Origin of the sequence: Streptomyces sp. NPDC091416 (assembly GCF_044756845.1) — a bacterium.
Lineage (GTDB): Bacteria > Actinomycetota > Actinomycetes > Streptomycetales > Streptomycetaceae > Streptomyces.
The window spans coordinates 57,672-173,014 of sequence record NZ_JBIVTU010000001.1; the positions used below are offsets into that span (position 1 = coordinate 57,672).

Genomic DNA, 115,343 nt, shown 5'->3' on the forward strand with positions numbered 1-115,343 from the left:
TCCGGCAAGGAGGCCCGCGCGGTCACCGGCGAGCACCACGGCACGGTGGGGCAGCGCGGAGCGGGTGGTCGCGAGGGAGTGGGCGAGGTCGAGCGGCCGGGCGCCGGGGCTGTTCTCGATGTGCGTCAGCAGGCGGCGCGCCTGGTCGCGCAGGGCGGCGTCGCTCTTCGCGGAGAGAGCCGCCGGGAGCGGCCTGCCGTCCTCGTCCGGGGCGCCGGAGTCCGCGGCGTCGCTCTGCTCGTCCAGGGCGGGCGGCTCCTCGACGACGATGTGGGCGTTGGTGCCGCTGACGCCGAAGGAGGAGACGGCGGCGCGGCGGGGGCGCTCGCCCGGTGCCCACGGCACGGGTTCGGTCAGCAGCCGGACCTCTCCCGCCGACCAGTCGACGTTGGGCGAGGGCGCGTCCACGTGCAGCGTCGCGGGCAGCAGGCCATGACGCATCGCCATGATCATCTTGATCAGTCCGGCAGAGCCCGCCGCCGCCTGGGTGTGCCCGATGTTGGACTTCACCGAACCGAGCCAGGCCGGCCCCGCGGTGCGTCCCTGCCCGTAGGTGGCGAGCAGTGCCTGGGCCTCGATGGGGTCGCCGAGCGTCGTACCGGTGCCGTGCGCCTCGACGGCGTCGACCTCACCGGCGGTGAGTCCGGCGTCCGCGAGTGCCTGGCGGATGACCTGGCGCTGGGCCCGGCCGCTCGGTGCGGTCAGGCCGTTGGACGCGCCGTCCTGGTTGATGGCCGTGCCGCGTACGACGGCGAGGACCGGGTGGTTGTTGGCCCGTGCGTCGGAGAGGCGTTCCAGGACGAACACGCCGGCGCCCTCGGCGAAGGCGGTGCCGTCCGCGGCGGCGGCGAACGCCTTGACCGTGCCGTCGGCCGCGAGACCGCGCTGCCGGCTGAACGCGGTGAACACGCCGGGGCTCCCCATGACGGCGACCCCGCCGGCCAGTGCCAGGGAGCACTCGCCGCGCCGCAGCGACTGGACGGCGAGGTGGAGTCCGACCAGTGAGCCGGAGCAGGCGGTGTCGACGGTCAGCGCGGGGCCTTCCAGGCCGAGCGTGTAGGCGACCCGGCCGGAGACCACGCTGGGTGCGTTGCCGCTGAGCAGGTATCCGTCCAGGCCGTCCGGTGCCTCGTGCAGGCGCATCGCGTACTCCTGCGGCTCCGCGGCGACGAAGACGCCGGTCCGGCTGGAGCGCAGGGTCCGCGCGTCGATCCCGGCCCGTTCCACGGCCTCCCACACGGTCTCCAGCACGAGACGCTGCTGCGGGTCCATGGCGAGCGCTTCACGGGGACTGATGGAGAAGAAGTCGGCGTCGAACTCGGCCGCTCCGGACAGGAATCCGCCGTGCCGGGCGTAGGTGGTGCCGGGGGTCGCGGGGTCGTCGTCGAAGAGGCGGTCGAGGTCCCAGCCCCGGTCGGCGGGGAAGTCGTCGCGGATGTGGGTGCCCTCGGCGACCAGCCGCCACAGGTCCTCGGGCGACGACACGTCACCGGGGTAGCGGCAGCCGATGCCGACGACGGCGATCGGGTCGTCGGTGGCGACGCCCGGCGCGACGACCGGGTCGGGAAGGTCGGGCAGCCCCAGGGCCTCGGTGCGCAGATGGGCGGCGAGGGCGGCCGGTGAGGGGTGGTCGAAGGCGACGGTAGGGGGCAGGGCGAGGCCGGTGGCCGCGATCAGCCGTGCGTGCAGGGCCACCAGCGCCACGGAGTCGAGCCCCAGCTCGCGGAAGGCGCGTGCCGGGTCCACGGTCTGCGTGGTGTCCGGCCGGGTCTGCCGCAGGACGGCCGCGGCGTTCTCGCGCACCAGGTCCAGCAGCACCCGGGTCTGCTCCGAGGTGGGGAGGGATTCCAGCTCACGCACGAGTGCGGCCTGCCGCTCCGTGCCCCCGTCCGGCACACCGTCGGTGCCAGAGACGAAGTTTTCCGACTCAGTCATCTGCACTCCACACAATTGTCGCCCGTCACCGGACGGAATTCACCAAGGAACCGCACCACTGCGGGTCACGCTATGAAGGCGAAGGGCCGCGCACAGCCCCTAGAGCCCCCCTAAGAGGAACCGGAATCCGGCAGCGCGATATCCGCGCGGTCACGGCCCCGGACAGCACTGGATTCCCTCGCCAGCCGGTCGAAAGCCCTTTGTACGTAGGAGAGGTCGGCGATCAGCCCCGACGAGGTGGCCTCGCGGGTACGGGCGGGGCCGACGAGCCCGGCCAGCGGCAGCCTCCCGATGCCCGCCCACCGCAGCCGGCCGTCGCCGTCGATGTAGCTGCGGGCCCGGCCGTGGTTGTCCGGGTGCAGGCAGTAGGGGATGTCCAGGGACCCCTGTCTGAAGGCGAGCTCGAAGGCGTGGCCGATGTCCGGGGACAGTTCGAGCACGCCCTCGACCAGGGCTCTGGCCTCCAGGTACGTCTGTGAGTCGGACTCGGTGGAGGCCTGGTCACCGGACGCCGCCGTCCTCGCGGTCCGGGCCGCCGACTCCAGCGCGGCGACGTTCTCCGCGACGGTCGGGATCCGGCGGGACTCCGCCACCGTCTTCACGATGAGCCGCTCCGAGCCGGAGGCGACAGCGAGCCGCGTCGCCTCGTCGAGCAGCAGATAGGCGCCCTCGTCCGTGGTCGGGTACACGCCCATGTAGGCGTAGATGACCACGTGCCAGTTGGGTGTCGGAAGCAGTTCGCCGCAGAGCCGCCGCAGAGCCGCGACCGCCTCCCGGTCCTGTCCCGGGTGGGTCTGCTGGGCATAACTGAGCGACACACTGCGTATTCCGTGCTGACAGAAGAAGAGCGCTTCGAGCACGCTGATCGCCACCAGCTGGCTCGGTGGGCACAATTGCCCGAGCATGCAGCCGCCGAACGTCTCCAGATGCGGTTCCACTCCCGATTCCCGCAGCTGCGCGAAATCCTCGGTGCAGCGGACCCAGTTCCGTACCGACTCGTCCAGCGGAGTACGTCCGTAGGGGAGGCAGTAGGAGACGGGGCCGCCCTCCGTGGCATTGATCAGCGTGGTGCGCAGCGCGGCGAATATGTCCCCGGGGACAGCCGATCCGTGCCGGACCTGGACCGGGAACGTCTCGTCCCTGATGCCCGCGAGGACCTGTCCGGTCACGGCCCGGTCGTAGGTGACGATGGGGTAGCCGTTGAGGCCGGCGCCGGCGTGCAGCGCGCTCTCCACGGATGCCAGTTCTCCGACCCTCGTATAGCTGTCGAGGGTGATGGTGCCGACCGTCGTGGCGTCGGCGGCCCTGGTGGCGGCCAGTCCCGCGCGCATGGTGACGGGGTCGCTGAACCCCATGCGGGGCTGCACCACCAGGTCGCCGGTGCGGCTTCTCGCTCGGACGAAGGCTCCGAAGTCCACCGGGCGCGCGCCCTCGGCCGTCCGCCGGAGCGGGTGCGCGCCCGGTCTCACGCCACGACCTCGGTACGCTCCGGTGCGCGGGCGGCCGTGGGCAGCGCGCCGACGAAGCGGCTGAACTCCCGTGTGGTGGTGGAGGCGTCGTCGAAGACCGCGTCGAACCCGGCGGACATCAGCGCACCGATCGCCGCCTCGCTCTGCTGCCCGGCGACGCCGAGCTTGCCGCCGATGACCACCGGCGTCGAGGCCAGCTCGCCGCAGGCGCGCAGCGCGTCGATGACGCGCAGACCGTCCTGGTGGCCGTGCCCGTTGACGCTGCTGATCACCACCAGGTCGGGGTCCGTCTCCCGGCAGGTGTCCACGAGGACGTGGTCCGGGACGCACGGGCCCAGGTTGATCACCTCGTAGCCCAGCTCCTCGATGAGCAGCTGGAGGAAGACGAGGTTCCAGGTGTGCGAGTCGGAGGCCACGGTCGTGACGACCACGGTGCCGCGCCGGGCGCCCGCCGGGCTCATGGTGTCCGTGACGCCGTGCATCAGGCCGGCGCTCACTCGGTCCCTCCCGCGGCGGTGTGCGCGGGCGCTCCGTCCACGGCCGCGTAGGCACGGCTGTGCTCGATCCGGGAGACGGACAGCACCGTGTCTCCCCGCACCACCACCTCGGTGGGGGCCGGGCGGCCCAGGAACATCAGCAGGCTGGCGGTCGGCCCGTAGGCGCCGGCGTTGGGGATCGTCACCAGGTCGCCCGGGGCCAGTGCCGGGAGGTCGATCTCCCGGCCGAGGATGTCGCCGGGTGTGCACAACGGGCCCACCAGACTGGCGGATTCGACGCACTCCCCCGATTCGGTCCCGACGGCGACGGGCAGCAGCCGGCCGAGGCCCGACATTCCTCCGAAGGTGTTGATGCCCGCGTCGAGGATGACGAACTTGCGGCCCCGGCTGACCTTGACGTTGCTGACGGAGGCGACCAGTGTGCCGCTCGCCCCGACGAGGTAGCGGCCCGATTCGCAGGCGAGCTCGGGGCCGTCGGTCCGCCACTGCGGGAAGTGGGTGTCCAGTGCGGCGGCGAGCTCGCCGCGCAGCTTGGGGTACGTGCCCCGGGTGCCGGGCACGGCGTACGGCACGGTGAAGCCGCCGCCGATGTCGAGGAAGCGCAGGGGAAGGCCGAGTTCGTGCTGGAGGCGGGCGGCCAGCTCGATGGTGTGCCGGAACTCGCCGACGAGGCTCTCCTCGTCCTTGGCGTTGCTCAGCGGGAAGAAGTGCATCCCGGTGATGCGGACGCCCGCGATCGTGCGCAGCTCGGGGAGGACACCGGCCAGGGTCTCGCTGTCGAAGCCGAACTGGGAGGGGGTGCCGGTCATCCGGATGCTGCTGGTGGCGCTGGCGGTCGCGCTGTTGACGCGCAGCAGGCAGTCGGCGGTGGCGCCGTTCGCCAGGGCGGCGGCGGCCACATGGCGGACGTCGGAGACCGAGTCGGTGGAGAAGACGCGGACTCCCAGACGGATCGCCTCGTCCAGCTCGCCCGGCGTCTTGCCGGGGCCGGTGTACAGGCAGTCCTCGCCGCGGAATCCGGCCGCGAGGGCGGACTCCAGCTCGCCGGTGGAGCTGATCTCGGGCCGGCAGTGGCGGCCCTCGCCCTCGCGCAGGGCCCGGACCAGGCCCGGGTGCGGGTTGGCCTTGAGTGCGTAGAAGAGGGTGAACTCCTCGGGCAGGGCGTCGAACAGCTGCTGCCGTGCCGCGTCGACCTCGTCGAGGTCGTACACGTACAGAGGTGTGCCGAAGCGTTCGGCCAGTGCCTGGTAGCGGCTCATCGCCCTTCCCCGTCGATCATCTCGGTCAGTACCTGCCGGGCGTTCTTCCCGTGCAGGCTCAGCGGCAGTTCGTCCAGGACCCGGCACAGGGCGGGCACCTTGGCCGACTCCAGGCGCTCGGCCAGTTCCTTCAGCACGGTGTGGGGCGGCAGTTCGGTCTCGGCGAAGATGACCAGGTCGCGGGTGTCGGTGGGCGGCAGCGCCGTGGCGGTGCGGACTCCGGGGATGTCCATGGCGGCGGCCTCGATCTCGACCGTGCTCATCCGGATGCCCTTGCGCTTGAACATGTCGTCGCGGCGGCCTTCGAAGTAGAGGTAGCCGTCCTCGTCGAGCCGGCCGTAGTCGCCGGTGTGCAGCCGCAGCGACCCGGTGTCCGGGTCGGTGCGGAAGGTGCGCGCCGAGAGTTCGGGGCGGCGCCAGTAGCCGGGCATGACGTGCGGTCCCACGGCGACGATCTCGCCGGTCTCCCCGGGCGGGAGGGGCCGGCCCTCCGCGTCCAGGATCAGGACGGTGGTTCCGGGCAGGGGCAGGCCCACCGACCGCGGGCGCTCGTTCTCCTGGTCCGGCGGCATGATGCTGACGCGCTTGCACTCGGTCTGGCCGAACTGGCGGACCACCTGCACGCCGGGGAAGGCCTCGCGCAGGGCGTCGACCGCGTGGTCGGGCAGCGCGGCACCGGTGTTGGTGAACATCCGTACCGGGGGCGGGTCCTGGGAGTCGCGCGCGGCGAGGGTGCCGATCATCGTGGCCAGCGACGGCACGATGGGGACCACGGTGGCGCCGGTCTCACGCATCCGGCGCAGCAGTACGAGGTCGGACTCGCCGCCGTCCAGGACCAGCCGGGAGCGTCCCAGGCAGGCGAGCAGCACCTTGTACAGGCCGTAGTCCCAGGAGATCGGGAAGCGGCAGAAGACGACGTCGTCCGGCCGGTACCCGAGCACCTGCTGGATGGCGCGGGAGGCGAAGGTGACCTGCGCGTGCGGGCACACGACGGCCTTGGGGGCGGCGGTGCTGCCGGAGGTGTAGACGAGGAACGCGATGTCGTCGGCGCTGATGCCGAGGGGTGCGGGCGCCGGTCGTCCCGCGGCCTCCTCGACGTGCGGCCAGATCTCCGCGAGGTCGTGGACGGGGAGGGTGGCGGCCCGGCCGAGCACCTCGGTGGTGGGGCCGTCGCCGATGATCAGGGTGGGTTCGGCGTCCTCGATGACGGAACGGAGGTGGTACTCCTTCATCGCGGGGTTGAGCGGTACCAGGATCACACCGGCGCGCGAGGCCCCGTAGACCATGGCCACCAGCTCGCGCCGGCTGGGCAGCTGCACGACCAGCCGGTCACCGCGGACCGCGCCCTGTCCGGTGAGCCAGGCGGCGAAGCCGTGGCTGAGTTCGGCCATCCGGCGGTACGTCACCTGGCCGGCGGCGTCGTGCAGGCACTGCCCGTCCGGGGTGTCCGCGGTCGCCTCGTCGAGCAGGGAATGGACCGTCCCGCCGTTCCCGTGCGCCGTCGGCGCGCTAGTGGTGTTCGGATTCTCCACGGTTCCAACGTCGCTTTCGGGAGTGGGTGGCGAGCGGACCGCACCGTCGCACGACGGGGCCCGGCTCTTGGGGGTGCGGGAGGTCCCGGTGCGGCCGGGACACGGACCCGGAGGGGGCGGGTCCGTGTCCCGGTATCCGGGGGGGGCGCTCCCTAGTCGGCGATGCTCAGTGCCCCGACCGGGCAGACGTTGACGGACTCCAGGACTTCCTCGCGCAGCCTGTCGTCCGGCGTCTCGATCAGCAGGACCACCTTGCCGTCCTCGTCGTTCTGGTCGAAGACGGCGGGCGACGTGATCACACAGGAACCGGCCGCGACGCAACGCTCTTTGTCGACGATCACACGCATGGAAAACTCCTTTACCAGGTCACCGGCAGCTCGTGGACGCCGTCGATGAGGGCGTTGGCCTTGAAGGGCAGTTCGTCCAGGGCCGCGTCGAGACGCAGTCCGGGGATGCGGCGCAGCAGGGTCGTGAAGACGACCTCCAGCTGCATGCGGACGAGCATCTGGCCCGCGCACTGGTGGCGTCCGAAGCCGAAGGCCACGTTGTGGCGTGCCTCGCGGCGGGTCAGGTCGAGGGTGTTGGGGTCCTTGAAGACCGCCGGGTCGTGGTTGGAGGCGGAGAGCGAGCAGATGACGCCCTCGCCCTTGCGGATCAGCTGGCCGCCGATCTCGGCGTCCTCCAGCGCCACGCGGACGGTGCCGTGGTCGGAGATGCTGGAGTAGCGCGACAGCTCGTCGACGGCCTGGCCCGACAGTTCGGGGTGCGCGCGCAGCCAGTCGGCCTGCTCGGGGTGCTGGAGGAGGACCAGGGTGCCGATGGTGATGCCGTTGACGGTGCTCTCGTGACCGGCGGCGATCATGGCCCGTACCAGGGCGCTGATGTCGGACGGTTCCAGCTCGTTCTTCTGGTCGTTGCGCTGGAGCAGGCTGCTGATCAGGTCGTCGCCGGGGTTCTTCTGCCGCTCGGCGATGAGCTCGTAGAGCAGCACCTCGACCTCGGCGTTGGCCGAGGCGTGCTCCTCGGCGCTGCCCTGGGTGACGAGGAGGGTGACCCAGCGGTGGAACAGGTCGCGCGACTCGTGCGGCACGCCGGTCAGCTCGCACATGCCGATGGACGGCACGGGCATCGACAGCATGGACACCAGGTCCACGGGGCCGCCCTGGGCCAGCATCGCGTCGACGCACTCGTCGACGATCTCCTGGGTGCGCGGCCGCATCGCCTCGACGCGCTTCACGCTGAGCTCCGGCATCAGCATCATGCGGTGCGCGGTGTGCTCCGGCGGGTCCATGTGGAGCAGGGCCGGCTTGACCTTGCCGAGCAGTTCCATGGGGAAGTGGAACTGGAGCGGGTAGCCGGGGTCGGCCATGTTGGAGCTGAACCGCGGGTCGACCAGCATCTGCCGGACGTCCTCGTACCGGGTGAGGAGCCAGGCCTCACGGCCGTTGAACTTGAGCTTGACCCGGGAGACCGGCTCGGTCTCCCGCAGCACCGCGTACTCCGGGGCGGGGTCCAGGGGGCAGCCGGTGCGCTCCAGGGGGAACGGGCGGGGCTGGGCGTGCGGACATGCGTCGACGAGATCGGACATGGTTCCTTCTCCAGAGGTCTCTGCGCTCGGTGGGTAGGGGGCGGCGCTCTCAGCCACGGGCCTTCTCGAGGGAGGCTCGTACGGCGGCGGCGGTGCGGGCGATGTTCTCGCTGAGCGGCAGCGCCCGCAGGTCGGCGGAGAGGACCTCCACGGACGGGGTGACGTCGACACCCTTGGCGTCCAGCGTGCGCAGCAGCCCGGTGATGTCGCAGTCGCCGTCGCCGGGCAGCAGGCGGCCGCTGAGGACCTCGTTCATGACGTCGGGCGACGGGGTGCGCGGGGCGTCCGCGAACTCCACGGCCGCGATCTGCGCGCCGGTGAGCTGGTCGACCGCGCCGACGCCCGTCGGGTCGCGGAAGAGGTGCCACATGTCGATGAGCAGACCGGCGTTGGGGCGGTCGGCGGCGACGATGATGTCGGACGCGACCTGGTAGGTGAAGCCGGGCATCACGGCCATGGCTTCGAGGGAGATGTCCAGCCCGCGGGCGGCGGCGCGGTCGCACATCGCGCCGAAGCGCTCGGCGAGGACTTCGGTGGGGGGCATCTCCACGCCGGTCGGGTAGACGGCGCAGGACTTGACCGCGGGAATGCCGGCCAGGACGGCCAGTTCGAACAGGCGGTTCTCCGACTCCAGGGCGGGGCCGCTCTCCTCCGGTCCGGCGTTCCAGCCGAACAGGACCTCCAGCTCGTGCAGCCGGATCCCGTACTCGGCGAGCAGGCCGCGGAGCTTGTCCGCCGAGTGGTCGGCCAGGAAGGCCTCCAGCTCCTCGACGCTCATGCCCATCGAGACGCAGTTGTTCTCGGCCAGCGCCGCCAGGCGCTCCTCCAGTGTGTACCGCACCGGCTCCTGCCAGGCCGACCCGGTCAGCTGCAGATAGGCGAATCCCAGGTCGGTCCTGGTCAGAAGGGTCATGGTGTACCTCTCGCTCATGAGTCCGCGGCCGGTCCTGGTGGAGACGGCGGGGGCGCGGCGCCGGCCTGGGCGCGTCCCACCGGGTGTTCGTCGGTCCGGGGCGACCGGGCCCCGCTCAGGCGGCGAGGTTCCGGCGGACGGGCTGGAGGGCCGTCCTCGGGTCCACGGCGACGACGTCGAAGTTCCCGGTGGTGACGGGAACCCGGCCGAAGAGGCTGTCCGGCCCGGCGACGTAGAGCTTGCCGACGCCGTGGCCGCGCAGGGCGTCGACGACGGCGGGCCAGCGGACCGGACGGACGAAGCCGTCCAGCAGCATGGTGCGGACCTGGTCGCCGGTGGTCAGCAGGGCGCCGTCCTGGTCGGCGACGACCGGTATCCGTGGATCGTGGAAGGTCAGCGGGGCGAAGAGTTCCTCCTCGGCCCGCCGGCGCAGGGGCTCGAAGACGCTCGCGTGCATGGGCGGGCGCATCGTGTACAGCGGCAGGCCCCCGACCGAACGCAGCCGCTTGCCCAGCCACTCCAGCACGGTCTCGCGCAGCGACACCATGTAGAAGTCCTCGTCGACGTGGCAGGCGATCTCGTACCACTCACCGCGCTCGTCGAGTTCGGCGAGCACCCGGTCCAGTTCGGGGCGCGGGACGCGTGTGAAGGAGTGGGTGACGACGTCCCGGTGGTTCTCGGCGAACCAGGACTCCAGGAGCCTGGCCCAGCCGGCGGTCAGGCGGACCGCGTCGGCGAAGTCCAGGACGCCGGTGTGGGCCGCCGCGGTCTTTCCGCCGAAGCTGGGGCCGACGCAGAGCGCGGGTTCCGGGTCGAACCGGTCCTGCGCCCAGGTGGCGAGTGCCAGGCAGTTGACGAGGAACGCGACCTGCGCGTACTCGCTGTAGTCGCCCTCCGTGTCGCGGTAGCGGTCGACGAGCGAGTAGCCGAGCGCGTCGTCGGCCTCGGCGACGAGCCGCCGGGCCACCGGGTTGATCAGCATGAACTTGGCCGAGTCCTGAAAGCGTGTGGGGCTCATGCCGGGGAAGACCAGCGCACCGCCGGTGCGGAAGTCGTGTCTCATGGTGTCCTGCCCTTCAGCACGTCGTTCCGGAGCGATCAGCCCGTGGGGCGCTTCGTTTCCGAACCGGTCGGGACCCAGGCTGAGGTCTGCCTGCCGCCGCCAAAACCCCTAAGGTTCGCGGGTCCCAATTCCGTTGACGACCGTGCGCGTTGGACTCCGGGCCCGCCGCCACCCGGGCGGCGTAAAGGCACTTCGCCTCCACCCGGCGACGCCCCGTAGGGCCCCTAAGGGTGCCGGTCCGGTCCGGGGCGGCGGGGTGGTGACGGCTCGCACGGCCGGGGAGCTCTTAGGGGGGTGCCGGACAACTTAGGGGAGGGCACGGGGATCGCACCGGGCCTTCAATGAGGGACGGTTATCCCGATTCCGGCGCCGGTGCGAGCAGCCACCGCGCACCGTCGAGCTTTGGATGGGTGGGACCATGACAGTCATTCAGGACGCCCCGTCGGACAGCGGTGGTGGCATCTCCGCGGAGCACCGGCCGGACCTGCGCTCGCTGGTGGCCCGGGCGGCGGAGCTGAAGAACGCGGCGCGCGAGGGAATGGGTCCTCGTTCGACGGAACAGCAGCACGCCCGGGGCAAGCTGACCGCGCCCGAGCGCCTGGAGCTGCTCTTCGACCCGGGTACGTTCCAGGAGGTCGAGTCGCTGCGGCGGCACCGGTCCACGGGGTTCGGGCTGGAGCACCGGCGGCCGAGCGGGGACGGGGTGATCACCGGATGGGGCCAGGTCAACGGCCGTACGGTGTTCGCGTACGCGCACGACTTCAGGGTCTTCGGCGGCTCGCTGGGCGAGGCGCACGCGCAGAAGATCCACAAGGTGATGGACCTGGCGATCTCGGCCGGCGCGCCGTTGGTGGGACTGAGCGACGGTGCCGGGGCCCGGATCCAGGAGGGTGTCACGGCGCTCGCCGGATACGGCGGGATCTTCCGCCGCAATGTGCGGGCGTCCGGGGTGATCCCGCAGATCAGCGTGATCCTCGGGCCGTGCGCGGGCGGTGCCACCTACTCACCGGCGCTCACCGATTTCGTCTTCATGGTGCGGGACATCTCGCAGATGTACATCACCGGGCCGGACGTGGTCCAGGCCGTCACCAACGAACGCGTGACGCACGAGCAGCTCGGCGGGGCGCAGGTCCACGCGACGGTCTCCGGCGCGGCCGGTTTCGTGTACGACGACGAGGCGGAGTGTCTGGAAGAGGTCAGGCACCTGCTCTCCCTGCTGCCCGCGAACAACCGCGAGCTCCCGCCCGAGGCGCCGACCGAGGACCCCGCGGACCGGCGGTGCGAGGCGCTGCTGAGCCTGGTGCCGCACCACGCCAACCAGTCGTACGACATGCGTGCGGTGATCCGGGAGATCGTCGACGACGAGGACTTCTTCGAGGTCCACGCACAGTGGGCCACCAACATCATCTGCGCGCTGGCCCGGCTGGACGGCCACACCGTCGGCATCGTGGCGAACCAGCCCGCGTCGCAGGCCGGGGTGCTGGACATCCACGCCTCGGAGAAGGCGGCGCGGTTCGTCCAGACCTGCGACGCGTTCAGCATCCCCCTGGTCACGCTGGTCGACGTGCCGGGCTTCCTGCCGGGCACCGACCAGGAGCACCAGGGCATCATCCGGCACGGCGCGAAGCTGCTCTACGCCTACTGCGACGCGACCGTGCCCCGTGTCCAGGTCATCCTGCGCAAGGCGTACGGCGGGGCGTACATCGTGATGGACTCGCGTTCCATCGGGGCCGACCTGTCCTTCGCGTGGCCGACCAACGAGATCGCGGTGATGGGTGCGGAGGGTGCCGCGAACATCGTCTTCCGCCGGGAGATCGCCGCCGCGCCGGATCCCGCGGCGGCCCGCGAGCAGCGGATCAAGGAGTACCAGCAGGAGCTGATGCACCCGTACTACGCGGCCGAGCGCGGCCTGGTCGACGACGTGATCGATCCGGCCGAGACACGCGCGGTGCTGGCGCGTTCCCTGGCGATGCTGCGGACCAAGGACGCACGCGTCCCGGCCCGCAAGCACGGCAATCCCCCGACCTGAGCCTGTGAGGACCGAGCCCATGACCACTGCCCCCTACTCCCCCGCGCCGGACGCCGCGGACGCGGACCGCACCGGACCGGCGCTGCGCTTCCTGGGCGGTGTGCCGTCCGCCGAGGAGATCGCCGCGGTGACGGCCGCGCTGCTGAGCCTGCGCCGCGCCCCGACGGCCGGCCCCGACGCCCGCGGGGGCACGACGCCCCGGTGGAGCGCGCCGCTCCACTACCGGCCGCCCGGAAGCTGGGCGGCCCGGTGAGGCCTGGGCCCCGGCCCCTGCCGCACACCACCCCGCCCTGTCCCCCCGGCCATGACCATGGCCGCCACAGCCACAGCAGAAGGATGTAGAGCACTGATGACGGACGACTCACGGGAGACCGGACCCTGGATCCGGCGCTTCCATCCGGCTCCCGAGGCCCGCACCCGCCTGGTCTGCTTCCCCCACGCGGGCGGATCGGCCACCTACTACTTCCCCGTGTCGCGTGCGCTGTCCCCGGCGATCGATGTCCTCGCGATCCAGTACCCGGGCCGCCAGGACCGGAGGCAGGAACCCTGCGTCGAGGACATCGAGGAACTGGCCGACCTCGTCGTCGGGGAGCTGGACTCCTGGCGGGACCTGCCGCTGACGCTGTTCGGCCACAGCATGGGAGCCACGCTCGCGTTCGAGGTGGCCCGCAGGCTGGAGGCCGGGGGGACATCACCGGGCACGCTGTTCGCCTCCGGCCGCCGGGCGCCGTCCCGGGTGCGCGACGAGCGCGTGCACCAGGCGGGCGACGACCGCCTCATCGCCGACATCACCCAGCTGAGCGGTACGGATTCCGCGGTGCTCGGCGATCCGGAGATCCTGCGCATGATCCTTCCGGCGATCCGCAGCGACTACAAGGCGGCGGAGACCTACCGGTACCGGCCGGGGCCGCCGCTCGGCCTGGACGTCGTCGCACTCGTCGGTGATGCCGACCAGCAGGTGACGGTCGACGAGGCGTCGGCGTGGCGCGAGCACACCACGGGCTCGTTCGAGCTGAAGGTGTTCCCCGGCGGCCACTTCTTCCTCGACTCCCATGTGGCCCCGGTCCTCGACCTGATCCGCGCCCGCACGAGCGCGCTGACGGTCGGATCGTGAGTGACCGGGACCGGCGGGCCGTCCGTCCGCCGGTCCCGGTCACTCACGGGTGAGTCCCGCACGGGACGCCGACGACCGGTGTCCCCTTCCCGGACCTGCTCCCGCCTGCCCCGGAATCGCTTCCGGGGCAGGCGAACTTCATGTACTGGGCAATGTATTCCGGACAGAGTTGCGCTTCCCTCACCAGAATCTAGACGACCGTACTAGACTAACGTCTATCGCGGCATCGGGCAGTCCGCCCTCATGAGCCGATGTGCGAGGCACCCCCGGTCGGCGCCGACGCAACACGCCGCCCGGACCCACACCCCATCCCCGCCCCGTGTACACGGTCACGCCTCCTTCCCGGTTGGCCGTCACCGACCGGCTTATCGACTACGGAGGCCAGAGTGCCGGTACGACCAGAGAACGGCGTCACCTCACGCGTCACCGAGGACGGGTACCTCGAATTCCTCACCGCGGCGGACGGCGCCAGCTACCGGTGCAGCCCCGTCGCCGCAGCCATGTGGATCGCGCTGCGCCAGCACAACGGACAACTCGGCCCCGCCGCCGAGATGCTGGCCGAGCTGTGGTGCACGGACCCGGAGAACACCCGTACCGACATGGACATCTGGGTCAGCGAGCTGCGGGACGCCGGCCTGGTCCGCGACGAGCCCTGAGCGCCCGGGGGCCGCATGCCGCCCGGCCCCCGCACCCCCTCACCCTTCCGCGCCGCCGGGCCCACCCCGTTCAGGCGGAAGGACCCGCCCCGGCGGCGGCACCCTGATGCAGCACCAGAATCGCCCTCATGGCCTCGGCCAGATCACGGCCGGAGGGAGCGGTCTCCGGCGAGAACAGCCACAGCGACATCACACCGTTGAGCAGTGCGGCATAGAACTGGCCGAGGGTGACCGCCATCTGCTCGTCGACCTCGCTCTCGTCCACGCCGTGGAAGAGGGCCACCAGCGCCGACCAGCCGAACGGCTGCGCCCTGGAGAGACCTTCGCGCACCTGCGGAAGATTCTCCGCATGCACGGCAACCTCCACGCTCAGCGCCCACAGGGACTTGCGCTCCGGGAAGATCTCGACGATGCGGTTCCAGACCAGCTCGAAGCGCTCGATCGTCGACGAGGCGGACTCGAGATCGGCCCCGATCGCGGTGCCCGGCCCGAACTCGTCGGCCCACTCCTGCATCGCCCGGACGTAGGCCTGCGCCAGCAGTGCGTCCTTGGAGCCGTAGTGGTATCCGATGGACGCCAGGGCGGTTCCGGATGCCGCCACGATGTCCCGGGCGCTCGTCCGGGCGAACCCCTTCTCCAGCAGACAGCGCTTCGCGCCTTCCAGGAGATCTTCACGGTGACCCACGGCACCACCCTTGCCTCGAAGTCGTCCGGGCATCTTAGACCGACCCAACTGCCCTGGAACCGCGCAGCGTTGGCTGATCGCCTCGGGACACTCCACCGCCCGGCCGAGCGTGCAGCTTGTGGCCACTAGAGGATGCGGCGAGCGTGCGCCACACTCATAGGCGTGTAGCGTACGCACACGCGTTCCATATACGCCACACACGTTCCATCAGGGCATTTTCCCGATGCCGGGACAGGTCGGAGCGCAGCATGGGTTCGGGGGACATTGTGGATTTTACCGAAAGAGAGCTGGAAGTCCGGGCATTGCGCACCGCACTCGGTGAGTGCCGGGGCGGCGCGGCCCGCATCGTCGTCATCGAGGGAGCCGCGGGGTGCGGCAAGAGCGAACTCATCGACTCCCTCGCCGAATGGGCCGATGAGGACGACCTGGTCCTGCGGGCGTTCGGTTCACCGACCGAGCGGGATCTCCCCCTGGGCCTGATGCGACAGCTGACCGGGGACGCCCCGGCCGGCGCGTTCCCCGGCGTCTCCGCGGCGCCGGACGGCGCACCGCAGGTGAGCGCGATGCGCGAGTTCCAGGCGGCGCTGGAGCAACTGAGCGCCACGAGGCCGGTCGTGATCTCCGTCGACGACGTGCACCACGCGGACAGCGCCTCCCTGCGCTATCTCCTGCACATCGTCCGGCACAGCCGCTCCACCCGGATGCTGCTGGTGCTCACGACGCCCCTGCACCAGGACACCCAGGACGCCTCCTTCGGTACGGAGCTGCTGCGCAGCCGCAACGTGCGGCGCATCCGGCTGCGGCGCCTCACTCCCGAGGGCTGCCGCCGCGTCGCGGCCGCCACCCCCGGCCCCACACCGCGCGAGGCGCACCCGGACGAGCTGCACGCGATCAGCGGGGGCAACCCGTTGCTCCTGCGCGCCCTCCTGGAGGAACACAGCTCCGCGCCCGCGGCCGCCGACGGCTTCCGTCCCGAGCAGGGCGGGCTGTTCGGACAGGCGGTCCTGACCTGCCTGCGGCACAGCGGACCGCGGATGCTGGACCTCGGCGCGGCGCTGGCCGTGCTGGGCGACGCCTACACACCGGAGCGGGCCGGCAGGCTCCTGGGCGTCGCGGCCTTCACCGCCGCGCAGTCGGTCGCCTCCCTGTCCGCCTCCGGCATCCTCAGCGGACACCGCTTCCCGCACCCGCACACCCAGACGGCCGTCCTGGACCAGATCCCGGCCGACGTACTGGCGGGGCTGCATCTTCGTACCGCCGAACTCCTGCACGTGGAGGGCGAATCCGTCACCCGGGTCGCCGGGCATCTGCTCGACGCCGCCCGGCTGGGCGGTTCGCCCACCGTCCTCCCCTGGGCCGTGGACGTCCTGCGGGAGGCCACCGAGGACCTGCTGACGCACAGCGATCCCGGCCGGGCCACCCAGGCACTCGAACTCGCCCATGAACTGAGCGGTGACGAGCAGCAGCGGGTCGACATCAAGACCCGGCTCGCGGCCGTCACATGGCGGGTCAACCCGGGACGGGCGGAGAAGCACCTGTCCGCCCCGCTCGCGGTGCTCCGCGCCGGCCGCCTGGCGGCGGAGCGCCTGGCACCGCTGGCCGAACTCCTCACCTGCCAGGGCCGGGTGGCCGAGGCGGGCGAGGTGATGTCCCGGATCCTCCGGGAGACCGTGGCGAGCAGCATCGGGAGCCCGGACCGGACCGAATTCGGGCCCCGTTCGGACGAGGCCGCGGACGCGCCCGGAGCCCGGGCCGTCCATCCGCGGGATGCCGACGGCGGGAGACCCGGGCAGGGAGCCGGGAGCAGCACGGAGACCACGGCCGCCGAACGCTTCCTGCGTACGGTCGTCCTCACCGACGACACGCTCGAACCGGTCATGCGCGCCCTGCGCTCCCTCGCCTACTTCGGTCACCCCGAACGGGCCGCCGCCTGCTGCCGTGAGCTGATCGCCGAGGCCGAGCGGCAGAAGGCTCCCGCCTGGCAGGCGCTGTTCTCCTCGGCCCTCGCGGCGGTACTTCTGCGCCTGAGCGATCTGTCCGCCGCCGAGGACTACGCGTGCAGGGCGCTCGACTGCCTGCCGGAACAGAGCAGCAGCGCGTTCGTCGGAAGCCCGACCGCCACCCTGATCCGGGCGCGCACCCTGATGGGAGACCATGCGGCAGTCGCCCGCCAGCTCCACCAGCCCGTCTCGGACACGCTGTTCAAGAGCACCCACGGCCTCTCCTACCTGCGCGCCCGCGGCCATTACCTGATGGCGACGCATCAGCTGCACGCCGCGCTGGGCGACTTCCTGGAAGCGGGCCGGCTCGCCAAGAGCTGGGGTGTGGACCGGCCGGCGGTACTGCCCTGGCGGACGGACGCGGCCGACGTGCTGTTCCGGCTCGGCGAGACGCAGCGGGCCCGGACGCTGGTGGACCAGCAGTTCGCCGATCCCGACGCGCGCAGACCGTGGGTGCGCGGAATCAGCCTGCGTCTACGCGCGATGACCTCGGATCCCCGCCAGCGGCTCACCCTGCTGAACCAGTCGGTCGACGAGCTCGGCCGGTCCGGCGACCGGGTGGAGCTGGCGCGCTCACTCGCCGAGCTGGGCCGCGCCCTGCGGGCGGTCTCCGAGCAGGCCCGCGCGGACGCGGTGATCCGCAGGGCGTGGAACCTGGCGCGGGAGTGCGGTGCCGAGGCGCTGTGCGAGGAGTTCAGCCCGGAACTCGGCCCGGAGGACCGGATGCGCCGCCGCGGCGCCCCGGAGGAGTTCCGCTCCGATCCCGACACGAAGCTGAGCGACTCCGAGCGCCGGGTGGCCACGCTCGCGGCGAGCGGGTACACCAACCGGGAGATCTCCCTGAAGCTGCACATCACCGTCAGCACCGTCGAGCAGCACCTGACGCGCGTCTACCGCAAGCTCAACATCACGCGCCGGCAGGATCTTCCGGTGGACCTGCACCTTGCGGTCTCCACGGCCGAAGCGGTCTGATGAGCCGGAACGGTCCTGCCGGGCCGCGACAGGCCGACCGGCCGGGCCGGTCCGGCCGGACACGTTCGACCTGACGGAAGGACTGAACTCCGTGCCCCACGGAAAGCTGTTCGCGCTCAGCGACCAGCACGTCGCCCATACGGAGAACCGGCGCATCACCGAGTCGCTCAGGCCGGAGTCCGACGACGACTGGCTGCTCGTCGCCGGGGACGTCGGCGAGAAGTTCGAGGACATCGCCTGGGCGCTGAAGCTTCTCTCGGAGCGGTTCCGCCGGGTCGTCTGGGCCCCCGGCAACCACGAGCTGTGGACCCATCCCGCCGACCCTGTCGCCCTGCGCGGCAAGGACCGCTACGACGGGCTGGTCGAACTCTGCCGGGAGCTCGGGGTGTCGACCCCGGAGGATCCTTACCCGGTCTGGGAGGGCGGCGGGGAACCCGTCACCGTCGCCCCGCTGTTCGTCCTGTACGACTACTCCTTCCGCGCTCCCGGGACCCGCACGAAGGAGGAGTCGCTGCGCGTGGCCCATGAGTCGGGGGTGGTGTGCACGGACGAGTACCTGCTCCACCCCGACCCGTACCCGTCGCGCGACGCCTGGTGCCGCGCCCGGGTCGCCCTCACCGAGGAGCGGCTCGCGGCCGTCGACCCGCGGCACCGCACCGTCCTGGTCAACCACTACCCGCTGGTGCGGGAACCCACCCGGATCCTGACGTATCCCGAGTTCGCCCAGTGGTGCGGCACGGAGCTGACCGCCGACTGGCACCTCCGCTTCCGGGCGGCCGCCGTCGTCTACGGCCATCTCCACATCCCACGGGTCACCTGGCACGACGGGGTCCGCTTCGAAGAGGTGTCGATCGGGTATCCGCGGGAGTGGCGTTCCCGGCCGCCCCGCTCGCCGCTGCGTCAGATCCTGCCGAGTCCCGCCTCGGAGCACCCGGCATGATCGACTCCGTGCTGCCCCCCGAGGTGGCCGCCGTGAGCGTGTTCGGTGATCTGTCGCCCGCGGACGGCCACGGGCTCTTCCCCGCGGAGGCGGCGACGATCGCCCGGTCGGTGCCGCAGCGCCGCGCCGAGTTCACCACCGTCCGGCTGTGCGCACGCCGGGCGCTGGACAAGCTCGGCGTGGATCCGGTTCCTCTGGTTCCGGGGAAGCGGGGAGCTGTCGAGTGGCCGGCCGGCGTGACCGGCAGCATGACCCACTGCACCGGCTTCCGCGCGGCGGCGGTCGCCCGCTCCGGGGGCGTCGCGTCGCTGGGCATCGACGCGGAACCGAATCTGCCCCTGCCCGACGGCATCCTGGAGGTCGTCTCCCTGCCGCGCGAGAGGGCCGGTGTCGCCGCGCTCGCGCGGCAACGCCCCGACGTGCACTGGGACCGGCTGCTGTTCAGCGCCAAGGAGTCGGTGTTCAAGACCTGGTATCCGCTGACCCACCGCGAGCTCGACTTCACGGAGGCGGAGCTCGAATTCGACCCCGGCGCGGGCACGTTCTCGGCGCGCCTCCTGGTGTCTGGGCCCGAAGTGGCCGGGCACGCCCGGGACACGTTCTCCGGGCGCTGGACCGTGGGACGCGGCTTCGTCCTGACCGCGATCGTCCTGCCGGGCTGAAGCGGCCCCGGCCACTCGACGGCTGTCCGCCCGGAGCGATCGTCAGAATTGTCCCCCAGCCCCTTCCCCGGGTGCGGCATGCCCAAACAGCGGCGCAATCCGATCAGGAGTAAAGGGAAAGTAAATGAAATGCATTAATTAAGTAAATACTGTTCAGTGACCAACTCCCTCGGTTACGCTCATGGCCGAACGAGCACAATCGGATTTCCTGACCAAAAATCCTGGACGAGGCGGCCTTTCCGGACCTTCATCACCGGAGGCCTCTTCCCCGAGCACCCTTGTGTTAATTTCTGCCCACCGTTCCGAAACTTGCCGTATTCCCTCTCTCCACCGCATGGCCGTACTCTCGGATCACTCGTGAGCGAATTTACGCTCCATTTCTCTTCACGAAATCCGGATACTTTAGAGTTGACGCCCGAAACGACCTGCGGGCGCAAGGGGGAGCAGCGAATGCCGGCAGCCAGAGGGTCCCACTCGGTCGGGGAACGCACACCACTGGAACACGGCGCACCACGCATCGGCGGGGACGGGTCACCGTTCGGCAGCGACGGGAGCCGGCCCGCCCCGGCGGACCCCGCGCCCACGGCGGGCGGCCCCACGGGGGTCACGGCCTTTCACACGCTGGTCGGCGAGATGAGCGCCCGCTGCCGGCGCGAGCTCCTCCTGGTCCTGCCCAGCGGCGCCCGCCCCTGCCAGTCCTTCCCGGCCGCCCGGACCATCGCCCTGGATCTGCTGGGCCGCGGGGTGCGGGCCCGGCTCATCTACCAGCACGCCATACGCGGCGACCTGGTCACCCGGGCGCTGGTGCGGGAGCTGACCCAGCACGGGGCCGAGGTCAGGACCAGCGCCGAGCTGATCGATCCGCTCGTCGCCTTCGACCGCGAGATCCTCGTTCTGCCCCACTCCCCGGACCTCTCCGGGGACGCCGGCACGACGGGGACGGTCGCGGTGCGGGACCCGGCAATGGTGGCGTTCGCCTGTGCCGCTTTCGAGAACCTATGGAACACCGCATGCCCGCTCATTCCCGACACGAAGGACACCGGGCACACAATCGATGCACTCAAGAAGTCGATAGTGCGTCTTATGGCAATGGGCCACAAGGACGAAATGGTGGCTCGCCGACTCGGCATATCCGTCCGTACCTGCCGTAGGCATATCGCTGAAATCATGGATGAACAGGGCGCCATCAGCCGTTTCCAAGCCGGTGTTGTCCTGACCCGGGCGGGCCTGGTAGACGACCCTTTTCCGGCGCCCCGGACAGCCATGGCGGGGAGCGATTCCGCCTCACCGGAAAACCCCCGGGGCGCGGACGGTCCGGCATCCTCCGCGGAAACTCCCGGAACCTCACCCACGTAGCGAACCGGACGGTTGCGTACGTATCGAGTGCCTGCCGGATTACCGCTTCCCCCGCCATGGAGCAGCCGCGCGCACGAAACGGCGCCGGCTCCCGGAACCTCGATGAGGTCCCGGGAGCCGGCGCCGCGTCCGTACCGCTGGGTCCGGACCTACTTGGTCCACTCCGACCAGCTCATGTTCCAGCCGTTGAGACCGTTGTCCGGCTGGATCGTGCTGTCGTGGGAGTTCTTGACGACCACGACGTCCCCGATGAGCGAGCTGTTGAAGAACCAGGCGGCCGGGGTGCTCGGGTCACCGGCACCGCGCGCGTCCTGGAGGCCGACACAGCCGTGGCTGGTGTTGGTCGAGCCGAAGATGCCCGATCCGCCCCAGTAGTTGCCGTGGATGAACGTGCCCGACGTGGACAGGCGCATCGCGTGCGGCACGTCCTTGATGTCGTACTCGCCGCCGAAGCCCACGGTGTCACCGTTCATCCGGGTCACCCGGAGCTTCTCGCTGATGACCATCTGGCCGTTGTACGTGGTGGTGGCCGGGGCCCCCGCCGAGATCGGGATGTCCTTGATCTGCTTGCCGTCGCGGACGACCTTCATCCGGTGCGACTCCGCGTCGACGGTGCTGACCTGCCGGCGGCCGACGGTGAACGACACCGTCTTGGCCTGCTTGCCGTAGACACCGGGACGTCCCTCGACGCCGTCCAGGTCGAGCTTCACGGTCACCTTGGTGCCCGCGGCCCAGTAGTCCTCCGGGCGGAAGTCCAGACGGTCGTTGCCGAACCAGTGGCCCTCGATCGCGACGGCGGGCTCGGCCGTCACCTCGATGGCCTTCTCGACCGCCTCCGGGTCGGTGATGCCCCGGGTGAAGTGGATCGAGACCGGCATGCCGACGCCGACCGTGGAGCCGTCCTCCGGGGTGTACTGCCCGATGAAGGTGTTCTGCGGTACCAGGGTGGTGAAGGTGGTGTCCTTCGCCGACTCACGGCCCTTCGCGTCCTTGGCGACCGCGTGGACCTTGTACTTCGTCGCCGCTGCCAGGTGCCGGTCCGGCTCCCAGCTGGTGCCGTCGGCCGCGATCTTCCCCGCGACGTCGGCCCCCTTCGGGTCGGAGACCTTGACCGTGGCCAGCTTCCCCTGCTCGGCCGAGATCTTCAGCGCCCCGCTCGTGGCGACGGAGTCGGCCCCGTCCTTCGGCACGATGTTCACGACGGCCTGCGAGGCCGTGGTGTCCGTGGTCCCCGACCCGGCCGCCCTGCCGCTCTTGCCCCCGCCGTCGGTGTCTCCCCCGCCGCACGCCGTCACCAGCAACAGCAGCGCACCCACTACCAGAGCCATCAGACCCGTGGACCCACGCCCCCGCCGCCTGCTGTCCGCCCCGGCCGATGCCCCCGATATCGGCTGCCCGTTCAATGTGGTCGTCTCCCCTCACACGGCCTGGCCCCGCCAAGGCCCCAGGGAACCCGCAGGCTCCCACCCCCGCACGCACATGCGCGCTCATCGAAAGATAATCACACCGACGGTGGGCAGATCTCCTCCGGAATGTCACCGTTCAGTCCCAACTCGTCCCAGGACTTGGCCTGGTCGGGAGGGCTGCCGCCGCCGCGGCGCCGGTACGCCGGACGGCGCGGCCCGAGCGGCCGCGCCGTCGATGGGAAACCCGGGGAACGTCCCCGGGCGTCAGCGGAGCGCGGAACCCGCCTTCCACCGCTTCCAGTCCATGTTCCAGCCGCCCAGACCATTGTCCGGAGCGACCTTCTTGTCCTTGGAGTTGACGACCTCGACGACGTCCCCGATCAGGGTCCGGTCGAAGAACCAGCCGGCCGGGGTGGAGCCGCTGCCGCCCTGCACGTCGCGCAGCCCGATGCAGCCGTGGCTGACGTTCGTCGAGCCGAAGATGTCGTCGTCGGACCAGTAGTTGCCGTGCAGGAAGGTGCCGGACTCGGTGAGCCGGATGGCGTGCGGGACGTCCTTGATGTCGTACTCGCCACCGAAGCCCACGGTCCGCCCGTCCATCCGCGTCACCTCGTGCATCTCGCTGACGACCATCTTCCCGTTGTACGTGGTCGTCGTCGGGGAGCCCGCGGTGATCGGGACCGTGGAGACGAGCTGTCCGTCCCGGCGCACCTCCATCGTGTGCGCGGCCGAGTCCACCCGGGACACCTGCTCGCGGCCGATGGTGAACCGGACCGTCTTGCGCTGGCTGCCGAACACCCCCGGCGCCCCCTCCACATCGCGCAGCCCCACCTCGACGGTCACCTCGGTGCCCGGCTGCCAGTAGGCGGCCGGGCGGAAGTCCAGCCGCTTGTCGCCGAACCAGTGCCCCGCGATCTCGACCGCCGGATCGGCCGTCACCCGGATGGCCCGCTGCACGGCCGCCCGACGGGTGACGGGACGGTTGAACGCGAAGGAGACGATCATGCCGGTGCCGACCGTCGACCGGTTCTCCGGTTTGAAGTACCCGATGAAGCGGTGTCCGGGCACCGTCGTGGTGAAGGTCGTGTGGCGGGCCGCGCGGTGCCCCGCACCGTCCACGGCCACCACGTCGACGCTGTACTTGGCGGCGAGCCCGAGCCGGGCCGACACTCCCTGCGGGGACCAGGAGCGCCCGTCCTCGGCGATCAGGCCCCGCACCTCCTGCTGCTGCGCGTCCTCGATCCGGGTGACCTCGACGCTCTCCAGCCGCCCGTCCGGCACCTTCACCCCGACCCGGGTGTCGGGCGCGACGTCCTCGGCCCCGTCCCGCGGGGTGATCCGGATGGCCTCCTGCGGCGAGCGGGACTTCCCGCCCATGATCGAGTTCGTACCCGAGCAGCCCGTCAGGGCAGCCAGTACGGCCAGTACGGCGAGCAGTCCCGACCGGGCCTTCACGGTCGCCGGGCTCGCCCCTGCCTTCTTCGCTACGTGATTCACGTCCCCCCAACGACGGGGGCGGTCCGGGGGAAACGTGAGTGCGGGCCCCCGCGTGGGCAGAACAGAGGGGACGACCACACTCGGGAAGCCGCGGCCGGGACGCCGCACACCCCTTTTCCGGTGCCGGTCCCATGAGCCGCGGGAGGCGAGCAGGTGTCGAGCGCAGCCGAGCAGGAGGCAGTGCCGAGGACGGCCACGGGGCCGTCCGGGACGGCGGCGGAGCGTGCGCCCGCCACCGGATCCGGCCCGGCCGTCGAACCGGCGCAGCGGCCGCCCGCCGTGTGGCCGGGAGCGCCGACCCCCCTGGGAGCCCGCTTCCGCGTGGGCCCCGACGGGGTCGCGGGCACCAACTTCGCCCTCTGGGCCGGCGGGGCGGAGGCCGTCGAGCTCTGCCTCTTCGACGAGGACGGCACCGAGACCCGCCTTGCGCTGACCGAGCTGACCCACGAGATCTGGCACGGCTTCGTGCCCGGTGTGCGGCCCGGCCGGCGCTACGGCTACCGGGTGCACGGCCGCTGGGACCCGTGGACGGGCGCCCGGTGGAACGCGGCGAAACTGCTGCTCGATCCGTACGCACGGGCCGTCGACGGCGATTTCACCCTTCCGGCCGAGGTGTACGGCCATGTGAGGGACTGGCCCCAGCAGCATGTCGCCGACACCGTGCGCGACGAACGGGACTCCGCTCCGTACGTCCCCAAAGGAGTCGTCGTCCATGACGACGACGACTGGGCCGAGGACCGCCGCCCCAAGACGCCCTGGGCCGACTCCGTCATCTACGAACTGCACGTCCGCGGCTTCACCGCCCGCCACCCCGGTATCCCCCGGGAGCTGCGCGGCACCTACGCGGGCCTCGCGCACCCGGCGGCCGTCGGCCATCTGAAGCGCCTCGGGGTGACGGCCGTGGAGCTGCTGCCGGTGCACCAGTTCGCCCACGAGGACCATCTGCTGCGGCGCGGGCTGCGCAACTACTGGGGCTACAACTCGATCGGCTACTTCGCCCCGCACGCCGCGTACTCCGCGAGCGGCACGGCGGGCGAGCAGGTCGGCGAGTTCAAGCGGATGGTGCGCGCGCTGCACGACGCGGGCATCGAGGTGATCCTCGACGTCGTCTACAACCACACGGCCGAGGCGGGCGAACTGGGCCCGATGCTCTCGCTGCGCGGCATCGACAACCGCGGCTACTACCGGCTCCAGGCCGACGCCCGCCGGTACGCGGACTACACGGGCTGCGGCAACACCCTGCACGTGGTGCAGCCGAACGTGCTGCGGCTGATCACCGACTCGCTGCGGTACTGGGTCACCGAGATGGGCGTCGACGGATTCCGCTTCGACCTCGCCGCGGCGCTGGCCCGTTCGATGCACGACGTCGACATGCTGTCGCCGTTCCTCGCGGTGATCGCCCAGGATCCGGTGCTGCGCCGGGTGAAGCTGATCGCCGAACCGTGGGACGTCGGCAACGGCGGCTACCAGGTGGGCGCCTTCCCGCCGCTGTGGACCGAGTGGAACGACCGGTACCGGGACGCCGTACGGGACTTCTGGCGCGGCGCCCTCCCGGACGTACGCGATCTCGGCTACCGGCTGACCGGGTCGAGCGACCTGTACGCGTGGGGCGGCCGGCGGCCGTACGCCTCCGTCAACTTCGTCACCGCGCACGACGGTTTCACCCTGCGCGACCTGGTGAGCTACGAGCACAAGCACAACGAGGCCAACGGCGAGGGCAACCGGGACGGCACCTCGGACAACCGGGCCTGGAACTGCGGCGCCGAGGGCGAGACCGAGGACCCCGGCGTCAACGCGCTGCGCCGCCGCCAGCTGCGCAACCTCCTCACCACACTGCTGCTGTCGACCGGGGTGCCGATGCTCGTCGCGGGCGACGAGATGGGCCGTACCCAGGGCGGCAACAACAACGCCTACTGCCAGGACAACGAGACCGGCTGGGTGGACTGGTCGCTGCTGGAGCAGCCGCAGTGGCGGGAGCTGGCCGGGCTGACGGCCCGGGTGCTGGCACTGCGCCACACCCATCCGGTGCTGCGGCGCCGGGCGTTCTTCTCCGGGCGGTCCCAGGCGCCCGACGGGCTGCGGGATCTGGCGTGGTTCACCCGGCAGGGCGCGGAGATGACGGAGGAGGACTGGTACGCACCGGCCGCCACGGTCGGCCTCTACCTCTCCGGCCGCGACATCCCGGGCCGTGACGCCCGGGGCGAGCAGGTGAGCGACGACAGCTTCCTCGCGGTCCTGCACGCCGGGGACCGACCCGCGGACTTCCGGCTGCCGGGGCCGCCGTGGGCGGACGCGTACGAACTGGTCCTGGACACCTCGCGGGAGGACCAGTCCGCCGCACCGGGCACGGTCCACGAGGGCGGCACGGTCTTCACGGTGCCGGCGCGGTCGGTGCTGCTGCTGCGGGTGCGGTCGTAGCGCGGGAGGGTCAGCCGAGGATGCCGCGTTCGTAGGCGACCGCGACCGCGGCGGCGCGGTCCTTGGCGTCCAGTTTGGCGAAGACATGGGTGAGGTGGGTCTTCACGGTCGCCTCGCTGATGAACAGCTCGGCCGCGATCTCGCGGTTCGACGTGCCCCGGGCCACGAGTCCGAGAACCTCGCGCTCACGCGCGGACAGTGCCTCGTGGCCGGGCGCGGCCGGGGTACGCACCCGGGAGATCAGCCGGGAGGCGACGGCGGGCGAGAGGACGGTGCGGCCGTCGGCGGCCGCACGGACCGCGGTGAAGAGTTCGTCGCGGGGCGCGTCCTTGAGCAGATAGCCGGTCGCGCCCGCCTCGATCGCGGGCAGCGTGTCGGAGTCGGTGTCGTACGTGGTGAGGACCAGGACCTTGGAGCGGGCGCCGCGCCGGGTCAGTTCGGCGATCGCCGCGACTCCGCCGCCGCCCGGCATCCGCAGGTCCATCAGCACGACGTCGGGATCGAGCCGGAGGGCCAGGCCGACGCCCTCGACGCCGTCGGCCGCCTCACCCAGCACCCGGAACTCCGGCGCCGACGCGAACATGCCGCGCAGCCCGTCCCGTACGACGGGGTGGTCGTCGACGACGATCAGCGTGATGACGCGCGCGGGTTCCCGGTCCATAGCGGCCCACCGTACTGTGCCGGAACGCCCGGGGCCTGACGGACCATCGGGACCCGGGCGCAGACCGCGGTGCCGAGGTCCGGGCCGCTCTCCACCTCGACCGTGCCCGCGATGCGTTCGGCGCGCGCCCGCATGCCGCCCAGCCCGAATCCGCCGGCGCCCCGGTACGGCGGCAGCGCGGCCGGGTCGAAGCCGCGACCGTCGTCCCGTACGTCCAGTGCTATCTCGTCGCCCATGTAGGACAGGGTGATGCCGGCCCGGGACGCCCCGGCGTGCCGGGCCGCGTTGGCGAGGGCCTCCTCCGCGATGCGCAACAGGGTGGCGCCGACCTCGTCGTGCAGGGGTTCGGCCGTGCCGGTGACCGTGAACTCGGCGCGGATCCCGGTCCGTTCGGACCATGTGGTCACCGTCTTCCTCAGGGCGCCGGGCAGGTCGTCGTGTTCCAGAGCCGACGGAACGAGGTTGTGCACGGAGCGGCGGGCCTCGCCGAGGCTGTGCCGGGCGAGTGCGGCGGCCCGGGCGAGGTGCTCACCGGCGAGCGCGGGGTCGGTCCCGGCCGTGGAGGTCACGGCCTGGAGCTGGGCGATGATGCCGGTGAGCCCCTGGGCGATGGTGTCGTGGATCTCGGCGGCCAGCCGGCTCCGCTCGTCGGCCACGCCCGCCTCCCGTGCCTGCACGAGGAGTTGGGCATGCAGCCCGGCGTTCTCGGCCAGGGCCTGTTCGAGCCGGGCGTTGGCCGACTCCAGTGCGGTGATGGTGTCGGTCCTGGTACGCGCCTGCTCGGCCTCCCGGTTGCCGATCTGGGCGAAGACCATGGTGAGGCTCACGTGCACGGCCAGCACGATGGCGAAGACGACCCAGCTCATGGGGGTGGTGGGCGGCAGGCCGCTGCCGGACTGCGCGCCCGCCATGATGACGGCGGTGGCCAGCAGCCCGGCCCTCATGCGCCGCTCCGGGAGCAGTCGACCCGAGTCGAAGTAGCCCAGCACCGCGTAGATCGAGAAGAACGGGTTGCACCAGGTCAGCCCGAGGGCCAGCAGGGTACGGACGACGAAGTGGCACTGGGCCGCGGGTGATCCCTGCTCCGCCGGGGCCCTGCTCCACAGGAGCTGGAGGGCGAGCGCGGCCGGGAGGAGCACCGCGGCGGCGTACACGTCCGTGCGGGACATGAGGAGCCCGCTGGTCACGGCCGAGACTCCGGCGGCCAGGGCGAGCAGCGCGTACGGTCCGTGCCGGAAGAACCGCTCCCACCACTGCTCGGCCGTCGTCTCCGCGGTGTTCATGGATGAAGTCTGCTCCGCTCCGGTCTCCGGATGAAGTCGGCCCCGCTCCGGTTCCCCGACGAGGCCGGCTCCGCTCACTCCCATCGGAACGTACGGACCGCGGCAGTCGCCGCCAGTACGGTCCACAGCGCCACCACCGCGAGATGCGCCCAGCTCGGCCAGGCGCCGGTGGCCGCGCGGTCCAGCACCTGTGAGGCCGCGCCGAACGGGGTGGCCTGGACGATGTGGCGCAGCGCGTCGGGCATGACCTGCACCGGCACCCAGACGCCCGCGGTGAACATCATCACGAAGAAGACGACCGAGCCGACGGCCGCCGCGATCTTGGTGGTGCGCGAGACGGCGCAGACCAGCGCGCCCAGCGCCAGCACGCAGCCGACTGCCAGCAGCAGCCCGAGCAGATAGCCGAACGGCTGCCCGGGCAGCCGCACTCCGAAGGCGATCCGGCCGACGGCCGTCACGAGCAGGGTGGAGCCGAGCGCGGCGGCGCCGTGCAGGACGATCTGCGCGCCGAGGACCGCGGCGGGCCGTACGGGCGTGGTGGACATGCGGCGCAGGATGCCGCGTTCGCGGTACCCGGTCAGGACGGGCGGCATCGCCTGCAGACCGGCCATGATCATGGCGAGCAGGATGGCCACGGGTACGTACAGATCGATGACGCGACGGCCGCCGAGCGCGTCGTCGTGCTCCCGGAAGGACGGGATCAGGCCGAGGATCGTCATGAGCACGGTCGGGAAGGCGAGGATCCAGAACAGGCTGCCGGGCTCGCGGAGGAAGAGCCGGGTCTCGGACCTCAGGACCGCGAGCGAGGCGCGCGAGGGTGCGGGGCGGGGCGCGGGGACGGTGTTCGCCGTGGCCATCTCAGGCTGCCTGTTCTGTCAGTCCGCGGTCGTCCGCGGGGCCGGGGTGCTCGGTCAGGTCGAGGAACGCGTCGTCGAGGGTGGCCTCGGCGACCCTGAGCCGGTGCGCGGTGACGCGGAGCCGGGCCAGCAGCGAGATGACGGCGTTGACGGTCTCGTCGGTGCCGTTGACGGCGACCCGTCCGTCCTTCGTCCCGTACGAGGTCGCGCCGGGCAGTGCGGCCAGCTCTGCTTCGGGGAGCGGGGCGGAGGGCGTGAAGGAGATGGACGTGGAGCCGCCGGCCAGGGCGATCAGTCCGGACGGGGTGTCGAGGGCGGCGAGCCGGCCCCGGTCGATCACGGCGATCCGGTCGCAGAGGCGCTGGGCCTCCTCCATGAAGTGGGTGACCAGCACCACCGTGACCCCGCTGTCCCGTACCTCCTCGATCAGCTGCCAGGTGTCGCGCCGGGCGCGCGGGTCCAGTCCGGTGGTGAGTTCGTCCAGGACCACCACGCGGGGGTTGCCGATGAGGGCGAGCGCGATGGACAGGCGCTGCTTCTGGCCGCCGGAGAGCCGGGCGAACCGGGTGGTGAGCGTGGTGTGCAGCCCGAGCCGTTCGGCGAGCGGACGCCAGTCGGCGGGGTGCGGGTGGAACGCGCTGTACAGCTCCAGTGCCTCGCTCACCGTGATCTTCGGCTGGAGTTCGCTCTCCTGGAGCTGCGCGCCCAGCAGGAGCGTCACGCGGTCGTGGTCGGCGACGGGGTCGAGACCGGCGACCCGGACCGTACCGGCGTCGGGGACGCGCAGGCCCTCGACGCATTCGACGGTGGTGGTCTTGCCCGCGCCGTTGGGGCCGAGGATCCCGAAGATCTCGCCCTCGTCCACGCGGAAGCTCACGCCGTCGACCACGGGGCGGCCCGCGTAGGTCTTGCGCACCCCGTTCACCTCGATGATTGCCATGCCTGCGAGCATCACGGGCTCCGGGCCCCCGCGGCATCCGCCATCGCGCTCGAACCGTCATCCGCCGATCGGTTGATGCCGTACTACGACCGTCCTCGACCGCTGCCCGCCGAGCCGTTGCCGGGTGCGAAAAGAAGGTGAGCGATGTCAGTGGTGAAACGTAGGCTCGCCCCTGATGCCCGAAGAACATGTAGAGCCCAAGGACCGGTCCGCCGTGCAGTCCCTGCTGCGGCTGTGGCCGTATGTGAAGCCGGTGCGCAACCGTATGGCCGGTGCCGCCCTGATCGCGATCGTCGCCTCGTGTCTCGGGCTGGTGATCCCGCTGGTGCTGAAGTGGATCGTCGACGGCCCGGTCGCCCACCGGGACCCGGGCGGCGTCTGGCTCGGTGCGCTGTTCCTGCTGCTGCTGGGGATCACCGAGGCGGTCCTGTTCGGGGTACGCCGTTGGATGGTGGCGCGCCCGCTGGCCGGTGTCGAGGCGTCGATGCGGGCCGACCTCTACGGGCATCTGCAGCGGCTGCCGGTGGCCTTCCACGACCGGTGGTCCTCGGGTCAGCTGCTGTCGCGCGGCACCACGGATCTGATGCTGCTGCGGATGTTCCTGGTCTTTCCGCTGACCTTTCTGCTGGTCAACACCACCACGATCCTGGTCGGTTTCGTGATCCTGCTGCTCCAGGAGTGGACGCTCGGACTGGTGCTGCTCGCCCCCGTCGTGCCGCTGGTGATCATCTGCTCCGTCTTCGAGACGAAGTACTCGGTGGTGGCGCGCAGGGCCCAGGACCAGGTGGGCGATCTGACGACGGTGGTCGAGGAGAGCGTGCTCGGCATCCGCATCATCAAGGGCTTCGGCCGGCACCGCAGCCAGGCGCTCGCCTTCCGGGCGCTGTCCGAGCGGCTGCGCACCACGGAGCTCGGCAAGGCACGGCTGCTCGCGGGCATCTGGGCGCTCATCACGACGATCCCCGAAATCGCGATCGGGGCCGCGCTGGTGCTCGGCACGATCGAGGTGGCGGACGGCGGCCTCTCGGCGGGCACCCTGGTCGCCTTCCTCTCGACGGCGCTGGCGCTGCGGTGGCCGGTCGAATCGATCGGCTTCCTGCTCGCGATGAGCCAGGAGTCGGCGACGGCGACGGAGCGGTTCTTCGAGGTCATGGACGTGGCGGAGGAGAAGGACACCTCGGTGCCCGGGAGCGCCGCGCGCGATGACCGTCCCGAGGCCGGCGGCATGGTCTTCGAGGGGGTCGGGTTCCGCTACCCGGACGCGGAGGAGGATTCCGTACCCGTCCTGACCCGGATCGATCTGCGGATCCGGCCGGGCGAGACGATGGCTCTGGTCGGGGCCACGGGTTCCGGCAAGACCACGCTCACCGCGCTCGTTCCCCGGCTGCACGACGCCACGTCGGGGCGGATCACGCTGGACGGCGAGGACATCACCGCCATGCCGCGTGAACGGCTGCGCGAGCTGGTCTCGGTGGCGTTCGAGGAGCCCACTCTCTTCTCGGCGAGTGTCGGGGAGAACGTGCTGATGGGCGCTGGCGGCGGCGGGGGCGAGGAGGAGTTGCGGCGGGCCCTGTCGGTCGCGCAGGCCGACTTCGTCCACGATCTGCCGCACGGCATCGACACCCAGGTCGGCGAGCAGGGCCTCAGCCTCTCCGGCGGCCAGCGCCAGCGTCTCGCGCTGGCCAGGGCCGTGGTCGGCCGGCCGCGCTTCCTGGTGCTGGACGATCCGCTCTCCGCGCTGGACGTGCACACGGAGACGCTGGTCGAGGCGGCGCTGCGACGCGTGCTGGAGGACACCACGGCGATCGTGGTCGCGCACCGGCCGTCCACCGTGATGCTCGCCGACCGGGTGGCTCTGCTGACGGAGGGCCGGATCAGCGCGGTCGGCACCCATCAGGAACTGCTGCGCAGCAACGCCGAGTACGCCTGGCTGATGTCCGGCGCGGGCGTCACGGGCGGCGGGGACCCCGCCGACGCGTTCCCTCCGGGTTCGGCGGCCGATGACCTTCCGGGCGCCCACGCCCCTGCCGAGGAGAGCAGCACCCGATGACGAGCACCACGACCGGACGTCCCACGGAGCCGGGCGACAGCGAGGAGAGCGGGTCTCCGCTCGCGGCGGCCGTCGCGCCTGCCGAGCGTGCCGGCGACCCCTTCGACCGCGACGACCTGCCCACCCCGCGCGGGGCCACGCGCGCGCTGCTCGTGTCGCTGCTGCGGCCGCTGCGGGGCCGGGTCGTGGTCGCCGCGCTGTTCCTGCTGATCCAGCAGGCCGCGGTGCAGGCGGGGCCGTTGCTGGTGGCGTACGCGATCGACAGCGGGGTACCCGCGTTCCGGGACGAGGACTACGGGCCGCTGATCGCGGTGGCCCTCGGGTACGCGCTCTGCTCGGCCGGTGCGGGCGCCATGCAGTACGCCTTCATCCAGGCCTCCGCGCGGGTCAACCAGGACGTGCTGCTCGATCTGCGCGGCCGGATCTTCCGCCATGCGCAGGCGCTGAGCGTGGACTTCCACGAGCGGTACACCTCGGGGCGGCTGATCTCCCGTTCCACCACGGATGTGGAGTCGCTGCGGGAGCTGCTCAGCGAGGGCCTGCAGGAGCTGATCGGGGTCGTCCTCTCCTTCGTCTCCATCTCCCTGATGCTGCTGTGGCTCGACTTCGGCACGGGTGCCGTCGCCGTCCTGTCCTTCGTGCCGCTGTATCTGCTGGTGCGGCTCTACCAGCGCCGGGCCGCAGTGATCTTCGCGTCGCGGTCGACGGCGATCGCGGCGGTGATCGTGAAGTTCGCGGAGACGATGAACGGGATCCGGCCCGTCCAGGCGTTCCGCCGCGAGCCCGTCAACGACGAGGTCTTCCGGAAGCTGAACCACGAGCACCGGCGCACGAACGGCGACGCGATGCTGGAGAACGCGCGTTATGTCGTCGGGTCCCGGCTGGTGGCCAACACCGCTGTGGCCGGAATCGTACTGTGGGGCGCCTATCGCGTCGCCTCCGGAAGCCTCGCCCTCGGCGTGCTGGCCGCGATGGTCCTGTATCTGCGACGGCTCTACGACCCGATCGACCGGCTCAGCATGTTCCTCAACTCCTACCAGTCGGCGGCGGCCTCGCTGGAGAAGATCGCGGGGCTGCTGGCCCAGACGCCCACCGTCCCCGAGGCGCTGGAGCCCCGGGAGCTGCCGGCCCGGGCGGACGAACACCCGGGCCGCGAGGTGGTCTTCGACGGGGTGAGCTTCTCCTATCGCACGGGTGGCGAGGTGCTGCCGCGCTTCGATCTGACCGTTCCGGCCGGCCAGACGGTCGCCGTGGTCGGTTCGACGGGGGCGGGCAAGTCGACGCTGGCCAAGCTGCTGGCCCGCTTCTACGACCCGACCGAGGGCCGGGTCCTGCTGGACGGCGCCGATCTGCGCGACCTCGCCACCCCCGAGCTGCGGCGCGGGGTCGTGATGGTGACCCAGGAGGCCTTCCTGTTCTCCGGCACGGTCGCGGAGAACATCGCGATCGGCAGCCCGGACGCGACCCGTGCGGAGATCGAGCAGGCCGCCAGGGCGATCGGCGCCCATGACTTCATCGCCGGTCTGCCCGACGGGTACGACACGGACGTACGCAAGCGGGGCGGCCGGATCTCGGCAGGCCAGCGCCAGTTGGTGGCGTTCGCCCGCGCCCTGCTCGCCAACCCGGCGGTCCTGATCCTCGACGAGGCGACGAGCTCCCTGGACATCCCGGGCGAACGGGCGGTGCAGCGGGCGATGGACACCGTGCTGCACGGCCGCACCGCGGTGGTCATCGCCCACCGGCTGTCGACCGTGGAGATCGCGGACCGGGTCCTGGTGATGGAGCACGGCCGCATCGTGGAGGACGGCGCCCCGGCCGAACTGATCGGCGGTACGGGCCGGTTCGCCGGCCTGCACCGGGCGTGGCGGGAGAGCCTGGCGTAGGACCGCTCACACGGTCCGGGCCGGGCGGCCGGAGCGCGCCCGGCCCATGGCCACCCGCCGGGGCAGGCCCTGGACCACGGCGTTCGGCACGGCACGCCGGAACCGGCCGCGCGGGCCCTCGGACGGATCGGGTGCGAGGACCGGCAGCGAGCCGGGAGGGCGCGGAACGAGCCACAGTTCCCGGCCGTCTCGCCAGGTGGTCACTTCCCTGTTCTTCACACGCTTTTCGAACACGCCGCCTTCGGCCCCTACCTCAACTCCCTCTTCATATTTGGGCTTCCGGGCCCCCGGACGACAACGCGGCGACGATCGGCGAAACGTCCGCTTAACGAACATGACCAATCCGGCAACGGACGAATTCCGGCCAACTTGTTGACGCGGTCCTGACAGGCAATGCCTTCTGCTGACACTGTTCACCCCGTTCTGCGCACTGCTTGCTCTGCCCGGACGGCTCCCCAGCCGCCGGTACCCCCCTCGCAGAAGGAGTCCGCGTGAGATCCACGCTCAGCCGTCGTACCACCGCGACCGGCGCTCTGATAGCCGCAGCAGCCCTCCTCGCCGTAGGAGTCCAGACCGGAACCGCCACGGCCACACCGGGCGACGCACAGGCCGCCACTTCGGCCTCGCAGCCCAATCCCGGCGCGCTGGCCAAGCAGCTCTCGCCCTCGCAGCGGGCCGAGCTGATCCGCGAAGCGAGCGCCGGCACCTCGGCCGCGGCCAAGAAGCTCGGCCTCGGCTCGCAGGAGAAGCTCGTCGTCAAGGACGTCATCCAGGACAACGACGGCACCACGCACACACGGTACGAGCGCACCTTCGGCGGCCTCCCCGTCCTCGGCGGCGACCTGGTCGTCCAGTCGAAGGCGGGCGTGACCAAGAGCGTCACCAAGGCGTCCAGGACCACTTCGGCGCAGCTCAAGGCCGTCGACCTGACCGCGGACGTGGCCCAGGCCACCGCCGAGAAGCAGGCCGTCGGCCTGGCCAAGGCGGACGGCTCGTCGAAGACCGCGGCCGACTCCGCCCGCAAGGTCGTCTGGATGGCGTCGGGCACGCCCCAGCTCGCCTACGAGACCGTGGTCGGCGGTCTGCAGGAGGACGGCACCCCGAACGCCCTCCACGTCATCACCGACGCCACCTCCGGAGCCAAGCTCTACGAGTGGCAGGCCATCGAGAACGGCGTCGGCAACACCGAGTACAGCGGGCAGGTCACGCTCGGCACCGCCCCGTCGTACACGCTGACCGACACCACGCGCGGCAACCACAAGACGTACAACCTGAACCACGGTACGTCCGGCACCGGCACCCTCTTCTCCGGCTCCGACGACGTCTGGGGCAACGGCCTCGCCTCGAACGCGGAGACCGCGGCGGCGGACGCCCACTACGGCGCCGCCGAGACGTGGGACTACTACAAGAACGTCCACGGCCGCAACGGCATCAAGGGCGACGGCGTCGGCGCGTACTCCCGCGTCCACTACGGCAACAACTACGTCAACGCCTTCTGGGACGACAGCTGCTTCTGCATGACGTACGGCGACGGCAGCGGCAACGCATCCCCGCTGACCGCGCTGGACGTGGCCGCGCACGAGATGACGCACGGCGTCACCTCCAACACCGCGGACCTGAACTACAGCGGTGAGTCCGGTGGCCTCAACGAGGCGACCAGCGACATCTTCGCCACCGCCGTGGAGTTCTACGCGAACAACGCCACCGACAAGGGCGACTACCTCATCGGTGAGAAGATCGACATCAACGGCGACGGCACCCCGCTGCGCTACCAGGACAAGCCGAGCAAGGACGGCGCGTCCAAGGACGCCTGGTACTCGGGCATCGGAAACGTCGACGTGCACTACTCGTCGGGCCCGGCCAACCACTTCTTCTACCTCCTCTCGGAGGGAAGCGGCGCCAAGACCATCAACGGCGTCTCCTACGACTCCCCGACCTCCGACGGCCTGCCGGTGACCGGCATCGGCCGCGACAAGGCCGCGCTGATCTGGTTCAAGGCGCTCACCACCAAGTTCACCTCCACGACCAACTACGCGGCCGCCCGCACGGGCACGCTCGCCGCGGCCGGTGAGCTGTACGGCACGACCAGCGCCGAGTACACCGCCGTCGCCAACGCCTGGGCCGGCATCAACGTCGGCACCCGTCCCGGTGGCGGCACCGACCCCGGCGGCACGGTCTTCGAGAACGCCACGGCCGTCTCCATCCCGGACGCCGGTTCGGCCGTCACCAGCTCGGTCACCGTCACCGGCCGCACCGGCAACGCCCCCAGCACCCTCAAGGTCGGCGTGGACATCACCCACACCTACCGCGGTGACCTGGTCATCGACCTGGTCGCCCCGGACGGCACCGCCTACCGCCTGAAGAACTCCTCGTCGAGCGACTCGGTGGACAACGTCAAGACGACGTACACCGTCAACGCCTCCTCGGAGGTCGCGAACGGCACCTGGAAGCTGAAGGTCCAGGACGTCTACTCGGGTGACACCGGCAAGATCAACAGCTTCAAGCTCACCTTCTGATCCCTGGCCTGCGGGCCTTCCGAAGGCAGCACCACCGCGTGAGCGCAACCGATACGGCAGCCGCCCGGGAGAGATCACTCCTCCCGGGCGGCTGCGTGCGGTTCAGCGCATCAGCACGCCCGCGCCCTCGCCCGTCGCCTCCGTCGGCTGGGCGACCAGGCCGAGTTCGGCTCCGGTGGCCAGCAGCCGGTGGGCCGGCAGCACCCGCACGGTGTAGCCGTACGGGCCGGTGCGGTCGAGGGCGAGCGGGCCGTCGTACAGCCAGCGGCCCTCCAGGTCCTGGCCGCCCGCCGGTTTCAGCGGGAAGACCTGGGCGTCCGAGATCGCGTCGGCGGAGTCGACGCGGCCGGCCACCGCCTGCACCTCCACGTCGTCCGGTTCCAGCGTCCCGAGGGTGATCCGGACCCGCAGCGCCAGTGTGGAGCCCAGTTCGGCCGAACCGCCGGCCGCGGTGGGCGTCACCGCCTCGACGTGGTCGACCGCCACCCGCGGCCAGGCCGCCCGCACCCTGGCCTTCCAGCCGGCGAGCTCCCGGGCCGCGGCCGGGTCCAGTGCGCGGCGGGCCTGCGCCGCGGGGGCGTACAGCCGCTCCACGTACTCACGGACCATCCGGTCGGCCAGCACCTTGGGGCCCAGCGTGCCCAGGGTGCTGCGGACCATCTCGATCCAGCGCCCGGGAAGCCCTTCCTCGCCCTGGTCGTAGAAGCGCGGCGCCACCCGGTCCTCGATCAGCTCGTAGAGGGCGTTCGCCTCCAGGTCGTCGCGCCGGTCCTCGTCCAGCGCGGAACCGTCGGCCGTGGGGATCGCCCAGCCGAAGTCCGGCTCGAACCACTCGTCCCACCAGCCGTCGAGGACGGACAGGTTGAGGCAGCCGTTGAGCGCCGCCTTCATCCCGCTCGTACCGCAGGCCTCCAGCGGGCGCAGCGGGTTGTTCAGCCAGACGTCGCAGCCCGGGTAGAGCTTCTGGGCCATCGCCATCCCGTAGTCGGGCAGGAAGACGATGCGGTGGCGGACCCGGGGATCGTCGGCGAACCGGACCAGCTCCTGGACCAGGCGCTTTCCGCTGTCGTCTGCCGGGTGCGCCTTGCCCGCCACGACGATCTGGACCGGTCGCTCGGGGTGCAGGAGCAGCGCCCGCAGCCGGTCCCGGTCGCGCAGCATCAGCGTCAGGCGCTTGTACGAGGGCACCCGGCGGGCGAAGCCGATGGTCAGCACGCCCGGGTCCAGCACCCCGTCGATCCAGCCGAGTTCGGCGGCCTGTGCGCCGCGGGTCAGCCATGAGGCGTGCAGCCGCTCCCGGACCTCGCTGACCAGTTGTTCGCGCAGGGTGCGGCGCAGGTCCCAGAGCTGCCGGTCGGGGATCTGCTGGACGGAGTCCCAGCGGCCGGGGGTGGAGCCGGACTCGGCGCGCAGCCGGTAGACCTCGGGCGCGACCCAGGTGGGTGCGTGGACCCCGTTGGTGACGGAGGTGATGGGCACCTCCGGCGGGTCGAAGCCCGGCCAGAGTCCGGCGAACATCTCGCGGCTGACGGCGCCGTGCAGCGTGGAGACGCCGTTGGCGCGCTGGGCGAGCCGGAGCCCCATGACCGCCATGTTGAAGACTCCGGGGTCACCGCCGGCGTACGTCTCCGTGCCCAGGTGCAGGATGCGGTCGGCCGCGACGCCGGGCAGTTCGCCGTCGTCGCCGAAGTGGCGGGCGACCAGTTCGCGGTCGAAGCGGTCGATGCCGGCCGGGACCGGGGTGTGGGTGGTGAAGACGGTCCCGGCGCGGACGGACTCCACCGCGGAGTCGAAGTCCAGGCCGGTTCCGGAGAGCTCACGGATGCGTTCGAGCCCCAGGAAGCCGGCGTGCCCCTCGTTGGTGTGGAAGACCTCGGGGCCGGGGTGGCCGGTGAGGCGGCAGTAGGTCCGCACCGCGCGTACGCCGCCGATGCCCAGCAGTATCTCCTGGAGCAGCCGGTGTTCGCTTCCGCCGCCGTAGAGCCGGTCGGTGACCTCGCGCTCCAGCGGCGCGTTGTCCTCGACGTCGGAGTCGAGCATCAGCAGCGGTACCCGGCCCACCTGGGCCTGCCAGATCTGGGCGTGCAGGGAGCGGCCGCCCGGGAGCGAGAGGACGACCTGGCTGGGCGTCCCGTCCGCTTCGCGCAGGAGCGTGAGCGGTAGTTCGTTGGGGTCGAGGACGGGATAGCGCTCCTGCTGCCAGCCGTCGCGCGAGAGGCTCTGGCGGAAGTAGCCGTGGCGGTAGAGCAGGCCTACGCCGATGAGGGGGACACCCAGGTCGCTGGCGGCCTTGAGGTGGTCTCCGGCAAGGATGCCGAGTCCGCCGGAGTACTGCGGCAGGGCCGCCGTCACTCCGAACTCGGGTGAGAAGTAGGCGATGGCGGCGGGGAGCCCGTCGGCCCGGTCGCGGTGTTCCTGGTACCACCGGGGGCCCTCCAGGTACGCCCGGAGATCGGCGGACACCTCGTTGAGCCGGTGCAGGAAGTGCTCGTCCCGGGCCAGTTCGGCCAGGCGTCCGGCGGACACGGCGCCGAGCAGACGTACGGGGTCGCACTCCGCCGTCCGGCCGGCCACCGGATCGACGGCCTGGAAGAGCTCTCGGGTCTCGGTGTGCCAGGACCAGCGCAGGTTGCGCGCGAGGTCGCTGAGCGGTTGAAGGGGGTCGGGGAGGACGGGACGCACGGTGAATCGACGAATGGCCTTCACGTATTCCACCTTTACAGGGGACGTACGAATCCGAGGGGACGCACCGCTGTGTGCGCCGCTCCGTCACCCTCGACGGTAGCGGTGCGCGGTGCGCCGCAGCCACGGCGCGCGGCCGGGGCGGGTTGTGCGACCCCGGTGATCCGGCCGCCCCCGCCGCCGGTCCCACCCGGGCCCGTCCCGCACCATCCGCAGATCCCGACACATCCGTCACAGGCGTTATGGCCGATTCCCTCCCCTCGCGCGGCCTTGTGGGGCTTCGCGCCACAGGGAAAGCTGCCCTGTGGCGCCGGTACCGCCCCGCGTACGCCGGTTGCCCACAATCCCGCGTACGCGCGGTCGAGCCCGGCGCATTCGGACCTTCACAGATACGCCCGAGTAGTTAACACACCACCGGATTGGCCCACCGAGATCCGTGGGAAGGCTTCTTCGGTACCCGGAACGACTGCATTCGGATGAGAGCCGAAGGCGATCCGTAACCTGCCGCCGCACGATTCATCCCCTGTCCACCGGAGATCACCTCCCGGTTCGTATGCAATCGGTACGGACGACACACGCATTCGGTCCACACCCGTGCACCGGACCCCCTACCTCCTCCATTCGAGTGCCATTCGAGTGAACGCGGACAGGAGCGGCCATGCCCACACCCCATCAGTCGTCGACGGAGCAGCTAGAAAGGACCGAACCCCACCATCGCGGCGTACGCCTTCCGCCCTCCGCGCCCGGTTCGCGCCCTGTCGAGTCCGAGCTCCAGTCCCCAGGTGATTTCATGATCGGTCGCATTCCCGTCCTCGACGTCCGTCCGCTGGTCGACTGCGGAAGAAGGCCCGCCAAGGCGGTCGCCGGTGAAACCTTCCAGGTCACCGCGACCGTTTTCCGCGAGGGTCATGACGCGGTCGCGGCCGATGTCGTGCTGCGCGATCCGAGCGGGCGCCCCGGGCCGTGGACGCCGATGCGCGAGCTCGCTCCGGGCACCGACCGCTGGGGCGCCGAGGTGACTCCGGACGCGGAGGGCCGCTGGACGTACACGGTCGAGGCCTGGAGCGATCCGGTGTCCACCTGGCTGCACGCGGCGAGGATCAAGATCCCGGCGGGGATCGACACCGCGCTCGTCCTGGCGGAAGGCGCCGAGCTGTACGAGCGGGCCGCCGAGGGCGTACCGAAGCGCGACGGGCGCGAGGCGGTGCTGGCCGCGGTCGACGCCCTGCGCGATACGTCCCGGCCCGCCGCCGCCCGGCTGGCTGCCGCGCTCACCCCCGAGGCGCGCGAAGCGCTGGGCCGCCACCCCCTGCGCGAACTGGTCACCGCGTCCCGCCCGCACCCGCTCGTCGTCGAGCGCAGGCGCGCGCTGTTCGGCTCCTGGTACGAGCTGTTCCCCCGCTCCGAGGGCGCCAGGGTGGAGCCGGCCAAGGCGCCCCGCAAGGGCCGTACGGCCAAGGCCGCGGCGGCCCCGAAGCCGCCCCGGATCATCAGCGGCACCTTCCGCACGGCGGCCGAACGGCTGCCCGCGGTCGCCGCCATGGGGTTCGACGTGGTGTATCTCCCGCCCATCCATCCCATCGGCACCACCCACCGCAAGGGACCCAACAACTCCCTCTCCCCCGCCGCGCACGACGTGGGTGTGCCGTGGGCGATCGGTTCCGCGGAGGGTGGTCACGACGCGGTCCATCCGGATCTCGGCACGCTGGAGGACTTCGACCATTTCGTCGAGGCGGCCCGCACCCTGCGCCTGGAGATCGCGCTGGACTTCGCCCTCCAGTGCTCGCCCGACCATCCGTGGGTGGAGCAGCACCCCGAGTGGTTCCACCACCGGGCGGACGGCACCATCGCCTATGCGGAGAATCCGCCGAAGAAATACCAGGACATCTACCCGATCGCCTTCGACAAGGATCTGCGCGGCCTCGTCACGGAGACCGTGCGCATCCTGCGCTTCTGGATGGATCACGGCGTCCGTATCTTCCGGGTCGACAATCCGCACACGAAGCCGGTGATCTTCTGGGAAAAGGTGATCGCCGACATCAACCGCACCGACCCCGATGTGATCTTCCTGGCCGAGGCATTCACCCGTCCCGCGATGATGCACACCCTTGCCACGGTCGGATTCCAGCAGTCGTACACGTATTTCACCTGGCGCAACACCCGGCAGGAAATCACGGACTACGTGACCGAGCTGTCCGGTGAATCGGCCTCCTTCATGAGGCCCAATTTCTTCGTGAACACCCCCGACATCCTTCCCGGTTATCTCCAGGAAGGCGGCCGGCCGGCCTTCGAGGCGCGGGCGGTGCTCGCGGCGACCCTCTCCCCGTCCTGGGGGGTGTACGCGGGGTACGAGCTGTGCGAGAACACCCCGGTCCGCAACGGCAGTGAGGAGTACCTCGACTCGGAGAAGTACGAGATCCGGCCCAGGGACTGGGAAGCCGCCGAGCGCGAGGGCCGGTCGCTGGCTCCGCTCCTCACCACACTCAACCGGATCAGGCGCCGGAACCCGGCGCTGCAGCAGCTGCGTGACGTGCACTTCCACTCGTCCGACAACGACGCCCTGATCGTGTACAGCAAGCGCTCCGGTTCGAACATCGTTCTGACGGTCGTCAACCTCGACCCACACCACACCCAGGAGGCGACCGTCTCGTTGGACATGCCGCACCTCGGCCTCGACCGGCACGAGAGCGTGCCGGTGCGCGACGAGCTCACCGGCCATTCCTATCACTGGGGCAGGACCTTCTATGTGCGCCTGGAACCGGGCGTCACGCCCGCGCACATCGCGGTCCTGCGACCGTCCCCGCCGACCGGAGGGTCACCCACACCATGATCGTCAACGAGCCCGTCCACGACACCTTCGAGGACACCCCGGCCAAGGACCGCGATCCCGACTGGTTCAAGCGTGCCGTCTTCTACGAAGTCCTCGTCAGGTCCTTCCAGGACTCCAACGGCGACGGCATCGGAGACCTCAAGGGCATCACCGCCAAGCTGGACTATCTGCAGTGGCTGGGCGTCGACTGCCTCTGGCTGCCGCCGTTCTTCAAGTCGCCGCTGCGCGACGGCGGTTACGACGTGTCCGACTACACCGCCGTGCTGCCGGAGTTCGGCGACCTCGCCGACTTCGTCGAGTTCGTCGACGCCGCGCACCAGCGCGGCATGCGCGTGATCATCGACTTCGTCATGAATCACACCAGCGACCAGCACGACTGGTTCCAGCAGTCCCGTACCGACCCCGACGGGCCGTACGGCGACTACTACGTCTGGGCCGACGACGACAAGCAGTTCCAGGACGCCCGGATCATCTTCGTCGACACGGAGACGTCCAACTGGACCTTCGACCCGGTCCGCAAGCAGTACTACTGGCACCGGTTCTTCTCGCACCAGCCCGACCTCAACTACGAGAACCCGGCAGTGCAGGAGGAGATCATCTCCGCGCTGCGCTTCTGGCTGGACCTCGGCATCGACGGCTTCCGCGTCGACGCCGTGCCCTACCTGTACCAGCGCGAGGGCACCAACTGCGAGAACCTCCCGGAGACCCACGACTTCCTCAAGCGGGTCCGCAAGGAGATCGACGCCAACTACCCGGACACCGTGCTCCTCGCCGAGGCCAACCAGTGGCCGGAGGACGTCGTCGACTACTTCGGCGACTACCGGGCCGGCGGCGACGAGTGCCACATGGCGTTCCACTTCCCGGTGATGCCGCGGATCTTCATGGCGGTACGGCGCGAGAGCCGCTACCCGGTCTCGGAAATCCTGGCCAAGACCCCGGAGATCCCGTCGGGCTGCCAGTGGGGCATCTTCCTGCGCAACCACGACGAGCTGACGCTCGAGATGGTCACGGACGAAGAGCGTGACTACATGTACGCGGAGTACGCCAAGGACCCGCGGATGCGGGCCAACATCGGCATCCGCCGCCGCCTGGCGCCGCTGCTGGACAACGACCGCAACCAGATCGAGCTGTTCACCGCCCTGCTGCTGTCCCTGCCCGGCTCCCCGATCCTCTACTACGGGGACGAGATCGGGATGGGCGACAACATCTGGCTGGGCGACCGGGACGCCGTACGCACCCCGATGCAGTGGACGCCCGACCGCAACGCCGGCTTCTCCTCCAGCGATCCGGGGCGGCTCTACCTCCCCACGATCATGGATCCGGTCTACGGCTACCAGGTCACCAACGTCGAGGCGTCGATGGCCTCGCCGTCCTCGCTGCTGCACTGGACGCGGCGGATGATCGAGATCCGCAAGCAGAACCCCGCCTTCGGTCTCGGCACGTACAACGAACTGCCCTCCTCCAACCCCGCCGTGCTCGCCTTCACCCGTGAGCACGGGGACGATCTCGTGCTGTGCGTGCACAACTTCTCGCGGTTCGCGCAGCCCACCGAGCTCGATCTGAGGTCCTTCGGCGGACGTCATCCGGTGGAGCTGATCGGCGGGGTGCGCTTCCCCGCCATCGGTCAGTGGCCCTACCTGCTGACTCTCGCGGGACACGGCTTCTACTGGTTCCGGCTCCGCAAGGACGCACCGCCGGCCTGAGCACCAAGGGCGCCTGCGGGGCGGTTTCCGCCGCCCCGCACGGGGCACTCTTCCCCCCATATCGAGCAGTTCCGTAGTGATCGTGGATCTTCCTGGCGTTTCGATCACCCCGAGTCGAGTCCGTACGGACCATCCTGACCCGACACGTCCCGCACAGCCGGACAGCCAAAGCCGCAATCCGGGACACTCTTCGCATCCTGTGGTGTGCCCGGGGAAAGGACGCGATGCCATGTCGGAGGCTGCATCCGCTCAGGTCACCCTGGCGAACAGCACAGCCCTGCTCCCGTCTCTCGGACCGCTGCTGCACGAATGGCTGCCCCGGCAGCGGTGGTTCGCGGGCAAGGGGCGGCCCATCACCGCCTTCTCGCTCGTCTCGGCGACCGAGATACTGCCGGTCGACTCCGCCGCCGTCGACACGGGCCCGGGGCTCCTGCACCTTCTGGTGAGGGCCCATCAGCCCACGATGCCGGACCAGCCCCCGGCGGACTGCTACCAACTGCTGCTCGGCGTGCGGTCCACACTGCCGCCGCGGCTCGCGCCCGCGCTCATCGGCCATGTGACGGACGGACCACTGGCCGGCCGCACCGTCTACGAGGGTCTGCACGACCGGCGCCTGGCCGCGCTGCTGCTGGAGCGGCTGCGCACACCCGGCGGTCTCGGCCTCCTGCGCTTCTGCCGCGGCGCGGAACCGATCCCCGCCGCCCTGACCCCCCGGGTGCTGGACACCGAGCAGTCCAACTCCTCGCTCGTGTACGGCGACTCCTACATCCTCAAGATCTTCCGCCGGGTCTTCCCGGGATCCAACCCCGATCTGGAGCTGCCGCTCGCGCTCTCCCGCCAGGGGTGCGGGCGCGTCCCCGCGCCGGTCGCCTGGTTCGAGGCCGCCGCACCGGAACGCCTCACGCTCGGCGTGCTCCAGCCGTTCCTGCGCGGCGCCGAGGACGGCTGGCAGCTCGCGCTGCGCGCGCTGGCCGCGGGGGACGACTTCACGCACGAGGCCCACGCCCTGGGGCGGGCCACCGCCGAGGTGCACACCGCGCTGGCCGCCGCGCTGCCCACCCCGTCGCTGCGCCGCTCCCAGACCGACGAGCTGGCGGCCGCCATGGTGCGGCGACTGGAGGCAGCCGCCCACGCGGTACCCGAACTGCTGCCGTACGTCCCCGGACTGCGCGCCGCCTTCGACGCCGTGACGGCCCCGGGCCAGCGGGGCCGCGGCTGGTCCGCCCAGCGGGTGCACGGCGATCTCCACCTCGGCCAGACGCTGCGCGGCACCGACGGATTCTGGTCACTGATCGACTTCGAGGGAGAACCGGCCCGCCCGCTCCCGGAGCGCCGCAGCCCGCAGCCACCGGTGCGCGACATCGCCGGAATGCTCCGCTCCTTCGACTACGCGGCCCGCTCGCACCGCCCCTGGAACGCCGCGTGGGCGGCGCGCTGCCGGACCGCCTACTGCGACGGCTACGCCGAGGCCGCGGGCGTCGACCCCCGCGACGAGCCGGAGCTGCTGCGCGCCCACGAGACCGACAAGGCGGTCTACGAGGTGCTGTACGAGGCCCGGCACCGGCCCGACTGGCTGCCCGTCCCGATGGCCGCGATCCACCGTCTGGCGGCCGACGCCGACTGACGCGGCACGACCGCCCGCCGCCCGCCCGCCCGCCCCACCCCACCCACACCCTCCGAGGAGGCTGTCCCTGTGACCGCCCGCAAGCCGTCCCGCAAAGCGTCCGAGCCCGCTCCGACCACCATCGACGCCCCCCTCTCCGCGGCCCCCGCCGAGCATGCGGACGCCGCCGCCGGCCCGGCCACCGGAACCCTCGCACCGGTGGAGGCGGACGCACCGCCCGCCGAGGCGGCGGCGACGCCCCCGCCGGCCAAGCGGGCGAAGCGGGCGGCGCCGCCGCGGCCCCGCCGCGCGGGCGGGCAGGGTGTCCGCCCCGCCGGCACGCTCGACGACGGCGACCGGGCACGCCTCCTGGCGGGTGAGCACCACGCCCCGCACGAGCTGCTCGGCGCACACCAGATCCGCGGCGGGGTCACCTTCCGGGTGCTGCGCCCCTTCGCCCGCTCCGTCACCGTCCTCGCCAAGGGGCTGCGGGCCCAGCTGCTGGACGACGGCGACGGGTTCTTCTCCGGGCTCCTGCCGATGTCCTCGGTCCCGGAGTACCGGCTCCTGGTGGCCTACGACGACAACGAGATCGAGATCCACGATCCGTACCGCTTCCTGCCCGCGCTCGGCGATCTCGACCTCCATCTGATCGGCGAGGGCCGGCACGAGGAGCTGTGGACCGCGCTCGGCGCCCGGACGATGGAGCACCAGGGCGTCACCGGCACCCGGTTCACGGTGTGGGCGCCCAACGCCCGCGGGGTCCGGGTCTCCGGGGACTTCAACTACTGGGACGGCACCGGGTTCCCGATGCGTTCCCTCGGCTCCAGCGGGGTCTGGGAGCTGTTCCTGCCGGCGATCGGCGAGGGCGCGCTGTACAAGTTCGACGTCTGCCGCCCGGACGGCTCGCACACGCTGCGCGCCGACCCGATGGCCCGCCACACCGAGGTCCCGCCGTCCAACGCCTCGGTCGTCACGGCCGCACACCACGTCTGGCAGGACCAGGAGTGGATGGCCCACCGCGGGGACGTCCCCGTGCACGAGGCGCCGCTCTCGGTCTACGAGGTGCATCTGCCGTCCTGGCGCCCCGGCCTCACCTACCGCCAGCTCGCCGAGCAACTCCCGGCGTACGTACGCGATCTGGGCTTCACGCACGTCGAGCTGATGCCGGTCTCCGAGCACCCCTTCGGCGGCTCCTGGGGCTACCAGGTCACGGGCTTCTACGCCCCGACGTCCCGGATGGGCTCGCCCGACGACTTCCGCTTCCTCGTCGACGCGCTGCACGGCGCGGGGATCGGCGTCATCGTGGACTGGGTGCCCGCGCACTTCCCGCGCGACGACTGGGCGCTCGCCGAGTTCGACGGCCGCCCGCTGTACGAGCACTCGGATCCGCGGCGGGCCGCGCACCCCGACTGGGGCACGCTCGAATTCGACTACGGCCGCACCGAGGTCCGCAACTTCCTGGTCTCCAACGCCACGTACTGGTGCGAGGAGTTCCACATCGACGGACTGCGGGTCGACGCGGTCGCCTCCATGCTCTACCTCGACTACTCGCGCGAGGACGGGGAGTGGTCACCCAACGAGCACGGCGGCCGGGAGAATCCGGACGCCGTGGCCTTCCTCCAGGAGATGAACGCGACGGTCTACCGGCGCAACCCCGGTGTCGTGACGATCGCGGAGGAGTCCACCGCCTGGGACGGCGTCACCCGCGCCACCCATCACGTGGGCCCCGGCGGCTTCGGCGGCCTCGGCTTCGGGCTGAAGTGGAACATGGGCTGGATGCACGACTCGCTGGAGTACGTGTCGAAGGAGCCGGTGCACCGCAAGTACCACCACAACGAGATGACCTTCTCGATGGTGTACGCGTACAGCGAGAACTACGTCCTGCCGATCTCGCACGACGAGGTGGTGCACGGCAAGCGGTCGCTGGTCAGCAAGATGCCCGGCGACTGGTGGCAGCAGCGCGCCAACCACCGGGCCTATCTCGGCTTCATGTGGGCCCATCCCGGCAAGCAGCTCCTTTTCATGGGGCAGGAGTTCGCCCAGGGAGCGGAGTGGTCGGAGGGCCACGGACCCGACTGGTGGCTGCTCGACCCGTCGTACGCGGCGGAGAGCGACCACCGGGGTGTGCGGACCCTGGTCAGCGACCTCAACACCGTGTACGGGGCGACGCCCGCGCTGTGGCAGCGCGACACCGTGCCGGAGGGCTTCAGCTGGATCGAGGGCGGCGCCGCCGAGGACAACGCCTTCGCGTTCGTCCGGTACGACGCGAACGGCTCACCGCTGATCGCCGTCTCCCACTTCTCCCCGGTGGTGCGGCACGACTACCGCATCGGGGTTCCGGACGGACCGGCGGCCTGGGTCGAGGTCCTGAACACGGACGAGCTGCGGTACGGCGGCAGCGACGTGCGCAACGAAGAGCCGCTGAAGCCCGAGGCGGTGGCGGCGCACGGCCGGGACACCAGCATCACGCTGACCCTGCCGCCGCTGGCGACGGTGTGGCTGCGGCCTGCCTGACGTGGTGCCGGGCCCCGCACCCACGAACCGTGGGTGCGGGGCCCCGCGCGTGCCCGGCGCGGGTCAGACCGCCGCCGGCAGTACCTCCTCCAGCTCCTGGAGCAGGCGCCGCTTGGGACGGGCGCCCACCATCGACTTCACCGGTTCGCCGTCCTGGAACACCATCAGGGTCGGCATCGAGAGCACCGCGTAGCGGCTCGTGATCCCCGGGTTGTGGTCCACGTCGATCTGCACCACCTTCAGCCGCCCGGCCTCCTCCGCGGCGATCGCGCCGAGTACCGGGGCCAGCTGGCGGCAGGGGCCGCACCAGTCGGCGGTGAATTCGACCAGGACCGGCAGACCGGCTGCCAGCACCTCGGCGTCGAACGTCGTGTCGGTGACCTCGGCGACACCTTCTGCGTGGATCATCCTTCGTCCTCCCAGTTCAGTTCACAACGTGGTTCGGGGCCGTCGGGGAGGCCGGCGGAGACCTCGATCTCGGCGCGGGCCAGCTGGGCGCCCACCTCCGCGCGGACCGACTGGAGCCGGCCGATGAGCGCGTCCAGTTCGCCGAGCTTGCGCCGGTAGACGGTCAGCGAGGCCGGGCAGGAGTCGCCCGCCGGATGACCGGCACGCAGGCAGTCGACGAACGGCCGCGTCTCCTCCAGGTCGAACCCGAAGTCCTGAAGGGTCCGGATCTGCTGGATCAGCCGCAGGTCGCCCTCGTCGTAGGTGCGGTAGCCGTTCTCCGCGCGGCGTGCCGGCAGCAGGCCCCGTGACTCGTAGTACCGCAGCGTCCGTGTCGTCGTCCCGGCGCGTTCGGCCAGCTCCCCGATTCGCATGCCCCGACGGTAATCCTTGACGTCGGCGTCAAGGCAAGGGCGGACGGACGCATACGGACGCGGCCGGTACGGGAGTCCCGTACCGGCCGCGTCCGTATGTGTCAGACCTTCGCGAGCGAGGGCTGCTCGCCGCCGCCGTCCCTGGCCTCGGGGACGTGCGGCTCGGCGGGACCCTCGTCCGTGAGCATCGCCTCGTCGAACGGGAGGGATCCGGAGAGGACCTGGTCCACCCGCTCCCGGTCGATCTCCTTCGTCCAGGTGCCGACGAGCACCGTGGCCACCGCGTTGCCCGCGAAGTTCGTGAGGGCACGGGCCTCGCTCATGAAGCGGTCGATGCCGACGATGAGGCCGACGCCGTCCACCAGCTCGGGGCGGTGCGACTGGAGGCCGCCCGCGAGGGTGGCGAGGCCGGCGCCGGTGACGCCTGCGGCGCCCTTGGAGGCGATCACCATGAAGACCAGCAGCGAGATCTGCTCTCCGACGCTCAGCGGGTCACCCGTCGCGTTGGCGATGAAGAGCGAGGCCATCGTGAGGTAGATCGCGGTGCCGTCGAGGTTGAAGGAGTAGCCGGTCGGCACGGTGATGCCGACGACGGGCTTGCTGACCCCCATGTGCTCCATCTTCGCGATCAGCCGCGGCAGGGCCGACTCGGAGGAGGAGGTGGAGAGGATGAGCAGGAACTCCCGGCCCAGGTACTTCAGCAGGGAGAAGATGTTGACCCCGGCCACCAGTCGCAGGATCGTGCCCAGGATCAGGAACACGAAGAGCGCGCAGGTGACGTAGAAGCCGATCATGATGACCGCGAGGGACTTCAGCGCGTCCACGCCGGTCTCACCGACCACGGCCGCCATCGCGCCGAAGGCGCCGACCGGGGCCATCCACATGATCATGGCGAGGATCCGGAAGACCAGGCGCTGGATGTGACCGACGCCGCGCAGGACGGGCTCGCCCGCCGAACCGAGGGCCTGGAGCGCGAAGCCCGCCAGCAGCGCGATGAGCAGGGTCTGCAGGACCTCGCCCTCGGTGAAGGCCGACACCATGGTGGTGGGGATGATGCCGAGCAGGAAGTCCGCGGTGGACTCGCTGTCCCCCGCCTGCGCCTCGCCCGCGGCGCGGGCCGCCTCGGTGAGGTGGAGGCTGGAGCCGGGCTCCAGGATGTTGCCGACGACCAGCCCGATGGCCAGGGCGACGGTCGACATCACCAGGAAGTAGCCGAGGGCCAGACCGCCGACGGCGCCGACCTTGGCGGCCTTGCGCACGGAGCCCACGCCCAGCACGATCGTGCAGAAGATGATCGGCGAGATCATCATCTTGATGAGGTTGACGAAGCCGGTTCCGATCGGCTTGAGCTCGACGGCGGTGTCCGGAGCGACGAGGCCGACGAGAATGCCGAGCCCCACCGCCGCGATCACGGCGAGATACAGATATTTCGTACGGTCCCGCTTGGCGGCGGCCACTCCCACGGGGGTCTCCTCGGCTCGTTCCTGTCCCTCCCCCGTCCCTGGGGGCCTCGGCGACTATCCCGCTCCGTGTGACGCCGGTCACCCTTGTGTGCATTTCGTTCATAGGTTTTCGGCCAGGCAGACTGTGGAGATGCGCTTCCCCCGTACCCGCCCGCGCAGCCTGGCGGGCCAGCTCTTCGCCATGCAGGTGGTGCTGGTCGCGGCCGTGGTGGCGGGGTGCGCCTTCTTCGCGTACGTCTCCGGCAGCGGCCAGGCCAAGGAGACCGCGACCCGGCAGGTGCGGGCGGCCGCGCTGGCGATCGCCGGATCGCCTTCGGTACGGGAGGCGATCCGCACCCCGGATCCGTCGGCCGTACTGCAGCCGTACGCGGAGCAGGTCCGCAAGGACACCGGGATAGCGTTCGTCACCATCATGGATCCGCACCGGGTCCGCTGGACGCACCCGGACGCCGAGCGGATCGGCGAGAGCTTCCTCGGGCACACGGCGCGGGCCCTGCGCGGCGAGACCTTCTCGGAGACGTACACCGGCACGCTCGGACCCTCGATACGGGTCGTCACGCCGATCCGGGACGGCGGCAGGATCGTCGGCCTCGTCAGTGCGGGCATCACGGTCGAGCGGGTCTCCTCGCAGGTACGGGCCCAGCTGGGCGCGCTGGGGCTGGCGGCGGGCGGGGCGCTGGCGCTCGGCGGGCTCGGCACGTACGTGATCAACGCCCGGCTGCGGCGGCACACCCACGGGATGAACGCCGCCGAGCTGAGCCGGCTGCACGACTACCACGAGGCCACCCTGCACGCGGTGCGCGAGGGCCTGCTGATGCTCGACGGGCAGCGCCGGATCGCCCTGATCAACGACGCGGGCCGCGAACTGCTCGGCCTGGCGCCCGGCACGGTCGGCCGCCGGGTCGCCGAACTCGATCTGCCCGCGCCGCTGACCGGGGCGCTGCTGGCCTCCGAGGAGCGGGTGGACGAGGTGCATCTGACGGCGGACCGGGTGATCGTGGTCAACACCCGCCCGGTGGTGGGCGGGGAGCGGCGCGGCACCGTCGTGACCCTGCGCGATCACACGGAACTCCAGGCGCTGTCCGGCGAGCTGGACTCGGAGCGCGGGTTCACCCAGGCCCTGCGCTCGCAGGCGCACGAGGCGGCGAACCGGCTGCACACCGTGGTCTCGCTGATCGAGCTGGGCCGTGAGGAGGAGGCGGTCGGCTTCGCCACGGCGGAACTGGAGCTGGCCCAGGCCCTCACCGACCGGGTCGTGGGCGCGGTCGGCGAACCGGTGCTGGCGGCCCTGCTGCTCGGCAAGGCCGCGCAGGCGAACGAGCGCGGGGTCGAACTGGTGCTGGCGGACGACAGCCTGATCGACGACGGGGCCCTGCCCGCGACGCTGCCGCAGCGCGATCTGGTGACCATCCTGGGCAATCTGATCGACAACGCGGTGGACGCGGCGTCGGAGGCGGTGACGGGCCCCGGCGGGGGCGGCGTGCCCGCCCAGCGCACGGGCCCGCGCCCGGCCCGCGCCCGGGTCACGGTCACCGCGCTCGCCGACGACGGGGAGCTCCTGCTGCGCGTCGCCGACAACGGGGCCGGCGTCGGACCGGACGACGCCGCGGAGGTGTTCCGCCGCGGCTGGTCGACGCACGGCGCGGGCCGCGGTCTCGGCCTGGCGCTCGTCCGGCAGGCCGCGCACCGCAACGGTGGCACGGTGGTCCTGGAACAGGGCCCGGACGGCGGCGCCGAGTTCACGGTACGGCTGCCGCTCGCGCAGGGCAGCGGTGCGCGGAAGGAGAGGACCCCGTGATCCAGGTACTGGTCGTCGAGGACGATCCCGTGGCCGCCGACGCCCATCAGCTGTACGTGAACCGTGTGCGGGGCTTCTCCGTGGCGGCCGTCGCGCACACCCGGGCCGAGGCGGTACGGGCCCTGGACCGCGTCCCGGTCGACCTGCTGCTCCTCGACCTGTACCTGCCCGACGGACACGGGCTGCAGCTGCTGCGTGCGCTGCGCGCGGCCGGGCACGGGGCGGATGTGATCGCGGTGACCTCGGCCCGCGATCTGGCCGTGGTCCGCGAGGGCGTGTCGCTGGGCGTCGTCCAGTACGTCCTGAAGCCCTTCACCTTCGCCACGTTGCGCGACCGGCTCGTGCGTTACGCCGAGTTCCGCGCGGCGGCCGGCGAGGCGAGCGGCCAGGACGAGGTGGACCGTGCGCTGGCCACCCTGCGCACGCCGCAGCCCGCCCGCCTGCCCAAGGGCCTCAGCAGCCCGACCCTGGAGGCCGTGACGCGCGTGCTGCGGGCGGCCCCGGACGGCGTGACGGCGGCGGCGGCCGGCGTGGAGCTGGGCATCTCGCGCATCACGGCCCGCCGTTACCTGGAACACCTGGTGACGGCGGGCCGGGCGGTCCGCAGTCCCCAGTACGGACAGATCGGACGCCCGGAACTGCACTACCGGTGGCTGGCCGAGGAACGCTGAGCGCGCCCCCCGGCCGTCTGGAGGTTCCTATGAGCTGTGGTCATCGTGTGAACACACCGTGGTCATACCGCCTCTGACCTCCTACGGTGGGGCCGTGCACCCCACCCCGCCTTTCAACGCCCCCGCCGCGCGCAGACTGCGCGAGGCCCTGGGGATGGCTCCCGGCCATGTCGCCTACGGCCTCGGCGCCCAGTACGGCCTTCGCATCAGCGCCGAGACGGTCGCGGCCTGGGAGCGCGGACTGGCCTGGCCGTCCGAGTACAAACTCACGGCGCTGGCGGGCGTGTTGTGGTGTGCGCCGGGCGAACTCCTCACGGCCGCCCGGACCCTGCGTGAGCACCGGGTCGCCCGGGAGATGACCCCGGAGGAGCTGGCTGGACAGCTCGGGATGTCCGCGTCCGCGTATCTGCGGATGGAGGAGTCGGGCAAGTGGCGGGGCAACGAGCGCCAGTCCGCCGCCCTCAGCGAGGCTCTGGAGCTCAACCCGGCCGCGTTCGTGACGGTCTCCGGACGCGACGAGGAACTGGCGGAGCTGCTGCGCAGCGCGGTGAAGACCCGCTGGCAGGCGTACGTCAGGCCGGTGGCGAAGCTCGCGCCCCTGGACCGCCCGCTGATCCAGGGCTCGCTGGAGCGGCTGCACTCGGACTACCAGGCGCTGATGGTGTCCACGCTCAGCTGGAGCAGTACGGGAACGGAGCCGTCGGGCGCCACCGGGGACGCCGGGCGGGCGTATCTCGTGGGAATCGTGGACCGGTTCTGGGAGACGGCAAAGGCGTAGTGTCTTCCGTCCTGCGAGTCCCCCGTGCCGTCAGTGGACGCGCCTGGCCAGCACCTGTCCCGGCCAGGCACCGGACAGGAAGCTCTCCGTGGCCGTGAAGCCGTTGCGCTCGTAGTACGCGACCAGTTCGCCTCCGCCGCCCGCCCAGCAGTCGACCCGCAGGAGGTCCACGCCGGCCCGCCGGGTCTCCTCCGCGGCGTGGTCCAGCAGGACCGACCCGATGCCCAGACCGGCGCGCTCCCGGTCGGTCACCAGCAGCCGGACATACCGCTCCGGCACCTCGGCCGGCGCGATCGGCATCTGCGGGCTGGGGCCGGTGTCCAGGACCAGAGCTCCGGCAGTCGTACCGTCCAGCTCCGCGATGTACGAGGCGTTCTCGGTCGTGTACCGCTGAATCCGTTCGGTCCCGCCGGGTATCCGGGAGTACGGCGTCGTACCCCATTGCTCGGTGTTGCCTCGGGCGTTCATCCAGGCCACCGCGGCGTCGAGCATGCCGAGAACGGCCGGTGCGTCGGCCGGGCCTCCCGGCCTGATCCGTAGGTCGTGCGCGTTGAGGGTCACGGCGGGATTCTAGGGAGGCGAACCACTGGGGCGGAACGCCGTGGCGGCGACGGGGAACGGACGGGCCCCGGCCGTCCAGGTGGACGGCCGGGGCCGGTTCGGCATCTTCTTCCCGGTGCGCTCCCGGGACGCGGCGGTCAGAAGACCGACTCGGCCTCGTGCATCCGGGCCACCGGCACCGTCTTGAGCCGGGTGACCGCGTCGGCCAGCGGCACCATCTCGATGTCGTTGCCGCGCAGAGCCGTCATCCGCCCGAAGTCGCCGCGGTGCGCCGCCTCCACCGCGTGCCAGCCGAAGCGCGTGGCGAGCACCCTGTCGTACGCGGTCGGGGTGCCGCCGCGCTGGACGTGGCCGAGGATGACCGGCCGGGCCTCCTTGCCGAGCCGGGTCTCCAGCTCGACGGCCAGGCGGTTGCCGATGCCCTGGAAGCGCTCGTGGCCGAACTGGTCGATCTCGCCCTTGGCGTACGGCATGGAGCCCTCGGCCGGGTGCGCGCCCTCGGCGACACAGATGACCGCGAACTTCTTGCCGCGCGCGAAGCGCTCCTCGACCATCTTGACCAGGTCCTCGACCTGGAACCGCCGCTCGGGCAGGCAGATGCCGTGGGCGCCGCCGGCCATGCCGGACTCCAGCGCGATCCAGCCCGCGTGGCGGCCCATCACCTCGACGACCATGACGCGCTGGTGGGACTCCGCCGTGGTCTTCAGGCGGTCTATGGCCTCGGTCGCGACGCCCACCGCGGTGTCGAAGCCGAAGGTGCGGTCGGTGGCCGAGATGTCGTTGTCGATGGTCTTCGGGACGCCGACGACGGGCATGCCCGCGTCGGACAGCATCCGGGCGGCCGTGAGCGTGCCCTCGCCGCCGATCGGGATCAGTGCGTCCATGCCGTAACGACGGCTCAGCTCGGCGCAGTTCTCCGCGGCTTCGCGCAGCCGGTCGCGCTCCAGGCGGGCGGAGCCGAGGATGGTGCCGCCGCGGGCGAGGATGCCGCTCACCGCATTGAGGTCGAGAGGGCGGAAGTGACCGTCGAGGAGGCCCTTGAAGCCGTCCTCGAAGCCGATGACCTCATCGCCGTGACCCACCACGGCACGGTGCACGACCGACCGGATCACTGCGTTCAGGCCTGGGCAGTCGCCGCCTGCGGTGAGAACTCCGATGCGCATCGTGCTGTATCTCCTGTTCGCTGAAACCCTCATCCGCCGGCCGGCCCTGGGGCCGTCCTGTGGTGTGCGGGCCGGGGCAACGGCCTCATCCCCCGTACCGTGAGTCACGAGGATTGTCCCACGTCAGGTCCGTACCTCGCGCTTTCGGCTGCTCCACGGGCGGCCGGCAAGGCTGCGGCGGTGGCTACGACGGCTGCGACCAGGGACTTTCGTCCGGCGGGCGGCCTCTCGGTCCCCGCAGGTATCGTCAAACGGGCGATACCACCGGAACCGGACAACATACCGGACAAGAGATGACGGGAGAGCACGCGTGACGCGCAGCGTGTACGTGACCGGGATCGACCGGGGAGACGGCCGTCAGGTCGTCGATCTGGGAGTCATGGAGCTCCTGACGCGTCAGGTGGACCGGGTCGGGGTGTTCCGGCCCCTGGTCCACGACGACCCCGACCGGCTGTTCGAGCTGCTGCGGGCCCGCTACCGGCTCTCCCAGGACCCGGGGACCGTCTACGGCCTCGACTACCACCAGGCCTCCGCGATCCAGGCGGAGCAGGGTACCGACGAACTGGTCTCCCGGCTCGTCGAACGCTTCCACCGGGTGGCCGCGGACTACGAGGTGGTCCTCGTCCTCGGCACCGACTTCGCCGCCACCCAGCTCCCCGACGAGCTGGCGCTGAACGCCCGCCTCGCCAACGAGTTCGGCGCCTCCGTGATCGCGGTGGTCGGCGGGCAGGACCAGGACGCGGAGTCCGTGCGGGCCGAGACCCGCAACGCGTACCGCGCGTACGCGGGTCTGGGCTGCGACGTGCTGGCGATGATCGTGAACCGGGTGGCCTCCGCGGACCGCGACGTCATCGCGGAACGGCTCTCGGCCACGCTGCCGGTGCCGTGTTCCGTACTGCCGGACGACCCGGCGCTCTCCGCGCCGACGGTCGCGCAGATCACCGCGGCACTGGACGGCACGGTGCTGCTCGGCGACGACGCGGGGCTGGCGCGGGACGCGCTGGACTTCGTGTTCGGCGGCGCGATGCTGCCGAACCTGCTGAAGGCGCTGACGCCGGGCTGCATGGTGGTGACGCCCGGGGACCGCTCGGACCTGGTGGTCGGCTCGCTCGCCGCGCACAGCGCCGGGACGCCACCCATCGCGGGCGTGCTGCTGACGCTGAACGAGCGGCCGGGCGAGGAGATACTCAAGCTGGCCGCGCGTCTCGCACCCGGCACCCCGGTCGTCTCGGTGGCCGGCGGCTCCTTCCCCACGGCCGGGGAGCTCTTCGCCCTGGAGGGCAAGCTGAACGCGGCGACGCCGCGCAAGGCGGAGACGGCCCTGGGCCTCTTCGAGCGGCATGTCGACACCGCGGCCCTCCTGGACCGGATCTCGGTCGCCCGCAGCGGCCGGGTCACGCCGATGATGTTCGAGCACGAACTCCTGGAACAGGCCCGCGCGGACCGGCGCCGGGTGGTGCTGCCGGAGGGCACCGAGGAACGGGTGCTGCGCGCCGCCGACGTACTGATGCGGCGCGACGTCTGCGACCTCACCCTGCTGGGCGACCCCGACGTCATCCGCAAGAAGGCCGCCGACCTCGGCATCGACCTGGCCGGCACCCAGCTGATCGACCCGCAGACCTCCGAACTGCGCCAGGCCTTCGCCGAGCGGTACGCGCAGCTGCGCGCCCATCGCGGCGTGACGGTCGAGCTCGCGTACGACGTCGTCTCGGACGTCAACTACTTCGGCACCCTGATGGTCCAGGAGGGACTCGCGGACGGCATGGTCTCCGGTGCCGTCCACTCGACGGCGGCGACGATCCGCCCGGCGTTCGAGATCATCAAGACCAAGCCGGACGCGTCGATCGTCTCGTCGGTCTTCTTCATGTGCCTCGCCGACAAGGTGCTGGTGTACGGCGACTGCGCGGTCAACCCGGACCCGGACGCGGAGCAGCTCGCGGACATCGCCGTGCAGTCCGCGGTCACCGCCGCCCGCTTCGGCGTGGAACCCCGGATCGCGATGCTCTCGTACTCGACGGGCACGTCGGGGTCGGGCGCCGACGTCGACAAGGTCCGCGAGGCGACGGACCGGGTGCGCGCGAGCCGCCCGGACCTGATGATCGAGGGCCCGATCCAGTACGACGCCGCGGTGGAGCCGAGCGTCGCCGCGACGAAGCTGCCCGGCTCCGAGGTGGCGGGCCAGGCGACGGTGCTGATCTTCCCGGACCTGAACACCGGCAACAACACGTACAAGGCCGTGCAGCGCTCGGCGGGCGCCGTGGCCGTCGGCCCGGTCCTCCAGGGGCTGCGCAAGCCCGTCAACGACCTGTCCCGGGGCGCGCTGGTCCAGGACATCGTCAATACCGTGGCCATCACGGCGATCCAGGCACAGGGCGAGGAGCGACCCGCATGACCACCCCGAACACCGCAGCCACCACCCCCGGAGCGAGCCGGGTGCTCGTCCTCAACTCCGGCTCCTCCTCCGTGAAGTACCAGCTCCTCGACATGCGCGACCACACCCGGCTCGCGTCCGGGCTGGTCGAGCGGATCGGCGAGGAGACGTCACGCCTCGTCCACACCCCGCTGACCGGCGGCGAGAGCCGTGAGCGCACCGGCCGGATCGCCGACCACGAGGCGGCGCTCAAGGCGGCCGCCGAGGAGCTGGCCGCCGACGGGCTCGGGCTGGACTCCCCCGAACTGGCGGCGATCGGCCACCGGGTGGTGCACGGCGGGCTGCGGTTCACCGAGCCGACCGTGATCACGGACGAGGTGCTGAAGGAGATCGAGCGCCTGGTGCCGGTGGCGCCGCTGCACAACCCGGCGAACATCACCGGTATCCGTACGGCCCGGGCGCTGCGCCCCGATCTGCCGCAGGTGGCGGTCTTCGACACCGCGTTCCACACGACGATGCCGGAGTACGCGGCGCGGTACGCGATCGACGTGGAGACGGCGGACGCCCACCGGATCCGCCGGTACGGGTTCCACGGCACCTCGCACGCGTACGTCTCCCGCAAGGCGGCCGAGCTGCTGGGCAGCGCACCCGAGGACGTCAACGTCATCGTGCTGCACCTGGGCAACGGCGCGTCCGCCTCGGCGGTGGCGGGCGGCCGGTGCGTGGAGACCTCGATGGGACTGACCCCCTTGGAAGGGCTGGTCATGGGTACGCGTTCCGGAGACATCGATCCGGCGGTCACCTTCCACCTCAAGCGGGTGGCGGGCATGTCGGCCGACGAGATCGATGAACTCCTCAACAAGAAGAGCGGTCTGGTCGGCCTCTGCGGCGACAACGACATGCGGGAGATCAGGCGCCGGGTCGACGAGGGCGACGAGCGTGCGGCGCTCGCCTTCGACATCTACGTGCACCGGCTGAAGAAGTACATCGGCGCCTATTCGGCGGTCCTCAGCCGGGTGGACGCCGTGGTGTTCACGGCGGGGGTCGGCGAGAACTCGGCTCCCGTACGCGAGGCTGCCATCGCGGGACTGGAGGAACTCGGCCTCGTGGTGGACGCGGATCTCAACGCCGTACGGTCCGGCGAACCCCGGCTGATCTCGCCGGACTACGCACGGGTCGCGGTCGCCGTGGTGCCGACGGACGAGGAACTGGAGATCGCCGGCCAGACCTTCGCACTGGTCGACAACTGAGCACCCCCGCGCCCCTTTGTATCTTCCGCCAGACGGAATATTCCGCAGCGAAACAAACCGATAGGATCCGCCTCATGCGCCGTTCCAAAATCGTCTGCACCCTCGGTCCCGCCGTCGACTCCCATGAGCAGCTCGTCGCTCTGATCGAGGCCGGCATGAGCGTGGCCCGATTCAACTTCAGTCACGGCTCCCACGCGGAGCACCAGGGTCGTTACGACCGGGTCCGCAAGGCCGCCGCCGAGACCGGGCGGGCGGTCGGCGTGCTCGCCGACCTCCAGGGCCCGAAGATCCGCCTCGCGAAGTTCGCCGAGGGCCCGGTCGAGCTGGTCCGCGGGGACGAGTTCGTCATCACCGCAGAGGACGTCCCCGGGGACAAGTCGATCTGCGGCACGACCTACAAGGGCCTGCCGGGCGACGTCGCCAAGGGCGACCCGATCCTCATCAACGACGGCAACGTCGAGCTGAAGGTCGTCTCCGTGGACGGCCCCCGCGTCCACACCATCGTCATCGAGGGCGGGGTGATCTCCGACCACAAGGGGATCAACCTGCCGGGTGCGGCGGTCAACGTCCCGGCCCTGTCCGAGAAGGACATCGACGACCTGCGCTTCGCCCTGAAGATGGGCTGCGACCTGGTCGCGCTCTCCTTCGTGCGGGACGCGAGCGACGTCAAGGACGTCCACAAGGTCATGGACGAGGAGGGCCGCCGGGTCCCCGTCATCGCCAAGGTCGAGAAGCCGCAGGCCGTCGAGAACATGGAGGGCGTCGTCGCGGCGTTCGACGGTGTGATGGTCGCCCGTGGCGACCTCGCCGTCGAGTACCCGCTGGAGAAGGTCCCGATGGTGCAGAAGCGCCTGGTGGAGCTCTGCCGGCGCAACGCCAAGCCGGTGATCGTGGCGACCCAGATGATGGAGTCGATGATCACCAACTCGCGCCCGACCCGCGCCGAGGCGTCCGACGTCGCCAACGCGATCCTGGACGGCGCGGACGCGGTCATGCTGTCCGCGGAGTCCTCGGTCGGCGCGTACCCGATCGAGACGGTCAAGACGATGTCGAAGATCGTCGTCGCCGCCGAGGAGGAGCTGCTCTCCAAGGGCCTCCAGCCGCTGGTGCCGGGCAAGAAGCCCCGCACCCAGGGCGGTTCGGTGGCCCGCGCGGCCTGCGAGATCGCGGACTTCCTGAACGGTGAGGCCCTGGTCGCCTTCACCAAGTCCGGCGACACCGCCCGCCGCCTCTCCCGCTATCGCGCCGCGCAGCCCATCCTCGCCTTCACCACGGACGAGTCGACCCGCAACCAGCTGGCCCTCAGCTGGGGCGTCGAGGCCCACGTGGTCCCGCACGTGGACAACACGGACGCGATGGTGGAGCTGGTCGACGCGGAGCTGCTGAAGCTGAACCGCTACAGCAACGGCGACACGATGGTCATCACGGCCGGCTCGCCTCCCGGCATCCCCGGCACGACCAACATGGTGCGCGTGCACCACGTGGGCGGCCAGAGCCGCGACTGACGGCGTCCGCCTCGGACATGACTGTGGGCCGCACCCCCGAGGGGGTGCGGCCCACAGCCGTTGTGCGGCTCCCGGACGGGTCAGGGGTGCTTCAGGCGCCGTCCTGGGTGAAGTAGTTCTGCAGACCGGGCACCGTCAGCGTCCCGCCGAACTGGCCCGCCTGCTTGAGCTTCACGTTGGTGAAGAACGCGAACGGCACGTTCAGCGGCGGCGGGGTCTCCGGGCTGAAGGTGATCGGGATGAGGCCGAAGAGGTTGCCCTTCAGCTCGTCCGTGTACATCGTCACCTCGCCGTCGCGGATGGTGGACGTGGAGCCCTTCCGCGCCTTCACGTGGCCCGTCACGCCCGGCTGCGGGCCGACGGTCAGCTGGTGGAGGTCCTTGATGTCGATGGAGGAGGCGGTGAACTTCAGCACCTTCTTCGTACTGCCGTCGCCCTTCTCCACCTCGACGATGCCCTTGTAGTCGAGCCCGACCAGGGTGAGCAGCGAGCTCTCCAGGACCCACGGTTCGTTCGGGAGGCGGGGGATGCCCTGCTCCAGATCGGCCGCGGCCAGGGCCTCGGGGTCGGCGGTCGGGCACGGGAAGGAGGGCTTGGCGCCGTCCGGGATGTCCTCGTCCGCCTTCGGGTCCAGACCCTTGACGTCCTCTTCGAGCTCCTCGACCGGCTTGCCGGCCTTGTCGGCCGCGTCACGGATGGCGTCGGCGGTCTTGTCGACCGTGTCCTTCGCCGCGTCCGTGGCCTTCTCGACGGGCTTGTCGGCGGCCTTCTCCGTGGGCTCCGCGGTAGCGGACTTCGAGGGCTCCGGGGTCGCCGTGGTGGGGCTGGGGGACGGGCTCGCCGTCTCCTTGTCCGGTCCGTCGAAGAGGTCCTTGAGCTTGTCGCCCCAGCCCAGCGGGTCGAGCGGGTTCGTCGACTTCGTGGCGGTGGGGCTCGGGCTCGCCGTCGCGGCCGGGGCGTCGGCGCTCTTCTTGGCCGTGCCGGCCGTCGTGTCGTCCGTCGCGCTCGCCGACGGAGTGGCCGTGGGCTCCGGGGTCGCCCCGTCGCTCTTGTCCGGCGCCGGCTTGCTGCTCTCGGAGGCCGACGGGGAGGGCGTCTTCGATGCCGAGGGCGACGGATCCGCCGACTCGCTCGGCTCGTCGGAGCGGGTCACGCAGGGGCCGGGCGCGAACGGGATGTCGGTGGCGTCGTCGGCCATCGCGAGCTTGGGGGTGAGGCCCATCCCGACGAAGACGGCCGTCGGCATCGCGGCGAGCGCGAACGCCTTCTTGCCCGAGGGCATGTGCAGCTTCGTCAGCAGCGACTTCCTGGGTGCGGCGTGACGCGGCCCTCTTCGCTCGTCGAGCCCGCCCTCGCCCGGTGCGTTCACCTGCCTGTCGTCACCCCGCACGATGCCTCCCGCCGTCGACCTCGACTGTCGTGTCGTACTGCGCCGGCTGCTGCTCGGGGACGCCCATCCCGTGGAGTGCGCCCTCGGGGTGGACCGGGGCGGCCTGCTCGTCCTTGGTGAACGAGATGTTCTCCGGCGTCTGCGCGCCGAGCAGCCCCGGCGCCTGCGCCTCGCCGGCGAGGCCCTGGGCCGGTTCGGCCCCGTCCGGCTTCGGCTCGCCCGGGACCCAGGACACGGAGAGCGCGCCACCGATCAGGGCGAACAGGAAGCCGATGAGGAAGCCGCCGATGTTGGCGACGGGTATGGAGATCAGGGCCAGCAGGATCGCCGCGACTCCGGCGAACACCCGGACGATGCTGTGGAACCACATCGTCAGGCCCAGCGTGACGAGCAGGACTCCGATGATGAGCGACCCGGCGCCCGCGGTGGTGGACATGGCCAGCGTCACGTTGCCGAGGTGCATGTTCGCGTACGGGAAGTACGCGATGGGTACTCCGCCCAGCATGGTGAACAGGCCCGCCCAGAACGGCCGGTTACCCCGCCACGTACGGAACGTCCGCCGGAAGACGCTGAGGTAGTGCTCGTTCTGCCCTTGGGATTCGGGGCTCATGGAAAACAGCTCCCTGGAACCGGTACTGCTGTGAGAAAGAGAAGGGTGGGTGGCCGGAGAGCGATACGCCCCCGGCCACCCTGGCGGGTGCTTAGTAGCACTCCTTGTCGGTGCCCTTGTGCAGGCTCAGCTTCAGACCGCTGAGGTTGAAGGTGCCGGCCGTCGTGGCCCATGCCTTCTGGCGCACGTCGGTCAGCAGGGCCTCCTCGGCCCGCTGGGAGAACCCGTTCGGGTTGGCCTGGGTGCCAGGCTGGATGCCTATGCTCCCGGGCTTGCCCGTCTTCAGCGAACCGGCAGCCACGCCGATGTCGATGTTCTTGAACTTGGCATCGGCCTCGAGCTGCGACACATCGAGGTAGAGGTCCTTGGCGTAGACACGATCGTGTCCCTTGCCGCCCGCCTCCAGCCTCATGGTGATGGTGCCGAGACCGAACGGCAGGTTCGGCGTGACGACCGACTGGCACATGTCCGTGATGTAGGCCTTGCTGAAGCCCGACACGGCCACGGCGTGACCCTTGCCGTCGACCTTGGGGTCGGCGCCGGATTCAGTGGCCACACTGCCGTACTGGACGAAGTCGTAGCCTTCGAGCTCGCCCGCCTTGACCTTGAACTCCTGGCCGGACACGCTGAACGACGCGGCGAGCGCGCCCTGTGCCAGACCCACACCGACTGCGGCGGTGGCTATGACGCTCGGCACCATGACGACAGCGAAACGCTTCCATCTCGTGCCACCGCGAACCTGGGAACTCATACTTTTCCTCCTTCTCGGACGTACATCTCCGGCCTGGCATCCTGCCCGACCTGGGATGGGAGAAGTGCTACGTCCTCGGGAAGGAGAGCGCCTGCGGACGGGGCTTGAACCGTGCCCGAATCACCGGCGATCACCCCCGAGCGACAACCACTGGCCACGCGTTCGCGCAACCTGTTTCGGACAGGCCCTGCCGGTCAGCAGGAACCCCCCTGTCCGGAATCGGCGCCACTGCCGCCGATCCGCTCGGTGGGGACCCAACAGAGCCGCCGCACCGACTGGCAGCCGGACTGGCGTTATTGGACCGAGCGTGGCCGATCGTGGTCCATTCGCGGCCGTGACACAAGGGGGTTCGTTACTCACTAGTAACGGCCCGATAACCGACCCACGACCGGGCGGCACCGAGCGGCCACACAGGGTTGCTCCGACCCGGCCGACGAAAGCAGCCATTGGTGAACGAAGCAGGACAGACCGCAAAGATCGATTTACTGCGAGTAACAGGGCGTCCTTTTATCAAGATTTGGTAAAGCGGAGGGCTTCCTTATCGCCTGAACGCGAAAACGGCCGTGACCCCCCACTGGGAGCCACGGCCGTGTTGTCAGATCAGAACAAGACGCGCGCGAGCGCGGTGCGCGCCGCGCCGACGCGCGGATCGTCGGGGCCGATCACCTCCAAGAGCTCCAGGAGGCGGAGCCGTACCCGGTCCCGGTCTTCGCCGAAATTGCGGCGGACCGTCTCGACCAGGCGCCCGAACGCGTCCTCGACATGACCGCCGACCAGATCCAGGTCGGCCGCGGCGATCTGCGCGTCCGCGTCCGCCGGGTTCTCGGCGGCGTCCTTGCGGACCTGCTGCGGGTCCATCGTCTGGACCCGGCCGAGGAGTTCCGCCTGCGCGAGGCCCAACTTGGCCTCACTGTTGGCCGGGTCGTCGGACAGGACGTTCCTGTACGCCTGGACGGCGCCGGCGAAGTCATTGGCGTCCAGCGCCTGCGCGGCCGCCTCAAGGAGCGCGTCGTACGGTCCCGCCGGCACCTCGGGGGCCTCGGCGCCCGCCTCCGGGCCCGCCGCGTCCCGGTCGACCACGATCCCGGTGAGGCCGAACCGCTCCTCGCCGACCTGGATCAGCTGGTCGAGCGTCTCGCGGATCTGGGATTCGGGGGCCGCGCCCTGGAAGAGGGGCAGCGCCTGTCCGGCGACGACGGCGAAGACGGCCGGGATGCCCTGGATCCCGAACTGCTGCATCAGCATCTGGTTGGCGTCGACGTCGACCTTGGCCAGGAGGAACCGGCCGTTGTACTCGAGGGCCAGGCGCTCCAGGAGCGGGCCCAGCTGCTTGCACGGCTCGCACCACTCGGCCCAGAAGTCGATGACGACCGGGACTTCGGCGGAGCGCTGGAGGACGTCGCGCTCGAAGCCCGCCTCATCGACGTCGATCACGAGGGAGGACGGGGGCACGGCCGCGGGCCCGCCCTGCCGGGCGGACTCGGCGCGGGCCTGCTCCGCCTTCACCTTGGCCTCACCGGCCGCCTTCACCGCGGCGAGGTCGACGACGCCGCTCATGGACATGTTCCTAGGCTGCATACGTACATCCTCCCCCCTCGGCACACCGTTCCGGAAAGCGATACGGGAACCGGGTCCGCCCGCTGCCCCCGCCGGTGTGCGAGGTGCACGGACAGACACGGTCCGAGGGCCCCTGAAAGGCCCGGTTCGGCACCCGGTCCCCACCCGGCGCCTGTGGCTGTAGCTCGTTCGCAGCGCCACGACGGCAGGACCGACGTTCTTACGCTACGACCCGTAGCGTAACTGGCCTCCACCCTCGAAGCACAAGAGTGTTCGGTGATCTGTCTCACGGCTGACGGGGTCGGCCGGAACTAGCTACCGACGGGTATGGTCGCGGGATGCTGAGCCACAGCCACCCCAAACCCTCACGAACGGGACGTCCGCGCAGTGCCGCGGCCGACGAGGCGATCCTCGAAGCCACCAGAGCCTCGCTGGTCGACCTCGGCTGGTCGAAGCTGACGATGGGCGATGTGGCGACGCGCGCGGGGGTCGCCAAGACGACCCTGTACCGGCGCTGGGCGGGCAAGAACGAACTGGTCGTGGACGCCGTCGCGGTGCTCTTCGACGAGCTGGAACTGCCGGACCTGGGCAGCCTGTCCGCCGATGTGCAGGCGGTGGTGCTGCAGTTCGCCGCGCTGCTGGAGCGGCCGGAGACCCAGACCGCGCTGATGGCGGTGGTCGCGGAGTCGACGCGCGACGAGGCGCTGCGGACCCGGATCCGCGACTCGATCGTGAACCGGCAGAAGCACCTCGTCCTCCAGGGCCGGCAACGGGCGCAGGAGCGCGGCGAACTGCCCGCCGAACAGGACGAGGCCACGGCGGCGCTGACCGCCGACCTGATCTTCGACGTGATCGCCGGTGCGGTGGTCCACCGGGCACTGGTGAGCGCCGAGCCCGTCGACGAGGACTGGGCCCGGCGCTTCACACTGCTGCTGCTCGCGGGGCTGGGCGCGGCCGCGGCGGGGTAACCGGCCGGGCCGGGACCCGCAGGCCGTCAGAAGCCCGGCGGCTCCGTGTACGTGCCCCACTCGTCGCGCAGCACCCCGCAGATCTCGCCGAGGGTGGCTTCCGCGCGTACGGCGTCGAGCATCGGCGCGATCATGTTGGAGCCGTCGCGGGCGGCGGCCAGCATCGCGTCCAGCGCCGCGGTCACCCGGGCGTCGTCGCGGCCCTCCTTGCGGCCGGCGAGCTCGCGGACCTGCTCGCGCTCGACCTCGTGGCTGACCCGGAGGATCTCCAGGTCGCCGGTGACCGAGCCGTGGGCGACATTGACGCCGACGACGCGCTTCTCGCCCTTCTCCAGCGCCTGCTGGTACTGGAAGGCGGACTCGGCGATCTCGCCGGTGAACCAGCCGTCCTCGATGCCGCGCAGGATGCCGGAGGTCATCGGGCCGATCGGGTGCTGCCCGTCGGGGTGGGCGCGGGTGCCGCGCTCCCGGATCTGGTCGAAGATCTTCTCGGCTTCCGCCTCGATCCGGTCGGTGAGCTGTTCCACGTACCAGGAACCGCCCAGCGGGTCGGCCACGTTGGCGACGCCGGTCTCCTCCATCAGCACCTGCTGGGTGCGCAGCGCGATCTCGGCGGCCTGCGCGGAGGGAAGCGCGAGGGTCTCGTCGAGGGCGTTGGTGTGCAGGGAGTTGGTACCGCCGAGGACGGCGGACAGGGCCTCGACCGCGGTGCGTACGACGTTGTTGTACGGCTGCTGGGCGGTCAGCGAGACACCGGCGGTCTGCGTGTGGAAGCGGAGCCACTGCGCCTTGTCGGTCTTCGCGCCGTACGTCTCCTTCATCCAGCGGGCCCAGATGCGGCGGGCCGCGCGGAACTTGGCGATCTCCTCGAAGAAGTCGAGGTGCGCGTCGAAGAAGAAGGAGAGGCCGGGGGCGAAGGTGTCGACGTCGAGGCCGCGGGACAGGCCGAGCTCCACGTAGCCGAAGCCGTCGGCGAGGGTGTAGGCGAGCTCCTGCGCGGCCGTGGCCCCGGCCTCGCGGATGTGGTAGCCGGAGACGGAGAGCGGCTTGTAGGCGGGGATGTCGCGGGCGCAGTGCTCCATCAGGTCGCCGATGAGGCGCAGGTGGGGCTCGGGCTGGAAGAGCCACTCCTTCTGCGCGATGTACTCCTTGAAGATGTCCGTCTGGAGCGTGCCGTTGAGCACGGCCGGGTCGATGCCCTGGCGCTCGGCGGCGACCAGGTACATGCAGAAGACGGGCACGGCGGGGCCGCTGATCGTCATCGACGTCGTGACGTCGCCGAGCGGGATGTCCTTGAAGAGGACCTCCATGTCGGCGGCGGAGTCGATGGCCACGCCGCAGTGGCCGACCTCGCCGAGCGCGCGGGGGTCGTCGGAGTCCCGGCCCATCAGCGTCGGCATGTCGAAGGCGACGCTCAGGCCGCCACCGCCCGCGGCGAGGATCATCTTGTAGCGCTCGTTGGTCTGCTCGGCGTTGCCGAAGCCGGCGAACTGGCGGATGGTCCAGGTGCGGCCGCGGTACCCGGTCGGGTGCAGCCCCCGGGTGAAGGGGTACTCGCCGGGCCAGCCGATCCGCTCGAAGCCCTCGTACGCGTCCCCGGGGCGGGGGCCGTACACGGGCTCGACCGGGTCCCCGGAGAGCGTGGTGAAGTCCGCGTCACGCTTGCGGGCCTTGTCGTAACGGGCCTGCCAGCGCTGGCGGCCTTCCTCGATCGCGTCTGCGTCCATGCCACCAATTTACTAGGACGTCCTAGTAAATGTCGATGACAAACCGCCCGGTGCTCGGCACGGGGCGGTTCGGGTGGGACGGTCAGGCGTTCGCGGGGGCCGCGGGGGCCGCGTCCGCGAGCAGCGGCTCGACCTCGCGGACGACCTTGCGCTCGACGAAGAACGCGGCCGTCGGGATCGTGCCGGAGAGCAGCACCCAGGCCAGCTTGCCCATCGGCCACTTCGCCTTGGAGCCCAGGTCGAAGGCGAAGATCAGGTAGATGATGTACAGCACGCCGTGGATCTGGGAGACGACGAGGGTCAGGCCCTCGCCCTTGTCGAAGCCGTATTTGAAGATCATGCAGACGCAGAGGATCAGCAACATGACGGCGGTGACGTAAGCCATCACCCGATAGCGGGTCAGCACACTGCGTTTCATGCCATCGAGCGTAACCGGCCGCCCGGGGCGATCTTGCAGCGGGCCCGGGGCCGGAACGCCGTCTCTCAGATCTCCTCGAAGTCCTGCGCGGCGACGCGCAGCGGACGCAGCAGCGCGAAGATCTCCGCGCACTCCTCGGCGTCGTATACACCGAGTCCGAACTCCATCGCGACCAGGTCCCGGGTCGCGGACTCGACGACCTCGCGGCCCTTGTCGGTGATGGAGGCGAGCGTCCCGCGGCCGTCGTTGGGGTTGGGGCGCTTGTCGACGAGACCGGAGCGCACCAGCCGGTCCACGGTGTTCGTGACCGAGGTCGGGTGGACCATGAGCCGCTCGCCGATCTTGGACATCGGCAGTTCGCCGGCCTTGGAGAAGGTGAGCAGCACCAGCGCCTCGTACCGCGCGAAGGTCAGTCCGTACGGTTTGACGACCGCGTCGACCTCGGCGAGCAGGATCTGCTGCGCCCGCATGATCGAGGTGATCGCCCCCATGGAGGGCACCGGGCCCCAGCGCTGCTGCCAGAGCTCGTCGGCGCGGGCGATGGGATCGAAGGGGAGACTGAGGGGCTTCGGCACGGCCACGACCTTACCCATGAGGAACTTTCCGCTGCTCCCTGTCTCGAACTTCGGTCCGAATCCCGAATGGGGTGGGGATGCGCGAAGCCCCCGGCCGCGTGTGCGGCGGGGGGCTCCGTACGTACGGGCGGACGCGGCGTCACTCCGCCAGGTACCGCTCCACCGTCTCGACCTTGGAGGTCAGGCCGTCGGTGACACCCGGGCGGATGTCGGCCTTGAGCACGAGCGAGACCCGTCCGGCGCGTGCCTCGACGGCCGCGACGGCGCGCTTGACGACGTCCATGACCTCGTCCCACTCGCCTTCGATGGAGGTGAACATGGCGTCCGTGCGGTTGGGCAGCCCCGACTCGCGGACCACCCGGACCGCGTCGGCGACGTACTCGCCGACGTCCTCGCCGACACCCAGCGGGCTGACCGAGAAGGCGACGATCATGCGCTGACCGTGCCTTCGCGGCGGGCCCGGGCGGCGATGACGCCGTCGGCCTCGTAGCGCTTCAGCACCTTGTCGCCGTACAGGCCGCCGAAGGGCAGGACGCAGAGCAGGAAGAAGAACGCGACGCGCTTGAACGGCCACTTGGTCTTCGACCAGACGTCCAGCAGGAGCACGGTGTAGATCACGAACAGCGCGCCGTGCAGCATGCCGAGCGGCATCATCAGGAAGTCGATGTCGGAGACCCGGCTCAGCACCGAGCCGAAGAGGATCAGCGCCGGGAAGGAGAGCGCCTCGGGAATCGAGATGAGGCGCAGCCGGTGCAGGGCGGTAGCGGTCTTGATGTCCACGGGGGCACCTTCGGTGGGAGGACGGTGACAGCTTGTGAACGCAGGCACAAGCGGCACCCATTGTGGCATCGCCGCCCTCGGCGCCGGGCAGCGGGGCGGTCCGGTATCCGTCCGCTCCGTACGGGATACGTCCCGATTGCGTCCGGGTCCGGTACCGGATGCGTATCAGGGACGGTCCGGGGGGCCGGATCGGGTGACGGGCCCTGTTCCGGCGGCGGCTCCTGCCGCTACCTTCGCCGGGTGGCGATGTTCCGACTCCAAGGCAGCAAGACGCTCGCCGTCGACCTGGCCGGCGACTCAGTCAAGGCGAAGAACGGCTCGATGGTCGCGTACGACGGCCGGATGACGTTCAAGAAGATGACCGGCGGGGGTGAGGGCCTGCGCGGCATGGTGACCCGCCGGCTGACCGGCGAGCAGATGGCCGTGATGGAGGTGACCGGGCAGGGCACCTGCTACTTCGCCGACCGCGCGAGCGAGATCAGTCTCGTCTCGCTGCACGGCGACAAGCTGTACGTCGAAGCGAGCAATCTGCTCTGCACGGACCCCGGTCTGCGCACCGGCACCGTCTTCACCGGGATGCGCGGCAGCGCGTCGGGCAACGGCCTGTTCACCACCACCGTCGAGGGAACCGGGCAGGCGGCGATCATGTCGGACGGCTCGGCCGTGGCCCTGCGGGTCTCCGCGCAGTACCCGCTCTTCGTCGACCCGGGCGCCTACATCGCCCACCAGGGCAACCTCCAGCAGCACTTCCAGTCCGGGGTGAACTTCCGGACGCTGATCGGCGAGGGGTCGGGCGAGTCCTTCCAGATCCGGTTCGAGGGCGAGGGTCTCGTGTACGTCCAGCCCAGCGAGCGGAACACGATCGGGGGCGACGTCTGATGCCGTTCCGCGAGATCAACTCGAAGATGGTCGAGGCGACGGTGATCCCCGGCCAGAAGATGTTCAGCCAGCGCGGAGCGATGCTGGCCTACCGCGGCGAGGTGTCGTTCACGCCGAACATCCAGGGCGGCCAGGGCGGTGTGATGTCGATGATCGGCCGCCGGATGGCGAACGAGGCGACCCCGCTGATGACCGTCGAGGGAAACGGCACGGTGATGTTCGGCCACGGCGGTCACCACATCCAGGTGATCAACCTGACCGGCGACACCCTCTACGTGGAGGCCGACCGGCTGCTGGCCTTCGACGGGACGCTCCAGCAGGGCACGATGTTCATGGGCTCGCAGGGCGGCGTGATGGGCATGGTGCGCGGCCAGGTGAGCGGGCAGGGCCTGTTCACCACGACGCTCAAGGGACACGGCGCGGTGGCGGTCATGGCGCACGGCGGGGTCATCGAGCTGCCGATCGCGCCGGGCCGCGAGGTCCATGTGGACCCCCAGGCGTACGTCGCCCACCACGGCGACGTGACCAACAAGCTCTCCACCGCACTGGGCTGGCGCGAGATGGTGGGGCGCGGTTCCGGCGAGGGGTTCCAGCTGGAGCTGAGCGGCAGTGGTGCGGTGTACGTCCAGGCGTCGGAGGAGAAGCTGTGAACGGGCCCGTGGTGTTCGACCCGATGACCCTGCCGTCGGACGACAACGTCAACGCGTACACCTTCTGCGTGGAGCTCAAGGGGAGCCAGTGGTTCCTGCAGAAGGGCAAGATGATCGCCTACTACGGGCGGATCGAGTTCAACGGCATCGGGCACGGCCGCTTCCAGGGCCTGATCCGTACGAGCTTCCACTCGCCGCTGCACGCGGCGGACTGGGTGGTGGCCGAGGGCAGCGGCAAGATGCTGCTCGCGGACCGGGCCTTCGATGTGAACTCGTACGACCTGGACGACGGGAACCTGACGATCCGGTCCGGCAACCTTCTCGCCTACCAGCCGACGCTGGCGCTGAAGCAGTCGATCGTGCCGGGGTTCCTGACGCTGATCGGTACGGGGAAGTTCGTCGCCGCGTCCAACGGTCCGGTGGTCTTCATGGAGCCGCCCCTGCGGGTCGATCCACAGGCACTGGTCGGCTGGGCGGACTGTCCCTCGCCGTGCCACCACTACGACCACGGCTACATGACGGGCGTGCTCGGCGGGCTGCGGGCGTTCACCGGAATCGGGGGCACCTCGGGCGAGGAGCACCAGTTCGAGTTCGTGGGCGCCGGTACGGTTCTGCTCCAGTCCAGCGAGACGCTGATGGCCGAACAGCCGACGGGGGCCGTGCCTCACCAGGCGGGGGTTCCGGGCGGGGGTCAACCTGGATCCGCCCCCCGCAGGCCCGGTCAGCGCGGGGACTTCCAACATCACTTCGGTTTGTGAGCGGTAGTCTGCGGAATGTGACATCGAACGGCTGCGCCTGGTGCCCCGGGGCAAGCTCTGCCCCGTCGCGGCACCGGCCCGAGGGTGCGTGCCCGGCGTCACACCACCCCAGTTCGTCCGGCTTTCAACTTCTTAGGTAGAATCCATACATGGAGACCGAGACGGCCACCCGCTGGCTGAGCGACGCGGAGCAGTGCGCCTGGCGCACCCACCTGGACGTCGGCAGACTGCTGACGCACCAACTGGAGAAGGACCTCCAACCGTTCGGCCTGACCATGAACGACTACGAGATCCTCGTCAACCTCTCGGAGTCGGACGACCAGCGCATGCGGATGAGCGACCTGGCCGGTGCCACGCTGCAGTCCAAGAGCAGACTCTCCCACCAGATCACCCGCATGGAGAGCGCGGGCCTGGTCCGCCGGGAGAACTGCGAGTCCGACCGCCGGGGACTGTACGCGGTCCTCACCGAGACCGGCGCCGAGACGATGCGCAAGGTCGCGCCGCACCACGTGGCGTCGGTCCGCAAGCACTTCATGGACCTGCTGACGCCCGAGGCCCTGGAGCAGCTGCACGCGGCCCTGACCCCGGTCGCCGACCACCTGCGCGGGCGGCGCGGCAAGCTCTGACCCACCGGGGTTCAGCGGGCGTCCGGCAGCCACAGCACGAACCGGGCGCCCCGCTCCCCCGTACCCGTCACGGTCAGCCGGCCCCCGTGCCGCGCGGCCACGTCGCGGGCGAGGGCGAGGCCCAGTCCCGCCCCGCCCTCGTCCCGGGTGCGGGCGTCGTCGAGGCGTACGAAGCGTTCGAAGATCCGCTCGCGCTCCGCCTCGGGAACCCCGTCCCCGTCGTCTGTGACCTCGACGACGACGCCGCCGTCCTCCGCGCGCACGGCGATCCCCACCGCACCGCGTGCGTGCCGCTCGGCGTTGTCCAGCAGATTGCCGACCACCCGGGCCACCTGCCCGCGTGAGCCGGTCACCTCCAGGCCCCCGGTCCCCTCCGCAACGGACACCGTCACCGGGATCCGGTCACCGGTGCGCTGCGAGACCTCCTCACGCACCAGCGCGCCGAGGTCCAGCAGGGCCGTGCCCGGCCGCTCCCCCGCGTCCAGCCGGGCCAGCAGCAGCAGATCGGCGGCCAGCGCCTGGAGCCGTACGGTGTCGGCGACCGCGCCCGTCACGTCCAGCAGTTCCGGGTGCGCGGCGCCCACCTCCAGCTGGGTGCGGAGCGATGCGATCGGGCTGCGCAGTTCGTGCGAGGCGTCGGCGACGAAGCGGCGCTGCCGCTCGACGGAGGCCTCCAGCGCGGTGAGCGTCTCGTTCGTGGTCCGGGCCAGGCGGGCGATCTCGTCCCGCGAGGCGGGCTCCGGCACCCGCCTGCTCAGATCCTCGGACGCGGTGATCGCGGCCATCTCCCGCCGGATGCCCTCGACCGGGCGCAGCGCCCGCCGTGTCACCAGCCAGGTCACGCCGGCGACGACGAGGAGCACGACGGGCAGTCCCGTCAGCATCGCGCCGCGCACACTGCCGACGGCCCGCTGCTCGGCGGCGAGCGGGGCGCCCGCGTGGACGGTCAGGGTCAGCCCCGCCGCGTTCGTGGCCTCGACGGAGGCGAAGCGGTAGTCGGCGCGGTCGCCGTCGACCGTGGCGGTGCCGTTGGCGAAGTCCGGGTCGTCGGTGGAGACCTCCCGGCGGGCGGGGTCGGGGCTGTCCGTCCCGTCGTCGTCATCGTCGTCGTCGCCGTCCTCGGCGGTCGGTGAGGGGGTGGGCGTGGGGGGCGGCGCGGGCGCGGGGGTGACCCGGTCCGTACCGGTGCCGGAGATCGCCTCCAGGTCCTTGGAGACGGCCACCACCCGGCCGTCCTCGTCGGTCACCTGGACGGGGTGGTCCTCCTCGTCGCCCGTCTCCAGCCGGTCGTACGGCACGCCCAGGGCCAGCTGCCCCGCGACCTCCCGGGCCGCGACCTCGGCCTGGAGCCCGGCCTGGTCCGTGAGGTTGGCGCGCAGGACCAGGAGGACGGCGAGCCCGGCGAGGGCCAGGGCGAGCGCGACCACCACGGTGGCGCCGAGCGCCGCCCTGGCCCGTACGGACCTCACAGCGCCTCCAGCCGGTAGCCGGCGCCGCGCATGGTGCGGATGGACGCCGTGCCGAGCTTGCGGCGCAGGGTGCTGACGTACACCTCGACGATGTTCGGGTCGCCGTCGTAGGCAAAGTCCCAGACGTGTTCCAGGATCTCCGCCTTGCTCACCACCTGCCCGGCCCGCAGCACGAGCTGTTCCAGCACGGCGAACTCCTTCGCGGTGAGGGCGATCTCCTCCTCGCCGCGGTGGACCCGGCGGGCCGCGGTGTCCATGCGCAGGGAGCCGACCGTGACCACCGAGGAGCCGGCCCCCGCCCGGCGGCGCAGCAGCGCGCGGACCCGGGCGACCAGCACCACGTAGCTGAACGGCTTGGTCAGGTAGTCGTCGGCCCCGGTGTCGAGCCCCTCCGCCTCGTCGTACTCCCCGTCCTTCGCGGTCAGCATGAGGATGGGCACCTCGTGGCCCGCGGCGCGCAGGGCGGCGCAGACCCGGTAGCCGTTCATCCCCGGCAGCATGATGTCGAGGACGACGAGGTCGTAGGCGCCTTCACCGGCCCGGTGCAGGCCTTCGCGTCCGTCGTGGACCACGTCCACGGCGAACCCTTCGGCGGTGAGCCCCCGGGCCAGGGAGATCGCCAGCCGCTTCTCGTCCTCCACGATCAACAGGCGCATGTGCACAGCGTCGCAAACGGAAGCTGAAGAAGGCTTCAGGTGGCTTCAGGCTGGGTTCAGCTTCGCCGGGCCAGTGTGGTTCCCGTCGCACCGCACATCCCATCGGGGAGGAACACACCATGAAGCGCAACATCGCCGCGGCCACCCTCGCAGCGGCCGTACTCGTCGGCGGCGGACTCGTCGCGACCGCCGCCTTCGCGGAGTCGGGCAGCGCGGGGAGGGACGACCGGACGGCCGGGAACGGCACCGGGACCTCCGGCAACCCCGGGGGGACAGGACGGATCGGCGTCGACAAGGCCGTCGGCGCCGCGCTGAAGGCCGTCCCCGGCACGGTCACCGAGGCCGAGCTGGACGACGACGACAACTCCCGTACGGTCTGGGAGCTCGACGTGTACGGCTCGGACAAGGTCTGGCACGACGTGACCGTGGACGCTTCGAGGGGCACGGTGCTGTCCGACCGCGAGGACGACGACCACGGCGACCGCGACCGGCACGCGCCCCGTTCGGCGGACGTCTCCCTGGACGCGGCCGTGAAGGCGGCGCTCGCCCAGCAGTCCGGCACGGTGACGTCGGTGGACCTGGACGACGACGATGACGGCGCCGGGCGCGGGGCGCCGCGCTGGGACGTCGACGTCACGGGCAAGGACGGCAAGGAGCACGAGCTGCGCGTGGACGCTTCGAACGGCAGGGTCACCGTGGACCGGGACGACGACCACAGCGACGACGACTGATCCGTCCCCTCGGAGCGGCCGTCACCACGGTCCTGTCCGGCACCGCCTCAGGGCGCGAACCCGGAGAGGACCGTGCCGTCGTCCGGCGAGGAGAGGAACAGGGCCTCGTCCACCGCGATCAGGGCGGGCATGGTCCCGCGAACGGGCAGCAGCGAGAAGACCTTGCTCGGGCCGGGAGGGTTCTCACCCTCGGCGTCCAGTGCGTAGGAGTCCACCGTGACGTCCGCGTGGACGAATGCGCTGGAGCCCACGATCGAGACGTCCCCGACCGCCTCGTCGAGCAGCGTGTCGACGTAGTGCCACCGCTCCTCACCGTCGCTCAGCCGGAAGGCCCGCACCCGGCCGGGCGTCGAGACCACCACCGTTCCGTCCGCCGTCACGGCCGGCTTCATCGCCCCCTCCATGCCCTTGGCCAGGACGCGAGGGCGGGCGGCGCCGGACAGGTCCGTCACCGTGAGGCTGTCCCCGGCGACACACACCAGCTCGCCGTCCTTGAGTACGGGATGACCGCACCCCGCCTTCTGCTCGCCGCCGCCCGGCAGGCGCTCACCGGTCGCGGCGTCGAAGACCCGGACGTCGCCGCCCACGGCCACCACCCGGTCGTCACCGGCAAGAAGCGTGAAGTCGAGCTCGTCGTAGTCCACCGCCCACTTCTGGGCCTTCTTCTCCCCGGTGACCTGCTGGGCCACCAGGGTGCCGGCCGATCCGCCCTTCGCCTGGGCGACGTAGTAGACGACCCCGTTCGCGTACACGGCCCCCTTCCCCAGGCGGCCGTCCGGCAGGGGCCGCCGCCACACCCGCTTGCCGTCGGTGAGGCGCAGCCCGACCAGCTCGTCCCCCACGAAGGCGTAGACCGTGCCGTCCTCCACCGCGGCGACGGCCCGGCCGGCGGTAGTGGCGTCGGCCCCCCGCTCGGCCGGGAGGTTCCAGCGCTGACGGCCGGTCGCGGCGTCCAAGGCGGTGACACCGCGCTCACCGGAGCAGACGAGGGTCCCGGCCGACAGCGCACAGCCGTACTCCCCCATGCCTTCCCCGGACGACCAGGGCTTCCAGCCGGCCGGACGCGCGGCGAGCTTCCCGTCACGGGACCCGAAGTCGTCGGTGCGGCCGGCGTCCGCCCCGGGCACGACCGTGGGCCCGGAGGAGGACGCCGGCGCGGACGCCGGGGCCGACGCACCGGGCCGTCCGGCGGCCGGAGCGTCGTCGTCGCCGTCGATCAGGCCGGGCAGGTACACGGCGCCCAGAACGGCGCAGACCACGGCGATCGCGGCCAGGGCCACCAGTGGCCCCCGCTGCCGGGTGGGCGCGGGTGGCGCGGGTGGGCCCTGCGGCGGTGCGGACGGCATCGGCGGGGTCGCCCGGACCGACGCCGCGCAGCGCAGGGCCTGTTCGGTGTGGGCGGCGAACTGCTCCCGGAGCGGGTCGTGCCACGGAAAGCGGCCGGGCACACCTCCCGGGAGGAGCAGGGCCGCGAGTTCGTGCGGGGTGGGCCGGTCCTCGGGCCGGGTGGCGAGGCAGCGCTCGACCACCATCCGCAACCCGGCCGGTACGCGGCCGAGTTCGGGCTCACCGTGTGCGATCCGGAAGATGACCGCGGCCATGTCCGGGTCGTCGAAGGGACCGCGTCCGCACGCGGCGAAGGCCAGCACCGCTCCGAGGCAGAACACGTCCGAGGCCGGTACCAGCGCGCGGGAGCCGTTGACGTGTTCGGGCGAGATGTAGCCGGGGCTGCCGACCACCACCCCGGTCCGGGTGAGCTGGGTGGCCTCGAAGGCCTGCGCGATCCCGAAGTCGATCACCTTGGGCCCCTCGGCACCCAGCAGGACGTTGCCCGGCTTGAGGTCCCGGTGCAGCACCCGCACGGCGTGCATGTCGGCGAGTGCCAGGGCCAGGCGCGAACCGGCGGCCCGGACCACGGCCTCGGGCAGCGGGCCCGAGCGCCTGACCGCCTCGGCGAGCGACGGGCCCGGGACGTACTCCGTGGCCAGCCACGGCGTCGCACCGGTGGCGTCCCCCGCGACGAGGGCCGCCGAGTGAGGGCTGCGCACGGCACCGGCCGCCGCGATCTCGCGGCGGAAGCGGATCCGGAACCCGTCGTCGAGGTCGAGTCCGGGGAGCACGGTCTTGAGCGCGACCAGCCCGGCCAGCGGTGCGCCGGGGACCGGCGTGGTGCCGTCCTCGCGCGCCAGGTACACCTCGCCCATGCCGCCCGCGCCGAGCAGTCCGAGGAGTCGGTAGGGACCGACGCGGGTGCGGCTCCCGGGAGGCAGGGGCCCGATCACGACGCGTCCGGGCCGGGCATCGCGACGGAGACGGCGATGCCGTGGCGGTAGACGATGTGCACGGCCCGGCCCGCGGGGAAGATCTCGGGGGGCGTGTTCTCCTTGCCCAGCGCGATGCCGTAGGAAGGGTCGTACGGGTCCTCGATCTCGGGGACCGGTACGTCCTCGATGGGGGTCCGCCTCAGGGGCCCCGGGCTGCCCCCGTCGCCGAGCGCGACGCTGTGGAGCGCGTCGGTGTCCGCCCAGAGGAGCGTGCCGTCGACGAGTGCCGGGGCGGAGGGCGGGTTCTTCTTGCGTGCCTCCGCGTCCTTGCCCAGGCCGTAGCGGCCCAGGACCTTCCCGTCGGCCCGCCCGACCAGGACGATCTCCGGTTCCTCGGTGTCCGCTGCCGCGTCCTCGCCCGCGTGCTCCGAGGCGCCCGTCCGGTAGACCGTCACCCGGTCGGTCTCCGCCACCACCGCCGCGTACGCGCCAACCACAGCGGGCGGGTCCTCCTCACCGGTGCCGTCCTGGGTCTCCGGGCAGTGGACGGCGAAGTCGGACGGCGTCTCGTCGGGGCAGCCGACGTCCCGCTTCGCACCGTCCTTGGTGCCGAACGCCTGCAGACCCTTCTCGTTCCTGACGTACAGCACCCCGTCCTGGGCTCCCAGCGGCCAGAAGTCGACGCGCTCGGCCTGGGCCAGGTCCTGCCCGACGAGCGGTTTCCGCCATTTCTCCGTCCCGTCCCGCACGTCGAAGGCCGCGATCTCGGATCCGTCGGGCAGGTCGCCGATGTCCGCGAAGACCATCCCGTCCGCCACCCGCGGTGAGCTCCCCGCCATGTGGGCTCCGCCGGTCCGGGCCTCCCAGCGGGACGTGCCGGTCTTCGCGTCGACCGCGAGCAGGCGGTTGCCGGTGGCGAAGTACGCCGAGCCCGCGTCCACCACGGGGCGGGTGGCGCCTCCCGGCATGAAGAACTGCCCGGTGGGGCTGATCCGGGCGCCACCGGCGCCCTGCTCCTCGACGGCCGCATACGTCCAGAGGCTCTTGCCGTCGGACGCGGAGAGCGCCTCGTACGATCCGTCGTCCATACGGCAGACCACCGCGTCCTGGCCGGCCGCACAGCCGAGCGGGATGCCGGCGAAGTTCGCGTGCCACGCCTTCCAGCCGGCGGGACCGGAGGGCGTGGGGCTGCTGCCGCCCCCTCCCCCACCGCCACCGCCGCCGCCGTCCCGCAGCGCCAGCAGTCCACCCGTGGCCGCCCCCGCCAGAACGACGGCGGCCAGCGCCGCGACGAAGAGAGGGCGGCGGCGGGCGGGAGCGGCGGCGGGCGGCGGGAGCCCGGGCCCCTGGGTGGGCAACCGGTCCGCCGGTGTCCGGCTGCCCGTCGCCGCCTCGGTCGGGGTGTATCCCGGCAGCAGCGGTCCTCCCAGCGCCCGTACGGAGGCCAGCTCCCGCTCGTACTCGCCGATGTGGGCAGCGACCGGGCCCGGCCATCGCACGGAACCCTCCGGGGCGAGGCGCGCGGCGAGGCTCGCAGGGGTGGGGCGGGCGGCGGGGTCGGCCACCAGGCAGTCCTGGAGCACCGCGCGCAGGGCCTCGGGTACGCCGTCGAGGTCCGCCTCGACGTACTTCACGCGGTACAGCACCGCGGCCACCGGACCGTCGCCGAACGGGTCACGGCCGGTGGCGGCGAAACAGAGGACCGACGCCAGGCAGAAGACATCGGACGCGGTCACCACCCGGCCGCTGCCCGCCACGTGCTCGGGAGACATGAAGGCGGGGCTGCCGACCATGCGGCTGGTGGTCGTGAGCGCGGAGGCACCCATGTCCCGGGCGATCCCGAAGTCGATGAGGCGCGGCCCGTCGGCGGCGAGCATCACATTGCCCGGCTTCACGTCACGGTGCACGACTCCGGAGGCGTGGACGGCCTCCAGGGCGCGGGCGAGCCCCGCGCCCAGCATGCGCACCTCCTCCTCGCCCAGCGCGCCCGAACGGCGGACGGCGGACGACAGGGTCGGCCCCGCGACATAGGCGGTGGCCAGCCACGGAACCTCCGCCTCCGCGTCGCAGTCGAGGAGCGGGGCGAGATGGGGGCCTCGCGTCGAGCGGGCGAGCTCCGTCTCACGGCGGAAGCGCTGCCGGAAGCCGGGGTCCCGGGCCATCTCACGGCGTACGGTCTTGACGGCGACGGGCTCCGTCCCGGCTCCGCCGTCTTCGCGCAGTCCGAGGTACACCTCGCCCATGCCGCCGGCGCCGAGCCTGGCGAGCACGGTGTACGGCCCGATGTGCGCGGGCGAGTCCTCGCGTAACGGTCCCAGCATGCATGTCCCCCGGTGTGCGCAGCACAGGACGTCCGGCATCACGTCCGGTGGGCATCCTGCCACGCACGCCCGACGGACGGCAGGGCGGATCTGGGCGCCTCGCGAGGCGGGGGCGGTTCCCGGTGCGGCCCGCACGCCGCACCGGGAACCGGGGAACGGTCCGTTCAGGCCTGTCCGGTGAGCCCTGCCACCAGTTCGTCCGCCGCCGCGTACGGGTCGAGGCGGCCTGTCACGATGCGCGCGGCGAGGGCGTCCAGGCGGCGGTCGCCGTGCAGGTCCCCGATGCGTTCGCGGAGCCGGGTGACGGCGATCGTCTCGACCTCGCGGGCGGCACGGGCGGTGCGCCGCTCGGCCAGGACGCCGTGCTCCTCCATCCAGGCCCGGTGCTTCTCCAGCGCCTCGACGAGCTCGTCGATGCCCTCGCCCCGGGCGGCGACCGTCTTCACGATCGGCGGGCGCCAGGCGCCGGGACCGCGGGACTCCCCGAGGCCCAGCATGTGGTTGAGCTCGCGGGCGGTGGCGTCGGCGCCGTCCCGGTCGGCCTTGTTCACCACGTACACGTCGCCGATCTCCAGGATTCCGGCCTTCGCCGCCTGGATGCCGTCGCCCATGCCCGGGGCGAGGAGGACGACGGAGGTGTCGGCCTGGGAGGCGATCTCCACCTCCGACTGGCCGACGCCGACCGTCTCCACCAGGATCACGTCGAAGCCCGCCGCGTCCAGCACCCGGATCGCCTGCGGGGCCGACCAGGCGAGACCGCCCAGATGGCCGCGCGTGGCCATGGAACGGATGTAGACGCCCGGGTCCGAGGCGTGGTCCGACATCCGGATCCGGTCCCCGAGGAGGGCCCCGCCGGAGAACGGCGACGACGGGTCGACGGCGAGCACGGCGACCCGCTTGCCCTGCCGCCGGTAGGCGGAGACGAGCGCCGATGTCGATGTCGACTTGCCGACACCCGGTGATCCGGTCAGGCCGACGACGGCGGCGTTCCCCGCCAGGGGCGCCAGCGCCGCCATCACCTCGCGCAGCTGCGGCGACGCCCCCTCCACCAGGGAGATGAGCCGGGCCACGGCCCGCGGCCTGCCCTCCCGTGCCTGCTCGACCAGGGTGGGGACGTCCACCTTCACGCTCGGCCTCCTCGCTCGCTCGTACCGACTACTTGCCCGGTACGCGGATGATCAACGCATCGCCCTGGCCGCCGCCGCCGCACAGCGCCGCCGCACCGGTGCCGCCGCCGCGCCGCTTGAGCTCCAGCGCCAGGTGCAGCACCACGCGGGCGCCGGACATCCCGATGGGGTGGCCGAGCGCGATGGCGCCGCCGTTGACGTTGACCTTGTCCGAGGTGACGCCGAGGTCCTTCATGGACTGGACGGCGACGGCCGCGAAGGCCTCGTTGATCTCGATCAGGTCGAGGTCCTCGACGCCGATGCCCTCCTTCTTGAGGGCGTGGCGGATGGCGTTCGAGGGCTGCGACTGGAGCGAGTTGTCCGGGCCGGCCACGTTGCCGTGGGCGCCGATCTCGGCGATCCAGTCCAGGCCCAGCGCCTCGGCCTTGGCCTTGCTCATGACGACGACGGCCGCGGCGCCGTCGGAGATCTGCGAGGAGGTGCCGGCCGTGATCGTGCCGTCCTTGGTGAAGGCGGGACGCAGCTTGCCGAGGGACTCGACGGTCGTCTCGGCGCGGATGCCCTCGTCCTTGGAGAAGAGGACCGGGTCGCCCTTGCGCTGCGGGATCTCGACCGGGGTGATCTCGGCCTCGAAGAGACCGTTCTTCTGCGCCGCGGCGGCGCGCTGGTGGGACAGGGCGCCGATCTCGTCCTGGGCCGCACGCGCCAGGCCGAGACGGGTGTTGTGCTTCTCCGTGGACTCGCCCATCGGAATGTTCTCGTAGGCGTCGGTCAGGCCGTCGTACGCCATCGAGTCGAGCATCTCGATGGCGCCGTACTTGTGGCCCTCGCGGGACTTCGGGAGCAGGTGCGGGGCGTTCGTCATGGACTCCTGGCCGCCGGCCACGACCACGTCGAACTCACCGGCGCGGATCAGCTGGTCGGCCAGGGCGATGGCGTCGAGCCCGGAGAGGCACACCTTGTTGACGGTGAGCGCCGGGACGTTCAGCGGGATGCCGGCCTTGACCGCTGCCTGGCGTGCCGGGATCTGCCCCGCCCCGGCCTGGAGCACCTGGCCCATGATCACGTACTCGACCTGGTCGCCGCCGATGCCGGCCCGGTCCAGCGCCGCCTTGATGGCGAAGCCGCCGAGGTCGGCTCCGGAGAAGCTCTTGAGGGAGCCGAGGAGACGGCCCATGGGCGTACGGGCGCCCGCGACGATCACCGAAGTGGTACCGGTCGTTCCTGACATGAGGCACAGCCCCTTGGAATAGGAGTGAACGAGGGTTTACATGAATGTACTGAGCGGTACCGCGCCCGTCATCCGGCAGCGGGTGTGATCGCGCGCACGTTGCGTAACCATCCGCCGGGCGCTGCACTGGTTCCATGCTGACGCGAATCGACCACATCGGGATCGCCTGTTTCGACCTCGACAAGACCGTCGAGTTCTACCGCTCGACCTACGGGTTCGAGGTGTTCCACTCCGAGATCAACGAGGAGCAGGGCGTCCGGGAGGCCATGCTCAAGATCAACGAGACGTCCGACGGCGGCGCCTCGTACCTCCAGCTGCTGGAGCCGACCCGCGAGGACTCCGCCGTGGGCAAATGGCTGGCCAAGAATGGGGAGGGCGTGCACCACATCGCCTTCGGTACGGCGGATGTCGACGCGGACGCCGCGGATATCCGCGAGAAGGGGGTCAGGGTGCTGTACGACGAGCCCAGGACGGGTTCGATGGGGTCCCGGATCACCTTCCTGCACCCCAAGGACTGCCACGGTGTGCTGACCGAACTGGTCACGTCCCGGACGGAGCACTGACCCCGGCTGACCAGCGGGAGCCGGACAACCGCTTCTCAGGGATACCCGGCCCGGTAGAGTGGGCTGTTCCGGGCCGGGGCCGGGTCGGGGCCGCGCCGCGTCCTCAGCCGATGATCTGTCACCATTCCCCGGGGGGCCGTTCGCCGGTGAACGGTACTCGTGTGGAGTGTGCGACCAGGGTTGGGGCCTCCCCCGCTCGACCAGTTGAGAGCTCGGGGAAGGATGGGACCGCGCAGTGCGGGGCTACGAACGCCAGGAGAGCCACCGAGCTGAAGACGACCATCTCTCGAGGTTCGAAGCCGAGATGGACCGGCTGAAGACCGACCGGGAGAAGGCCGTCCAGCACGCCGAGGACCTCGGCTACCAGGTCGAGGTCTTGCGGGCCAAGCTGCACGAGGCCCGCCGCAGTCTGGCGACCCGTCCCGCCTACGACAGCGCGGACATCGGTTACCAGGCGGAGCAGCTGCTCCGTAATGCCCAGATCCAGGCCGACCAGCTGCGCAACGACGCCGAGCGCGAGCTGCGCGACGCCCGCGCGCAGACGCAGCGGATCCTTCAGGAGCACGCCGAGCACCAGGCCCGGCTCCAGGCCGAACTGCACAACGAGGCCGTGCAGCGCCGCCAGCAGCTCGACCAGGAACTGGCGGAGCGCCGCCAGACCGTCGAGTCCCATGTCAACGAGAACGTGGCGTGGGCCGAGCAGTTGCGCGCCCGGACCGAGTCCCAGGCCCGCCGGCTGCTGGACGAGTCGCGTTCCGAGGCCGAGCAGGCGCTGGGCGCCGCCCGTGCCGAGGCCGCCCGGCTGGCCGACGAGACGCGTCAGCGCCTGGGTTCCGAGGCCGAGTCCGCCCGCTCCGAGGCCGAGTCGATCCTGCTGCGCGCCCGCAAGGACGCCGAGCGGCTGCTGGGCGCCGCCTCCAGCCAGGCACAGGAGGCCACCGCCCACGCCGAGCAGCTCCGTACGTCGACGACGGCGGAGACCGAGCAGACGCGGCAGCAGACCACCGAGCTGAACCGGGCCGCCGAGCAGCGCATGCAGGAGGCGGAGACGCAGCTGCGCGAGGCCCGCCTCGAGGCCGAGAAGGTGCTGTCCGAGGCGAAGGAGGCCGCGGTCAAGCGGCTGGCCGGAGCCGAGTCGCAGAACGAGCAGCGCACCCGTACCGCCAAGTCGGAGATCGCCCGGCTGGTCGGCGAGGCCACCAAGGACGCCGAGTCCCTCAAGGCGGAGGCCGAGCAGGCGCTCGCCGATGCCCGGGCCGAGGCCGACCGGCTCCGTTCCGAGGCGGCCGACACCGCGCGCACCGCCGCCGCCGAGGACGCCGCGGCCCAGCTCGCCAAGGCGGCCCGTGCCGCCGAGGAGGTGCTGACCAAGGCGTCCGACGACGCGAAGTCGACCACCCGGGCGGCGAGCGAGGAGGCCGACCGGATCCGCCGTGAGGCGGAGGCCGAGGCGGACCGGCTGCGCGGCGAGGCCGCCGAGCAGGCGGACCAGCTCAAGGGTGCGGCCAAGGACGACACCAAGGAGTACCGGGCCAAGACGGTCGAGCTCCAGGAGGAGGCGCGCCGGCTGCGCGGCGAGGCCGAGCAGCTGCGTTCCGAGGCGGTCGCCGAGGGCGAGCGGATCCGTGGCGAGGCCCGGCGCGAGGCCCTCCAGCAGATCGAGGAGGGCGCGAGGACCGCCGAGGAGCTGCTGGCCAAGGCGAAGGCCGACGCGGAGGAGCTGCGCGGCGCCGCGAGCACGGAGAGCGAGCGGGTCCGCAGCGAGGCCACCGAGCGGGCTGCGGCGCTGCGCAAGCAGGCGGAGGAGGCCCTGGACCGGGCCCGCGCCGAGGCCGAGCAGCTGCGCACCGAGGCCGAGGAGCAGGCGGAGTCGGTCACGGCCGCGGCCGAGCAGGCGGCGGCTGCGCTGCGCGAGGAGACCGAGCGCGCGATCGCGGGCCGGCAGGCGGAGGCGGCCGACGAGCTGACCCGGCTGCACAGCGAGGCCGAGACCCGGGTCACCACCGCCGAGCAGACGCTGGGCGAGGCGCGTTCGGACGCGGAGCGGATCCGGCGCGAGACGAACGAGGAGTCCGAGCGGCTGCGCGCGGAGGCCGCCGAGCGGCTGCGCACGCTGCGGGAGCAGTCCGAGGCCGAGGCCCAGCGGCTGCGCGACGAGGCCGCGGCCGATGCGGCGCAGTCCCGTGCGGAGGGCGAGTCCGTCGCCGTACGGCTGCGTGGCGAGGCGGCAGCCGAGGCCGAGCGGCTGAAGACCGAGGCGCAGGAGAGCGCCGACCGCGTGCGGTCGGAGGCCGCGGCCGCCGCCGAACGTGTGGGCACGGAGGCCGCCGAGGCGCTGGCCGCCGCCCAGGAGGAAGCGAACCGGCGCCGCCGCGAGGCCGAGGAGACCCTCGACGCGGCACGTGCCGAGGCCAACCAGGAGCGTGAGCGGGCCCGCGCGCAGAGCGAGGAACTCCTGGCCTCGGCCCGCAAGCGGGTCGAGGAGGCGCAGGCCGAGGCCCAGCGCCTGGTCGAGGAGGCGGACGCGCGGGCGACCGAGATGGTCGCCGCGGCCGAGCAGACCGCCCAGCAGGTACGGGATTCGGTCAACGGGCTCCAGGAGCAGGCCGAGGCCGAGATCGCCGGGCTGCGCTCCGCCGCCGAGCATGTCGCGGAGCGGACGAAGTCCGAGGCGCAGGAGGAGGCGGACCGGGTCCGTTCCGACGCGTACGCGGAGCGGGAGCGGGCCGGCGAGGACGCGGCCCGGGTGCGCCGGGTGGCTCAGGAGGAGTCCGAGGCCGCGAAGGCGATGGCCGAGCGGACCGTGTCCGAGGCCATCACGGAGTCGGAGAAGCTGCGGGCCGACACCGCGGAGTACAGCCAGCGGATGCGTACCGAGGCGTCCGACGCCCTGGCGTCCGCGGAGCAGGACGCGTCGCGCAGCCGGGCCGAGGCCCGCGAGGACGCCAACCGGATGCGGTCCCAGGCGGCGGAGCAGGCCGACGGACTGGTGTCCGAGGCCACGGCCGAGGCGGAGCGGCTGCGGGGCGAGGCCGCGGCCGAGGCCGAGCGGGTGCGTACCGAGGCGACGCAGCAGGCGGCCCGGCTCGGTGACGAGGCGGCGGGCGAGGCCGAGCGGCTGCGGGCGGAGGCGGCGGAGGCCGTCGGTTCGGCGCAGGAGCACGCGGTCCGTACCCGCGAGGAGTCGGAGCGGCTGCGCGCCGACGCCGAGGCGGCGGCCGAGCAGATGCGTGCCGAGGCGCGCCAGGAGGCGGACCGGCTGCTGGACGAGGCGCGTGAATCGGCCTCGAAGCGGCGTGCGGACGCGGCCGAGCAGGCGGACCAGCTGATCAACAAGGCCCAGGAGGAGGCGCTGCGCGCTGCCACCGAGGCCGAGGAGCAGGCCGACACCATGGTCGGGGTGGCCCGCAAGGAGGCCGTGCGGATCACGTCCGAGGCGACGGTCGAGGGCAACACCCTGGTGGAACGGGCCCGGACGGACGCGGACGAGCTGCTGGTGGGCGCGCGGCGGGACGCCACGCAGATCCGGGAGCGGTCCGAGGAGCTCAGGAACCGGGCCGAGGCCGAGGTCCAGGAACTGCACGACCGTGCGCGGCGCGAGACGGCCGAACAGGTCAAGACGGTCGGCGAGCGCGTCGACAACCTGATGAAGGCCGCGACCGAGCAGCGCGAGGAAGCCGCCGCGAAGGCCAAGGAACTGCTCTCCGACGCCAACTCCGAGGCGAGCAAGGTCCGGATCGCCGCAGTGAAGCGCGCCGAGTCGCTGCTCAAGGAGGCCGAGCAGAAGAAGGCCAGCCTGGTGCGCGAGGCCGAGAAGCTGCGGGCCGATGCCGAGGCCGAGGCCAAGCAGACGGTGGACGAGGGCCGGCGCGAACTCGATGTCCTGGTGCGCCGGCGTGCGGACATCAACACGGAGATCTCCCGTGTCCAGGACGTCCTGGAGGCGTTGGAGTCTTTCGAGACCCCCGGGGCGGGCGGTAAGGGCGCGGGTGCCGGTCCGCCCGGCAGCGTCAAGGCCACGGCGGCGGCGGGAACTCGTGCGGGTGGCAAGCAGTCGGATGGGTAGTCATCCGGCGCTCTTCCGCTGTTCGGCAAGGACGTTCAGCCCTCCGAGTGGCAAGGGTTACGGGGGTCAGCCACTCAAAAGGGGTGTCATTCTCCAGATCAAACAGGCATCTGCTCGATGACACGCCGTTCTGGCCCCTAGGATTCCCTCTATCACCTCACCGGTCTCACTTCGACAGGAACCCCATGAGTGACCCTTCCTCCCCCTTCGGCTTCGAGCTCGTGCGACGTGGTTACGACCGCGGTCAGGTGGATGACCGCATTACCAAGATCGTCGCCGACCGTGATAGTGCTCTCTCCCGCATCACATCTCTGGAAAAGCGCATCGAGGAACTCCACCTCGAAACGCAGAACGCCCAGGCCCAGGTGAGCGACGCCGAGCCGTCGTACGCGGGTCTCGGCGCGCGTGTGGAGAAGATCCTCCGCCTTGCCGAGGAGGAGGCCAAGGACCTGCGTGAGGAGGCCCGCCGCGCCGCCGAGCAGCACCGCGAGCTCGCCGAGTCCGCCGCCCAGCAGGTGCGCAACGACGCCGAGACCTTCGCCGCCGAGCGCAAGGCCAAGGCCGAGGACGACGGCGTCCGCATCGTCGAGAAGGCCCAGGGGGAGGCCACCACGCTGCGCTCGGACGCGCAGAAGGACGCGGCCCAGAAGCGCGAGGAGGCCGACGCCCTCTTCGAGGAGACCCGCGCCAAGGCCGCCCAGGCCGCCGCGGACTTCGAGACCAACCTGGCCAAGCGCCGCGACCAGTCGGAGCGCGACCTCGCGGCCCGTCAGGCCAAGGCCGAGAAGCGTCTGGCCGAGATCGAGCACCGTGCCGAGCAGCTCCGTCTGGAGGCCGAGAAGCTCCGCACGGACGCCGAGCGCCGCGCCCGTCAGACGGTGGAGACCGCTCAGCGCCAGGCCGAGGACATCGTGGCCGACGCCAACGCGAAGGCCGACCGTATCCGCAGCGAGTCGGAGCGCGAGCTGGCGGCGCTCACCAACCGCCGCGACTCGATCAATGCGCAGCTGACCAACGTCCGCGAGATGCTGGCGACGCTGACGGGTGCCGCGGTGGCCGCCGCCGGCTCGCCCGCCGACGAGGAGCCCGCAACCCGCGGTGTCCCCGCCCAGCAGACCCGCTGATCACCTGCTCGGTCCAGTCCTTGCGCGCCCGGTTCCGCCCTTGTGGTGGCGCCGGGCGCGCGGCCGTTCTAGCGTGAACGCATGATCGAGCTTGATGGCCTCACCAAGCGCTTCGGCAACAAGGTTGCCGTCGACCAGTTGTCGTGCCGGATCAGGCCGGGGATGGTGACGGGTTTTCTGGGACCCAACGGGGCGGGCAAGTCCACGACGATGCGGATGATGCTCGATCTCGACAACCCCACCAGCGGATCGGTGCGCATCGACGGCAAGCACTACCGCGATCTCTCGGAGCCCTTGAAGTACATCGGTGCGCTCCTGGACGCCAAGTCGATGCACGGCGGCCGCAGCGCCTACAACAACCTGCTCTGTCTCGCCCAGAGCAACCGGATCCCGGAGAGCCGGGTGGCGGAGGTTCTCGACACCGTCGGCCTGACCGCGGTGGCGAAGAAGAAATCCAAGGGCTTCTCCCTCGGGATGGGCCAGCGGCTGGGAATCGCGTCGGCACTGCTCGGTGATCCCGAGATTCTGATGTTCGACGAACCCGTCAATGGTCTGGACCCCGAGGGAATTCACTGGATCCGCAATCTGATGAAGGCGCTGGCCGCGGAAGGCCGGACGATCTTCGTCTCCTCCCATCTGATGAGCGAAATGGCACTGACCGCGGACCATCTGATCGTGATCGGTCAGGGCCGGCTGCTCGCCGATACCTCGATGGCCGATTTCATCCATCAGAACTCCCGCAGTTATGTGCGCCTGCGCTCACCGCAGCAGGAGCGGCTGCGGGACGTCCTGCACGCGGAGGGAATCGTGGCGGTCGAGTCGGGCAACGGCACGCTGGAGATCGACGGTGCCACCACCGAGGCCCTGGGCGAACTGGCCGCCCGGCACACGATCGTGCTGCACGAGCTGAGCTCCCAGCGGGCCTCTCTGGAGGAGGCGTTCATGCAGATGACGGCGGACTCGGTGGAGTACCACGCGCACTCGGAGCGCGGGGCCGCGCCGCCGCCGGTCGGCCCGCACTGGGGCGATCAGTGGAATCAGCCGCCCGGCTCCGCCCCGGGGGCACCCGGCGGTTCCGGCACCGGAACAGGGGCGTGACGGCGATGGCATCGGTACCCGCGGTCCTGACCTCCGAATGGACCAAGATCCGTACGGTCTCCTCGACGACCTGGACGCTGATCTGCGCGTTCGCCGTCACCGTCGCGATGAGCGCCGCGCTCTGCGCGGTGATGAACTCCCAGTTCGACGACCTCTCCGACGCGGAGCGGGCCACGTTCGACCCCACGTTCGTCAGCTTCTCCGGGATGATCCTCGGCCAGCTGGCCATGGTCGTCTTCGGTGTCCTGGTGGTCGGTACGGAGTACAGCTCCGGCATGATCCGCACCTCGCTCGCGGCGGTGCCGCAGCGCGCCACCTTCCTCTTCAGCAAGATGCTGGTCGCCAGTGTGCTGGCCCTGGTGGTCGGGATGGTCACGAGCTTCGTCTCGTTCTTCCTCGGCCAGGCCCTCCTCGGCGACCACAGCATCGGCATCGGCGAGGACAACGTGCTGCGGGCGGTCTTCGGCGCCGGTCTCTACATGGGGCTGATCGCGCTCTTCTCCATGGGGGTGGCGACGATGCTGCGCAGCTCCATGCTGTCGCTCGGCATCCTGATGCCGTTCTTCTTCCTGGTCTCGCAGATCCTGTCGGCCGTCCCTGGCGCCAAGAGCGTCGCCCAGTACTTCCCCGACCAGGCCGGATCCAAGATCATGCAGGTGGTGCCCGACGCGATGAACAGCGATCCGGCACCGTACGGGCCGTGGGCCGGGCTGCTGATCATGGTGGCGTGGGTGGCGGCCTCGGTGATCGGCGGCTTCCTCGTACTCAAGAAGCGCGACGCCTGACCCGGTGCCGTGGGCCCCGGTCCACGGCACCGGAAGCGACTCGCCCCGCTTCCTCCTTGGCCGGAACCGTCAGCGCCTGGATATCCTCCTCACTCATACGGGGGGCGTACGGCCGACGGCCTGTGCCCCGACGACAGATAAGTCGATGGGCTGGAGCATGATCGAGGCAGTCGGTCTGACCAAGCGCTATGGCGCGAAGACGGCCGTGTACAACCTTTCCTTCCAGGTGCGGCCCGGCGCCGTCACCGGGTTTCTCGGCCCCAACGGGTCGGGGAAGTCGACCACGATGCGGATGATTCTCGGCCTGGACCGGCCGACGGAGGGCCGGGCGACCATCGGCGGCCATGAATTCCGCGATCTGCCGAACGCTCCGCGTCAGGTGGGTGCCCTGCTCGACGCCAAGGCCGTGCACGGCGGGCGCAGCGCCCGCAGCCATCTGCTCTCGCTCGCCCAGCTCGCCGGCATCCCGGCCGCCCGGGTCGACGAGGTGCTGGGAGTCGTCGGCCTCCAGCAGGTGGCGTCGAAGCGGTCCAAGGGCTTCTCGCTCGGCATGGGGCAGCGTCTGGGCATCGCGGCGGCGCTGCTGGGCGACCCGCAGGTGCTGCTCTTCGACGAGCCGGTCAACGGTCTCGACCCGGAGGGCATCCTCTGGGTCCGCAACCTGATGAAGATGCTGGCGTCCGAGGGCCGCACGGTCTTCGTCTCCAGCCATCTGATGAGCGAGATGGCCCTCACCGCCGACCATCTGATCGTGATCGGCCGCGGTCAGCTCATGGCCGATATGAGCATCGGGGACTTCATCTCGGCCAACTCGGCCGATTTCGCCCGGGTCCGGGTCCCGGACGACGGGCCCGAGCAGCGAGAGAAGCTCACCGCCACGCTCACCGAGGCGGGCGGCCAGGTCATGTCGGAGCCTGACGGGGCCCTGCGGATCACCGGGCTCCGGCTGCCGCGCATCAGCGATCTGGCCCATCAGGCGGACGTCCGGCTGTGGGAGCTCTCGCCGCACCAGGCCTCGTTGGAGGAGGCGTACATGCGGATGACGCAGGGCGCCGTGGACTACCGCTCGACGGCCGACCAGGTGGCCCATCTCCAGGCGCCGGCACCCGCCGGATACGGACCGCAGCAGGCGTACGCCCCGCCGCAGAGCGCCCCCGAGGTGCCGCAGCAGGGCTGGTACGCCCCGCCGCCGCCCGGCCAGAACCCGTACGCGGGCGCACCGGCCCCCGCGGTCCCGGCCGCCGCCCCGGCCGCTCCCGCCGCCCCGGCCGCTCCCGCCGCCCCTCCCGCTCCCGCTCCCGCCCCGGCAGCGCCCGCGGGACCCTCCGCAGACCTGACCAAGCGCGACACCAGCGAGGACTCCCGATGACGACGCCGCCCACGCCGCCGCAGGCGCCGTACCAGCAGCAGGCGTACCAGCAGCCCTTCGCCCCCCAGCAGCCCGGACAGGGTGCGCAGGCCGGCTCCTACGTCTCCCCGATCCCGGTGCGCCCCGCCACCCTCGGTGACGCGATCGCTTCCGAGTGGACCAAGATCCGGTCCGTGCGCTCCACCATGTGGACGCTCGGCATCATGATCGTGCTGGTGTTCGGCATCGGGGTGCTCTCGGCGGTCGCCGTCAGCTTCTCCGACTCCGATTCCGACATGGGCTCCACCCCGGTGCTCAGCCTCGGCTTCTTCGGCGTGCTCCTGGGATCGATCTGCGTGATCACGCTCGGCGTCATGACCATCGCGTCGGAGTACGGCACCGGCATGATCCGTACGACGCTGACGGCCTGCCCGAGCCGGGCCCGGGTGCTCAGCGCCAAGGCGATCGTCTTCTTCCTGCTCACCTTCGTGCTGACGACGGTGATGACCACGATCGTCGCCCTGATCCAGACAGCCATGCTGGACGCCCCGGCGCCCAGCGGGAAGGAATGGCTGAGCGGGACCGTCGGAGTCGGCCTCTACATGGCGACGCTGGGCCTGCTCTCGCTGGCGGTCGGCGCGCTGATCCGGCACTCGGCCGGCGCGATCACCCTCATGATCGGTGTGGTGCTGCTGCCGCTCGTACTGGCCATCTTCATGCTCGCCGACTCGCTCACGTCGATCCGCGAGTGGCTCCTGGAGTACTCGATCCCCAACCAGCTCAGCATCTTCTACGACAACTCGGTCGCGACATCGGGGCCGTCCGGCTGGGACCCGCTGTGGCTCATGCTCGGCGTGACCGCCGTGGCTCTGGGCGGCGCCTATCTGGCGATGGACAACCGCGACGTCTGACACCGACGGCCGTTCTCCGTACCCGGACGCGGGTTTCCCGGGGTCCGGCACCGAAGGCCGGTTCTCAGTACCGAGGCTTCCGTACCCGGACGCGGGTTCCGGCACCGGAGGCCGGGCTCAGTACCGAGGCGCGTTCCTGGACCGCTGCACCCGTGTGGTGCGGCGGTCCTTCGCGTTCCAGCACGCCTTGTGCCAGTGCCTGCGGTCGTCGATCCCGCCGTACTCGGACCAGGCCACCAGGTGCGGGAGGCCCGACGGGATCTCCTGGTCGCAGCCGGGGCACCGGTAGCGCTTGCCCGCCGCGCTCGCGCCACTGACCGGGCGGACCGACCACTCCTCGCCCTGCCACTCCTCCGCGCGTCCTCCGCCGCCGTACCGGTCCCCCGCCGCGCTCGCGCTGTCGGTGGGACTCTCGCCGCCTCGGGGGCGGTTGCGGCGCGGGGACACGTGACACCTCACAGGGCGGGACCGGGCAGTTCCCGTCCAGCGTAGGGCCATTCGGCGGGGGCATACGTCTCGCACCGCCCAGGACGGGACGGGTTACCGGAAAATCGCAACAACTTCCCGTCGGACCGTGCCTTTGGCACGTGTCAGACGTTGTTGCCGGTAGGGGAGAGCCGCGTCGGCCGCAAGGAGGTATCTGGCGATGCGTGTGGGAACGTTCGTACTGGCAGCCCAGTTTCCGGGGCAGGGGCCGGGAGAGGCGCTGCATCGCGCGATCCGGTCCGCCGAGGTCGCGGAGGAGTCCGGCCTCGACTCGGTCTGGCTGGCCGAACATCATTTCGTGCCGTACGGGGTGTGCCCGTCCGCCGTGACACTGGCCGCGCTGCTGCTCGGCCGCACCCGCAGAATCCGCGTCGGTACGGCGGTGAGCGTGCTGCCGACCCAGCATCCGGTCGCTCTCGGCGAGCAGGCGGCCCTGCTGCACCTCACCAGTGGCGGCCGGTTCACCCTCGGCGTGGGCCGGGGCGGGCCGTGGATCGACCTGGAGGTGTTCGGCGGCGGCCTGGAAGCGTACGAGAACGGCTTCCCCGAGTCCCTGGGGCTGCTGCTCGACTGGCTGCGCGAGGCGCGGGTGGCGGGACGCGGGGAGCGGTACGGCTTCCGCGAGGTGGCGGTGGTCCCCCGGGCCGACGAGCTGCTCCACGCGGAGAGCGGGGAGAACCCCGAAGGACCCGAGGTGATCGTCGCGTGCACGTCGCAGAAGAGCGTGCGGCTCGCAGCCGAGAACGGCTTGCCGATGCTGCTCGGGATGCACTGCGGCGACGAGGAGAAGGCCGAGATGGTCGCCTTCTGGCGCTCCTGCGCGCTCGCCGCGGGCCGTTCGCCGGAGAGCGTACGGCAGGCGGGGCACGTGTCCGCGGGGGTGGCCCAGATCGCGGACCGGGCCGACGACGCCCGGGAGACGCTCGTGAAGGCGATGCCCGGCTGGCTGCGGCAGGGGCTGGAGGCCCATGTGACGGTGGACGGCCGGCACCGGGTGATGCGCGACCCGGTCGGCTACACGGAGCTGCTGTGCGGGCTTCATCCGGTGGGCCCGCCCCGGCTCGCCGCCGACCGCCTCGCGGCCACGGCGGAGCGCACGGGCATCACCCGCTTCGCGCTCCTGGTGGAGGGTTCCGGAGATCTCGTGGCCACGGAGGAGAACGTAGCGCGCCTGGGCACCGAGGTACTGCCACTCCTCGAATGACCCACACCTGTGGGTTTCACGGTGTACGTACGGGAGCCGCCGCCCCGGACCAGTTGCACCTCCCGCGGCCCGGGGCGGCAGCAGAAGCGTTCAGCAGTCCCGTAGTTCGGGCGACTGGTTGAGCAACTGGCCCCTCACCGAAGTGAACTTGGCCAGTCGGTCGTCGACCGAGGCGTCCAGCGGGAACACCGCGACGCGGTGGCAGTTCTGGAATGCCAGGCGCACCCCGAAGTGCCGCTGCAGCGCACCGCGTATCGCATCACTCGCGAGCGCACGCAGCAGCTGACCACGTGCCTGCTCGTTGGGCGGCGGCGTCTGGTTGTCGGCGAACTGCCCGCCGTCGACCTTCAGCTGAGCCACCAACGAGCTGATCATCTCCCATGCGTAGGGCAGGGAGGTCCGGACGCAGTCGACGAAGTCGGCTTCGTCGACCTCGCCTCGCTCGGCCTGTTCCAACAGCGCCGGTGAGACGTCGAGCGACATGGGTTCTCCTCTCGCGACCCCGACGGAGGGCCGGGGCCTTACGGGCAGGGAAGAAGGACGGCGACGCAGCGTGCACGCACGGCGACCTCCTGCATCCACGGTAAGGGCGCAGTCCGGGCCGCACCAGGAGATTGGGAACACAACCGGCCAATAACGAAGGGGTTCAAAGAGGGGCAAGCCAGAAAGCGTCACTCCTGGACGGGAAAGGAGTGACGGGTGGGTGAATCGCGTCGAGCACCTGTCGTCGAGTAGCGTTGCCGACCATGCGTCTCGTCATCGCCCGCTGCTCCGTGGACTACGCGGGCCGGCTCACGGCCCACCTGCCCTCCGCTCCCCGTCTCATCCTGGTGAAGGCGGACGGGAGCGTGTCGATTCACGCCGACGACAGGGCGTACAAACCGCTCAACTGGATGTCGCCGCCCTGCACCCTGAAGGAAGGCGCCGACGACACCGCGGGCGTCTGGACCGTGGTGAACAAGGCGGGCGAAAAACTGATCATCACGATGGAGGAAATCCTCCACGACTCGTCTCACGAGCTGGGCGTCGACCCCGGCCTGATCAAGGACGGCGTGGAAGCGCACCTCCAGGAGCTGCTCGCCGACCGGATCGAGACGCTCGGCGAGGGCTACACCCTCATCCGTCGCGAGTACTTCACCGCCATCGGCCCGGTCGACATCCTGTGCCGTGACGCCGACGGCCAGACGGTGGCGGTCGAGCTGAAGCGGCGCGGCGACATCGACGGCGTGGAGCAGCTGACCCGCTACCTGGAGCTGCTCAACCGCGATCCCCACCTGGCACCGGTGAAGGGCATCTTCGCCGCCCAGGAGATCAAGCCCCAGGCCCGCGTCCTGGCGACGGACCGCGGCATCGGCTGCGTGGTCCTCGACTACGACGCGATGCGCGGCATCGAGGACGACAAGCTCAGACTCTTCTGACCCACCCGTCCCCGTCCGGCCTTTCCGGCCCGTCCGGCGTTTGAGGACGGAGCCCTCCACACGGAGACCGCCGACCCCGCCGGACGGGCACCGGGCCCAACCGCCCCTCCCAGCCCGTCCGGCGCTTGAGGACGGAACCCTCCACACGGAGACCGCCGACCCCGCCGGACGGGCGTCCGCGCGCCTCGAGCCCGTCCGGCGCCTGAGGACGAGGCGCCACCGGGGCGCCCCGGATCAGGTCTCCGACGGGCTCGGGCTCGTCCCCGAGAACCCGCTCGACGAGTCCGACGAGTCGGGCACGGTCGGCTCCGTCGTCACCGGATCCGTGGGGGTCTCCGTGGTCGGCTCATCCGTCGGCGTCTCCGACGTCGCCGTGTCGGTCGGCGAAGGACTGGTCGGCGTCACGGTCGGCTTCGTCGTCGTACGCGTAGGCGAAGGCCTGCTCGGCGACGAGCCCTCCGGCGACGACGGAGCGGACTCCGAAACCGTCGCCCCCGGCGAAGACGCCCCGCCCCCGCCCGCAGGCGCGGATCCGCTCCCCGACGGCCCCGGCGCAGCCGATGACGACGCCGACGCCGAACCCGACGCCTCGGCGGACGGAGTCGCGCCGTCCGTGGCCTCCTCCACCGGCAGCTCCTCCTCCGGGTCGCCGCCCTCGGTCACCGACTGGTCGGTCGAGACCCCGGGGTCACCCTGCGGCTCGCTGTTCGAGGTGAGCCCGAGGGTCACCACCGTGCCGAGCACCCCGGCGAGCAGCACGCCCGCCCCGGCGGCGACGAGATTGCGCCGGGCGCCACCGAGCACCGCGAAGCGACCGCCGCTCTCCTGCGCGGCCACGACCGGCGGGCCGCTCTGCCGGGACACGACGGTCTCGTCCGGGAACGTACGCGGCATGGATACGGGGATGGCCGTCGGCAGACCACGGGGCGGCGACGCCTCGAAGCGGTCGGCCGGCAGCTCCGCCATCACCGGTGGTCCGACCGCGGCCGGACCACCGGTCCGGTCCTCGACCAGGGCGAGGGCCCGCCGTCCGGCCACCGCACCGGACTTGTCGGCGAGCGCCCCGCGCATGCTGATGGAGGTCTCCAGCTCGGCCCTGGCCCGGTCGAAGTTGCCGGTACACAGGGCGAGCACGCCCAACTCATGGTGGAAGTAAGCCTCTTCGGCGACCTCGCCGGCGATCCGGGCGGCTTCCTGCCCGATCCGCAGGGCCTTCTCCCAGGCGCTCCAGTGCAGCCCCGCCGCGAAGGCGGGCGAGGCGCTGCGGGCCAGCAGCACGGCGACGCTGGTCTGCCCGGCACTGTCCCCCGGCACCAGCTGCGCCATCGCCGCGAGGATCGCATCGGCCTCGGCCACCGCCCGTGCGGGGGTGACGGAGGGGTGACCGGCCCACCAGGCGTAGTGCTGGGCCACCGTCCGGGCCCGGTCCGTGGCGCCGTCGCCGTATCCGGCGGCCTCCAGCTGGGCGAGGACACCGGCGGCCAGCCGGTAGCGGGGGCCGGCCGGGGAGAGCAGTCCGCAGCCGGCGAGCTCGCCGAGTGCCGCGTCGGCGTGGGTGTCCCCCACGAGCGCCGGCAGATGCGCCTGGTGCGGCACCTCGCCGCCGAGCGCGACCGCGAAGCGCAGGGTGTCGCGCGCCGCCTCGCTCAGCCGTGAGCCGAGCAGCGCGGCGGGGGCGGCGCCCTCTCCGAGGCTGGGCAGCGGGAGCTCCGCGGCGTCCGCCTCGACGGATTCCACGGCCTCCGGAGCCTCGTCGGCGGGCCGGTTCTCCAGGTAGCCGTAGGCGTCGTACGCGGTCGGGTCGCTGGTCAGCAGGTCGCGCTGGCGCAGCAGGGCTCCGGCCTGGACGAAGCGCAGCGGAAGGCCCTCGGACTCGAACCAGAGGTCGCCGGCCCAGTTGGCCTCCTCCTCGGTGAGCTTGCGCTCGACGACCCCCTCCATCAGGTCGATCGAGGCGCCGCGGTCGAGGCCGGCGAGGAAGACCTCTTCGAGGTGGGAGTCGGGGCCCGGGGCGGCGGTGTCGGGCGTCGCGGCCAGCAGGAAGGCGCATTCGGGCGTCGCGTCGAGGAGTTCGTCCAGTGCGACGCCGCCGAACTCCAGGTCGTCGAGAACGACGACGGCACCGGTCGTCCGCAGCTTCTCCAGCAGCAGTTCACGGTCCGGGCGGTGCAGCGGCGCGTCGTGAACGGCCTCGAAGAGTCCGTGGAGGAGGTCGGCCACGGTGCGCTTGTGGCCGCTCAGCCGGACGACGCCGTCAGGGGCGAATTCCGCGCAGTCGGCGGCGACGGCGTCCAGAAGCGCAGTACGGCCGGAACCGGCCGGTCCCGTGAGCCGTACGGAGCGGCCGCGGGCCAGCAGACGCACCAGGCGTTCGCGTTCGTCGGCCCGCTGCAGCAGTGGCAGCCTGAGGACGGGCGGGCCGGGCGGGACGGGAGGCGCGGCGGCCCGCTCACGGTCGGTCCGCTCCGCGGGGGTGCGCCGGGCGGGTGCGGCGGGCTGCTCCCCGGGCGGGCACGGTTCGACCTCGCTGCCGTCGACGGGGTTGACGGTGAGCAGGAGATCGCCGGCTATGAGCGGCACGATGCGCGCCTGTTGCGACGTTTGCTGACTGAAATCCGGCGTCAGCGGATCCCGGGAAGGACGGCGCCGGCCGGCTTCCTCGGAGAAGCCGTTGCCGTCGTGGCCGAACTCTTCCGGCCCCCGGTGTATCGGGTCCATCGCCAAAGCTCCCAAGACGCGTCGAGCACGGTTGCCCCTCCCGGCCTCGCACGCCCAGCTGTCGCTTCCGGTCCGGTGTCCGCCAGGTGGGTCCGTCAATCGGCAGACGGCCGAACCCTAAACCTTCGCACAGTATCTACGAACATCCGGGGTGCCGCGCCGCCCCACAGATCACGGTCTCGTGAGGATTGTGTGGCGTCGGCCGGGGCCCCGGGACGGGCGTCGCCCGCCGGGCACCCTCAGACGCGCGGCAAGGATTCGGCGGCGATTCCGCCCTCGATGGCCAGGATGCGGTGCAGTCGGGTGGCCACCAGCAGGCGTTGCATCTGCGGCGGCACTCCGCGGAGCACCAGCCGCCGCCCGGCACGGCCGGCCCTGCGGTGCGCCCCCATGATGACGCCCAGCCCGGTGGCGTCCCACGAATCCAGCTCGGTCAGGTCGAGCACGAGGTCGCCGACTCCGTCGTCGAGGGCCGAGTGCAGGACCGTACGGGCGTCCGCCGCGCTTCGGACATCGAGGCGGCCCCCGACGACCAGCTCGGCGTGGTCGCCCCTGATGTGCATATGCACTCCCCTTGAATGCTCCGTGGCGTGATCGGTCTGTCTGTCATCTGTCTGAAACTGTCTCTGCCCCAACTGACTGCGGCAGCGACGGGGAAGTTGCCGTCTGTAAGCGAACCGATACCGAATTCACTCCGTGGAGTGACCGAAGTCCGCCGCGGGAACCGGCGGATCCACCGCGGATCCACCGGTTGCGGAAAACCGCCCCCACAACCCCCGGGCCCGATCGACGACGGATCGGGCGGCCGGGGACCGGAAACGATCAGTAGGTGTAGAAGCCCTGCCCGCTCTTGCGGCCGATGTCACCTGCATCGACCATTCGGCGCATCAGCTCCGGGGCGGCGAACTTCTCGTCCTGGGACTCGGTGTAGATGTTGCCGGTGGCGTGCAGCAGGATGTCGACGCCGGTCAGGTCCGCCGTGGCGAGCGGGCCCATGGCGTGGCCGAAACCGAGCTTGCAGGCGGTGTCGATGTCCTCGGCCGAGGCGACGCCCGACTCGTACAGCTTGGCGGCCTCGACGACGAGCGCCGAGATCAGCCGGGTGGTGACGAAGCCGGCCACGTCGCGGTTGACCACGATGCAGGTCTTGCCGACCGACTCGGCGAACTCCCGGGCGGCGGCGAGGGTTTCGTCGCTGGTCTTGTATCCGCGTACGAGTTCGCAGAGCTGCATCATCGGAACCGGCGAGAAGAAGTGCACGCCGACGACGCGCTCCGGACGCTCCGTGACGGCCGCGATCTTGGTGATCGGGATGGCGGAGGTGTTGGAGGCGAGCACGGCGTCGTCCCGGACGATCTTGTCGAGGGTCCGGAAGATCTCGTGCTTCACCTCCAGCTTCTCGAAGACGGCCTCGACGACGACGTCCGCGTCGGCGACCGCGTCGAGATCGGTGGTCGTGGTGATGCGGGCGAGCGCGGCCTCGGCGTCGGCCTCCGCGAGCTTGCCCTTGGAGACGAACCTGTCGTAGGAGGCCTTGATGCCGTCACGGCCACGGGTCAGGGCCGCGTCGGTGACATCACGCAGCACGACGTCCCAGCCCGCCTGGGCGGAGACCTGCGCGATACCGGACCCCATGAGTCCGGCCCCGATGACGGCGAGCTTCCTGGCCACGTTGGCACCCCTATGCTTCTCGGCGGTTCTTGTTCCTTGCTCTCCGGCGGAGGTTAGTACCCGTGAGGGGTGCTGGGGCGATGAAGAGATGCGCGTCACGTCTCAAATGACGGACATCACACCGGGATGCGTCATTCGGCGGCGCGCCGGGCGTAGTTGAGCACCGTTTCGCCGAGCAGGTCCTCGATGTCGTCGAGCAGGACGAGGGCGTCGCGGGACACTTCGGCGGCCTTGCGGCCCGCCACCATCTCGCCGCCGATGTACGCCATGAGCGTCGCGTGCACCCAGGAGAGCTGGCCGGCCACCAGGCTCGCGGTCCGGTCCCCGGCGCCGCACTCCTTTCGCAGCGTGTCCTCCAGGCTCCGGAGGACTTCCTGCTGGATGTGCCAGAGGCGGGCCTTCAGGCTGTCGGCGCCCTCGATGACCCGCATGAACCGCTCGTAGCCCTCCATCAGACCGACGGTGGGTGACACGCCCTCCACCTGGACGCGCAGTTCGCGCAGGACCGCGTCGGCCGCGGACTCTCCCTCGTCCCGGTCCCGGACGTACCGCGAGAGGCGGTCGACGACGCCTTGGCTGCGGTCGAGGAAGAGGTCCTCCTTGGTCGGGAAGTAGTTGTAGACCGTGTTCACCGAGACATCGGCGGCCCGGGCGATCTCGGCGATCGTGACCGCGTCGAATCCCCGCTCCAGGAAGAGACCGGTGGCCACGTCCGAGAGGTACTGCCTGGTCTGGCGCTTCTTGCGCTCCCTGAGTCCCTCAGCCATGGGCCCATCGTAGGGCGCTCTGGGGTTCCTGAATATTTGGTGTCATTGCAATTTTTCAGTGACTCTGTTTTTGTGGTCGCCATGCCAATCATCAGTACGTCCGGGCTCGCCCGGACCTTCGTCTCGAAGACGGGCCCCGTGGAGGCCGTCCGTTCGCTCGACCTGACGGTCGCGACCGGCGAGATCGTCGGCCTCCTCGGCCCCAACGGAGCGGGCAAGACCACCACCCTGCGCATGCTCACCACCCTGCTCGCGCCCACCGGCGGCGCGGCCACCGTGGCCGGCCGCGATCTGGTCGAGGACCCGGCGGGGGTACGCGAGAAGTGCGGGTACGTGGCCCAGTCGGGCGGTGTCGACCCGCACATCAGCGTCCGGGAGGAGCTGGTCACCCAGGGCCGGCTGTACCGGCTCGGCAAGGCCGCGGCCGTCGCCCGGGCCGCGGAACTCGCCGCCGAGCTGGGCCTCACGGAGCTGCTCGACCGCAGGACGCTCACGCTCTCCGGGGGCCAGCGGCGACGGCTCGACCTCGCGATGGGGCTCACCCACCGCCCGGCCGTGCTCTTCCTCGACGAGCCGACCACGGGACTCGACCCCGGCAGCCGCGCCGATCTGTGGGACCTCGTGCGCCGGCTGCGCGACACGTACGGAACGACCGTCGTGCTCACCACCCACTACCTCGACGAGGCCGACGCGCTCGCGGACCGGCTCGTCGTCATCGACGGAGGCCTGGTCGTGGCCGAGGGCGCACCGGCCGCGCTGAAGACCCGCTACGCGGGCTCGCCCGGCGCCTCGCTCCAGGACGCGTTCCTCGCGATCACGGGCCGGGGGCCCGCCCCCGCCGATGCCCAACCCGTCGCCGTCTAGGGTCTTTCGTTCGGATCAGGCCGGACCCTGCGGGCCCGGCATGATCCGGACGAGAGGCTTCAGCCCCACTCAGAGGATTCCGATGCTTCTCCACGACACCGCGCTCGTCTTCGGCCGGTACGCCCGCCAGACCCTGCGCTCCCGCTTCCAGATCCTCTTCGGCATCCTCATGCCGCTGCTGTACCTGCTCTTCTTCGGCCCCCTGCTCACCGGCCTGCCGCTCGGCCCGGACGGCGACTCCTGGCAGGTGCTCGTCCCCGGACTGCTGCTCCAGCTCGGTCTGTTCGGCGCCTCGTTCGCCGGATTCGCCGTCATCATCGACAAGTCGACCGGGGTCATGGAGCGGATGCGGGTCACCCCGGTCAGCCGGACGGCGCTGCTTCTGGGCCGCGCCCTGCGCGACGCGCTGCTGTTCGTGTTCCAGGCGGTGCTGCTGGTGCTCGTCGCCGTGCTGATGGGACTGCGCGCCCCGCTGCCCGGCGTACTGATCGGCTTCGCCTTCGTCGGGCTGCTGACGGTCTCGCTGGCCTCGCTCTCGTACGCACTGGCCATGAAGGTCGGCACGCCGCAGGAGTTCGGACCGGTGATCAACTCGCTCACCATGCCGGCCATGCTGCTCTCCGGGCTGATGCTGCCCATGACGCTGGGACCGCGGTGGCTGGACGTGCTGTCGCACTTCACACCGCTGCGCTACCTCGTGGACGCGGTACGGGACGCGTACGTGGGCTCGTACGCCACCGCGCACATGCTGTACGGAGTCCTGGTCTCCCTCGGATTCGCCACGCTCGCCGTGACAGTGGGCACCCGCGTCTTCAGGAGGGCGGGTGCGTAACCAAGGACTGTCCCGCAATTCCTCGCGGGCGCACGACGACAGCCACGGCACCCCTCCCCCGTAGCCCGAACGGCACGGGGGGACCCCTCCGTTGTCGGAAGACCCGAATGCATCCCGCATGCGGGCGCCTCTCCGCCCTGCGACGCACCGCGTCTGGCGCCGTGCGCTGGCCCACCAGGAATTGCGGGACACCCTTAGGCTGACCGCATGGTCAACCTGACACGTATCTACACCCGCACCGGCGACCAGGGCACCACCGCCCTCGGCGACATGAGCCGGACCGCCAAGACCGATCTGCGCATCTCGGCGTACGCCGACAGCAACGAGGCCAACGCGGTCATCGGCACGGCGATCGCGCTCGGGCAGCTGACCGACGACGTCGTGAAGGTCCTCGTCCGCGTGCAGAACGACCTGTTCGACGTGGGCGCGGACCTGTCGACGCCGGTCGTCGAGGATCCGAAGTACCCGCCGCTGCGCGTCGAGCAGTTCTACGTCGACAAGCTGGAGGCGGACTGCGACCACTTCCTGGAGCAGGTGGAGAAGCTCCGCAGCTTCATCCTGCCCGGCGGCACCCCGGGCGCCGCGCTGCTCCACCAGGCGTGCACGGTCGTCCGGCGGGCGGAGCGGTCCACCTGGGCGGCGCTGGAGGTGCACGGCGAGGCCATGAACCCGCTGACGGCGACCTACCTCAACCGGCTCTCGGACCTGCTGTTCATCCTCGCCCGGGTGGCGAACAAGGAGGTCGGCGACGTGCTGTGGGTACCGGGCGGCGAACGCTGACCGACCGGTTCCGCCCGCGGTGCACTCAGCCCGCGGGCGGACCCGGCACGTGCTTCGCGTCGCCACGCTGGTCCCGCTTCGGGAAGAGCGTGTAGCTCGCCGCGATCACCAGGTTGAGGCCGATCACGAAGAGCATCTTCTGCTGCCACGCCCGCAGCGACGTCGTGTCCCCGTCTCCTCCGACATACCAGACCGCCGCCTGAAGCAGGGCCAGCGCCGTCGCCGAGGCCACCATCCACCGCCCGGCGACCCGCCACTCGTGCGCGGCCCGTGCCATCCCGTACTTCGGCGGCCTCACCGGCGGCGGACCGTCGGCGAACCGGTGCGATACCCAGGCGTCGACCCACTTGATCGTGGAGTGCCCGAGCCCGACCGTGAAGCCGATGTAGACCGCCGCCAGCCCGTGCTTCCAGTCGGGATCGGCGCCGTTCCTCAGGTCGATGGCCGTCACCACCAGCAGGACGACCTCCAGCAGCGGCTCGCACAGCAGCACGGCTGCGCCCAGCCGAGGCATCCTCGCCGCGTAACGCAGCCCGAGCCCGGCGGCCAGCAGCACCCAGAAGGCGATCTCGCAGAGAACGATCAGCGTGACGATCACGGTCCGGCTCCTTTCCCTCCCCTCCAGCCTCCCGGCCGCGGCGCTCCCGTTCGTCGGCCGCAGTGACGAACCGGCGCTGCATCCTTCGATGTACTCGCGGCTCACTCCCCGTACCGACGTGCCGAGAGGGCCGGACGTGTTGGATGAGAGGGTGTTCCCTCCTCCCCGTCCCCACCGCAGCGACATCCTCATCGCCGCCGTCGGGCTGCTCGGCGGAACGGTCCTGTCACTGGTCGGGCTGCACATGCAGACCGGCAGGCTCCTCGACTCGCCCTGGCTCGCACTCATCCCGCTCACGGTGATGTCGGGAGCGGAACTGCTGCGCCGGAGCGCGCCTCTGACGGCCCTGGCCATCGGCACCCTGGCCCTGGTCGCGGACCAGTTCACCCGCGGGAACCTGGCCACCCTGCTGATGTACACCGACCTCATGTACGCGGCCGTGCTGTACGGGACCCCGGCGGCCGCGCGACGCATCCCGGTGGTCACCTTCCTGATCACCGTCGGGGGCGCGGTCGGCTTCCTGGCCTGGTTCCGCGACGCCGAAGCGCTGCTCTTCGGCATCGTCATCGGTCTGATCTCGTTCGTCCCCGCGCTGACCGGGGTCAGCGTGCGCAACCACCGCGACGCCGCGGAGACCGCCCGGCTGCGGGCCGATCAGACCGCGCTGCTGGCGGAGATGGACCGGGTGCAGGCGGTGACCGCCGAACGCGCCCGGATGGCACGCGAACTGCACGACATGGTCGCCAACCACCTCTCCGCCATCGCCATCCACTCCACCGCCGCGCTCTCCATCGACGACCCGGCGACCTCCCGCGACGCCCTCGGAGTCATCCGCGAGAACAGCGTCGACGGTCTGGCCGAAATGCGCCGCCTGATCGGGCTGTTGCGCACCGGGGCCGCGGATCCGGAGCCGAGCAGCTCGCCGACCCTCGGCTCGCTGGACGCCCTCATCGAGCAGCACCGTACGAACGCCGTCTCCAGCGGACTGGTCTGCACCCTGAACGACACCCGCACCGACCCCGGCCGGCTGCCCGCCCCGGTGGAACTCGCCGCGTACCGCATCGTCCAGGAGTCCCTCACCAACGCGCTCAAGCACGCCGCGCCAGGCCCGGTCACGGTACGGCTGGAGCAGACGGGAGAGCGGCTGACGGTGGAGGTGGGCAGCGTCCTCGGGGACCGGCCCCGGCCGCGCGCACCGGGGTCGGGGGCCGGGCTGACCGGGATGCGGGAGCGGGTGGCGCTGCTCGGCGGGGAGTTCGAGGCAGGGCCCGTCCCCACCGGGGTCGGGCCGGGGATCTGGCAGGTACGGGCGCGACTGCCCGTGGACGAAGGGAGCGTGAGGCGATGACCATCAGGGTTCTGGTCGCCGAGGACCAGTCGGCCGTACGGGCGGGGCTGGTCCTCATCCTGGGCAGCGCGCCGGACATCGAGGTCGTCGGAGAGGCCGGTGACGGCGAGGAGGCCGTCCGACTGGCCCGCGAACTGCGCCCGGATCTGGTGCTGATGGACATCCAGATGCCCCGGCTGGACGGGGTCTCCGCGACGCGGCAGGTGGTGGCGGAGCGGCTCGCGGACGTACTGGTGCTGACGACGTTCGACCTGGACGCGTACGTGTTCGGCGCGCTGCGGGCCGGGGCGTCGGGCTTCCTGCTGAAGGACACCGAGGCGCGCGGGCTGCTCGACGCGGTCCGCACGGTGGCGGGCGGCGAGGGCCTGATCGCCCCGTCGGTGACGCGCCGGCTGATCGCGGAGTTCGCGGGCACCCCGCAGCGTCCCGCGCCGGGAGGCCCCGGCCGGGCGGTGCTGGACGCGCTCACCCGGCGGGAGCGCGAGGTGCTCGGCTGCCTCGGGGAGGGCATGTCGAACGCGGAGATCGCGGTGCGGCTGTCGATGGCCGAGGCGACGGTGAAGACGCACGTCAGCCGGTTGCTGGGGAAGCTGGAGCTGCGCAGCAGGGTCCAGGCGGCAGTACTGGCACAGGAGTTGGGCGTCTGAGGTTTATCCGCTCCCGACTCCGTTCTTTGGTCTGGACCTCTTGACGATTGGTCCAGACCTTCCTAATCTCACCGAGCACACTGCGGTGAGCCCGTCGCGACATGGCGGGCTCAGGGCGGCGCAGGGTTTGCAGTCCACGGACCATCCCCGTTTGTCCGGACCTCACCCGAGGAGCACCGTTGAGCACTGAGACCCCCCGCCGGACCCGATTCAGATTCGGGACCGGAAAAGCCACCAGATCCCGAGCAGTCGCGGGCCTCACCGCACTGCTCCTTCCGCTCGCCGCGATGGTCGGCCTGGCCGCCCCCGCCGAGGCCGCGACCTCCGCCACCGCCACGTACCTCAAGAAGTCCGACTGGGGCAGCGGCTTCGAGGGCCAGTGGACGGTGAAGAACACCGGAACCACCTCCCTGTCCTCCTGGACCATCGAGTGGGACTTCCCCTCCGGCACCGCGGTCGGCTCCGCCTGGGACGCCACCGTCACCAGTTCCGGAACCCACTGGACCGCCAAGAACCTCGGCTGGAACGGCACGGTCGCCCCCGGAGCCAGCATCAGCTTCGGCTTCAACGGCACCGGCTCCGGCGCCCCCTCCGGCTGCAAGCTGAACGGCGCCTCCTGCGACGGCGGCAGTGTCCCCGGTGACAACGCCCCGTCCGCGCCCGGGACGCCCACCGCGAGCGGCATCACCGACACCTCGGCGAAGCTCAGCTGGAGCGCCGCCACGGACGACCACGGCATCAAGAACTACGACGTCCTGCGGGACGGCGCCGTCGTCGCCACGGTCACCGGCACCACGTACACGAACACCGGCCTGACCGCGGGTACCGACTACTCGTACACCGTCCAGGCCCGTGACACCGCGGACCAGACCGGACCGGTCAGCGCCGCGGTCAAGGTGCACACCACCGGCGGCGGGGGCACCGACCCCGGCCCCGGCGGCGACAAGATCAACCTCGGGTACTTCACCGACTGGGGCGTCTACGGCCGCAACTACCACGTCAAGAACCTGGACACCTCGGGTTCGGCCGCGAAGATCACGCACATCAACTACGCCTTCGGCAACGTCCAGGGCGGCAAGTGCACGATCGGTGACTCGTACGCCGACTACGACATGGCCTACACCGCGGACAAGTCCGTCGACGGCGTGGCCGACACCTGGGACCAGCCGCTGCGCGGCAGCTTCAACCAGCTGCGGAAGCTCAAGGCGAAGTACCCGCACATCAAGGTCCTCTGGTCCTTCGGCGGCTGGACCTGGTCCGGCGGCTTCGGCCAGGCGGCACAGAACCCGGCCGCGTTCGCCCAGTCCTGCTACGACCTGGTCGAGGACCCCCGCTGGGCCGATGTCTTCGACGGCATCGACATCGACTGGGAGTACCCCAACGCCTGCGGTCTGACCTGTGACACCAGCGGCCCCGCCGCACTGAAGAACCTCACCACCGCGCTGCGTACGAAGTTCGGCAGCAACAACCTGGTGACCGCCGCGATCACGGCCGACGGCTCCGACGGCGGCAAGATCGACCTGGCCGACTACGCCGGCGCCGCGCAGTCGCTGAACTGGTACAACGTGATGACGTACGACTTCTTCGGTGCCTGGGACGCCAAGGGCCCGACGGCCCCGCACTCCCCGCTGACCTCGTACAGCGGCATCCCGAAGGCCGGCTTCAACTCCGCCGACGCCATCGCCAAGCTGAAGGCCAAGGGCGTCCCCGCCTCGAAGCTGCTGCTCGGCATCGGCTTCTACGGCCGCGGCTGGACCGGCGTCACCCAGGCGGCACCGGGCGGCACGGCCACCGGCGCGGCACCGGGTACGTACGAGGCGGGCATCGAGGACTACAAGGTCCTGAAGAACAGCTGCCCCGCCACCGGCACGGTCGCCGGTACGGCGTACGCGCACTGCGGCACCAACTGGTGGAGCTACGACACCCCGGCCACCATCGGCACCAAGATGGCCTGGGCGAAGAGCCAGGGTCTGGGTGGGGCGTTCTTCTGGGAGTTCAGCGGTGACACCGCGAACGGTGAACTCGTGAGTGCGATGGGCAACGGCCTCAACTAACCCCCACGAGGCAGTCGCACCCCGAAAAAGCGCCGGGGAGACAGGTCCGCCCCCTGTCTCCCCGGTTTTCGCATGCTCCGTGTACGTGCCCCGCGGCACTCGGGCCGCGTTGCCGCTCCCCCGGACGGCGTCCGCGAGGCGACCCCGACTGCGAGGCCCCCGCTCAAGCCACGTTGACCCGCTGGCCGGGCGGTGCCGCCTCCAGCCAGGCGAGGAACCCGGTCAGGGCGTCCTCGCTCATCGCCAGCTCCAGGCGGGTCTCCCGGTGGAGACAGCCGAGCACGACGGCGTCGGAGAGAAGCGCGAGCTCCTCCTCGCCCTCGGGCAGCCGACGGGCGACCACCTCGATCGAGGAGCGCTCCAGCACCCGGCGCGGGCGCGGGGAGTAGCTGAAGACCCGGAACCAGTTCACCTTGTCGCCGCTGTAGCGGGCGACTCCGTACACCCAGCCCTTGCCCGAGAGGTCGGGCTCCTCCGGGACGTTCCATCGCAGACTGCAGTCGAAGGTCCCGCCGGAACGCTGAATCAGCCGCCGGCGCAGACCGAAGACGAAGAGCCCCAACAGGACCAGTGCGACGATCAGCCCGCCCACCCACAGCGCGAGGTACATCTCCACCGACCTCCTCGCGTCATCGAGTAAACGGATACCGCACGAACTTCACCTGCACCTGCATCGCCTCAGCCGCGACACGGTCTGGAGGGGTCTCCAGCACGGGCCGCGGCTGAGGGTAAAGCCGTTTCGCGGGGCGACTAGTGCACCGCCACCGCACGCAGTCGCACATCGGCGCGGCGCTCGGCAGCGCTGTCCGTGTCCGACTTCGCACGCTCGAACGCACGCTCCGCGCGCTCGACGTCGATCTCGTCCGCCAGCTCGGCAATCTCCGCCAGCAGCGAGAGCTTGTCGTCGGCGAAGGAGATGAAACCACCGTGCACAGCGGCGACGACAGTGCCGCCTTCGCTCGTACGGATCGTCACCGGGCCCGATTCCAGCACACCCAGGAGCGGCTGGTGACCGGGCATGACGCCGATGTCGCCGGACGTGGTACGTGCGACAACGAGGGTGGCCTCGCCGGACCAGACACTGCGGTCCGCGGCGACCAGCTCGACATGCAGCTCAGCAGCCAAGGGTGGCTCCTCGGGTCACCACCCGGCGGTCGTGCCGGGTGTTGGGTCAATTCTACGGGGCGTGGTGAGGGGGGCGGGACACACCCACCCCCCTCGGTGAGCCGGAGGCTCAGGAGACGCCGAGCTCCTTGGCGTTGGCCTTCAGGTCCTCGATGCCACCGCACATGAAGAACGCCTGCTCGGGGAAGTGGTCGTACTCCCCGTCACAGATCGCGTTGAACGCGGCGATCGACTCGTCGAGCGGAACGTCCGAACCGTCCAGGCCGGTGAACTGCTTGGCGGCGTGGGTGTTCTGCGACAGGAAGCGCTCGACGCGACGGGCACGGTGGACAACGAGCTTGTCCTCCTCGCCCAGCTCGTCGATACCGAGGATCGCGATGATGTCCTGGAGGTCCTTGTACTTCTGCAGGATCCCCTTGACACGGCTGGCCGTGTCGTAGTGGTCCTGCGCGATGTAGCGCGGGTCCAGGATGCGGGACGTGGAGTCCAGCGGGTCCACGGCCGGGTAGATGCCCTTCTCGGAGATCGGACGGGAGAGAACCGTCGTCGCGTCGAGGTGGGCGAACGTGGTGGCCGGGGCCGGGTCGGTCAGGTCGTCCGCGGGGACGTAGATCGCCTGCATCGAGGTGATCGAGTGACCACGCGTCGAGGTGATGCGCTCCTGGAGCACACCCATCTCGTCGGCCAGGGTCGGCTGGTAACCCACTGCGGACGGCATGCGCCCGAGCAGCGTGGAGACCTCGGAACCGGCCTGCGTGAAGCGGAAGATGTTGTCGATGAAGAGCAGCACGTCCTGCTTCTGCACATCGCGGAAGTACTCCGCCATGGTCAGGGCGGACAGGGCCACGCGAAGACGCGTGCCCGGCGGCTCGTCCATCTGGCCGAAGACCAGCGCGGTCTTCTCCAGAACGCCCGAGTCCGTCATCTCGTCGATGAGGTCGTTGCCCTCACGGGTGCGCTCACCGACGCCGGCGAACACCGACACACCGTCGTGCAGCTTCGCCACACGCATGATCATTTCCTGGATGAGGACCGTCTTGCCGACGCCCGCACCACCGAACAGACCGATCTTGCCGCCCTTGACGTACGGGGTCAGCAGGTCGACGACCTTCAGGCCGGTCTCGAACATCTCGGTCTTCGACTCGAGCTGGTCGAAGGCCGGGGCCTTGCGGTGGATCGGCCAGCGCTCGGTGATCTGCGCCTCGGCCTCCGGCTCGTTCAGGATCTGGCCGAGGGTGTTGAACACCTTGCCCTTGGTGATGTCACCGACGGGAACGGTGATGCCCGCGCCCGTGTCGGTCACCGGGGCCTGGCGGACCAGACCGTCGGTGGGCTGCATCGAGATCGCGCGGACCACGCCGTCACCCAGGTGCTGGGCGACTTCGAGGGTCAGCGTCTTACGAGCGCCGGCCTCGGCCGGGTCGTCGACCTCGACGTGCAGGGCGTTGTAGATCTCCGGCATCGCGTCGACGGGGAACTCCACGTCGACGACCGGGCCGATGACCCGGGCGACGCGGCCCGTGGCAGCGGCCGTCTCAACTGTCGTCGTCATTACTTGTCACTCCCCGCGGACGCGTCGGCCAGCGCACCTGCACCGCCGACGATCTCGCTGATTTCCTGGGTGATTTCGGCCTGGCGGGCCGCGTTGGCAAGCCGGGAGAGGCTCTTGATCAGATCCCCGGCATTGTCGGTCGCCGACTTCATCGCGCGGCGGCGGGCGGCGTGCTCGGAAGCGGCAGCCTGCAGCAGTGCGTTGTAGATGCGGCTCTCGACGTAGCGCGGCAGAAGGGCGTCCAGGACGTCCTCCGCCGACGGCTCGAAGTCGAACAGGGGAAGGATCTCGTCCTTCTCCGTGCTCTCCTTCGCGACCTCGTCGATCGAGAGCGGCAGCATCCGGCCGTCGACCGCGTTCTGCGTCATCATCGACACGAACTCGGTGAAGACGATGTGCAGCTCGTCGACGCCGCCCTCGGCCGTGTCCTTCTGGATGGACTCGATCAGGGGCGCGGCGATCTTCTTGGCGTCCGCGTACTCCGGGCTGTCGGTGAAGCCGGTCCACGACTCCACGACCTTGCGCTCGCGGAAGCCGTAGTAGGCGACACCCTTGCGGCCGACGATGTACGTGTCGACCTCCTTGCCCTCGGCCGCCAGCCGCTCCCGCAGCTTCTCCGCCGCCTTGATGGCGTTGGAGGAGTAGCCGCCGGCCAGACCGCGGTCGCTCGTGAGGAGCAGGACCGCGGCACGGACCGGGGACTCGGCCTCGGTGGTGAGCGGGTGCTTGGTGTTGGAGCCGGTCGCCACCGCCGTCACCGCGCGGGTGAGCTCGGTGGCGTACGGCATCGACGCCGTCACCTTGCGCTGCGCCTTGACGATGCGCGAGGCGGCGATCATCTCCATCGCCTTGGTGATCTTCTTGGTCGCGGTGACGGCTTGGATGCGGCGCTTGTAAACGCGAAGCTGAGCGCCCATCGATCAGCCCTCGCCCAGGAGCTTGCCGTCCGAGGTCTCGAACTGCTGCTTGAAGGCGGCGATCGCGTCGGCGATCGACTGCAGCGTGTCGTCGGACATCTTGCCGCCCTCGGCGATGCTGGTCAGGAGGTCCTTGCGCTCACGGCGCAGGAACTCCAGCAGCTCGCTCTCGAAGCGACGGATGTCCTCGACCGGGACGTCGTCCATCTTGCCCGTGGTGCCGGCCCAGACCGAGACGACCTGCTCCTCCATCGGGAACGGGGCGTACTGCGGCTGCTTCAGCAGCTCGACCATGCGCTTACCGCGCTCCAGCGACGCCTTGGAGGCCGCGTCCAGGTCGGAACCGAAGGCGGCGAACGCCTCCAGCTCACGGAACTGGGCGAGGTCCACGCGCAGTCGGCCGGAAACCTGCTTCATGGCCTTGTGCTGGGCGGAGCCACCGACTCGGGAGACCGAGATACCGACGTTGAGTGCCGGACGCTGACCCGCGTTGAACAGGTCGGACTCCAGGAAGCACTGGCCGTCGGTGATGGAGATGACGTTGGTCGGGATGAACGCCGACACGTCGTTCGCCTTGGTCTCGACGATCGGGAGGCCCGTCATCGAACCGGCGCCCATGTCGTCGGAGAGCTTGGCGCAGCGCTCCAGCAGACGCGAGTGCAGGTAGAAGACGTCGCCCGGGTAGGCCTCGCGGCCCGGCGGACGGCGCAGCAGAAGCGACACGGCGCGGTAGGCGTCGGCCTGCTTCGAGAGGTCGTCGAAGATGATCAGAACGTGCTTGCCGTCGTACATCCAGTGCTGGCCGATGGCCGAGCCGGTGTACGGCGCCAGGTACTTGAAGCCGGCCGGGTCGGACGCCGGGGCGGCGACGATGGTCGTGTACTCGAGCGCGCCGGCCTCTTCCAGGGCACCTCGCACGGAGGCGATGGTGGAACCCTTCTGACCGATGGCGACGTAGATGCAGCGCACCTGCTTGTTCACGTCGCCCGAGCGCCAGTTGTCGCGCTGGTTGATGATCGTGTCGACGGCCAGCGCGGTCTTACCCGTCTGACGGTCGCCGATGATCAGCTGACGCTGGCCGCGGCCGATCGGCACCATGGCGTCGACGGCCTTGTAGCCGGTCTGCATCGGCTCGTGCACCGACTTACGGACCATGACGCCAGGGGCCTGCAGTTCGAGGGCGCGACGGCCTTCGGTCGCGATCTCGCCGAGGCCGTCGATCGGGTTGCCGAGCGGGTCGACGACGCGGCCGAGGTAACCCTCGCCGACGCCGACGGAGAGCACCTCACCGGTGCGCTGCACCGGCTGGCCCTCCTCGATTCCGCTGAACTCGCCGAGGACGATCGCACCGATCTCGCGCTCTTCGAGGTTGAGGGCGAGACCGAGGGTTCCGTCCTCGAACTTCAGCAGTTCGTTCGCCATGGCGGAGGGCAGGCCCTCCACCTTCGCGATGCCGTCGCCGGCAACGCTGACCGTTCCGACCTCCTCGCGCGAGGCCGCGTCCGGCTGGTACGACTGGACAAAGTTCTCCAGTGCGTCCCGGATCTCCTCCGGCCGGATCGTGAGCTCCGCCATCTGGGTTCCCTGCTCTCCTTGTTGGGCCCGAAGTTTCTTAAGGGGGTCTGGGGGCCGACCCCCAGGAATCTTCTGCAATTTCTGCACGGCCCAACCGGGCCGCTGGTCTTGCTCTGTTCTGTTTGGTACGTCGCGCTGCGTCAGCCGGCCATGCGACGGGTCGCCTCGTCGAGGCGCTCCGCGATGGAGCCGTTGATGACCTCGTCACCGACCCGCACCACGATCCCGCCGAGGACCTCGGGGTCCACGTCGAGGCTCAGGTGCATCTGCCGGCCGTAGATCTTCGCCAGCGCGGCGCCGAGACGCTGCTTCTGCCGGTCACTGAGCGGCACGGCCGTGGTGACGACCGCCACCACGCGGTCCCGGCGCTCCGCAGCGAGCTTGGAGAGGGACTCGAGTCCCGCTTCCAGGCTACGTCCACGGGGCTGGGTCACGAGCCGCACGACGATGCGCTCGGTGGTGGGCCGCGTCTTTCCGCCGAGCAGGCTGCGCAGCAGCTCGCCCTTGGCGGCGGGGGTCGCGGTCCGGCTGGTCAGCGCGGAGCGCAGCTCGGTGTCCGAGGCCACGATCCGGCCGAACCGGAACAGCTCGTCCTCGACGTCGTCGAGGTCTCCGCTGCGCTGGGCGGCGGTGAGGTCTGCGGTGTTCGCCAGCTCCTCGGTCGAGTCGACCAGGTCACGCGACTGCGACCAGCGCGAGCGGACCATGCCGGAGACCAGGTCGAGGGCTTCGCCGCCCACCTGGCCGCCCAGCAGCCGTCCGGCCAGCTCGGCCCTGGCCTCGCCGGCCTGCGCCGGGTCGGTCAGGACCCGGCGCAGTGACACCTCGCGGTGCAGCAGCGCCGTGACGCCGGCCAGGTCCTCGGCGAGCTTCGCCGCGTCGACCGACGTGTTGTCGGTCAGCGCGTCGAGCCGCTCGCGTGCGGCAGCCAGTGCCTCGCGGCTCGCGCTGTTCATCGGACTGCCTCGGCCTTCGCCTCGAGCTCGTCGAGGAACCGGTCGACGGTGCCGCTCTGCCGGGCGTGGTCCTCGAGGGACTCGCCGACGAGCTTGCCGGCCAGGTCGGTGGCGAGCTTGCCCACGTCCTGACGCAGCGCCGAGGCGGCGGCCTTGCGGTCGGCCTCGATCTGGGCGTGACCGGCGGCGACGATCTCCTCGCGCTGCCGCTGGCCTTCCGCCCTCATCTCCTGCAGGATCACGGCGCCCTGCTCCTGCGCCTCCTGGCGCAGACGAGCGGCTTCGTGGCGGGCCTCGGCGAGCTGAGCCTTGTACTGCTCAAGAACGCTCTGGGCCTCGGTCTGGGCCGCATCGGCCTTTTCGATACCGCCTTCGATGGCCTCGCGGCGCTCTTCCAGAACCTTGTTGATGTTCGGGAGGAGCTTCTTGGCGAGGAAGCCGAAGACGATGACGAAAGCGATGAGGCCAATGACGAGCTCAGGGATCGGCGGGATGAGCGGGTTTTCCGCTTCCTCCGCCGCGAGCTGAACCAGGGGGTTCACGTCAGTGCCTTCCGTCGAATGGGCTGTTCGCGACCGGTCAGGAGGTCGGGTAGACGAACGGCATGACCAGACCGATCAGGGCGAGCGCCTCACAGAAGGCGAAGCCGAGAATCTGGTTGGCGCGGATGAGACCGGCAGCCTCGGGCTGACGGGCGAGCGCCTGGGTGCCGTTACCGAAGATGATGCCGATGCCGACACCGGGGCCGATCGCGGCGAGGCCGTAACCGATCGAGCCGAGGTTGCCCTTGATTTCGACGCCGGCGGCGAGGGTCTGGAGAGCGGACATGCCGGTTCTTCCTTCTCTTTCAATGTCCGGTGGGGGTTGGCCACCGGGTGCTTCAGGAGGTGGGTGCTCAGTGGCCCTTGGCGAGAGCGCCCTGGACGTAGCTGCAGGCCAGCAGCACGAACACATAGGCCTGGACAGCCTGGATGAAGAGCTCGAAGGCGGTCATCACGATGACCATCACGAACGACACGCCTGCGTAGGCGAAGCCGATGCCGTTGAGCAGGTACCAGCTGGCGATCGTGAAGAGCAGCAGGAGGGTGTGTCCCGCGAACATGTTCGCGAACAGTCGGACCGCGTGCGTGAACGGCCGGACCAGCAGGTTCGAGAAGAACTCGATGGTCATCGAGAGCGGCAGGACCCCGCCGAGGCTCTTGTCGTAGCCCGTGAAGTTCTTGAACGCCCCGACGAAACCGTGCTTCTTGAAGGTCAGGACGACCCACAGGATGTACACGATCCCGGCGAGAGCCGCCGGATACGAGATGATCGCGGTCACGGGGAACTGGGCGACCGGGATGATGGACCAGAGGTTCATCATCCAGATGACGAAGAACAGCGAGACCATCAGCGGGACGTACTTCTCGCCGTCCTTCTTGCCGATCGTCTCGTAGACGATGCCGCGGCGGACGAAGTCGTATCCGGCTTCGGCCACCATCTGAAGCTTGCCGGGCACCAACTTCGGCTTGCGGAAGGCGGCCCAGAAGAAGCCAACGATGATGACCGAGCCGAGCAGGGCCAGCAGCATCGTCTTGTTGAAGTACAAGTTGCTGTCCGCGTCGCCCCAGAGGGGCTCGAACAGGAACGAGTGCAGGCCGGGTGCCGGGAAACCACAACCGTCGAAGATGTGGCAATCGGTCTCGAAGGCGAGCACCTGTGTCGGGTCAGCACTCACCGCGGGCTCCTTCAGCGTGGCGCATAGGTACGGCAACCTCGTTGTGTCGGCGCGGCGCGCAGCCGCGGTTCGGCACTGGACTGGTGTTTCGGATGTGTGAGCGGCAGTCAGGCATGTGAGCCTCGCGATCGTGCAGGCGTCAGCTCACATGCCCGCGCCCGCAGTGCCGCAGTTGGAACCGGACGATAGCAGGGTCTCGAACCTGCACTTATTCCGCCCCTACCCTTCACGCTCCGGACCCCGGCTTTTTGGGCTTTTCGTCCTTGTCGGACTCGGGTTCCACGTAAAGGATCTTGGCCTTCATGTGCGCACGCGCCTGTGCGCCGATCCACACGAGTGTCGTCACGACCAGAGTGATCGCGAAGGCCTTCGGGTTGAACAGCGAGGTGTTCTTGAATACGGCGACGAAGATGAACAGCAGCAGGAGTTGCGCCGTGTACAGCGCGAGCCCCATCGCCTGGAAGAGGTGGGGCATGGACCGGGCGGTCCGTTGCAGGACCACCAGTCCGATCCCCATGAAGAGGATGACCACGATCGTCGCAACGATCGCGCCCAGGGCTCCCTTGCCGCCGGCGACGCCAGCGCTGACCGCGGCGGCGACTGCGCCGGCGACAGCGGTGGGTACGGCGGTCTGGAGGAGAGTCCGGACGTCGTTGGACGGCATGGCGGCAGCTCCGCTTGCTGGGGGTGGGCAGTGTGTCGTCATGGACGAGCGTAGGCCCGGTCCGAGTCGAAGCCTCGGGGCCAAGGGACCGTGCTACTCAGGTCCTTCGGCTCTGTCACCGGGTTCGTGAACGGTATCACAAACTATTTGATGAGGTCTTTACCTAGAAA

98 protein-coding genes (1 of these 98 only partly in view) are annotated in these 115,343 nt (G+C 70.9%); 43 read left to right on the forward strand and 55 right to left on the reverse strand.

The features are described 5' to 3' along the window. From ACIQMX_RS00060 to ACIQMX_RS00100, 9 genes are all read right to left on the reverse strand, one after another. A protein-coding gene (locus ACIQMX_RS00060) for an SDR family NAD(P)-dependent oxidoreductase (protein ID WP_402474003.1) crosses the window boundary here: on the reverse strand, positions 1–1,935 show its start. It extends 14,406 nt beyond the left edge of the window; 1,935 of the gene's 16,341 nt are visible here — the first part of the coding sequence; the start codon lies at positions 1,933–1,935; its stop codon lies off the left edge, out of view. A gap of 110 nt (positions 1,936–2,045) precedes the next feature. Beyond that, on the reverse strand, positions 2,046–3,404 hold the full coding sequence (locus ACIQMX_RS00065) for a methylaspartate mutase (protein ID WP_402474005.1): 1,359 nt from the start codon (positions 3,402–3,404) through the stop codon (positions 2,046–2,048). Then, positions 3,401–3,901, reverse strand: a complete 501-nt coding sequence (locus ACIQMX_RS00070; protein ID WP_363077759.1) for a cobalamin-dependent protein — start codon at positions 3,899–3,901, stop codon at positions 3,401–3,403. Before ACIQMX_RS00070 ends, ACIQMX_RS00065 begins: the two co-directional genes overlap by 4 nt. Next, the gene (locus ACIQMX_RS00075; RefSeq protein WP_363077757.1) at positions 3,898–5,160 is read right to left on the reverse strand and encodes a type III PLP-dependent enzyme; all 1,263 of its coding nucleotides are present in this window, start codon (positions 5,158–5,160) and stop codon (positions 3,898–3,900) included. The genes ACIQMX_RS00070 and ACIQMX_RS00075 overlap by 4 nt, the downstream gene beginning before the upstream one ends. After that, entirely contained in the window at positions 5,157–6,692 is a 1,536-nt protein-coding gene (locus ACIQMX_RS00080) for an AMP-binding protein (protein ID WP_402474009.1), read from the reverse strand. The genes ACIQMX_RS00075 and ACIQMX_RS00080 overlap by 4 nt, the downstream gene beginning before the upstream one ends. Before the next feature lie 152 nt (positions 6,693–6,844). Beyond that, positions 6,845–7,039 carry a ferredoxin gene (locus ACIQMX_RS00085; protein WP_018551427.1) on the reverse strand — a complete coding sequence of 65 codons (195 nt, stop codon included), beginning with the start codon at positions 7,037–7,039 and terminating at the stop codon, positions 6,845–6,847. Between the two features lie 11 nt (positions 7,040–7,050). Beyond that, complete coding sequence (locus ACIQMX_RS00090; protein ID WP_363077753.1) at positions 7,051–8,280, reverse strand: cytochrome P450; 1,230 nt, start codon at positions 8,278–8,280, stop codon at positions 7,051–7,053. 49 nt (positions 8,281–8,329) lie between these two features. After that, positions 8,330–9,193, reverse strand: a complete 864-nt coding sequence (locus ACIQMX_RS00095; RefSeq protein WP_363077751.1) for a sugar phosphate isomerase/epimerase — start codon at positions 9,191–9,193, stop codon at positions 8,330–8,332. 115 nt (positions 9,194–9,308) lie between these two features. Continuing rightward, complete coding sequence (locus tag ACIQMX_RS00100) at positions 9,309–10,175, reverse strand: ACP S-malonyltransferase (protein WP_363077767.1); 867 nt, start codon at positions 10,173–10,175, stop codon at positions 9,309–9,311. A gap of 499 nt (positions 10,176–10,674) precedes the next feature. On the opposite strand from ACIQMX_RS00100, the gene ACIQMX_RS00105 reads away from it, so the two are divergent. The 4 genes from ACIQMX_RS00105 to ACIQMX_RS00120 all read left to right on the forward strand — a co-directional run bounded on the left by ACIQMX_RS00105 (position 10,675) and on the right by ACIQMX_RS00120 (position 14,055). After that, a complete protein-coding gene (locus ACIQMX_RS00105) occupies positions 10,675–12,285 on the forward strand; it encodes an acyl-CoA carboxylase subunit beta (protein WP_402474014.1) in 1,611 nt (536 codons plus the stop codon). 19 nt (positions 12,286–12,304) lie between these two features. Next, positions 12,305–12,538 carry an acyl-CoA carboxylase epsilon subunit gene (locus ACIQMX_RS00110; protein WP_402474017.1) on the forward strand — a complete coding sequence of 78 codons (234 nt, stop codon included), beginning with the start codon at positions 12,305–12,307 and terminating at the stop codon, positions 12,536–12,538. A 96-nt stretch (positions 12,539–12,634) separates the two neighbouring features. Next, on the forward strand, positions 12,635–13,399 hold the full coding sequence (locus ACIQMX_RS00115; protein WP_363077745.1) for an alpha/beta fold hydrolase: 765 nt from the start codon (positions 12,635–12,637) through the stop codon (positions 13,397–13,399). A gap of 386 nt (positions 13,400–13,785) precedes the next feature. Beyond that, complete coding sequence (locus ACIQMX_RS00120) at positions 13,786–14,055, forward strand: PqqD family protein (protein WP_328896449.1); 270 nt, start codon at positions 13,786–13,788, stop codon at positions 14,053–14,055. Positions 14,056–14,125: 70 nt separating this feature from the next. Here the strand turns inward: ACIQMX_RS00120 and ACIQMX_RS00125 are convergent, their stop codons facing one another. Next, on the reverse strand, positions 14,126–14,740 hold the full coding sequence (locus tag ACIQMX_RS00125) for a TetR/AcrR family transcriptional regulator (protein WP_363077743.1): 615 nt from the start codon (positions 14,738–14,740) through the stop codon (positions 14,126–14,128). A gap of 248 nt (positions 14,741–14,988) precedes the next feature. On the opposite strand from ACIQMX_RS00125, the gene ACIQMX_RS00130 reads away from it, so the two are divergent. The 4 genes from ACIQMX_RS00130 to ACIQMX_RS00145 all read left to right on the forward strand — a co-directional run bounded on the left by ACIQMX_RS00130 (position 14,989) and on the right by ACIQMX_RS00145 (position 20,670). After that, complete coding sequence (locus tag ACIQMX_RS00130; RefSeq protein ID WP_402474022.1) at positions 14,989–17,712, forward strand: AAA family ATPase; 2,724 nt, start codon at positions 14,989–14,991, stop codon at positions 17,710–17,712. Positions 17,713–17,803: 91 nt separating this feature from the next. After that, positions 17,804–18,652 (forward strand): metallophosphoesterase family protein, encoded by an 849-nt coding sequence (locus ACIQMX_RS00135; RefSeq protein ID WP_402474024.1) that lies wholly within the window; start codon positions 17,804–17,806, stop codon positions 18,650–18,652. Then, the gene (locus ACIQMX_RS00140; protein WP_402474027.1) at positions 18,649–19,314 is read left to right on the forward strand and encodes a 4'-phosphopantetheinyl transferase; all 666 of its coding nucleotides are present in this window, start codon (positions 18,649–18,651) and stop codon (positions 19,312–19,314) included. Before ACIQMX_RS00135 ends, ACIQMX_RS00140 begins: the two co-directional genes overlap by 4 nt. A gap of 357 nt (positions 19,315–19,671) precedes the next feature. Further along, positions 19,672–20,670 (forward strand): hypothetical protein, encoded by a 999-nt coding sequence (locus tag ACIQMX_RS00145; RefSeq protein WP_402474030.1) that lies wholly within the window; start codon positions 19,672–19,674, stop codon positions 20,668–20,670. Between the two features lie 149 nt (positions 20,671–20,819). Here the strand turns inward: ACIQMX_RS00145 and ACIQMX_RS00150 are convergent, their stop codons facing one another. Both ACIQMX_RS00150 and ACIQMX_RS00155 read right to left on the reverse strand, forming a co-directional pair. After that, complete coding sequence (locus tag ACIQMX_RS00150; protein ID WP_402474033.1) at positions 20,820–22,073, reverse strand: Ig-like domain-containing protein; 1,254 nt, start codon at positions 22,071–22,073, stop codon at positions 20,820–20,822. Between the two features lie 267 nt (positions 22,074–22,340). Further along, positions 22,341–23,573, reverse strand: coding sequence for an Ig-like domain-containing protein (locus ACIQMX_RS00155; protein WP_402474035.1), 1,233 nt, complete (start codon positions 23,571–23,573; stop codon positions 22,341–22,343). 153 nt (positions 23,574–23,726) lie between these two features. On the opposite strand from ACIQMX_RS00155, the gene glgX reads away from it, so the two are divergent. Next, positions 23,727–25,991 (forward strand): glycogen debranching protein GlgX, encoded by a 2,265-nt coding sequence (gene glgX, locus ACIQMX_RS00160; RefSeq protein WP_402474038.1) that lies wholly within the window; start codon positions 23,727–23,729, stop codon positions 25,989–25,991. Positions 25,992–26,001: 10 nt separating this feature from the next. Here glgX and ACIQMX_RS00165 read toward each other — a convergent pair whose 3' ends face one another. The 4 genes from ACIQMX_RS00165 to ACIQMX_RS00180 all read right to left on the reverse strand — a co-directional run bounded on the left by ACIQMX_RS00165 (position 26,002) and on the right by ACIQMX_RS00180 (position 29,732). Then, on the reverse strand, positions 26,002–26,652 hold the full coding sequence (locus ACIQMX_RS00165; RefSeq protein ID WP_402474040.1) for a response regulator: 651 nt from the start codon (positions 26,650–26,652) through the stop codon (positions 26,002–26,004). Further along, on the reverse strand, positions 26,619–27,935 hold the full coding sequence (locus ACIQMX_RS00170) for a sensor histidine kinase (RefSeq protein ID WP_402474043.1): 1,317 nt from the start codon (positions 27,933–27,935) through the stop codon (positions 26,619–26,621). The genes ACIQMX_RS00165 and ACIQMX_RS00170 overlap by 34 nt, the downstream gene beginning before the upstream one ends. 74 nt (positions 27,936–28,009) lie before the next feature. Then, positions 28,010–28,792 carry an ABC transporter permease gene (locus tag ACIQMX_RS00175; protein ID WP_402474045.1) on the reverse strand — a complete coding sequence of 261 codons (783 nt, stop codon included), beginning with the start codon at positions 28,790–28,792 and terminating at the stop codon, positions 28,010–28,012. 1 nt (position 28,793) lies between these two features. Next, on the reverse strand, positions 28,794–29,732 hold the full coding sequence (locus tag ACIQMX_RS00180; RefSeq protein WP_402474048.1) for an ABC transporter ATP-binding protein: 939 nt from the start codon (positions 29,730–29,732) through the stop codon (positions 28,794–28,796). A gap of 175 nt (positions 29,733–29,907) precedes the next feature. Between ACIQMX_RS00180 and ACIQMX_RS00185 the strand changes: the two genes are divergently transcribed. Together ACIQMX_RS00185 and ACIQMX_RS00190 are read left to right on the forward strand one after the other, a co-directional pair. Beyond that, on the forward strand, positions 29,908–31,782 hold the full coding sequence (locus ACIQMX_RS00185; protein WP_402474052.1) for an ABC transporter ATP-binding protein: 1,875 nt from the start codon (positions 29,908–29,910) through the stop codon (positions 31,780–31,782). Further along, complete coding sequence (locus tag ACIQMX_RS00190; protein ID WP_402474055.1) at positions 31,779–33,665, forward strand: ABC transporter ATP-binding protein; 1,887 nt, start codon at positions 31,779–31,781, stop codon at positions 33,663–33,665. Before ACIQMX_RS00185 ends, ACIQMX_RS00190 begins: the two co-directional genes overlap by 4 nt. A 6-nt stretch (positions 33,666–33,671) precedes the next feature. Here ACIQMX_RS00190 and ACIQMX_RS00195 read toward each other — a convergent pair whose 3' ends face one another. Then, a complete protein-coding gene (locus ACIQMX_RS00195; protein WP_363077715.1) occupies positions 33,672–33,869 on the reverse strand; it encodes a hypothetical protein in 198 nt (65 codons plus the stop codon). A 287-nt stretch (positions 33,870–34,156) separates the two neighbouring features. On the opposite strand from ACIQMX_RS00195, the gene ACIQMX_RS00200 reads away from it, so the two are divergent. Next, the gene (locus ACIQMX_RS00200; protein WP_402474057.1) at positions 34,157–36,181 is read left to right on the forward strand and encodes a M4 family metallopeptidase; all 2,025 of its coding nucleotides are present in this window, start codon (positions 34,157–34,159) and stop codon (positions 36,179–36,181) included. 102 nt (positions 36,182–36,283) lie between these two features. On the opposite strand, the gene glgP is transcribed toward ACIQMX_RS00200, so the two are convergent. Next, positions 36,284–38,887, reverse strand: a complete 2,604-nt coding sequence (gene glgP, locus ACIQMX_RS00205; RefSeq protein ID WP_363077711.1) for an alpha-glucan family phosphorylase — start codon at positions 38,885–38,887, stop codon at positions 36,284–36,286. A gap of 766 nt (positions 38,888–39,653) precedes the next feature. Between glgP and ACIQMX_RS00210 the strand changes: the two genes are divergently transcribed. From ACIQMX_RS00210 to glgB, 4 genes are all read left to right on the forward strand, one after another. Beyond that, complete coding sequence (locus ACIQMX_RS00210) at positions 39,654–41,693, forward strand: alpha-1,4-glucan--maltose-1-phosphate maltosyltransferase (RefSeq protein ID WP_363077709.1); 2,040 nt, start codon at positions 39,654–39,656, stop codon at positions 41,691–41,693. Continuing rightward, positions 41,690–43,396 (forward strand): maltose alpha-D-glucosyltransferase, encoded by a 1,707-nt coding sequence (treS, locus tag ACIQMX_RS00215; protein ID WP_363077707.1) that lies wholly within the window; start codon positions 41,690–41,692, stop codon positions 43,394–43,396. The genes ACIQMX_RS00210 and treS overlap by 4 nt, the downstream gene beginning before the upstream one ends. Before the next feature lie 229 nt (positions 43,397–43,625). Then, complete coding sequence (locus tag ACIQMX_RS00220) at positions 43,626–45,020, forward strand: maltokinase N-terminal cap-like domain-containing protein (protein WP_363077705.1); 1,395 nt, start codon at positions 43,626–43,628, stop codon at positions 45,018–45,020. 69 nt (positions 45,021–45,089) lie between these two features. Next, a complete protein-coding gene (gene glgB, locus ACIQMX_RS00225) occupies positions 45,090–47,516 on the forward strand; it encodes a 1,4-alpha-glucan branching enzyme (RefSeq protein ID WP_402474062.1) in 2,427 nt (808 codons plus the stop codon). Positions 47,517–47,579: 63 nt separating this feature from the next. Here the strand turns inward: glgB and trxA are convergent, their stop codons facing one another. The 3 genes from trxA to ACIQMX_RS00240 form a co-directional block, all read right to left on the reverse strand. Continuing rightward, entirely contained in the window at positions 47,580–47,924 is a 345-nt protein-coding gene (gene trxA / locus ACIQMX_RS00230) for a thioredoxin (RefSeq protein ID WP_363074452.1), read from the reverse strand. Further along, on the reverse strand, positions 47,921–48,337 hold the full coding sequence (locus ACIQMX_RS00235) for a MerR family transcriptional regulator (RefSeq protein WP_402474065.1): 417 nt from the start codon (positions 48,335–48,337) through the stop codon (positions 47,921–47,923). Before ACIQMX_RS00235 ends, trxA begins: the two co-directional genes overlap by 4 nt. Positions 48,338–48,438: 101 nt before the next feature. Continuing rightward, positions 48,439–49,800 (reverse strand): cation:dicarboxylate symporter family transporter, encoded by a 1,362-nt coding sequence (locus tag ACIQMX_RS00240; protein ID WP_363074456.1) that lies wholly within the window; start codon positions 49,798–49,800, stop codon positions 48,439–48,441. A 130-nt stretch (positions 49,801–49,930) separates the two neighbouring features. Here ACIQMX_RS00240 and ACIQMX_RS00245 point away from each other — a divergent pair, with 130 nt between their 5' ends. From ACIQMX_RS00245 to ACIQMX_RS00255, 3 genes are all read left to right on the forward strand, one after another. Then, positions 49,931–51,598 (forward strand): ATP-binding protein, encoded by a 1,668-nt coding sequence (locus tag ACIQMX_RS00245; RefSeq protein ID WP_402474068.1) that lies wholly within the window; start codon positions 49,931–49,933, stop codon positions 51,596–51,598. Next, positions 51,595–52,269, forward strand: coding sequence for a response regulator (locus tag ACIQMX_RS00250; protein ID WP_402474071.1), 675 nt, complete (start codon positions 51,595–51,597; stop codon positions 52,267–52,269). Before ACIQMX_RS00245 ends, ACIQMX_RS00250 begins: the two co-directional genes overlap by 4 nt. A 154-nt stretch (positions 52,270–52,423) precedes the next feature. Beyond that, a complete protein-coding gene (locus tag ACIQMX_RS00255; protein ID WP_402475545.1) occupies positions 52,424–53,047 on the forward strand; it encodes a helix-turn-helix domain-containing protein in 624 nt (207 codons plus the stop codon). Between the two features lie 30 nt (positions 53,048–53,077). Here ACIQMX_RS00255 and ACIQMX_RS00260 read toward each other — a convergent pair whose 3' ends face one another. Further along, positions 53,078–53,539, reverse strand: a complete 462-nt coding sequence (locus ACIQMX_RS00260; protein ID WP_402475546.1) for a GNAT family N-acetyltransferase — start codon at positions 53,537–53,539, stop codon at positions 53,078–53,080. Positions 53,540–53,745: 206 nt separating this feature from the next. Further along, complete coding sequence (locus tag ACIQMX_RS00265) at positions 53,746–54,771, reverse strand: ATP-dependent 6-phosphofructokinase (RefSeq protein ID WP_363074464.1); 1,026 nt, start codon at positions 54,769–54,771, stop codon at positions 53,746–53,748. A 310-nt stretch (positions 54,772–55,081) separates the two neighbouring features. On the opposite strand from ACIQMX_RS00265, the gene pta reads away from it, so the two are divergent. The 3 genes from pta to pyk all read left to right on the forward strand — a co-directional run bounded on the left by pta (position 55,082) and on the right by pyk (position 59,897). Continuing rightward, positions 55,082–57,163, forward strand: a complete 2,082-nt coding sequence (gene pta / locus ACIQMX_RS00270; protein ID WP_363074466.1) for a phosphate acetyltransferase — start codon at positions 55,082–55,084, stop codon at positions 57,161–57,163. Next, positions 57,160–58,392 carry an acetate kinase gene (locus tag ACIQMX_RS00275; RefSeq protein ID WP_402474075.1) on the forward strand — a complete coding sequence of 411 codons (1,233 nt, stop codon included), beginning with the start codon at positions 57,160–57,162 and terminating at the stop codon, positions 58,390–58,392. Before pta ends, ACIQMX_RS00275 begins: the two co-directional genes overlap by 4 nt. 74 nt (positions 58,393–58,466) lie before the next feature. Continuing rightward, complete coding sequence (gene pyk, locus ACIQMX_RS00280; protein WP_363074470.1) at positions 58,467–59,897, forward strand: pyruvate kinase; 1,431 nt, start codon at positions 58,467–58,469, stop codon at positions 59,895–59,897. A 91-nt stretch (positions 59,898–59,988) separates the two neighbouring features. Here pyk and ACIQMX_RS00285 read toward each other — a convergent pair whose 3' ends face one another. The 4 genes from ACIQMX_RS00285 to ACIQMX_RS00300 all read right to left on the reverse strand — a co-directional run bounded on the left by ACIQMX_RS00285 (position 59,989) and on the right by ACIQMX_RS00300 (position 64,211). After that, complete coding sequence (locus ACIQMX_RS00285) at positions 59,989–61,287, reverse strand: hypothetical protein (RefSeq protein ID WP_402474077.1); 1,299 nt, start codon at positions 61,285–61,287, stop codon at positions 59,989–59,991. Next, a complete protein-coding gene (locus ACIQMX_RS00290; protein ID WP_363074474.1) occupies positions 61,277–61,897 on the reverse strand; it encodes a DUF6114 domain-containing protein in 621 nt (206 codons plus the stop codon). Before ACIQMX_RS00290 ends, ACIQMX_RS00285 begins: the two co-directional genes overlap by 11 nt. A gap of 91 nt (positions 61,898–61,988) precedes the next feature. Beyond that, on the reverse strand, positions 61,989–62,648 hold the full coding sequence (locus tag ACIQMX_RS00295; RefSeq protein ID WP_363074476.1) for a DUF6230 family protein: 660 nt from the start codon (positions 62,646–62,648) through the stop codon (positions 61,989–61,991). A 600-nt stretch (positions 62,649–63,248) separates the two neighbouring features. Then, positions 63,249–64,211, reverse strand: a complete 963-nt coding sequence (locus tag ACIQMX_RS00300) for a tetratricopeptide repeat protein (protein ID WP_402475548.1) — start codon at positions 64,209–64,211, stop codon at positions 63,249–63,251. A gap of 332 nt (positions 64,212–64,543) precedes the next feature. Here ACIQMX_RS00300 and ACIQMX_RS00305 point away from each other — a divergent pair, with 332 nt between their 5' ends. Further along, the gene (locus ACIQMX_RS00305) at positions 64,544–65,173 is read left to right on the forward strand and encodes a TetR/AcrR family transcriptional regulator (protein ID WP_363074480.1); all 630 of its coding nucleotides are present in this window, start codon (positions 64,544–64,546) and stop codon (positions 65,171–65,173) included. Between the two features lie 26 nt (positions 65,174–65,199). Here the strand turns inward: ACIQMX_RS00305 and ACIQMX_RS00310 are convergent, their stop codons facing one another. The 5 genes from ACIQMX_RS00310 to ACIQMX_RS00330 form a co-directional block, all read right to left on the reverse strand. Then, positions 65,200–66,900, reverse strand: a complete 1,701-nt coding sequence (locus ACIQMX_RS00310; protein WP_363074482.1) for a methylmalonyl-CoA mutase family protein — start codon at positions 66,898–66,900, stop codon at positions 65,200–65,202. 82 nt (positions 66,901–66,982) lie between these two features. Next, complete coding sequence (locus ACIQMX_RS00315; protein WP_148020772.1) at positions 66,983–67,318, reverse strand: DUF3817 domain-containing protein; 336 nt, start codon at positions 67,316–67,318, stop codon at positions 66,983–66,985. Between the two features lie 65 nt (positions 67,319–67,383). After that, positions 67,384–67,893, reverse strand: a complete 510-nt coding sequence (locus tag ACIQMX_RS00320; RefSeq protein ID WP_402474080.1) for a MarR family winged helix-turn-helix transcriptional regulator — start codon at positions 67,891–67,893, stop codon at positions 67,384–67,386. A gap of 139 nt (positions 67,894–68,032) precedes the next feature. Continuing rightward, on the reverse strand, positions 68,033–68,326 hold the full coding sequence (locus tag ACIQMX_RS00325; RefSeq protein ID WP_161212855.1) for an MTH1187 family thiamine-binding protein: 294 nt from the start codon (positions 68,324–68,326) through the stop codon (positions 68,033–68,035). After that, a complete protein-coding gene (locus ACIQMX_RS00330) occupies positions 68,323–68,673 on the reverse strand; it encodes a DUF3817 domain-containing protein (protein WP_363074486.1) in 351 nt (116 codons plus the stop codon). Before ACIQMX_RS00330 ends, ACIQMX_RS00325 begins: the two co-directional genes overlap by 4 nt. Before the next feature lie 246 nt (positions 68,674–68,919). Here ACIQMX_RS00330 and ACIQMX_RS00335 point away from each other — a divergent pair, with 246 nt between their 5' ends. The 4 genes from ACIQMX_RS00335 to ACIQMX_RS00350 all read left to right on the forward strand — a co-directional run bounded on the left by ACIQMX_RS00335 (position 68,920) and on the right by ACIQMX_RS00350 (position 71,586). Then, on the forward strand, positions 68,920–69,552 hold the full coding sequence (locus tag ACIQMX_RS00335; RefSeq protein WP_363074623.1) for an AIM24 family protein: 633 nt from the start codon (positions 68,920–68,922) through the stop codon (positions 69,550–69,552). Continuing rightward, positions 69,552–70,202: an AIM24 family protein gene (locus ACIQMX_RS00340; protein WP_363074488.1), complete on the forward strand. Its 651-nt coding sequence runs from the start codon at positions 69,552–69,554 to the stop codon at positions 70,200–70,202. The genes ACIQMX_RS00335 and ACIQMX_RS00340 overlap by 1 nt, the downstream gene beginning before the upstream one ends. Then, entirely contained in the window at positions 70,199–70,960 is a 762-nt protein-coding gene (locus tag ACIQMX_RS00345) for an AIM24 family protein (protein ID WP_363074490.1), read from the forward strand. The genes ACIQMX_RS00340 and ACIQMX_RS00345 overlap by 4 nt, the downstream gene beginning before the upstream one ends. Before the next feature lie 149 nt (positions 70,961–71,109). Beyond that, a complete protein-coding gene (locus tag ACIQMX_RS00350) occupies positions 71,110–71,586 on the forward strand; it encodes a MarR family winged helix-turn-helix transcriptional regulator (protein ID WP_148020767.1) in 477 nt (158 codons plus the stop codon). Positions 71,587–71,597: 11 nt separating this feature from the next. Here ACIQMX_RS00350 and ACIQMX_RS00355 read toward each other — a convergent pair whose 3' ends face one another. Together ACIQMX_RS00355 and ACIQMX_RS00360 are read right to left on the reverse strand one after the other, a co-directional pair. After that, the gene (locus ACIQMX_RS00355; protein WP_402474085.1) at positions 71,598–73,055 is read right to left on the reverse strand and encodes a sensor histidine kinase; all 1,458 of its coding nucleotides are present in this window, start codon (positions 73,053–73,055) and stop codon (positions 71,598–71,600) included. Then, a complete protein-coding gene (locus tag ACIQMX_RS00360; RefSeq protein ID WP_363074494.1) occupies positions 73,052–73,711 on the reverse strand; it encodes a response regulator transcription factor in 660 nt (219 codons plus the stop codon). Before ACIQMX_RS00360 ends, ACIQMX_RS00355 begins: the two co-directional genes overlap by 4 nt. A gap of 119 nt (positions 73,712–73,830) precedes the next feature. Here ACIQMX_RS00360 and ACIQMX_RS00365 point away from each other — a divergent pair, with 119 nt between their 5' ends. Beyond that, positions 73,831–74,442 carry a PepSY domain-containing protein gene (locus ACIQMX_RS00365; RefSeq protein ID WP_363074496.1) on the forward strand — a complete coding sequence of 204 codons (612 nt, stop codon included), beginning with the start codon at positions 73,831–73,833 and terminating at the stop codon, positions 74,440–74,442. A 47-nt stretch (positions 74,443–74,489) separates the two neighbouring features. On the opposite strand, the gene ACIQMX_RS00370 is transcribed toward ACIQMX_RS00365, so the two are convergent. From ACIQMX_RS00370 to ACIQMX_RS00385, 4 genes are all read right to left on the reverse strand, one after another. Beyond that, positions 74,490–76,724, reverse strand: coding sequence for a protein kinase (locus tag ACIQMX_RS00370; RefSeq protein WP_402474089.1), 2,235 nt, complete (start codon positions 76,722–76,724; stop codon positions 74,490–74,492). After that, entirely contained in the window at positions 76,721–79,027 is a 2,307-nt protein-coding gene (locus tag ACIQMX_RS00375; protein ID WP_402474091.1) for a protein kinase, read from the reverse strand. Before ACIQMX_RS00375 ends, ACIQMX_RS00370 begins: the two co-directional genes overlap by 4 nt. Positions 79,028–79,191: 164 nt before the next feature. Beyond that, positions 79,192–80,154, reverse strand: coding sequence for a methylmalonyl Co-A mutase-associated GTPase MeaB (gene meaB, locus ACIQMX_RS00380; RefSeq protein WP_363074502.1), 963 nt, complete (start codon positions 80,152–80,154; stop codon positions 79,192–79,194). A gap of 28 nt (positions 80,155–80,182) precedes the next feature. Further along, positions 80,183–81,385: an acetyl-CoA C-acetyltransferase gene (locus tag ACIQMX_RS00385; RefSeq protein WP_402474095.1), complete on the reverse strand. Its 1,203-nt coding sequence runs from the start codon at positions 81,383–81,385 to the stop codon at positions 80,183–80,185. Positions 81,386–81,519: 134 nt separating this feature from the next. On the opposite strand from ACIQMX_RS00385, the gene mce reads away from it, so the two are divergent. The 7 genes from mce to ACIQMX_RS00420 all read left to right on the forward strand — a co-directional run bounded on the left by mce (position 81,520) and on the right by ACIQMX_RS00420 (position 91,280). Next, positions 81,520–81,948, forward strand: coding sequence for a methylmalonyl-CoA epimerase (mce, locus tag ACIQMX_RS00390; RefSeq protein ID WP_136328730.1), 429 nt, complete (start codon positions 81,520–81,522; stop codon positions 81,946–81,948). 235 nt (positions 81,949–82,183) lie between these two features. Further along, positions 82,184–86,014, forward strand: a complete 3,831-nt coding sequence (gene scy / locus ACIQMX_RS00395; protein ID WP_402474098.1) for a polarized growth protein Scy — start codon at positions 82,184–82,186, stop codon at positions 86,012–86,014. 185 nt (positions 86,015–86,199) lie between these two features. Then, complete coding sequence (locus ACIQMX_RS00400; RefSeq protein WP_363074510.1) at positions 86,200–87,138, forward strand: cellulose-binding protein; 939 nt, start codon at positions 86,200–86,202, stop codon at positions 87,136–87,138. Between the two features lie 81 nt (positions 87,139–87,219). After that, positions 87,220–88,236, forward strand: coding sequence for an ATP-binding cassette domain-containing protein (locus ACIQMX_RS00405; RefSeq protein WP_402474100.1), 1,017 nt, complete (start codon positions 87,220–87,222; stop codon positions 88,234–88,236). A gap of 5 nt (positions 88,237–88,241) precedes the next feature. Then, positions 88,242–89,021 carry an ABC transporter permease subunit gene (locus ACIQMX_RS00410; RefSeq protein ID WP_363074514.1) on the forward strand — a complete coding sequence of 260 codons (780 nt, stop codon included), beginning with the start codon at positions 88,242–88,244 and terminating at the stop codon, positions 89,019–89,021. A 157-nt stretch (positions 89,022–89,178) separates the two neighbouring features. Then, entirely contained in the window at positions 89,179–90,390 is a 1,212-nt protein-coding gene (locus tag ACIQMX_RS00415) for an ATP-binding cassette domain-containing protein (protein ID WP_363074516.1), read from the forward strand. Beyond that, complete coding sequence (locus ACIQMX_RS00420; RefSeq protein WP_363074518.1) at positions 90,387–91,280, forward strand: ABC transporter permease subunit; 894 nt, start codon at positions 90,387–90,389, stop codon at positions 91,278–91,280. The genes ACIQMX_RS00415 and ACIQMX_RS00420 overlap by 4 nt, the downstream gene beginning before the upstream one ends. A gap of 117 nt (positions 91,281–91,397) precedes the next feature. Here ACIQMX_RS00420 and ACIQMX_RS00425 read toward each other — a convergent pair whose 3' ends face one another. Continuing rightward, positions 91,398–91,727 carry an ATP/GTP-binding protein gene (locus ACIQMX_RS00425; RefSeq protein ID WP_363074520.1) on the reverse strand — a complete coding sequence of 110 codons (330 nt, stop codon included), beginning with the start codon at positions 91,725–91,727 and terminating at the stop codon, positions 91,398–91,400. Between the two features lie 199 nt (positions 91,728–91,926). Between ACIQMX_RS00425 and ACIQMX_RS00430 the strand changes: the two genes are divergently transcribed. Continuing rightward, positions 91,927–92,970 carry an LLM class flavin-dependent oxidoreductase gene (locus ACIQMX_RS00430; protein WP_363074522.1) on the forward strand — a complete coding sequence of 348 codons (1,044 nt, stop codon included), beginning with the start codon at positions 91,927–91,929 and terminating at the stop codon, positions 92,968–92,970. A 90-nt stretch (positions 92,971–93,060) separates the two neighbouring features. Here ACIQMX_RS00430 and ACIQMX_RS00435 read toward each other — a convergent pair whose 3' ends face one another. Beyond that, positions 93,061–93,453 carry an SCO5389 family protein gene (locus ACIQMX_RS00435; protein WP_148020754.1) on the reverse strand — a complete coding sequence of 131 codons (393 nt, stop codon included), beginning with the start codon at positions 93,451–93,453 and terminating at the stop codon, positions 93,061–93,063. Positions 93,454–93,716: 263 nt separating this feature from the next. Between ACIQMX_RS00435 and nucS the strand changes: the two genes are divergently transcribed. Further along, a complete protein-coding gene (gene nucS / locus ACIQMX_RS00440; protein WP_326657926.1) occupies positions 93,717–94,388 on the forward strand; it encodes an endonuclease NucS in 672 nt (223 codons plus the stop codon). A gap of 234 nt (positions 94,389–94,622) precedes the next feature. Here nucS and ACIQMX_RS00445 read toward each other — a convergent pair whose 3' ends face one another. From ACIQMX_RS00445 to ACIQMX_RS00460, 4 genes are all read right to left on the reverse strand, one after another. Then, positions 94,623–97,106 carry an ATP-binding protein gene (locus tag ACIQMX_RS00445; RefSeq protein WP_402474105.1) on the reverse strand — a complete coding sequence of 828 codons (2,484 nt, stop codon included), beginning with the start codon at positions 97,104–97,106 and terminating at the stop codon, positions 94,623–94,625. 239 nt (positions 97,107–97,345) lie between these two features. Further along, positions 97,346–97,669, reverse strand: a complete 324-nt coding sequence (locus ACIQMX_RS00450; protein WP_018102617.1) for an STAS domain-containing protein — start codon at positions 97,667–97,669, stop codon at positions 97,346–97,348. 259 nt (positions 97,670–97,928) lie between these two features. Next, the gene (locus ACIQMX_RS00455) at positions 97,929–98,777 is read right to left on the reverse strand and encodes a 3-hydroxyacyl-CoA dehydrogenase family protein (RefSeq protein WP_363074527.1); all 849 of its coding nucleotides are present in this window, start codon (positions 98,775–98,777) and stop codon (positions 97,929–97,931) included. 131 nt (positions 98,778–98,908) lie between these two features. Continuing rightward, positions 98,909–99,544 carry a TetR/AcrR family transcriptional regulator gene (locus tag ACIQMX_RS00460; protein WP_402474109.1) on the reverse strand — a complete coding sequence of 212 codons (636 nt, stop codon included), beginning with the start codon at positions 99,542–99,544 and terminating at the stop codon, positions 98,909–98,911. 81 nt (positions 99,545–99,625) lie between these two features. Here ACIQMX_RS00460 and ACIQMX_RS00465 point away from each other — a divergent pair, with 81 nt between their 5' ends. From ACIQMX_RS00465 to ACIQMX_RS00475, 3 genes are all read left to right on the forward strand, one after another. Continuing rightward, positions 99,626–100,408 carry an ABC transporter ATP-binding protein gene (locus ACIQMX_RS00465; protein WP_402474112.1) on the forward strand — a complete coding sequence of 261 codons (783 nt, stop codon included), beginning with the start codon at positions 99,626–99,628 and terminating at the stop codon, positions 100,406–100,408. A gap of 82 nt (positions 100,409–100,490) precedes the next feature. Beyond that, positions 100,491–101,240 (forward strand): ABC transporter permease, encoded by a 750-nt coding sequence (locus ACIQMX_RS00470; RefSeq protein WP_402474115.1) that lies wholly within the window; start codon positions 100,491–100,493, stop codon positions 101,238–101,240. A gap of 207 nt (positions 101,241–101,447) precedes the next feature. Continuing rightward, positions 101,448–102,020 (forward strand): cob(I)yrinic acid a,c-diamide adenosyltransferase, encoded by a 573-nt coding sequence (locus ACIQMX_RS00475; RefSeq protein ID WP_363074535.1) that lies wholly within the window; start codon positions 101,448–101,450, stop codon positions 102,018–102,020. A 25-nt stretch (positions 102,021–102,045) separates the two neighbouring features. Here the strand turns inward: ACIQMX_RS00475 and ACIQMX_RS00480 are convergent, their stop codons facing one another. Beyond that, positions 102,046–102,618 carry a hypothetical protein gene (locus ACIQMX_RS00480; RefSeq protein ID WP_402474118.1) on the reverse strand — a complete coding sequence of 191 codons (573 nt, stop codon included), beginning with the start codon at positions 102,616–102,618 and terminating at the stop codon, positions 102,046–102,048. 151 nt (positions 102,619–102,769) lie between these two features. On the opposite strand from ACIQMX_RS00480, the gene ACIQMX_RS00485 reads away from it, so the two are divergent. From ACIQMX_RS00485 to ACIQMX_RS00495, 3 genes are all read left to right on the forward strand, one after another. Next, positions 102,770–103,966, forward strand: a complete 1,197-nt coding sequence (locus tag ACIQMX_RS00485; RefSeq protein WP_402474120.1) for a sensor histidine kinase — start codon at positions 102,770–102,772, stop codon at positions 103,964–103,966. Next, positions 103,963–104,613, forward strand: coding sequence for a response regulator transcription factor (locus ACIQMX_RS00490; RefSeq protein WP_363074541.1), 651 nt, complete (start codon positions 103,963–103,965; stop codon positions 104,611–104,613). The genes ACIQMX_RS00485 and ACIQMX_RS00490 overlap by 4 nt, the downstream gene beginning before the upstream one ends. A gap of 179 nt (positions 104,614–104,792) precedes the next feature. Continuing rightward, the gene (locus tag ACIQMX_RS00495; RefSeq protein WP_363074543.1) at positions 104,793–106,667 is read left to right on the forward strand and encodes a glycoside hydrolase family 18 chitinase; all 1,875 of its coding nucleotides are present in this window, start codon (positions 104,793–104,795) and stop codon (positions 106,665–106,667) included. Positions 106,668–106,830: 163 nt separating this feature from the next. On the opposite strand, the gene ACIQMX_RS00500 is transcribed toward ACIQMX_RS00495, so the two are convergent. The 10 genes from ACIQMX_RS00500 to ACIQMX_RS00545 all read right to left on the reverse strand — a co-directional run bounded on the left by ACIQMX_RS00500 (position 106,831) and on the right by ACIQMX_RS00545 (position 115,173). After that, complete coding sequence (locus ACIQMX_RS00500) at positions 106,831–107,277, reverse strand: DUF2550 domain-containing protein (RefSeq protein ID WP_363074625.1); 447 nt, start codon at positions 107,275–107,277, stop codon at positions 106,831–106,833. Positions 107,278–107,417: 140 nt separating this feature from the next. Next, a complete protein-coding gene (locus ACIQMX_RS00505; protein WP_148020742.1) occupies positions 107,418–107,792 on the reverse strand; it encodes a F0F1 ATP synthase subunit epsilon in 375 nt (124 codons plus the stop codon). A 109-nt stretch (positions 107,793–107,901) separates the two neighbouring features. Next, on the reverse strand, positions 107,902–109,344 hold the full coding sequence (gene atpD, locus ACIQMX_RS00510; RefSeq protein ID WP_136328753.1) for a F0F1 ATP synthase subunit beta: 1,443 nt from the start codon (positions 109,342–109,344) through the stop codon (positions 107,902–107,904). Next, positions 109,344–110,261 carry a F0F1 ATP synthase subunit gamma gene (locus tag ACIQMX_RS00515; RefSeq protein WP_363074545.1) on the reverse strand — a complete coding sequence of 306 codons (918 nt, stop codon included), beginning with the start codon at positions 110,259–110,261 and terminating at the stop codon, positions 109,344–109,346. Before ACIQMX_RS00515 ends, atpD begins: the two co-directional genes overlap by 1 nt. 3 nt (positions 110,262–110,264) lie before the next feature. After that, the gene (gene atpA / locus ACIQMX_RS00520) at positions 110,265–111,836 is read right to left on the reverse strand and encodes a F0F1 ATP synthase subunit alpha (RefSeq protein WP_363074547.1); all 1,572 of its coding nucleotides are present in this window, start codon (positions 111,834–111,836) and stop codon (positions 110,265–110,267) included. Between the two features lie 140 nt (positions 111,837–111,976). Next, positions 111,977–112,792: a F0F1 ATP synthase subunit delta gene (locus tag ACIQMX_RS00525; RefSeq protein WP_363074549.1), complete on the reverse strand. Its 816-nt coding sequence runs from the start codon at positions 112,790–112,792 to the stop codon at positions 111,977–111,979. After that, a complete protein-coding gene (locus ACIQMX_RS00530) occupies positions 112,789–113,334 on the reverse strand; it encodes a F0F1 ATP synthase subunit B (protein WP_136328757.1) in 546 nt (181 codons plus the stop codon). The genes ACIQMX_RS00525 and ACIQMX_RS00530 overlap by 4 nt, the downstream gene beginning before the upstream one ends. A 37-nt stretch (positions 113,335–113,371) precedes the next feature. Beyond that, positions 113,372–113,620: an ATP synthase F0 subunit C gene (gene atpE, locus ACIQMX_RS00535; RefSeq protein ID WP_018102636.1), complete on the reverse strand. Its 249-nt coding sequence runs from the start codon at positions 113,618–113,620 to the stop codon at positions 113,372–113,374. Between the two features lie 67 nt (positions 113,621–113,687). After that, a complete protein-coding gene (gene atpB / locus ACIQMX_RS00540; RefSeq protein ID WP_148020738.1) occupies positions 113,688–114,509 on the reverse strand; it encodes a F0F1 ATP synthase subunit A in 822 nt (273 codons plus the stop codon). A gap of 226 nt (positions 114,510–114,735) precedes the next feature. After that, entirely contained in the window at positions 114,736–115,173 is a 438-nt protein-coding gene (locus ACIQMX_RS00545; RefSeq protein ID WP_363074552.1) for a hypothetical protein, read from the reverse strand. Positions 115,174–115,343: the final 170 nt, after the last annotated feature.

Excerpts from the sequence above, each read along its gene's own strand:
- ACIQMX_RS00075 (WP_363077757.1), bottom strand. The coding sequence starts at position 5,160 with ATGAGCCGCTACCAGGCACTGGCCGAACGCTTCGGCACACCTCTGTAC.
- ACIQMX_RS00085 (WP_018551427.1), bottom strand. The coding sequence starts at position 7,039 with ATGCGTGTGATCGTCGACAAAGAGCGTTGCGTCGCGGCCGGTTCCTGT.
- ACIQMX_RS00090 (WP_363077753.1), bottom strand. The coding sequence starts at position 8,280 with ATGTCCGATCTCGTCGACGCATGTCCGCACGCCCAGCCCCGCCCGTTC.
- ACIQMX_RS00095 (WP_363077751.1), bottom strand. The coding sequence starts at position 9,193 with ATGACCCTTCTGACCAGGACCGACCTGGGATTCGCCTATCTGCAGCTG.
- ACIQMX_RS00100 (WP_363077767.1), bottom strand. The coding sequence starts at position 10,175 with ATGCTGATCAACCCGGTGGCCCGGCGGCTCGTCGCCGAGGCCGACGAC.
- ACIQMX_RS00105 (WP_402474014.1), top strand. The coding sequence starts at position 10,675 with ATGACAGTCATTCAGGACGCCCCGTCGGACAGCGGTGGTGGCATCTCC.
- ACIQMX_RS00110 (WP_402474017.1), top strand. The coding sequence starts at position 12,305 with ATGACCACTGCCCCCTACTCCCCCGCGCCGGACGCCGCGGACGCGGAC.
- ACIQMX_RS00115 (WP_363077745.1), top strand. The coding sequence starts at position 12,635 with ATGACGGACGACTCACGGGAGACCGGACCCTGGATCCGGCGCTTCCAT.
- ACIQMX_RS00130 (WP_402474022.1), top strand. The coding sequence starts at position 14,989 with ATGGGTTCGGGGGACATTGTGGATTTTACCGAAAGAGAGCTGGAAGTC.
- ACIQMX_RS00140 (WP_402474027.1), top strand. The coding sequence starts at position 18,649 with ATGATCGACTCCGTGCTGCCCCCCGAGGTGGCCGCCGTGAGCGTGTTC.
- ACIQMX_RS00165 (WP_402474040.1), bottom strand. The coding sequence starts at position 26,652 with ATGGACCGGGAACCCGCGCGCGTCATCACGCTGATCGTCGTCGACGAC.
- ACIQMX_RS00170 (WP_402474043.1), bottom strand. The coding sequence starts at position 27,935 with ATGAACACCGCGGAGACGACGGCCGAGCAGTGGTGGGAGCGGTTCTTC.
- ACIQMX_RS00175 (WP_402474045.1), bottom strand. The coding sequence starts at position 28,792 with ATGGCCACGGCGAACACCGTCCCCGCGCCCCGCCCCGCACCCTCGCGC.
- ACIQMX_RS00180 (WP_402474048.1), bottom strand. The coding sequence starts at position 29,732 with ATGGCAATCATCGAGGTGAACGGGGTGCGCAAGACCTACGCGGGCCGC.
- ACIQMX_RS00185 (WP_402474052.1), top strand. The coding sequence starts at position 29,908 with ATGCCCGAAGAACATGTAGAGCCCAAGGACCGGTCCGCCGTGCAGTCC.
- ACIQMX_RS00190 (WP_402474055.1), top strand. The coding sequence starts at position 31,779 with ATGACGAGCACCACGACCGGACGTCCCACGGAGCCGGGCGACAGCGAG.
- ACIQMX_RS00210 (WP_363077709.1), top strand. The coding sequence starts at position 39,654 with ATGATCGGTCGCATTCCCGTCCTCGACGTCCGTCCGCTGGTCGACTGC.
- treS (WP_363077707.1), top strand. The coding sequence starts at position 41,690 with ATGATCGTCAACGAGCCCGTCCACGACACCTTCGAGGACACCCCGGCC.
- ACIQMX_RS00220 (WP_363077705.1), top strand. The coding sequence starts at position 43,626 with ATGTCGGAGGCTGCATCCGCTCAGGTCACCCTGGCGAACAGCACAGCC.
- trxA (WP_363074452.1), bottom strand. The coding sequence starts at position 47,924 with ATGATCCACGCAGAAGGTGTCGCCGAGGTCACCGACACGACGTTCGAC.
- ACIQMX_RS00235 (WP_402474065.1), bottom strand. The coding sequence starts at position 48,337 with ATGCGAATCGGGGAGCTGGCCGAACGCGCCGGGACGACGACACGGACG.
- ACIQMX_RS00245 (WP_402474068.1), top strand. The coding sequence starts at position 49,931 with ATGCGCTTCCCCCGTACCCGCCCGCGCAGCCTGGCGGGCCAGCTCTTC.
- ACIQMX_RS00255 (WP_402475545.1), top strand. The coding sequence starts at position 52,424 with ATGGCTCCCGGCCATGTCGCCTACGGCCTCGGCGCCCAGTACGGCCTT.
- ACIQMX_RS00260 (WP_402475546.1), bottom strand. The coding sequence starts at position 53,539 with ATGCTCGACGCCGCGGTGGCCTGGATGAACGCCCGAGGCAACACCGAG.
- ACIQMX_RS00265 (WP_363074464.1), bottom strand. The coding sequence starts at position 54,771 with ATGCGCATCGGAGTTCTCACCGCAGGCGGCGACTGCCCAGGCCTGAAC.
- ACIQMX_RS00275 (WP_402474075.1), top strand. The coding sequence starts at position 57,160 with ATGACCACCCCGAACACCGCAGCCACCACCCCCGGAGCGAGCCGGGTG.
- pyk (WP_363074470.1), top strand. The coding sequence starts at position 58,467 with ATGCGCCGTTCCAAAATCGTCTGCACCCTCGGTCCCGCCGTCGACTCC.
- ACIQMX_RS00290 (WP_363074474.1), bottom strand. The coding sequence starts at position 61,897 with ATGAGCCCCGAATCCCAAGGGCAGAACGAGCACTACCTCAGCGTCTTC.
- ACIQMX_RS00295 (WP_363074476.1), bottom strand. The coding sequence starts at position 62,648 with ATGAGTTCCCAGGTTCGCGGTGGCACGAGATGGAAGCGTTTCGCTGTC.
- ACIQMX_RS00300 (WP_402475548.1), bottom strand. The coding sequence starts at position 64,211 with ATGTCCATGAGCGGCGTCGTCGACCTCGCCGCGGTGAAGGCGGCCGGT.
- ACIQMX_RS00305 (WP_363074480.1), top strand. The coding sequence starts at position 64,544 with ATGCTGAGCCACAGCCACCCCAAACCCTCACGAACGGGACGTCCGCGC.
- ACIQMX_RS00310 (WP_363074482.1), bottom strand. The coding sequence starts at position 66,900 with ATGGACGCAGACGCGATCGAGGAAGGCCGCCAGCGCTGGCAGGCCCGT.
- ACIQMX_RS00315 (WP_148020772.1), bottom strand. The coding sequence starts at position 67,318 with ATGAAACGCAGTGTGCTGACCCGCTATCGGGTGATGGCTTACGTCACC.
- ACIQMX_RS00325 (WP_161212855.1), bottom strand. The coding sequence starts at position 68,326 with ATGATCGTCGCCTTCTCGGTCAGCCCGCTGGGTGTCGGCGAGGACGTC.
- ACIQMX_RS00335 (WP_363074623.1), top strand. The coding sequence starts at position 68,920 with ATGTTCCGACTCCAAGGCAGCAAGACGCTCGCCGTCGACCTGGCCGGC.
- ACIQMX_RS00340 (WP_363074488.1), top strand. The coding sequence starts at position 69,552 with ATGCCGTTCCGCGAGATCAACTCGAAGATGGTCGAGGCGACGGTGATC.
- ACIQMX_RS00350 (WP_148020767.1), top strand. The coding sequence starts at position 71,110 with ATGGAGACCGAGACGGCCACCCGCTGGCTGAGCGACGCGGAGCAGTGC.
- ACIQMX_RS00360 (WP_363074494.1), bottom strand. The coding sequence starts at position 73,711 with ATGCGCCTGTTGATCGTGGAGGACGAGAAGCGGCTGGCGATCTCCCTG.
- ACIQMX_RS00365 (WP_363074496.1), top strand. The coding sequence starts at position 73,831 with ATGAAGCGCAACATCGCCGCGGCCACCCTCGCAGCGGCCGTACTCGTC.
- ACIQMX_RS00375 (WP_402474091.1), bottom strand. The coding sequence starts at position 79,027 with ATGCTGGGACCGTTACGCGAGGACTCGCCCGCGCACATCGGGCCGTAC.
- ACIQMX_RS00385 (WP_402474095.1), bottom strand. The coding sequence starts at position 81,385 with ATGTCAGGAACGACCGGTACCACTTCGGTGATCGTCGCGGGCGCCCGT.
- mce (WP_136328730.1), top strand. The coding sequence starts at position 81,520 with ATGCTGACGCGAATCGACCACATCGGGATCGCCTGTTTCGACCTCGAC.
- ACIQMX_RS00400 (WP_363074510.1), top strand. The coding sequence starts at position 86,200 with ATGAGTGACCCTTCCTCCCCCTTCGGCTTCGAGCTCGTGCGACGTGGT.
- ACIQMX_RS00405 (WP_402474100.1), top strand. The coding sequence starts at position 87,220 with ATGATCGAGCTTGATGGCCTCACCAAGCGCTTCGGCAACAAGGTTGCC.
- ACIQMX_RS00410 (WP_363074514.1), top strand. The coding sequence starts at position 88,242 with ATGGCATCGGTACCCGCGGTCCTGACCTCCGAATGGACCAAGATCCGT.
- ACIQMX_RS00415 (WP_363074516.1), top strand. The coding sequence starts at position 89,179 with ATGATCGAGGCAGTCGGTCTGACCAAGCGCTATGGCGCGAAGACGGCC.
- ACIQMX_RS00420 (WP_363074518.1), top strand. The coding sequence starts at position 90,387 with ATGACGACGCCGCCCACGCCGCCGCAGGCGCCGTACCAGCAGCAGGCG.
- ACIQMX_RS00430 (WP_363074522.1), top strand. The coding sequence starts at position 91,927 with ATGCGTGTGGGAACGTTCGTACTGGCAGCCCAGTTTCCGGGGCAGGGG.
- ACIQMX_RS00435 (WP_148020754.1), bottom strand. The coding sequence starts at position 93,453 with ATGTCGCTCGACGTCTCACCGGCGCTGTTGGAACAGGCCGAGCGAGGC.
- nucS (WP_326657926.1), top strand. The coding sequence starts at position 93,717 with ATGCGTCTCGTCATCGCCCGCTGCTCCGTGGACTACGCGGGCCGGCTC.
- ACIQMX_RS00445 (WP_402474105.1), bottom strand. The coding sequence starts at position 97,106 with ATGGACCCGATACACCGGGGGCCGGAAGAGTTCGGCCACGACGGCAAC.
- ACIQMX_RS00450 (WP_018102617.1), bottom strand. The coding sequence starts at position 97,669 with ATGCACATCAGGGGCGACCACGCCGAGCTGGTCGTCGGGGGCCGCCTC.
- ACIQMX_RS00460 (WP_402474109.1), bottom strand. The coding sequence starts at position 99,544 with ATGGCTGAGGGACTCAGGGAGCGCAAGAAGCGCCAGACCAGGCAGTAC.
- ACIQMX_RS00465 (WP_402474112.1), top strand. The coding sequence starts at position 99,626 with ATGCCAATCATCAGTACGTCCGGGCTCGCCCGGACCTTCGTCTCGAAG.
- ACIQMX_RS00470 (WP_402474115.1), top strand. The coding sequence starts at position 100,491 with ATGCTTCTCCACGACACCGCGCTCGTCTTCGGCCGGTACGCCCGCCAG.
- ACIQMX_RS00475 (WP_363074535.1), top strand. The coding sequence starts at position 101,448 with ATGGTCAACCTGACACGTATCTACACCCGCACCGGCGACCAGGGCACC.
- ACIQMX_RS00490 (WP_363074541.1), top strand. The coding sequence starts at position 103,963 with ATGACCATCAGGGTTCTGGTCGCCGAGGACCAGTCGGCCGTACGGGCG.
- ACIQMX_RS00500 (WP_363074625.1), bottom strand. The coding sequence starts at position 107,277 with ATGTACCTCGCGCTGTGGGTGGGCGGGCTGATCGTCGCACTGGTCCTG.
- atpD (WP_136328753.1), bottom strand. The coding sequence starts at position 109,344 with ATGACGACGACAGTTGAGACGGCCGCTGCCACGGGCCGCGTCGCCCGG.
- ACIQMX_RS00515 (WP_363074545.1), bottom strand. The coding sequence starts at position 110,261 with ATGGGCGCTCAGCTTCGCGTTTACAAGCGCCGCATCCAAGCCGTCACC.
- atpA (WP_363074547.1), bottom strand. The coding sequence starts at position 111,836 with ATGGCGGAGCTCACGATCCGGCCGGAGGAGATCCGGGACGCACTGGAG.
- ACIQMX_RS00525 (WP_363074549.1), bottom strand. The coding sequence starts at position 112,792 with ATGAACAGCGCGAGCCGCGAGGCACTGGCTGCCGCACGCGAGCGGCTC.
- atpE (WP_018102636.1), bottom strand. The coding sequence starts at position 113,620 with ATGTCCGCTCTCCAGACCCTCGCCGCCGGCGTCGAAATCAAGGGCAAC.
- ACIQMX_RS00545 (WP_363074552.1), bottom strand. The coding sequence starts at position 115,173 with ATGCCGTCCAACGACGTCCGGACTCTCCTCCAGACCGCCGTACCCACC.